A 115,343-nucleotide genomic window follows, 5' to 3' on the forward strand; every position below is an offset into this window, starting at 1 on the left:
CCGATGTCCGTCCCCAGGCATCTTTAGCCGCATGAGCGGCATCTAACGCCTGTTCAATGTCCTCAGCCTGTGAACGGGCCACTTCACAAAAGACTTCTCCTGTCACCGGCGAAATATTTTCGAAGTACTGTCCACCGATAGGTGCCTGCCATTCTCCATTAATAAAATTTTCATATCGTTTCTTAAAGGTTACTTTTGACCCTTCCTGGCCTGGATTTGCATAAATCATTGCGACTCCCCCTTTAAAAATAGAAATTTATGAAAGAAAGCACTTACAATTCCATAATCTATTTTCTGTAGCCTAAAGTCAAATCATATATTTGGAGTTTAATAGATTGTTAACTATCTAATAGTCATCTTTTTTTACTAGGCTGTCTCAATTCAGGGATTATTAGTTAAAATTGAAGATAATCATTACTTAATTAAAATAATTATAATTTAGTATTGATTTTTCTTTGAGAGATGTTATTATTGAGTTACCAACCAAAATTGACGAGGTGATAGGACAATGAATAACCGACTAACAACAAGCTGGGGTGCTCCAGTAGGAGATAATCAAAACTCACAAACGGCTGGACAACGCGGACCTACATTAATTCAGGATGTTCATTTACTTGAGAAACTAGCTCATTTCAACCGTGAACGTGTACCTGAGCGGGTGGTTCATGCCAAAGGAGCCGGTGCTCATGGTTATTTTGAAGTGACAAACAGCGAGATTGCTAATTACACAAAAGCAGATTTTCTATCTGAAGCTGGAAAACGCACTCCTCTGTTCGCTCGATTCTCAACTGTAGCAGGTGAAGTCGGTTCTGCAGATACTGTCCGTGATCCGCGTGGTTTTGCTGTGAAGTTTTATACAGACGAGGGCAACTATGATTTAGTTGGAAATAATACTCCTGTTTTCTTTATTCGTGATGCTATCAAATTCCCGGATTTTATCCACACACAAAAGCGAGATCCGCAGACACATTTAAAAAACCCAACAGCTGTTTGGGATTTCTGGTCATTGTCTCCTGAATCACTGCATCAGGTGACAATCTTAATGTCCGATCGCGGCATTCCGGCAACACTTCGCCATATGCATGGATTTGGAAGTCATACGTTCAAATGGGTAAACAAACAAGGGGAAGCAGTATGGGTGAAGTATCATTTTAAAACAGATCAGGGAGTTAAAAACCTGGATGTCGAATTAGCTGCAAAATTAGCAGGGGAAAACCCTGATTACCATACAGAGGATTTATTCAACGCCATTGAACAAGGAGATTATCCTTCTTGGACACTTTATGTGCAAATGATGCCGCTGGAAGACGCGAACACATATAAGTGGGATCCATTTGATGTGACAAAGGTTTGGTCACAAAAAGATTATCCGCTTATTGAAGTTGGAAAGATGGTATTGAACCAGAATCCAGAAAATTATTTTGCGGAAGTAGAACAGGCTACATTCTCTCCTGGAACATTTGTCCCTGGAATAGAAGCATCACCTGATAAAATGCTTCAAGGCCGCTTGTTTGCTTATGCGGATGCTCATCGTTACCGTGTAGGAGTGAATCATAACGCATTGCCAATTAATTCACCCAAATGCCCGGTTCACAATTATCAGCGTGACGGCCAAATGCGTTTTGATGGCAACGGCGGGAAGTCTGTTTATTATGAACCAAATAGCTTTGGCGGCCCAAAAGAAGTACCAGAAGCGAATATGACACCGTTCGAGGTAACAGGACAGGCGGGCACGCATAACTATAATCATGACGACCATTATACACAGGCCGGTGATCTCTACCGTTTAATGAGTGAAGAAGAGAGGGCACGCCTTGTAGCAAACATTGTCGGTGCAATGAAACCAGTAAAAAGTGAAGAAATTAAACTTCGTCAGATCAGCCATTTTTATAAAGCAGATCTAGAATACGGTACACGCATAGCTGAGGGGCTTGGTCTTTCTGTGCCGCAGGAAGCATAAGAATAAATAAAAAGGAGTGAGAGGAATGGAAAGAAAACTTAATGAGCAAGTTGCTATTAAAAAGGTAGATGAACACTTTTGCGTAGTGAGAGAAGATAAAGGGAATAAAAAGAATATTGAGCTATGCTTCTATTCTTTGATGGATGCTTTATCTTACGCTTCGGAACGTAACTATGGCTAATTGCACACACTCATTTTATTAACATTCGATTTGAACCCTACAAAGAGAAAACTCTTTGTAGGGTTTTTTGAGTTCTATTAAAGATGAATGTTGTTTTTTAATGGTTGATTAGAGTGGAAGGAGGCGTTTCTTGGTGAAAGTATACGCAACGAGGGGGGCTCACAGGCAATCTGCAACGAAAACCAACAACCAAACATAATAAAATCTATTTTTTATTTCATTTATGAAAGAAAAAATTTCATAAATGAAAGATTTTGATTCCTAGAAAAAGAAAAAATTGCCTCCTTTGTCAGAATAGTTTAAAAAATATCACGAAAAATAAATTGGTATGAATGTTGCATTTACTAATATGTATGGAAGAGTGAGAAATTAATTGAGCGAGGTGAAGTGAATTGACCCGTTACGAGTATGGTGGTGACGAGTTTATTTTTGTGGAATTATCTGAATCTATGAGTCTGGAAGCGAACTTTCAGGCGATGGCTATTACGAAACAATTAAGAGAAGAGAAACTGCCAGGCATATTAGATATTTGCCCTTCTAACGCTTCTTACATGGTTCGCTTTAAACCAGAAGACATTCATCCAGATAAACTGATTTCAAAATTGAAAGAATTAGAGCAGTCTGTGTCTGTTGATGATTTTAATATTTCATCGAGAGTTGTAGATGTACCGATTTTGTTCGATGATCCTTGGACAAATGAAGCGTTAATGCGTTTTAGAGACCGTCATCAGGATCCGACATCGACAGATTTAGAATACGCGGCCCGGATTAATGGATTTGATTCAAAAGAAGAGTTGATCAAAGCAATAACGGATTATCCTTATCTTGTATCGATGATCGGCTTTGTTCCGGGGCTGCCTTGGTGTTATCAAATGGTGCCGCGTGAGCAGCAGATTGAGGTGCCGAAGTATGTTCGTCCGCGTACGTATACACCAGAGCGGGCTTTCGGATTTGGCGGTGCTTTTGCGGTTATTTACCCAGTGCAGGGAGCAGGAGGCTATCAATTGTTCGGAATTGCTGCGGCACCGATTTATCAAAAAGAGCAGCGGCTCTATGATTTCAAAGATTCCATCACCTTCCCGAGACAGGGAGACATTTTTAGATATCGAAGCATCACAATGGAGGAATTCCAATCCATTGAAAAACAAGTAGAGGATGGCACGTTCCGCTACTTAACGAGAGACATTACGTTTAAACCGCAAGAGGTGCTGGAAAATCCAAAAGCATTTTCTGATGAAGTTCTAGGGGGGTTGTATGCATGATTAAAGTGATTCAGCCCGGTTTGCAGACGACAGTGCAGGATCATGGAAGAATCGGCTACTACGAAGTAGGCATGCCGCCATCAGGAGCGATGGATAAGTATTCTTACACAGCTGCCAATATACTGGTCGGCAACGATGAAAACGCGGCCGCACTTGAAATTACTTACATGGGACCTGTTCTTGAGTTCCATCAGGACGCCGTTATCGCTTTGACTGGAGGAGAAATTCCGCCAAAAGTGAACGGGCAGCCTGTGCCGATGTGGGAGACTTTGGCTGTAAAAGCAGGGGACCAGCTGTCATTTGATTTTGTAAAACAAGGAGCTCGTGTTTATTTGGCAGTAGCAGGCGGGATTGATGTGCCGCTCATTATGGATTCTCGTTCTACTTACACGCTATGCGGGATTGGCGGGCTAGATGGCCGTCCGCTGCAGGCTGGTGACGAGCTGAAGATCGGCTATGAGGTGAAGCATCAAGTAAAAATAGGCACACGTATACAGGATGAGCTTATCCCGACCTTTTCAAAAACAAATGAAATTCGAGTGGTCGTTGGGCTATGCAGCTATCGGCTTACTGAGGAAAGTAAGGAGCGTTTCTTTTCTATCGACTGGACGGTTACCCCAGAAGCCAATCGTGTTGGTTACCGTTTCAAAGGGGAGCGCTTGAACTTTGTAGAACGAGAGCAGCCATTCGGTGCCGGCAGCAATCCATCCAACGTAGTGGATCTCGGTTATCCGATTGGATCTATTCAAGTTCCGGATGGTGTGGAGCCAATTGCGTTATTAAACGACGCTGTAACAGGCGGAGGCTATGCAACAATTTGTACGATTATCAGCACGGATTTAAACAAAATGGCCCAAATCAAAACAAATGAAAAAGTTCGCTTCGTTGCTGTCAGCATTGAAGAAGCATTGCAGGCGAGAAAAGAATACAAAGATAAAGTGGCACAAATGAAACAGCAATTACAACTGTCATAGGAGGAATGATGAATGCCTAGTACAAAAAGCCAAGTACTTTCACCGATTCCGGGAGTGTTCTACCGCAAACCGGCACCCGACAAAGAAGTATTTATTAAAGAAGGCGACGCTGTGAAATCCGGAGACGTCATCGGCTTAGTTGAAGTAATGAAAAACTTTTATGAGATTAAAGCCGAAACGGATGGAGTGCTTGAAAGCTTCCTAGTTAACGAGGAAGATATTTTAGACGCAGGACAAGAAATCGCTGTTATATCAGTCCAATAACGAAGCAGAAATTTTTAGTGGAGGAGACCTATGTCATATTTCAGCAAAGTATTGATCGCTAATAGAGGTGAGATCGCAAGAAGAATTATCCGGACATGTCATCGGCTCGGCATCCAGACTGTGGCTGTTTATTCAGAGGCGGATGCCCAGGCGCCATTTGTCAGCGAGGCATCAGAGGCTGTTTGCATCGGTCCGGCTCAAGCTAAAAAGAGCTACTTGGATGTAGAAAAGGTAATTCAAGCAGCTAAGCAAACAAGAGCAGAAGCCATTCATCCCGGCTATGGTTTTTTATCAGAAAATCCGCAATTCGCTGAACGCTGTGAAGCAGAAGGCATTGTCTTTATCGGGCCTTCCGCTGATGTCATAAAAAGAATGGGATCGAAGCTTGAGGCGAGATCGGAAATGCAAAAAGCTGGAGTGCCTGTCGTTCCCGGTTCTGCGGGACAAATCGGCTCGGTGGAAGAAGCGGCAGCATTGGCCGAGGAACTCGGCTATCCGCTTATGCTGAAGGCAAGCGCTGGCGGAGGCGGAATCGGCATGCAGCTTGTCCGGGACCAGGAAGAGCTCGAGAAAGCTTTCCATTCAACTGTACAGAAAGCAGAATCATTTTTTAATGACGGGGCCGTCTTTCTCGAAAAGTGGGTTGCCGATCCTCGTCATATTGAAGTACAAGTGGCAGCCGACCGCTTTGGAAATGTCGTTCATTTGTATGAAAGAGAATGTTCCATTCAGCGCAGAAATCAAAAGGTGATAGAAGAAAGTCCTTCTCCATTTCTAGATGAATCTCTTCGCCAGCAATTATTGGAGGCGGCTGTCCGGGGAGTAAAGGAAATGGGTTACACCAATGCTGGTACGATGGAGTTTATATTTGATGGAGACAAGAACTTTTATTTCTTGGAGATGAATACACGGCTGCAAGTAGAGCATCCGGTGACAGAAGAAATTACAGGGGTAGACCTCGTTGAATGGCAGTTAAAAATAGCCGCTGGACATGAACTTCCGCTTCGTCAGGAGGAAATAAAGAAGGCGGGACATTCCATCGAATGCCGGCTTTATGCGGAAGATCCAAAGACGTTCTTTCCTTCACCAGGCACAATCAATCAGCTGCAGCTGCCCGAAGAAGAAGTAAGGTTGGATTTTGGCGTAATAGAAGGCAGCGTTGTTTCGCCGTTTTATGATCCGATGATCGGTAAAATCATTGTTCATGGAACAGAACGCCTAGAAGCTATTAAGAAGATGGAACAAGCCTTAGCAGAAATTGAAGTTCAGGGACTGAAAACAAATCTTCCGCTTTTAGAGTCTATCATGAGGAACGATCAATTTAAGAGTGGAGATTACACAACGCAATTTTTAGAAAAAACAGAAATTTTGTCCTAGGAGGTGAACGGAATGCATAAGGTCGACTTGAACTGCGACATGGGAGAAAGCTTTGGGCTCTATGAGCTGGGAAACGACGAGGAAATGATGCAATACATTACTTCTGCTAATATTGCCTGCGGTTTTCACGGGGGTGATCCCCATGTTATGCGAAAAACGGTGGAGCTCGCAAAAAAATATGATGTAGGGATTGGTGCGCACCCCTCATTTCCGGACTTATTGGGCTTTGGTCGCCGGTATATGACATGTACACCAGCTGAAGTAAAAGATTACGTCACATACCAATTGGGAGCTTTACGCGAATTTTGCCGGACAACAAATGTGAAAATGCAGCATTGTAAACCACACGGTGCCCTTTTTATGAAAGCGATGGAAGACAAACAGCTGGCGCGATCCATTCTCGAAGCCATCCATGAAACAGACCAAGATATGATTGTGTTTGCTCTTAATCAATCAGAAGTATACGAAGAAGCCATTAGAATGGGCGTGCCGGTAGCAAAAGAAGCCTATTCCGACCGTGAACATACGGAGAGTGGTTCTATCGTCTTAACGAGAAGAGGATCGGAAATCAATGACTATGAAGCGCTGGCGAATCGCGTCGTTCGAATGGTGAAAGAGGAGCGAGTAGTCACGTACGACGGCAAGGATGTTTCGATCCAGGCAGAGACGATTTGCATTCATGGTGACACACCGGGTGCTCCGGCATTAGCGAAAGCGATTACAGCAGCTTTAAAAGCTGGCGGCGTTGAAATTGTACCAATCAAAACGATCATAAAATAATAGGATGTAAGTTTACGAATGAAGATCAATGTATTAGGAAGGAGAATGTGCTGTTGAATATTGAATCCTCACATACTTTTAAGGGAGTTTCACGGGAGCTGCTATGGAAAACACTTCAAAACAAAGAGGCACTGCGGCGGTCGTTGCCCGGTTGCCAATCATTTGAGGAGGTGGAAGACAACGTATTTAATGCGGAGCTTGGCATCAATATCGGACCAGTGAAAGGCGCTTTCACAGGTGTTGTCCGCCAAGTAGATATTAACGAGCCGGAATCCTACCGCCTGCTTCTTGAAGGAAAGGGAAAACCTGGTGAGATTGATGCGGATGCTCAAATGAGCCTTGAGGAGACTGATGAGGGAACGATACTGACTTGCCGGGCAGACGTGAAAGTAACAGGTGTTTTGGCGGCTGTAGGACAGCGGGTTATGGGAGGCGTAGCCAAGGTTATACTCGGACAGTTTTTCAAAGACATTCAAAAGGAAACAAAGGAAATGGCTAAGCTTTAATCTTGAAATTATTCAGGGGGTGCAATGAATGGCAATTGAAAATCGGAAAGTAACAGTCACTGTTAATGGGCAAGAGAGAAGCGCGGAAGTAGAACCGCGTAAATTACTAGTTCACTATCTTCGCGACGACCTCGGCTTAACAGGAACTCATATTGGGTGTGATACGAGTCAATGCGGGGCCTGTACGATTACGGTAAATGGTGATGCTGTGAAATCTTGCACGATGCTGGCTGTACAGGCAGACGGGGCGGAAATTATGACAGTGGAGGGCTTAGGCACAAGGAATGAACTGCATCCAATGCAGCAAAGCTTCTGGGAAGAACACGGCCTCCAGTGTGGTTATTGTACGCCAGGGGTCATGATGGCGATGATCGGGCTCCTCAAAGAAAATCCAAATCCAAGCGAAGAGGAAATCCGTGAAGGCATGGAAGGCGTAATCTGTCGCTGTACAGGCTACCAATTCATTGTAAGTGCTGTCCAAAAGGCAGCAAAAATAATGGCAGAAGCAAACGAGAAGAACGATCAAAAAGTCGCTGCCAGTCAATTAGTAGGGGAGGGAAACCTATAATGGCTAATGCAGTTGGCGCTCCGTTAAAGCGTAAAGAAGATCCTCGGTTATTAACAGGAAATGGCTGCTTTGCTGATGATATTCAATTGCCGGGCATGCTGCATGCGGTAATTTTAAGAAGCCCGCATGCGCACGCCAAAATTAAAAAAATTAACGTCGAAGAGGCATTAAAGTCCCCCCATGTTATAGCAGTTTACACAGGAAAGGACCTTGAAGGAAAGATAGGCCCTGTTCCTTCTTCCTGGCTCGTGCCAGACTGTAACTTAAAAGAGGCCCCGCAGTACCCGCTTGCCATTGACCGTGTACGCTATGTTGGAGACGGGGTGGCTTTAATTATTGCTGATGATCGCTATGCTGCTCGGGATGCACTTGACTTAATCGATGTAGAGTACGAAGTCTTGCCGGCCGCGGTTCGCCAAAAAGAAGCCATGCAAAAAGGAGCACCGCTCGTGCATGATGATATTGAAAATAATATCGCTCTGCACTGGAAGGCTGGAGAAGTAGCAGAAGAAATAATGGAGAATGCTGAAGTAGTAGTGCAGGAGAGCTTCTACGTTCAACGGGTGTTTCCAAGTCCAATTGAGACACGGGCAGCGATCGGACAGTACAATCCGGGAAGTGAAGAACTGACTTTATGGTGTACCTCTCAAAATCCTCATATTCATCGGATGGTTCTGGCGGGGGTTCTTGGGATTTCTGAAGCAAAGCTCAGAGTCATTGCCCCTGATATGGGCGGAGGCTTCGGTGGCAAGATCGGTGTCTATCCCGATGAAGCGTTGATTGGATATGCTGCCCGTGACTTAGGCAGACCTGTTAAATGGATTGAGCAGCGAAGCGAGCATTTTACCTCTTCTAACGCTGGACGCGATGAAGTCATCGACGTGGAGCTGGCCGGAAACCGCGATGGTACACTAACAGCTATTCGTGTTAAAAATACAGCCAATCTGGGTGCTTATTTATCTACCATGGGACCTGGAGTTTCAACGATTGACTTTGGCTTGATGATTACCGGTGCTTATGATATCCCTCACGCCTCTTGTGAAACGTTCGGCGTTTATACGAATACAACACCGACTGATGCATACAGAGGAGCTGGGAAGCCGGAAGCTACTTATCAAATTGAGCGGATTATTGACTTGTATGCACGAGAAATTGGCATGGATCCACTCGAGCTTCGCAAAAAAAATCTTGTTCGTAAAGAAGCCTTCCCTTATACGAATGCCCAAGGGCTTGTGTATGACAGTGGTGATTATGAAAAGCCGCTTCAAAAAGCACTTGAAATCGTAAATTACGAGCAGCTGCGCCAGGAGCAAGAAAAACTCCGCAAACAAGGAAAACTAATCGGCATTGGTCTGTCTACTTACGTGGAGTTATGTGGATTCGGCCCTTCCAAAGTAGCCGGTGCTATTGGTTTCCAAGGCGGTGTGTGGGAAAACTCCACAGTGCGTGTTCATCCTTCGGGTAAAGTAACCGTTTATTCAGGTACTTCTCCACACGGTCAGGGGCACGCAACAACATTTGGCCAAATCGTCGCAGATAAGCTGGGAGTGCCGATGGAAGATATTGAGTTAGTGTTCAGCGATACAAAAGCTATTTCAATGAGCTGGGGCACATACGGTTCTCGTTCCACAGCCGTAGGAGGAGCAGCAGTAGCTATTGCTGCCGACCGTGTTGTTGAAAAAGCAAAGAAAATTGCGGCTCATGAATTAGAAGCTGCTGTAGAGGATATCACATTTGAGAATGGCGTTTTCCAAGTAAAAGGAGTACCTGGTCAGCAGCGCACCTTCCAGGAAATCGCGAAGTCAGCAAATATGGCGTGGAATTTGCCGGAAGGAATGGAGCCTTCTTTAGAAGCCCAGTCCTTCTTTGACCCAGAGAACTTCGTTTATCCGTTTGGTACACATATCGCCATTGTAGAGGTGGATAAAGAGACGGGCGAGATTGAATGGAAACGCTACGTTTGTGTTGATGACGTCGGACGTGTCATTAACCCGCTCACAGCGGAAGGGCAAGTGCATGGCGGCGTTGCACAGGGAGTCGGTCAAGCTCTTTGGGAAGGTGCCATTTACAGCAAAGAAGGGCAGCTGTTATCGGGTACATTGATGGATTATGCGCTGCCGAAAGCACGCTTTTTCCCTCATATTGAATCGTCCTTTACGGAAACACTGTCGCCGGTCAATCCGCTCGGTGCGAAAGGGGTAGGAGAGACAGGTACTACCGCATCGATTCCAGCAGTGATGAATGCAGTGATGGACGCATTAAAGCCATACGGCGTTAAAGACATTGAAATGCCGCTTACTCCTGAAAAAGTGTGGCGGGCTATTCAAAACGGGGAGGGGAACTGATTGATACCTGTTAAATTTGATTACACTCACGCTGAAACAGTCGATGAGGCTATTAAGCTGCTACAGGAAAGCGGCGGAGAAGGCAAGCTGATTGCCGGAGGGCACAGTCTGCTGCCGCTTATGAAATTCAGACTGACGGAACCAGGTGTTTTAATTGATATTAGCCGGATCGATCAGTTGAAAGAGGTCAAAAAAGAAGGGGACCGTATGATTGTTGGTGCTTTAATGACCCATAATGAAGCATCCAAGCACCCGCTTATTAAAGAGCATGTTCCGCTTCTTGCTGATACCGTACGCCAGATTGGGGATTTACAAGTCCGTAATCGCGGGACGATTGGCGGAAATATTGCTCATGCTGATCCAGCAGCTGACCTGCCCGCAGCAGCTGTCGTATTGGAGGCGGAAGTTATTGTCCAAGGAGAAGATGGAGAGGAAACGATGGGCATTGACAGCTTTATTATCGGTCCGTTAATTACGATGCTTCCTGAAAATAGCATTGTGACAGGCATTTCATTTGCTATTCCGCCTGCTCATACAAAATCCGTCTATCTAAAATATTTCCATCCTGCTTCTGGTTACCCGGTAATAGGGGTAGCGGCTGTTGCCGGAGTGGGAGCAGATGGAAACATTGATTATATTCGCGTAGGCATTACCGGTGTCGGTGACATAGCTTTCCGGGCCGAATCCGTTGAACAAACCTTACTTGGACAAAAGCCTTCAAAAGCATTGATTCAACAAGCAGCAAAGCTGGCTGCTGAGGAAGGGGAAATGGGAAGTGATTTATTTGCTTCTGCCGAGTACCGGGAAAACCTATGCAGGGTTTATACAGAGAGAGCATTGAGCTCTATCCTTTTATAAAGCAATAATTGAAAAAGCGGGGACCGTTTCTTTATTGAACAGTCCCCTCTATATTTCTTTCTATTTTTGAAATAGATGTGAAACAGGGGTGATGACCATCCATAACAGTAGGCAATCAATAGAAGCGATCTTTCTTCAAAATGGCTATATAACTGATCAGGCGGCAGCTGCTGCACTGCACCTTGTACAAGCACTGCAAAAGCCGCTGTTAATTGAGGGGCCGGCTGGAGTTGGAAAAACGGAAATGGCTAAAGTGCTGGCCCAATCTCTGAATACCCGGTTAATCCGGCTTCAATGCTACGAAGGATTAGATGCCGCTAACGCTTTGTATGAATGGAATTATGCAAAGCAGCTCCTTCATATCCGCATGATGGAGAATAGCGGAGCAGCAGTTCGTGAAAAAGAAGCCGCCATTTTCAGCGAAGACTTTTTGCTGGCCCGTCCTTTATTGCAGGCTTTAACAGAAGAAGAAGCTTCGCCTGTATTGTTAATTGATGAAGTGGATCGAGCAGATGAGGAGTTTGAAGCTTTTTTGCTCGAAGCACTGGCGGAATTTCAAATTACCATTCCAGAGCTCGGCACGATTAAAGCGAAGCACCGTCCATTCGTGATCTTAACGTCTAACCGGACCCGCGAGCTTAGTGACGCTTTGAGAAGAAGATGCTTGTACCAGTGGATAGACTATCCGGATTATGAAAAGGAATCAGCTATTCTTCAAGCCCGTCTCCCTCATATCAATAAGCAGCTCGCTGATCAAATTGCCGGTATGATGGAAAGAATCAGGAAAATGTCGCTGCAGAAGGTGCCAGGGGTGGCAGAAAGCCTTGACTGGGCAGAAGCTCTTATGCTGTTGCATCGGGAGGAACTGGATAAGAAAACAGTGTATGAAACACTTGGCTGCTTTATTAAGGATCGAGATGATTGGGACACTGTGAACCAGGCAATCGAACAAGGAGTTCTTTCACATTGATGATGGGCGGTTCTTCAGTGAATAATTTGTCTGGGCATATCCTGTCATTTTGCCGTTATTTAAGAAGGAAAGGTTTTTTAGTTGGATTAAAAGAAGCAGAAGATGGAATACGGGCGCTTCATTTTATTAATATCACTGACCGCGAGCAATTCCGGCTTGCTTTAAAGACGGTTCTCTGTTCAAGCAAGGAAGAACAGGCCACTTTCGATCAAGCGTTCAAGTTGTTTTTCACAGCAAGCAGCCGTGACCAGGAGAAGATTCCCTTTCTTTCTTCCATGCAGCAAACGGGGCGTGAGGAGCAGAAGGATGCAGCAGAAGAAGGAGAAGAGCAGGAAGAAGCGTTACGAAAAAATGGCGCGAGCGAAGCAACAGAGGACTCTCCTGGCCATTCTGTAGCAGCCGAGAGCAAAGAAGAGCAGGAAATGGGAGCTGCGGATAAAGGACTTTCCAAGGCATTAAGATGGCTGGCTGCCAACACAGCGAATCAGCGGGCAGTAGAATGGCAAGTCGTTATCTCGCCAACAGAGATGGGGAAGATGAGGAAGGCGGCCCGAAAATTTGCCCGATGCATACAGTTGAAGCAGTCGAGACGCCTTACAGCCAAAAGAAAAGGACGAAGATTTGACGGCAGGCGCACGTTGCGTGCCAGTCTGCAAACAGGGGGTTTTCCTGTAGATCCTGTTTGGAAAGGACCTAAAAAACTAAACGCTAAGTTTATCTTGCTCTGTGACGGCAGCCGATCTATGTCAGCGTATGCTGATCCATTTTTACAGTTTGCCTATGCACTTACAGAGTATACTCGCCATGTGGAGGTGTTTCTTTTCTCAACGAAACTGAAAAGGATCACGCCGCAATTACAAAATGGAAGCAATGGACAGCTGCCTGTATTGACTGTTTTTCAAGATGAATGGGGAGGAGGAACGCGCATTGGGGAATCACTTTGTTCATTCGTTCAGCAATATGGCCCTCAAATGCTGCGAAAAGAAACGATCGTGATGATCGCAAGCGACGGACTCGACACCGGCAGTATCGTTAGTTTGCCAAGAGCAATGAGAGAAATGAAGCAGCGAACATCTGCTGTTATTTGGCTGAATCCGCTTCTCAATCTTAACGGCTATCAGCCTGAAGCAAGGGGAATGAAGATGGCCCTTCCCTATATTGATGTATTTTCAGAAGCTCAAAGTGCGGCGTCTTTTGAAAGATTGGCAAGAATGATGACCATTCGGAGGTGAAGAGAATGTCAGAAACAGCTATTGTCATGCAAGCAATAGAGGAAACTCGAAAAGCAGGCCGAAAAGCCGCACTCGCCACAGTAGTCCGTGTCTTTGGCTCGGCCTATCGCCGTGAAGGAGCGAAGATGCTGATTGACGAGAATGAAACCATAACAGGGATGATCTCTGGTGGATGCCTGGAGGCGGATGTTGCAGAAACAGCCAAACAGGTAATAGCATCTGGGGCACCGATATTAAAAACATACGCCATGGACGAAGATGTTGTATGGGGGCTTGGGCTTGGCTGTCCAGGCACAGTGGAAATTTATATTGAACCGGTGCCTGATGGCCACCAATCAATGGAGGAGAAAGCGGGGGATAGTAGTGTATCAGAAACTTGCTTTTGATGCTTGGCTTTCCTGTATAAAAGAAGAGAAAGAAGGCTTGCTTGCGACCGTCCTGCAGCAAGGAGGAGAGGCAGAAGAAAGACGCCTGTTCATTCCAAAAGAGGGGCAGCCTATAGGAACGCTCGGCGACACGGGCCTCGATTTACAAATAAAAGATCTAGCGAATCAGAAGTTACATGAATCTAACCCAAAGTCAGAGACGCTTACTTTGAAGAAAGCGGATAAAGAAGAGGAAAGTGTGTTTATTGACGTGTACATTCCTCCTTTGACTTTAATGATATTTGGGGCAGGTCATGATGCGATTCCTGTTGCAAAGTATGGCGTATCATTAGGTTTCAAAACGGTTGTTGTGGATCAGCGTTCTTTTTATAACAGCGAAGAACGTTTTCCTGGTACAGAGAGAATTGTTACCGAAACAGCTAAATTCTCTGAGGAAGTTTTGATCGATAGCCGCACATATGTCATCGTAATGAATCACCACCTTGAGAGGGATCAGGAAACACTCAAATTCGTCCTGCCATCTAAGGCTCCTTATATAGGGGTACTTGGACCGCGTTCTCGCCGAATTAGAATGCTAGAAGCGATTGAAAAGGAAGGAGTGAGATTTGAGGAGGAACAGCTGGAGAGGATGTATAGCCCGGTCGGCCTCGATATCGGCGCCGTGACATCTGAAGAGATCGCCATTAGTATTTTAGCCGAAATTATTGCAGTAAAGAACGGGCACAAAGGCGGCTTCCTGCAAAACTCAGCTCGTATTCACCAGTTGGCTAAGTCATAAATTTAGACTAAAAAGGAAGGGAAAATATGAACACACATGTGCACGCCATTATTCTTGCTGCTGGCACATCCTCAAGAATGGGCAGGCCGAAACAACTGCTCCCATTAGGTGAACACTTGCTGCTTGGTCATGTCATCAACCGCGTTCTGACAGGTGAATTCACGAAAGTGACGGCTGTCATTGGGCATGAAGCGGCTTTGATCCAAGAACTCCTTCCTGTTAAGGATAGCCGATTTCAATGGGTGCTTAATGAAGATTATCATTCAGGACAAAGCTCTTCACTGAAACGGGGGATAGAAAGTTTAGGACTTCAACAGGCAAATGTGATGGTTTTTCTTGGGGACCTTCCATTTATAGAAGAACAGACGATTCATACTATCTATCAAAGCGGTGTAAGAATGCTTAAAGAGTATAAAGCACCTTTTATGATTCGCCCGGTATACAAGAATATACCTGGGCATCCTGTTTTTTTTGGACACATTCATCAGGAGACGTTTTCTGGACTGGACGGTGATCAGGGAGGAAGGGCGATAGTGGAACAGTTCGCTTATAAAAGGCGCCTGCTAGTGGAGGATGAGGGAATTCTGCTTGATATTGATACCCCAATTGCCTATGAAAAAGCAAAAGAACGATTTGAAAACTGAATGTTTAGAATAAAAAGTGTATTATAATGGTAGAAAAGGTGCTTTTTTTGTAGTGACAGGAGGGGTACGTTGATTATTTGGAAAGACATTCTCAAACCAATTGATGTAGTTGTCGACACGGAAAGCACAGTGGAAACAGTTATTCAGCGGCTTGCAGAGAGCAGGACAGAGATCGCTCTCGTAAGAAAAGGGAGAGTGATTGCCGGATATTGTCACATGCGTCATGTGATGGAGCAGTTGGCGAGGTCTGGACGGCTAGATGAGCCGATCTCGTATAAAAGAGATTTGTTAAGGGTGCCTCAACTCTCCGCTGTTGAGTTTTCACATAACATCTCCATGATCATTGGAGAGGATTTAGACAAAAAGGAAACAGGGTACATCAGTGTGTCGGAAGCCAAAAATAAACTAAATGAGCTGAGGCTGACACAGCTGAACCAGCTGCTGCATGGCTCTGGTGTGGGCATTATTAGGACGAACATTCATTATGAAATAGAATTTATTAATGAGACGGCTGAAAATATTTTAGGAATACCGAGTTCTTTTCTTCTGTTTCGAAACTATAAAACTTTATTAACAGTAGACAAAGATCTCGACCGGGTCATGAGTGGAGAAACACTCGTCAGTTTAAACAGTTCGATGAATTTTAAGCAGATGAGCGGAAACTTCTATCCCCTTAGAATTGATGGGAAAATAACCGGACTTGTACATATGTTTTTCTTAAGAGAAGTATTTGAAGAAGCTGTACAGGAGCTTGATTTTGTACGTAACTTATACTCTGATTTACAAGCAGTGTATGCCTCCTCGCAAGAACAAATCCTCGTTATTGATGAAGATGGAAAAATACTTCGTGTAGCTGGTCTATTTTTAAGCAAGTTTTGGAAAGTGGACAAGCCTGAAAAAATAATTGGAAAACACATCAGCGAGTTTACTAAAAAAAATATCTTTCAGCCTGATGTCTTCACTCTCTGTGTGAAACAAAAGAGAAAGATAACAGCTCTCCAGGAATCAATAGGAAGCAGGAGAATCTGGTCTGTAGCTACACCTGTTTATCATGAAGGAAAACTAGAAAAAGTCGTCATCCTTTCAAGAGACATTTCACATGCTCCGAATCAACACCATACATCTAAAAAAACAACGGAAAGCTCTGTGACAGATAAGCTGGCATCGGTTACTATTCAAGGAAAGAAACTCGTATACCGCTCACAAAAAATAGAAAATTTATTAACTGAATTGCAACGGGTAGCCCAAATGAATTCTACTGTTCTATTAGAAGGAGAATCAGGAGTGGGCAAGGAAATCTTTGCCCATAAAATCCACTCTGCAAGTACAAGAAGAGATGAGGCCTTTATTCGGGTAAATTGTGGTGCCATTCCAGAGCAGCTTATTGAAAGTGAACTCTTTGGCTATGAAAAAGGTGCTTTTACTGGTGCTGACCGAAATGGGAAGGCGGGATTCTTCGAGATTGCCCATAACGGCACGATTTTTCTTGATGAAATTGGTGAGCTGCCGTTAACGATGCAGGTAAAGCTCCTGCGTGTACTGCAAGAAAGAGAGATTACGAGAATTGGCAGCACGCGGACGATCGCGGTAGATGTACGAATCATCGCAGCAACCAATAAAAACCTAAAGGAAATGGTAGAAGACGGCGAATTCCGAGAAGATTTATATTACCGATTAAACGTTATCCCTTTCCAAATTCCGCCGCTTAGAGAAAGAAAAGAAGATATTTTTCCGCTCGCTATCTTTTTTCTGGAGCAATTTAAACAGATGTACGAAATTAAAAAGAGCTTTACCCCCGAGGCGATTGACGTATTAGAATCATATGATTGGCCGGGAAATGTGCGGGAGCTCCAAAATATTATTGAGCGGCTAATTGTGTTAAGCGAGGGAGAATGGATTCAACGGGAAAATGTACTCCACTCACTTTATGGAGACGGACAGAAACGAGAAAAGCCACCGTTCGTTTTTGAGATTATGCCACTGAAGGAAGCGATAGAAAAGCTGGAAACACAGTTAATTATCCGGGGGATGCAAAAGTATCGGACCGCTGCGAAATTATCAAAGGTGTTGGGAGTGAGTCCAGCTACGATCAGCAGACGAATGAAAAAGCTTAAAGAATGAAGAGGTGGAGCGAGTTGTTTAACCTGCCTGAAACGAATTTTCATTTTTGTGGGGACGAATATATTTATGCAGAAATATCTCGGGAGATGAGAGTAGAAAGTAATTTTAAGGCTCTTGCCGTCACGGAGGAGTTAAGGAGAAGAAATATTCCCGGTATTATTGATATCGTCTCATCGAATGCCTCTTATTTAGTCCGGTACAATCCAGAAGTTATTTCGGCAAGAGATCTAGCTGATTATGTGAAAGAAATAGATTTCACTAAAAGTGATCCAGCGGGACTTGATTTGTCTGTACGGATAGTAGAAATCCCCATCTGGTATGATGACCCGGTAACGAAAGAATATTCCCGCCGTTTCAGGAATCGGCACCAAGAGCCGGATTTATCTAATTTTGACTATGTCATGAAAGTAAACGGGTTTACCGATAAACAAGCTTTTATCGAGAAGCATTCAAGCCTCCCTTATTTAATTACGATGGTGGGTTTTCTGCCGGGAACCGCCTGGCATTTTCCGCTTGGAGCGAAGCCGAGTGATATTATCCAAGCGCCGAAATACAAAAGTCCTAGAACAGACACGCCAGAAAGAAGTGTAGGAATCGGCGGGGCATTTAATGTTGTCTATCCTGTGCAGGGGACGGGCAGCTATCAATTAATCGGCATGTCTGCTGTACCGGTAGTGGATTTATCTGACCGGCTAATGGATTTAAAGGATACTGCTTTTTTAGCAAGACCGGGTGATATATGGAAGTATAGGCCGGTGGATGAATCTGAATATACGGCCATTCAAGCAAGAGTAAGCAGCGGTGATTATCGTTATAAAATGAAAGTCATTGACCTTTCTCCGATAGAATATATCGCAAAAGGCAAAGAGTATATCGAGGAATTGATGGGGGATTTTTAAATGATGGAAATCAAAAGCCCAGGACTATGGACAACTGTACAGGATATGGGACGGGCTGGGAAGTACCATCTCGGTGTTCCCCCGTCAGGAGCAGCTGATAAGTATTCATTTATGATTGGAAACCTTCTTGTTGGCAATCCGGTAGAGTTTGCGGCGTTAGAAATGACACTCATAGGGGCAGAAATCGAATTTCAAAAGAATACGATTATTGCTTTAACTGGAGCACCGATGAAAGCCTATTTAAATCAGCAGCTTGTTCCTTTTTGGGAAACGATTCATGTAAAAGAAGGAGATATCCTGACAGTTAAAGAATGTTTAAAAGGGGTGAAAAGCTATCTCTGTGTCTCCGGAGGCATTCAAGTGGCAGAAGTGTTTGGAAGTAAGTCGACGTATGAAACGAGCAAAATCGGCGGATTCCAAGGCAGAAAACTAACAGCCGGAGATCGGCTTGAAATGAACGAGCCGCTCCCGGGGGCATTTAAGCAAGTCGGAAAGTCGATCCCGCTTGAATTGACTCCATCGTTTGAGTCTTTTCAGGAATTGCGTGTAACGCTCGGCTTATCTGGCTACCTTATGAGCGACGAAGGGTTAAAAGCCTTTTTAAACTCTGAGTGGAAGGTATCGCCTGAATCGAATCGTGTAGCTTATCGGTATACAGGGGCAAAAGTCTCGTTAACCCAGCAGAGCCCTCCGTTTGGAGCGGGCAATAGCTTCTCCAATGTGGTCGATTTCGCTTATCCAGTTGGCTCGATTATGTTTCCGAATGAAGAAGAGCTGATCGTTTTGCACAATGATACGACAACGGGCGGCGGCTTTGTCACAATTGGTACAGTGATTAGTCAAGACCTCGATCTTATCGCTCAATCCAGACCGCATTCCTCCTGCCGCTTTATCGCTGTGACGATTGACCAGGCGATGCAAGCACGTATGGAAAGACGAAAGAAGATAGAACAGATAGAAGAAATGATTAAACGATAGATAAACAATAAAAGCCATGAATGTAAATAAATTTCATGGCTTTTATTGTTTACAAAATCAGTTAGCGGGAGGTGTAGCATAATTGGAAACGATTCTTTCTTTTATTGTAATTGTTTTACTTGCTTCTATTTTGCAAACAAGCACGGGATTTGGATTTTCAATTATGGCAACGCCTTTTCTGCTGCTGCTGTTTGAGCCAAAGGAAGCCATTCAAATTAATTTAATTCTTTCCCTGTTCATTTCTTGTATGCTCATTCGTAAAATATGGCAAGACACAGATTATCGTTTAATGAAAAGGTTTATCATCGGAAGCGCAGCTGGACTGCCTGTCGGAATGGTCCTTTTCCTGTTGGCAGACATCGGCAAGCTAAAGGTTAGCGTTAGTATCATTATTTTATTGTTAACCCTTTTGTTAATATGTAAATTCCGGATTCGCCCAACAAAAGCAAGAGATGTAGCAGCTGGCGGCTTTTCAGGCATGCTGACGACGAGTATAGGCATGCCGGGGCCGCCTATACTTTTATACTTTTCAGGAATTGATACGGGTAAAGAGAAGCTGCGAGCGACAACACTTGCTTATTACTTGTTCATTTATTCGGCGAGCCTGCTCGTTCAGATATTATTTGCCGGTACTTCGAAAACGATTTGGCTCTCAAGTGCGGCGGCTTTGCCTATTGTTTTAGCTGGCTTGTTCTTAGGGAATTTATTATTTTTACGAATTAATCAACAGCTATTTCGCCTTTTTTTATATGGACTCCTATTATTTACAGGTGTCTATTTGCTTATCGATAGCTGGTGATCGTTATGCCGGATCTTTAGGCGGGTGTACAATGCCAAGCCGTTTCATTCTGCGGAGCAAATTGGCGTGGTCAATTCCGAGTAATTTCGCGGCAGAACGAATGCTTTTAGAAGAGTGAAGAGCTTCTGTTATTTTCTGTGACTCAAATAAAGCAAGGGCTTCTTTTAGGCTTGGCTGTGCAATTTCTGTTGAATGGCTGCTTTCTTTCTCGCTGACAATCGAAGCAGATCCCCATCTATTAAGGTCTTTCATATGTCCAGGCAGGTCGTGCGGCGTAATAGAAGATGAAGGGGCAGATACGACGAGAAATTCGATGACATTTTTCAGTTCCCGAATGTTTCCCGGCCAAGGGTAGTGCGTTAAAATAGATAAAGTGTCAGGCGCTATGTGTTTGTCTAAATAATAGTTTTTACAAAGCTTTTTGAAATAATAGTCAATTAATGGCGGGATGTCTGCCGTCCGTTCTGAGAGCGGCTGTATCGGCAGGTGAACGACATTAATGCGGTACCATAAGTCCTCGCGGAATTGCTTCTTATAGACAAGCTCTTGCAAATCTTGATTGGTCGCGCAGATGAGACGAAAAGAGAGGCGCCTTGGCTTTACGTCTCCGATCCGGGTAACGGCTTGGTCTTGAAGAACACGGAGCAGCTTAGCCTGCATAGGTAAGGGAAGCTCGCCGATTTCATCTAATAAAATTGTCCCTTTATCGGCCTGTTCGAATAGACCGGGTTTTCCTTCTTTTCTGGCACCAGTAAAAGAGCCGCCGTTAAATCCGAATAGTTCTGATTCAAATAGCTCGGGAGGGATAGCGGCACAGTTCACTTTCACAAAAGGCTGATCTTTTTGGGGACTGTGCTGATGGATATAGTTCGCCAGCACTTCCTTGCCTGTTCCGGATGGCCCCGTAATAAGCACTGGTGTAGGAAAAGCGGCAATTCTTTGTGCCTGCTCTACTAAGCTCTTCATCTGTGGGCTTTTAAAAATAATAAGGGAGTCTTCGGTGCTTGTCAGAGGACGGCTAGGCGGTTCTGTATACTGCTCTGCTTTTCTTAATTGATTTTGCAGATGGTTTAAATAAGTGAGGTCGCGGACGCTTGTGACGACCATTTTTACTTGCCGCTCTTTGCCAGTTTCATTGTTAAATACCGGTGTTGCGGTCACAACAAAATACTTTTGATTTTTAATTTTTTGTATAATGGTAGTGACTTGTTTTGTCTGCAAAGCCATGTAAGCGGCAGAACGGTCGAAATATTCTCCAAGAACTAAATCTTTAATGTTTTTTCCGACTACCTCTTCACGTGAAATGCCTGTCATTTCTTCGTAAGCCTTATTGATTTCTAATGTGATACCTTGGTGATCGACTACGTAAAGTCCATCAGAAGAAAAATTAATGATCGTTCGTAATTGTTCATTTAGCTTCTTGAGTCTTGTGGTTTGATCCGTTAACTTATCTATTAGTGTATCCATCTTTGCACACTCCCTTCATGCAGTCATTTTATTACCACTTTGGTGTTAAAATGCTACCACTTCATCAAAATATTTAACAAATATTCTGATTGTTGTCAATATTAAGACACTGGCATGATTCTTGTATTGAGTAATAGTAAAACAACCCTTTTGGTTCAACAAGCAAGTAAAAGGGGACTGTTCACTCATTAGAAAAAGGAGCGATTGATATGCCAGTACTTGATTTGCCAAGACACATTGTAATTGAAAACGGAGCACTAGAGCGTTTAGACGAATTAGTGGCAGCAAAAGGAGGAAGCAAGGTATTTGTGATCATGGATTCTTTTTTAGCGAATCCGCCTGTGAGTTTACATGAAAGGGTCGCGGATATTCTGGTAAAAAGAGGATTTTCCTGCTTATTTTTCAGCGGCTATTCAGGTGAACCAACAACGGAGAATGTTCGGGTCGCAGTTCAACAGCTTCGGGCTTTCCATGCAGATTGCGTCGTGGCGATTGGCGGAGGAAGCGCTATTGATTTAGCCAAAGCGGTCGCTGTTTTTGGAGAAAATCAAAATATGCAGTGGAGTGAGATTTCTCAACAGCAGCAGCTAAAGCGCCTGCCTTTAATCGCTGTTCCCACGACAGCAGGTACAGGGTCGGAAGCGACAAAAATAATGGTCATTACCGATCCGGACACGAATGTCAAAATGAATCCAAGTCATCCTGACCTGGTCCCGGATGCAGCGGTGCTCGACCCGGAACTCACCTTTAGCCTGCCGCCTAGCTTCACGGTTTATACGGGACTAGATGCTTTGACCCATGCCATTGAAGGCTATGTATCGACTCGGGCTTCGCAGATGACGGACCTATTTGCACTTGAAGCGATCCGCGACATTGGTGTTGCTCTTCCTAAAGTATATGAGAATGGAAAAGACAGCGATTCACGACGGGACATGATTTTAGCTAGCTGTTATGCCGGTCTTGCCTTTTCAAACGCTTCTACTAATCTGGCTCATGCAGCAGGAAGGCCGCTTGGTGCTCAATTTCATATTCCGCATGGCTTAAGTGTAGCGTTATTGCTCCCTTTTGTAATGAGATTCGGCTTAGATGCTTGTAAAGAACGCTATGCAGATGTGGCGCTTGCGCTCGGGGCAGACTCGACGTTAACGACTGAGCAGCTGGCTGAGCAATCGATTGCAATGATTGAACATTACAATGAGCAGTTTGACATTTGGAAGGATGCGAGCAAATATATCGAGCCGGAGCAATTGATCAAAGCCATTCCGTCGCTTGTAGCAGATGCGCTATCGGGAAATGGAATTGCGACAAACCGAAAAATTCCAGCCGAACAGGACATCGAGCGTATTTACCGCAGTCTGGCGGAAAGAGTGGAAGAAGTAAATAAAGCGAAAAACGTGCAGACGCTGTTAAATAATTAGGGAACAAATTGCAAGCGCTTCCTTAGACATCAGCTGTAGGATAGAAGCCGGCTGTGACGTTATTGGATACTAAAAGTGAGGTGGGAAAACAATGAACAAATCAGAAGGAAAAATGTTGAGGCGCGTTGTTGGTGCTAGTTTGATAGGTTCAACGATTGAGTGGTATGACTTCTTCTTATACGGAGTCGTGGCAGGGATTGTTTTTAATCATTTATACTTCCCGGCGGATGATCCGTTTGTCTCTACTTTATTGGCTTACGTAACGTTTGCGGTCGGTTTCGTGGCTCGTCCGGTTGGCGGCATTATCTTTGGACATTTTGGCGATAAAATCGGCCGGAAAAGCATGCTGGTTCTTACGCTGTCCATCATGGGCGGCAGTACCGTGCTCATCGCTTTTATTCCCACATATGATCAAATCGGTATATGGGCGCCTGTCTGTCTGCTCTTATTACGAATCATGCAGGGAATTGGCTTAGGCGGAGAGTGGGGCGGTGCGGTGTTGATGGCCTACGAACACGCTCCTGACGCCAGGAAAGGATTTTATGCGAGCTTTCCGCAAATCGGTCTCTCCATTGGATTGCTGCTAGCTTCTGGTGTTGTCGGTCTCCTGTCTTTTACTCTATCAGACGGCCAATTTATGGCATGGGGCTGGCGCCTCGCTTTCGGACTGAGTGCGGCTCTAATATTTCTAGGTATGTGGATTCGCTTAAATGTATCGGAGTCACCAGAATTTACAGAAGTGAAGGAAACAAAAGAAGAATCAAAAATGCCGATTAAAGAGATGTGGCACAACAATACGAGCAATGTTCTTGCTGGTATAGGTGCGAGATACATTGATGGAGTATTCTTTAACGTCATGGGAGTGTTTTCTATTACCTATTTAACGAGCACTCTGCAAATTTCGAGGACAGATGCCTTATTGGGAGTGTCGCTTGCCGCCTTCGTTATGTGTTTCTTTATACCGCTCTTTGGGCATATTTCGGACCGAATCGGCAGAACCCGAACCTATTGGATTGGCAGCCTTGTGACTGGTTTTTCTGCTTTGCCAGCCTTTTGGCTCATGTCTCAAAGCGGAGGCAGCATAACGACTATTTGGTTGTCTATTATTATTCCTTTTGGCATTCTGTATGCCGCTGTTTACGGGCCGGAAGCCGCCTTATTTGCTGAATTGTTTGAAGCGAAGGTAAGGTACACAGGCATGTCGTTTGTGTATCAGTTTTCCGGAATATTCGCTAGCGGCCTGACGCCAATCATTGCTACCACCTTGCTTAACTATCATAACGGAAGCCCGCTCTTGCTTGCTATTTACGTAGCTTTCGCTGGAATTGTCAGCGCTCTTTCCGTTCGCTGGATTAATATTCGCCAGGCGGACCCCCTTCAAAAAGGAACGAGTGAAGAGCGTGAAAGTATAGAATCAACCGGAATATAATGGGCTCTTTTGGCCTAAAGGAGATGATCCCCTTGAATCGCTGTACTCACCGGGTTGAAGCTGTGATTTTTGATTGGGCAGGAACGATGGTTGATTATGGCTGTCTGGCCCCCTTAGAGGTTTTTAAGGCGATCTTTAAAAAAAGAGGGATTAACGTATTAGATGAGGAAGCAAGAGAACCGATGGGCTTACAAAAGCTTGAGCATATTCGCGAAATGTGCAGCATGCCCCGGATCAGCCGCTTATGGAGAGATATGTATGGCAGAGAACCAGAAGAGAGGGACATTAATGCGCTGTATGCTGATTTTGAACCGATGCTCTTCTCAATTCTTCCTGCTTACTCTAACCCGATTCCCGGGGCTGTTGAATTAGTTGAACGGTTAAGAAATGCTGGGATTAAAATCGGCTCAACAACTGGTTATACGTCTGAAATGATCGCGATCGTTAAACAAGAAGCAAAAAAGAAAGGTTATGCTCCGGATTCGCTCGTTACCTCTAGCCAAGTGCCTGCAGGCCGGCCGTTCCCTTGGATGTTCTACCAAAATGCGATCAACTTAGAGGTCTATCCAATGAACCGGATGGTGAAAGTAGGAGACACTGTCAGCGACATTAAGGAAGGACTTAACGCTGGTGCCTGGAGTGTAGGTGTGATCAAAGGAAGCAGTGAATTAGGATTAACAAAAGAAGAAGTTCAAACGATGGACCCTGCCTTGCTAGCAGAAAAAATGAAGGCAGTAGCTGAAACATTTACAGAAGCCGGAGCTCATTATGTGATTGAGAGTATTGGCGAATTAGATGAACTGCTCCCAAAAATCAATAGACGGCTAGCTAATGATGAGCCGTCTTTATTGAGGGGTTTTTAGTTCACTCTATAAAAGAGTGGAATCTATCGGCGGATTCCACTCTTTCATTTTAAGCCCATCCGGAGAATTGTTTTACTTGTTCCCAGTCCACATGACCTGCTGCTACATCTTGGAGGGTTTGGTCCAGCAGATGCAGTGCCTCTGTAATCTCTTCACGGCTAATTGTGAGCGGCGGGGTAATTTCCAGCACATTCCCGTGAATACCTACATAATAAATGAGCAAACCTAATTCGTACGCCCGGTAACAAATAGCGGACGTTTTTACAGGATCGGGCTTCTTTTCTAGTCTGTCTGTCACGATTTCCACTCCAAGGACCAATCCTTTTCCGCGAACTTCCCCTATAAATGGGTATTTTTTTTGTAAGGAACGTAATCCCTCTAAAAAATACTGTCCATTTTTCTCTGCTTGGCTAATCAAGTCTTTTTCTTCAATAATGCGGATAGTTTCAATGGCTGCCGCAGTACAGAGAGGATTGCCGCTCGCTGTAAACATGTGGCCGGCCGTTACCGAATCGAGTATTTCCTGGCGCCCGATGACCGCACTGATAGGGAGGCCGCCTCCGAGTGATTTGCCGAGAACAACAGCATCAGGAATGATAGGAGAGTGTTCAAATGAGAACCATTTTCCTGTGCGTCCCATTCCTACCTTGACTTCATCTACAATAAGGTAGATCCCGTGTTGATCACAAATCTGTCTTAAGGCGGCAAGAAAGTCATCAGGAGGCAGTATGACCCCACCGTCACTTTGAATGGCTTCAACGATGATTCCGGCTGTTTCTTCAGGTGGACAAATGGTCGAAAACACCTCATTCATAAAATGGATAGTCTGTTCAGTTAAATGTTCGCTAATCCCGCTAAAAGGCCGGTAAGGATTTGGATAAGGGAGCTTAATGACATTTCCTTTTCCCTCAAATTTTGCCTGAGCAGAATGGCCGGATAAGGAAAGCGCTCCCATCGTTTGACCATGATAAGCCCCCATAAAAGCAATCATTTTCGGCCTTCCGCTTGCTGCAGGGACGAGCTTGCTGATCAGATCGTTAGCGTCGGAGCCTGAATGCCCAAACCATACTTTCTTCGAGAAATCTCCCGGTGTCATCTCAATCAATTTTTCAGCCAGCTCTGTCATAGTTTGACTCGGTGCGCTGAGCTGTGTAGTAAAGGAAAGCTTTATATATTGTTCTTTCAATTTTTCAGCGACTGATTCTTGCCCATAGCCGATATTAGCGACAGCCCAGCCGGCCGTTAAATCAAGGAAGGAGCGGCCGTTCTCATCAAACAAATAACAGCCTTTGCCTTCTGTCACCGTAATCGGATGAAATCGTAACTTTAAGGCATTCGAAATGAACTCCTGGTCTTGAATGAGCACAGATTTTTCTTTCATTGATATTCCCCCTATTTATGAATCGGTATAGTTAATTTCTTTATTTTATAGTTTAAATTTTGACGAGAAATTCCAAGCTTTTCAGCAGCATTTGTAATGTGGTAACTCGTTTCTTCAAGGGCTTTAATAATCAACTTTCGTTCTAAGCGTTCAACTTGGGCAGGAAGAGTATCTGAAAAAGTCGGTGTTATTTCTTCAATGGCTGAAAAATTTGCTCCCTCTGAACCATCAAGTTTAAGAGCCAGTGGCAAGAATTCGGTCGTAATAACATTCTCATCTACCATTAAATTTAAAGCGCCTTCAATAATGTGTTCTAGCTGGCGAACATTGCCGGGATAATGGAAACTCAGCAGTGTTTCCTTTGCTTCCTCGGTTATTCCCTCTACTTCAATATCAAGAAGGTCAGCATGCTTGCGGATAAAGTGCTCAATGAGTAAGGAAATGTCTTCCCTTCTTGCCCTTAAGGGAGGCACATGGATGGTCACAACCCCGAGGCGATAAAATAAATCCTCACGCAAATGCTTATTCCTGATAGCCTCTTCAGGTGTTTCATTCATCGTCGCGATAACCCGGACATCTACACTTTTTTCCTTTGTTGATCCGAGACGCATAATTTTTTTCTCTTGGATCGCTCGGAGCAGTTTTGCCTGAAGACTGAGCCCCATTGAATTAATTTCATCAAGCAGAATCGTGCCTCCATTTGCCTGTTCAAATAACCCTGGTCGATCTACTGCACCTGTAAAGGTCCCCGAGACCGTCCCAAAAAGCATACTTTCGAGCAAATTTTCGGGAATCGCCGCGCAATTTTGTGCAAAAAAAGGAGCATTCTTTCGCGGGCTTTCATTATGAATACTTTGAACAATTAGTTCCTTTCCTGTACCAGTTTCACCATATACAAGAATATTAGATGACGAACGAGAAGCACGTATCGCTTTATTAATCGTTTGACGCATCAAGCTGCTTGCGAAAACAATGTCATGGAATGTAAATCGTGTGTTGTTTTGTTTTTTCTTTTGTGGAACAGCCGGTTTTTTTTCGGCAAGCTGCAAATTTTGAATAGTAGAGGTTAGTTTTTTTATTTCCGATAAATCTCTTACGATAGCGAGTGCACCAATTTTTTCATTCCCAAGATGCATTGGTTCGCTTTTGATGACAACGGAATATTCTTTTCCTTGATTAGAAAAAAAGGTTTCCCTATTTGTCAGCCTTCTTTCAGTTAATAGAGAGTTTAATAAAGGATCTGAATGTTTATCTGCTTCTTTAAATACATCTAGGTAATATTGTCCTCTCACAGCGTTTGGCTCAAGTGTTTCCAACTCTCCAAGTTTTCGATTATAAAATACAACTTTTTTCTCGTTATCAATCACACAAATTCCTTCATCGATATGATCTAAGATCGCATCAAAGAGTCTAAACTGCTTTTTCATCTGGTTTAATTGAAACGTTAACTGATGAAGTTGGGTTACATTTTTCATGACAAGCAACGCAGAATCATTTTCCATAAATCGTACATTGGCAAGCAGTTGATTTGTGCCGATAGATAAAGAAATATTGCGCATGTTTTGTTCGTTGGCAAAGCATTTTTCAAGATCACTAGAAAAAATAAAGTCAGTGACAGAAGAACCGATCAAGTCATCTGAAGCTGTTTCCGCAAAGAAGCCGCGAGCTACACGATTCAATGACAAAATACGGCCTGCTTTATCTGTCATGATAATTCCTTCAAATGCGCTGGACCAAAAATCAGTAAGCTGGATAGCTGAAGGTGTTTTATCCATAAAGCACCACCCGTAGAAAAAATTTTTTCGATTCGTAAAGTTTTAGAGAGATAGTTTACTTGTTGAATAAATATTACTATACAAAATTTAAAGTAAAAAACAAACTATTTAATAAATTAAAAATTTTGTAAAAGTATTTTTCGTAAAAAATTTGTCTTTGAAAATATTTTTTCGATTTTTCCTAAGAAAAACGCAGTTTTATAGCGCTTTCAAACTTGGCATAGATCTTGCTTTTATAGAAAATGTAAAAAATTTTTATACCAGGAGGATTCAATATGCAAAAGGTTACTCTCGACGGCATAAAAGTAGTCGATGTCCATGCCCATCCATTTAGAGAACAAAATGAACCAGAAAGCCCTGTTGACTTTCTTAGAAAACTATCTTTGTCGGTTATTCCTGAAATGTTTACCAATATAGAAGATGTTGAAAAATTTCAGCCGTATCCAGGCACAAACATGTGGATTCAAATCTTGTTCCGCCATATGGCCAAATATTTAAATTGTGAGCAAGATTTGACTTCAATTGTAGAAGCAAGAAACAAAAAAGCAAAAAAATTTTCTAATTACACGAAAGAATTATTTACAGACGTGAATTTAGAGGGGCTCATTATGGATTTTGGTTATCCCCAACCACCGATTGATCGCAATGACTTTCAACAAATGAGCGGAGCGCGAATATGGGAAATTCATCGAATTGAACCAGTCATGGTGGAGCTTGGCAAACAAAATCTTCCGTTTAGTGAGTTTATTGGCAAGTATCGTGATAATTTACGGCAGGCTCTACAAAAAGAAGGAGTAGTAGGTTTAAAAACGATTATCGCTTACCGCAGCGGGCTGGAGATTGGTGAAAAAGATGAACAGGCAGCTGAGGCCGCTTACAAGGAATTTTTACTGAATGACAAAGCTCCGGCAAAAGCAATGCGTGATTATTGTTTCCACATCGCTATGGAAGAGTGTACAAGTGCAGATAAATTTATGCACATTCACACGGGCATTGGCGATGGAGAAGTCGTGTTGTCAAAAGCTAGCCCAGGATTCCTGCTGGATACGTTTAGAAAATCAGAATATAAGGATACGAAAGTTCATTTAGTTCACGGTGGTTATCCTTGGATGGAAGAAGCGGCGTTCATCGTGAGTATTCTTCCGAATGTGTACATGGATATTTCCTTGCAAAATCCGTTTACAGGTCATGGTGTAGAGCGAATTATTTCGCAGGTATTAGAATTAGCCCCGTTCGATAAAGTGATGTACGGATCAGATGCTTTCACGGTGCCAGAAATGAATTGGCTTGGCGTTAAGCTCTTTAAAGAGTGTTTTGAAAGAGTGCTGAATGACTGGGTCGAAAAAGACTATATGGATGCTGGTCAGGCCCGTTATATCGGAGAAATGATCTTGTACAAAAACTTTGAAAATATTTATAAAGTAAAACTTTAATTTCCAGGGGGGATGGATATGGGAGATTTTAAAAAGCAGCCGGTCCTTGATTTACAGCCGGAACGTACCTTAACATTCTGGCATATATGGGCCCTTGGCGTTGGGGCGGTAATCGGTGACGGAATTTTCCTGCTTATGGGACAAGGGATTGCTATGGCAGGACCAAGCTCGATTTTAGCCTATTTGATTGCGGGGATTTCTCAATTTTTTCTTGTAATCGCGTTAACGGAAATGGCGGTGGGCATGCCGAATGCAGGAGCCATGTCTCTTTGGGTAGAGAGATTCATGGGAAAATCATGGGGCTTTCTAGCAGGGATCACCTTCGCAATCGGCTGGATTATTGCAGGTGGCAGCGTTGGGTTGGCATTAGGGAAAATCACCATGTGGTTTTTCCCGCAATTAGAAGCAAGCTGGTGGCCTGCCGTTTTTACGATCTTTTTCCTGACATTGTTTGCTTTGGTTAACATGCTCGGAGCAGCTACGACTGCGCGTTTCCAATTATATCTTGTATTAATTTTAACAGGCGTCATGATGTTATTTGCTTTGATCGGCTTAAAAGATATTGATTTTGCAAACTACACGCCAATGTTCCCGCACGGGGCAGAAGGATTCTGGGGAGCCGTTCCGCTCGGTACTTATGCTTACTTAGGAGCCGTTACACTAGCTACAGCTGGTGCCGAATGTATAAATCCGCAAAGAGATTTGCCAAGAGGCTTAATTTGGTCAAGTGTTACGTTTTTAATTTTATATACGCTTGCTCATTTTGTTTTACAAGGGATTATTCCATCAAATGAAGTAACGATGGATAGTTCACCATTTACGGTTGCGGCCGGAAAAGTATTTGGTGTTGCCGGTGCTTTTATTATGAATATCGCGGCATGGATCGCAGCGGCTACTTGTATTTTAATGGGGACACTTTATGCTGCTTCACGGATTTTCTATCAGCAAGCGAGAGAAGGACTTTTGCCAAGCTTTTTAGGTTATATTCATCCGAAAACACATACACCTGTTTATGCGATTATGACGATCTGGGCAATGACAGTTCTTCTCGTATTAATCGGTCAATTTAACCCTGATTTTATCTATGTAGAATTAACAAACCAAATGGTTCTAGCTTGGCTTGTTTCTTGGACACTCGCTTTAATTTCAGGTGTCTTGTACCGCAAGAATCATAAAGAAGAGATTGCTAACTTACCGTGGAAACAACCTTTGTATCCTTTATTCCCGATTTTAGGATTTGTCGGAATTGCCATTGTGTTGTATGGAACATTTATCGGCTCTATGATGACGCTTGTTCGGGGATTTATTTGGCTGGCAGCATTATACCTAGCGTTCAGAATATTCAATAAAAAGCTGTTTCAATCATCATCAAAACGGGGGAGGTCAGCATGAGCCATTCATTGATAAAAGTGAAAAGTGATCAGGTAGAAGAAGTTATTCAAATACGACGGCACCTGCATCAGCATCCAGAATTATCGTTTCAAGAATATAAAACGGCCGAGTACATTAAATCGATTCTTCAAAACTGGGGAATTCCTTATCAATCCATTGGTGAAACCGGCGTAATCGTAGACATTGTTGGAAAAGAAGGTGGACGAGCCATTGGTTTAAGAGCAGATATTGATGCTTTGCCTATCCATGAACAGACAGATTTACCGTACCGCTCTCAATATAATCATGTCATGCATGCTTGCGGGCATGATGGCCACACAGCGATTTTACTCGGAGCAGTGTACGAATTAAATCAGATAAAAGAACAGCTTTCTGGTACCGTCCGCTGTATCTTTCAGCCGGGGGAAGAGGCTGACGGAGCAGCCAAAGCCTTAATTGAACAAGGAGCATTAAGTAATCCAGAGATAGAGGCAATGACAGGCTTGCATTTATGGCCGCACCTTCCTTTGGGAACAGTCGGCATTAAATACGGAGGCATGACAGCATCCTGTGACGATTTTAAAATTACGATTACTGGCAAAGGGGGACATAGTGCCCGTCCTCACCAGGCAATAGACGCTATTGCGATTGCTGCCTCTATGATTCAAGCTTTTCAAAGTCTTACAGTTAAGCGGTTTAATCCAGGTGAACCGGTTATTATTCATATTGGTAAAATCAACGGCGGCGAAGCGAGCAATATTGTAGCCTCAACAGTGGTGCTTGAAGGAACGGCCCGGGCTGTGAATAATAGTTTAAGAGGAGAAATCTACCAAGAAATTTTAAAAGTTTGCCGAGCAGCTGAGGTTCAATGGGAAGCACAAATAGAAGTAGATTATACTCTTGGTCATCCGCCAATCGTGAATGATGAACAAATGACAAATCAGTTTGAAGAAATGGCTTCTCGTTTACTTGGAGCAGAGCGGGTTATTTCTTTAAAAGAGCCTTCTATGGGGGCTGATGATTTCGGATATTTCTCGGCGAAAGTGCCGAGCATTTATTTCCGGCTTGGCATTCAAAAAGAAAATCAGCCTGTTTATGACTTGCATCATCCAAAATTTCAATTCGATGATTCTATCTTAAGAACGGGAATTGAGTTATACGTCAACTTTGCTTTATCACTTTTACAGGACAGGAGAGAACAATAATGGTCGCTACTCAACAAAGATTAACAAAAGAACAGGTGCTGCAAATGGTGGAAGAGCAGCACATTGAATTTATCCGTATTGAATTTTTAGATTATACGGGTGTGACGAGAGGGAGAACGATTCGAAAGGATTCTCTAAAAAGCGCTCTAGAAAAAGGAGTGAACTTCAGTACGGCGATCATGGACTTCACGATGTTTGACACCTATGTACCTGATCCAGTGTATGGTGCAAATGGCGGTGATTTCTTTGCCATGCCAGACCCAGAGACATTTGCTATTTTGCCGCATAGAAAGCAGACAGCGAGAATGTTCTGTGACTTAGTGGATGAAAACGGCAACCCGTGGGAAGGGTGTCCACGTGGGGCATTAAAAAGACTTCTTCATGAGGCAGAGGCCCTTCTTGGCGGAAAGATATTTATGGCATACGAGCAAGAGGCCTACTTATTAAAAGAAGAAGAAGGCAGACTCGTTCCGGCAGATAACAGTACTTGTTTCTCATCGGATGGAGTAGATATTCAAGAGGAATTCGTTCAGAAATTCGTTGAAACGATCGGCAAAATGGGAGTGGAAACGGAACAGATCTCTAGTGAATACGGTCCAGGACAGTTAGAGATCAATTTAAAGTACGACCATTGCTTAAAAGCAACCGAAGACCAAATTACATTTAAACAGTTATTTAAACATCTGGCGAGAGACATGGGGATGATCGGCACGCTTGCGCCAAAGCCATTTAACGATTTTGCAGGAAGCGGCTTGCATGTTCATATGAGCTTGTACAATGAAGATAACAATTTATTCAAAGATTTGAATGACGAAAAAGGATTAGAGCTGTCTGAGAACGCCTATTATTTCATCGGAGGAATTTTGCATCACGGCCGTTCCATTGTAGCGATTGGCGCTCCAACGATGAATTCTTATAAGCGGATGGTACCAGGTTCTTGGGCACCTGCTCATATTTGCTATGGTTCAGGCAATCGTTCTGTGCTCGTTCGTGTACCGGAAAAGAGACGGGAAAGAAGGTTTGAGTTTAGAGGGGCAGACGGCACCTGTAATCCGTATTTGTTGTCAGCTGCTTTAATTGCAGCCGGTCTTCATGGCATTAGAAAACGGATTGACCCAGGTGAGCCGCTTGAGGTGGATGCTGGCAATTTGAGTAACAACGAGCTGGAAGCAATGGGCATCGAGTGGGTCCCGCGTAATCTTCAAGAAGCGATGGACTCATTGGCGAAAGATACGATTTTAGCAGACAGCATCGGCCGTCCGATTTGGCAGGAGTTCATTAAGGTAAAAAGAGAGGAATGGAACAAACATTTTTATCGCATAGATGAATGGGAAAGAAGTCAATATGCTGTCCTGTATTAACAAAAAACGCCTGTCGCTTGTCTCCAATTGGAGGCAGGCTTTTTCTTTTCCAAATACTCCTTTGTTTAACAATTAATCTGTTAGGGTATAGCCAAAATTGGGTAACAATAACAGCGGCGACTATACATAAAGGTTGAACGTATTTGAAGGATTGCCTGTCGTTTTGATGATTGCCTTGGATTTTTGCGAAAAGATCAGGAGGGAATAAACAATGAGAAAAGATGAAAACAAAGAAAGCGTACAAGAAAATGTAAAGGACGAGCAATTGGAACAGTTTCGAGTAGATCACAAGGGAAAGAAAATGACAACTAATCAGGGGGTGCGTGTGTCGGATGACGAGCATTCTCTCAAAGCAGGAGACCGAGGACCGACCTTAATGGAGGATTTTCAATTCCGCGAGAAGATGACTCACTTTGACCATGAGCGAATTCCAGAAAGAGTGGTGCATGCACGCGGTTTTGGAGCTCATGGTTATTTCCAGGTATATGAACCGATGGCAGAGTATACGAAAGCAAAATTTTTGCAGGATCCATCGGTGAAGACGCCTGTTTTCGTTCGTTTCTCCACCGTGGCAGGCTCGCGTGGTTCAGCAGACTCAGTCCGTGATGTAAGAGGGTTTGCTACGAAGTTTTATACAGAAGAAGGAAACTACGACCTTGTTGGCAACAATATCCCGGTTTTCTTTATTCAGGACGCTATGAAATTTCCTGACCTTGTCCATTCCTTTAAGCCGGAGCCGCACAATGAAATACCACAGGCCTCCACAGCACATGATACGTTTTGGGACTTCGTTGCGAACAATACAGAATCAGCTCATATGATTATGTGGGCGATGTCAGACCGGGCAATCCCGCGAAGCTATCGCATGATGGAAGGATTCGGTGTCCATACATTCCGATTTGTCAATGAACAAGGGAAAGCCCGCTTTGTGAAGTTTCATTGGAAGCCGGTATTAGGTGTGCATTCATTCGTTTGGGATGAAGCACAAAAATTGGCTGGCCGTGACCCTGATTTTCATCGCCGTGACCTATGGGAAGCGATCGAAATGGGCGATTACCCGGAATTTGAGCTGGGCGTGCAGATGATTGAGGAGGAAGAGGAGTTTAATTTTGACTTTGATATCCTCGATCCAACGAAGCTCTGGCCAGAAGAAATTGTACCGGTCAAGATTATTGGCAAAATGACGTTAGATCGCAACCAGGATAACGTCTTTGCTGAGACAGAGCAGGCTGCTTTTCATCCAGGGCATGTCGTACCGGGAATTGACTTCTCCAATGATCCGCTTCTGCAAGGACGTTTGTTTTCTTATACAGATACGCAGCTTATTCGTCTTGGCGGGCCTAATTTTCATCAAATTCCTATTAACCGTTCTGTTGCGCCGGTTCACAATAATCAGCGCGACGGCTATCATCAAATGAACATTGATAAGGGGCAGGTAAGTTACCATAAAAACTCCCTGCAAGGAAATGACCCGCATCCAGCATCGGAAGCAGAGGGCGGTTACGTTCATTATCAGGAAAAAGTCGAGGGCAGAAAGGTGCGCCAGCGCAGTGACAGCTTTAAAGATCATTATTCGCAGGCTAAGCTTTTCTGGAACAGCATGACGGATATTGAGAAAGAGCATATTATTGAAGCTTTTCATTTTGAAGTCGGAAAAGTGAAGAGTAAAGAGGTAAGACAGCAAGTTGTTGAGGTTTTTGCTCATGTGGATGAAGAGTTAGCGGCAGCGATTGCTGCTGGTGTTGGAGCAGAGGTACCGACAGGGGTTAGCGCCTCGAAGGTGACCCTTTCCTCAGCCGCTTTAAGTCAGGAGCTCAATAAGAAAAAGAGTGCCGCGACACGCAAAGTAGCCGTTTTAGCAGCCGATGGCTATGAGGATGCAACGGTTACACCTGTTATAGAGACATTGAAAGAAGCAGGTGTTCATGCGGAAATTGTCAGCGGCCATGTTGGCATGATTACAGGCGCTGACGGACAGCAGCAAGAAGCCGTTCATTCTTTCTTAACAAGTGATCCGGTTGTATTCGATGCGATTTACGTAGCAGGCGGACAAGCAAGTGTTGAGCAAATGAAAAAAAATCAAAAGGCCGCTGAATTTATCAAAGATGCCTTTAAGCATTTTAAAACCATTGGGGCGGCTGCTGAAGGAGGAGAGCTTCTTGTTGCGGCTGGCATTCAAGCTGGGTCAGATCCAGGCATTGTCATAGTTCATGATGACAAAGAAGTGAAGGACTTCAGCGAGTCGTTTATAGCAGCTTTAGCTGAACATCGCCATTGGTCACGTCAATTATAATAATAAAAAGACCCAGCCGGACGAACTTGGCTGGGTCTTCAGGCTGCTAACAAACGTTCGCTTGCCATCGGCCTGATGGGTGGTATATAAAGTAAACTCCGTCGACAATCTCAATCTCAAATCCCAGCCGGATGTGTCCGGCTAGATTTGCAGCTAGTTGTCTCTTAAGCCTTTTCTTCGAATAACTTAGCAATCTCTACAATGACGTTTACCGCTTTTTCCATGTTGTTGACGGAAACGTATTCGAAACGGCCATGGAAGTTTTCACCGCCCGTGAAGATATTAGGTGTTGGCAAGCCCATATAGGAGAGCTGTGAGCCGTCCGTTCCGCCGCGGATTGGTTCTACAATCGGCTGGATACCTAAATTCGTCATTGCTTCATAAGCGATATCAACGACTTCTTTGACCGGTTCAATTTTTTCTTTCATGTTATAATATTGATCATTTAATTCTAAGGAAATTCGCTCTGCTCCGTATTTTTTCTGCAAGTCTTGAACCACTTGGGTGAACAGGTCTTTACGCGCTTGGAACTTTTCCTTGTCATGGTCACGAATAATATAGTGCATCTTTGTTTGTTCCACATCGCCGTTAATAGAGATAAGGTGGAAAAATCCTTCATAACCCTCTGTATATTCAGGCGCTTCATTAGCAGGAAGCTGCCCATTTAGTTCCATCGCGATTTTTGCTGAGTTAATCATTTTTCCTTTCGCCGAACCGGGATGCACATTTTTCCCGTGAATTGTCACCTGGGCGCCGGCTGCGTTAAAGCTCTCATATTGGAGTTCACCGAGCGGGCCGCCGTCGATCGTATAAGCAAAGGCAGCATTGAAAGCCGCAACATCAAATTTGTGAGGGCCTCTGCCGATTTCTTCATCAGGTGTAAAGGCGACACGGATTTTTCCATGCTTGATTTCAGGATGCTGTATTAAATAATGCATAGCTGTCATGATTTCTGCTACACCCGCTTTATTGTCAGCACCAAGCAGCGTTGTGCCGTCTGTTGTGACCAGCATATGGCCTTTATAGTTCGCTAATTCGGGGAAGTCAGTTGGTGACAAAATAATTCCTAGTGACTCATTTAAGACAATGTCTGCTCCATCATACTGCTCAACGATTTGCGGCTGAACATTGTTGCCAGTAAAATCAGTGGCGGTATCAACGTGGGCTAAGAACCCGATGACCGGAACGTCTTTATCCGTATTGGCAGGAAGAGTGGCCATTAAATAACCGTTTTCGTCTAAAGTGACTTCCTGCATGCCGATTTGCTTTAATTCTTCTTCGAGCAGGTGCAAGAGTGTCCATTGTCCGGGTGTAGAAGGAGTCGTATCGCTGCTTTCATTTGATTGCGTGTCAATTTTGACGTAGGAAGTAAACCTGTCAATGATTTCTTTTTTCATTCAAAAACAGCTCCTTTTTATATGTATTGAATTGATTTTAACACAAGCATTTGAAAATTTTAGTGAAAAGGTTTGTGTTCTATTAAGTCGAACCTATTAGATGAAGTATGATAGAGAGGACCCGTCCATATATATGAAGTAAGCACCCGATTGAATTAAGCTGTTTTAGGGGAAAAATGAATAGTGTTCCGTTATAGCTGGCACGCTAGCTAAAAGATTGTCATTGTCTGGAAAGGGGTTATGAAATGGACGAGAAGCTGTTGTCACTAGCATTTTCAGTAGAAGCAAATAAAGGTGTCTACGCCCTGCTTTTAGGTTCAGGCATTTCTTATTCAGCAGGCATCCCAACTGGCCGTGGCATCTTGCGGGAATTTTGCCGAAGAATTATGTTTGTAAATGGGGCAGAGGAACATGATCCGGTTCACTGGTACGAAAAAAAATATGGGAAAGCCCCTTTATATAATGAGGTTATTGAGTTGTTGGCTAAAACATCTTCTGAACGCAATGGATTGCTAAAAGAATTTTTCGAGCCAACGCTTGAAGAAGTAGAGCAAAAGCAAAAGGTGCCGACGGAAGCACATTATATGATTGCGAAGCTTGTCCAACGCGGGTATATAAAGGTAATCGTCACGACAAATTTTGACCGTCTGCTAGAGCATGCACTCGATGAGCACAACGTTCAGTACCAGACACTTTATCACGATACAGACATTGAGGGCATGAAGCCGCTTGCTCATGCTGATTGTACGGTGCTAAAGGTAAACGGAGATTACCGTGATACCCGCTTTAAAAATGTGACAGACGAACTTGATAACTATACATTGCCGCTTGCCCAGCTATTGCGCCGGGTATTTGACGAATACGGCATCATCGTATCCGGTTGGTCGGCAGAGTGGGATACAGCGCTTCGGGAGTTGATTAAGTCGGTGAAAGGCCGTCGATATTCATGGTATTGGCATGCTTTTTCTGAAAAATTGACTCCAGATGCCGATGAACTGATCAGCTTTCGCGATGCCATTAAAATTGTTGATCCAAAAGGGGCCGATCATTTTTTTACAGAGTTATATGAAAATGTGATTAATATTGCGAAAATAAAAAAAGTAAGCCCAGAGAACATTCAAGTGAAAACAAAGCGGCTGAAACACTACATTCAAGATCGACGGGAAATTGAATTAAGAGAAATGCTGACAGATCAAACGAGAAAGGTCACGTCTTTCCTTTTTGAACAGCGTTACACGGGGGAGGCAACAGTAGAGGAGCTGTCCGTTCGTATTCAGACTGTCGCTGAAAAAAGCAAGACGCTCGCTATGCTTGCGGCTATCTTAGCTTACTACATCCGAACGTCAGAGCAAGCGGAACTGTTGATTCAGACCGCCGAGCGGCTGACTGGTTCCCGGCATCATCATGGAGATGCTTCCCTATTGGCCACTCAGGAAATTCCACTTCAAGCCGTTTTTTATAGTATTGGCATTAGTGCTGTGATGAAAAAGAATTATCAATTATTGAATAAATTGTTCACATTGCCAAAAGTGCAGGATCCTCACCGTCACCATCTTTCCTTTTTAGCGGCCACTGCACCCCAAACGGTTTTGGATCCTTTATTTGAGAAAGTTTCAGAGGGGGAGAAACACCTAGCGCCGACGGAAACAGTTTTTACCTATCCCTTTTTAAAGTATTTGTTTATTGAAGCGAGACTCGCGTTTGATGACCAGGAGTTTGAACAGCATTTTGACCAGTTTGAACTGTTAAGGGCGATTAAATGCCGTTATACGAATGAAATAGGCGATATTTGTGGACGATTCGGCTATAAAGCAAATCGAGAGCATCTGATTCGTTTCTTGAATGAAGGAGCAGAAACAGAAAACTGGCCGGTGCTCGCTATTTGTGATGGCAGCAGCGAAAAGTTTGTTCATTCGCTTGAAAAGTTAGCGGAAGATTTAAATGAAAAAGAAGGCTTCAGCGGCAAAGGGCTGCTGTCTGCCTATACGAAATTTGAGGAATGAGAACCTGATGGCTAACAGGTTCTTTTTTATTTGTTTCATCTAATCTTCAGAAATTCTTCAGAATTATGCTGCCCGAATGTTAAGAATTAATCGTTAGAATAACATCAAGCACAAAGTACCAATCATGCTATACTTTCGAAAGGAGGCGAAATAAATGAATCCATATACAGTATTAGTCGTTGATGATGAAGAGGAAATTCGCAATGCGATTGAAATATATTTAAAAAATGAAGGCATTACGGTTATGAAAGCAAGCGATGGTATAGAAGCCATTGAAAAGCTCCATGAGCAGACCGTTCACTTAATTATCCTAGATGTCATGATGCCGAGATTAGATGGAATTTCTACGACCTTTAAAATAAGAGAAGAGAAGAACATTCCTATTATTATCCTGAGTGCCAAAACCGAAGATACCGATAAAATCCTCGGCTTACAAATGGGAGCAGATGATTATGTGACAAAGCCATTTAACCCGATGGAGCTCATTGCCAGGGTGAAATCACAGCTGAGAAGATATGTAGCGCTTGGTACGTATGAAGGAATGAAAAAAAACATTAATTTAAATGGCTTAACATTAGATCAATCAGCTAAAGAAGTGACGGTGCACGGAGAACCGGTGAAGCTGACACCAATTGAATATAAAATTGTTGAGCTATTAATGCTGAATGCGGGACGGGTATTCTCGATTGATGAAATTTATGAACGCGTCTGGAATGAGCCAGGGTACAATGCAGAAAACACGGTAGCTGTTCACATTCGAAAGATTAGAGGGAAAATAGAGATTGATCCAAAAAATCCGAGGTATTTAAAGGTGGTATGGGGAATTGGATACAAAATGGAAAAGTAGGCTGTTGTTCGCCGGGTGGCTGCTTTTGTTCGTTATTGGGCTAAGCAGTGTTGTAGCCGCCGTTCATGATGGGAGAACGTACTTTAAGAGAGATTACTTTCACACGATGGAATTTGACGATCATCTCAGTCAATTTATCTCCTATTTAAACACCTATGAGCTGGGAAACATGTCGAAAGAAGAAGCGAAAAAAGCGATAACGGTCACTCCTGAGGAAATAGAGGAGCACCGATACCGTTATGGAAGTCTGCCTGAGCAGATTGCTAACATTAAAAACCAGTATGAAACAGATATTCAGGAAGCGAATGCAGCAGATAACAAAGAAGCAGCACAAATTTTAATAAAAGAAAGAGATAAAAAGATAGCAGACATTACGAAGAATTTTCAAGATGAAGAATACGTCCGGCAAAAAGTCCGCGTAGAGAAGGAACAGGCTATTGATGATTACTACCAATCATTAGAAGAGGAACGATCTAACTTTGAAGACTACCAAGCATTTTTTAAATATTATTTCAAAGACACCTCAACTGGAAAGGTTTATACAAATGTCAATATGGCGGGCAGTTCCGTTAAAGAGATCTTCAACCAAAAAAATATGTTATTTATCCAGAAGTATGAAGCTGCTAATGCACTGAGAGCAGGGGAACAAACCATTGGTTATGGAGAGAGTGGTGAAGGTATTTTATTAAAAGCAAGAGGAGGAAAATTTGAAGGGAGAATTGGGGCAGTCAGCCGACCGACGGCAGCGAGTCCGCTTTATAATGACTATAAAATGTTTCGGCAAAATCAAAAAGTTTTTATCATTTACGTGGCTAGCGGCTTTATTCTTCTATTGATCAGTTTATACATAGGCAAAAGATTCTTTATTTTTCCAATTGGACTTATAGAGAAAATACAGCCGCTCTATAATCGGGTTCCATTGGATGTAAGTGTTGCTGCTGCTCTTGTGACATGGCTGCTGACGATCGTGTCCTTACAATGGAGCAATGTGCTGATTTATTATGAGTACACCTACACGCTTATCCAGAACGTAATTAGTCACTTATTAGCGTCGCTCTGTTTAACTTTTCTTTCCTTATTGCAAGGGAAATTGCTTGTGGAGAGGTGGAAAGCAGGAGAGGGGATTCGCGAAGAGTGGCGTCAAAGTGTAATCGCAAAATTAGGGCGTCTTTTGACCAATGCGTTTTTAGTTCGTTCCATTGGCATTCAATTCTTTTTACTGCTGGCTGTTTTTTTCTTTACCGGTTTTGGAGTGCCAATTGCAGTGTCTCATTTGGATCTGCTGGCGATTTATGGGGTCTTATTCCTACTCATTTCCTTGCCGGCCTTAATTTTATTATTTAGGGGAATGGCTTACTTAAATCTGATTATCCAGCATACGGGCAGGCTTGCTGCTGGTCATTTAGAAGCTGATTTGCCCGTCCGCGGGAGATCAGTGTTCGCTAAAATGGCTGAACATATTAATGTATTAAAGAAAGATGTGAAAGCTTCACAAAGAGAACAGGCAAAGAGTGAACGTTTGAAAACAGAGTTGATCACGAATGTGAGTCATGATTTAAGAACACCGCTGACCTCTATTATTAGTTACACAGAGCTGTTAAAAAACGAAACGATCTCCGCTGAAGAAAGAATCGCCTATACAGAAATTATTGATCGTAAATCTAAACGGCTGAAAGGGCTGATTGATGATTTGTTTGAAGCGTCGAAAATGGCGAGCGGCAATGCTGAGCTGGTGAAAGAAAAAGTGGATCTCGTGCAGCTGCTTCAGCAGGCGCTAGGGGAATACGACGAAGCGATTGGAGAATCAAGCTTGCAATTCCGAGTAACGAATCCAGATGAGCCAGTTTTTGCGATGGTCGACGGGCAGAAAATCTGGCGAGTGTTTGATAATTTGATCGGCAATATCCTGAAATATTCCCTGGAAAATACGAGGGTATATATTTCGATAAAAACAATGAATGATCAAGCCATCATCACGTTTAAAAACGTAACTAAATATGAGCTTGGTGATAATGTAGATGAAATGTTTGAACGCTTTAAGCGCGGGGATCGTTCCCGTCATACCGAAGGCTCAGGTCTTGGGCTTGCTATCGCTAAGTCGATTATTGACTTGCATGAGGGAACACTCGATATTGAGGTCGATGGCGATCTCTTTAAAGTAACGGTTGCACTTCATGTCAGCTCTTAAAAAGAAGACCGTAAGATAAAGTGTTTGAAAAAGTAACATGGCATATAACAGGAGCATCGAATTTGGTGCTCCTGTTATATGTGAAATTATTTTTTTAATTTTAAAAGCTGATTCACTGTAACGAATTTGTATCCTTTGTTCGATAGCGACTGCAGGATTCCTTCAATTGCTTTTAATTCCTCGCCAGAATGATCATACATTGGATGGATCAAGATGATGGAACCCGGTTTGACATTGTCTTTTACATAACTTACTTTGTCAGCAGCAGATGTGTAGTAAGTATCTGGTTCAAGACTCCAAGTGATCGTATCTTTATTATGTTTATACAAATAAAAAGGCAGCCCCACTAGTTTTTTTCCGTTCGGAGGCCGAACGTCGATGTTATCTTTATATCCAGCTTTTCGAATGAGTTGGTCGGTTTTTTCGATTTCATTCTTGATGAAAGAAGGCGACTTAAATACCATTCGCTTATGAGAATACGTATGATTTCCAATTTGATGCCCCGCGTTTACAATTTGCTTCGCCTCTTCCTGATTCTTTTCAATTTCATTCCCGATTAGAAAAAACGTCGCTTGCGCATTATACTGCTGCAACAAGGGCAGAATGGTATCCACATTTTTTGTCGGCCCATCATCAAAGGTTAAGGCGACTACCTTTTGGTTCGTCTCCACTTGGTTTGTCAGCCTGCCGAACAATTGAAAGGTTCTCGAGTTCATTAATTTATAGGTTCCAAACAATAGAAGAAAAATCAATAGAATGCCTATCCCAATAAAGGTTAGTTTCTTTATCATACATACAGCCTTTCCTTCAACGTATTTTAATATCGTTTTTTATCGTAACAAAAATTTGCCGCTCTCCAAAGGGAATTTTTTATAAAATATGGATCGCTTTGTTTTGAAAGGAGATAAAAATAGACCATTTCACATTAGTGAAATGATCTATGATTTTTGGGTTAGACAGGTCTGGTTGATACGTCCAGAGACCTTTTACTAATATTCATCGATGTTCGGCTGGTTTTTCTGGACACGATTGATGTTGATCACTTTTGGAGCAGCGGGATTAATATTGTCAATTTTAGAAATGATACACCATCGGCCCGGTTCATTAGAAGTTAACGGTACATCGATTTCATCGCCGGTATTTGTTTTGACAATCACCTTGCCATCATATTTAGCAAAATTGTCGCCTTTTCTAAATGGCAAAAAGCGAAAAATATTTGTTGCAATAATAACAGACTCTACGTCCTTCAATGTTTTGATGACGAGGTTTTCTTCATTGTTTCCAGATGTGTTGCCGACACCAGCATCTTTATCTAGAGCGATGAAGGGGGACTTGTCTGTTTTTCCTTTATTCCCGAAAAAGATGTGGCCATTTTGCCCATCCTTTGTTTTGTAAAAGGCATGCATATCAAGGTCGACCCCTTTTGTCCATTGCAATTTCACCGCTATATGATTAATTTTATCGGCCTTCTTTAAAGAGATAAAGTCACCAGGCTTTTCAAGCGTGATTTTTGACAATTGGATCGTTGGTGCGTTCCCATTCACGGTCGGTTTGTTGTCTTGAATAGTAGCCGCTGTTTCATTTTTTGCTTGTTCTGGAGTAGGAGCAACTGATTGATTTTCTTCTTTTACTTCCAATCCAAAATGCTCACATAGCTGAGCGAGCCCTCCAGCAAAACCTCCCGTATTAGCGGAGATTTTCCAATCGTTCTCTTTGCGATAGATCTCTGCGACGACGAGAGAGTTTTCGACTGTAAAGGGACCAAGGTCGTAATGAAGCAGTTCTGTGTTATTTGTTCTGTTTAGTATTTTCATAGAAGCATTGTTCATTTGGGCAAAGGTTTGTCCTTTTTGATCTCCTTCAAAAATAGTTAAAGTAAGGACCAACTTTTGTACAGTTGCATGAATGGCACTTAGCTTAATGGAAAATGCTTCTGTTTTCTTAGAAGACTGACTGCTTACAGAATGGCGGACTGATTGATCTGAAGAACTGCTATTACCGTAAAAGATCATATAGGGGTCACCAGGGCATTTCCCTGAGTGATCAATCATAAAAATAGAGGCATCAATATCGAGAGCTGATGCCGCTTCCCAACTGATTTGAACAATGATCTCATCCAGGCCGGGCTGGTTTTTTGTTATATCGGCACGCGCCCCTTTTACAAGATTCATTTTTTCCCTCCTCCTTTTTGCTTTCTTTGAGCATACCAAATAGAACGCTATCAAGTCACTTTCCATAACGGAGCTTGCTTATCATAGCTGAAAAATAGAAATGAACTATTAAATTTTCAGAAAAAATCATGCATAATAAAAAAGTATGGAAAACTGTAAAAGGGGCTGACTTTGTGAAACATATTTATACGGGAAAAACGAAAGATGTATATGAATTAGAAAACGGCCATTATTTATTAAAATTCAAAGATGACGTAACAGGGGAAAATGGTGTGTTTGATCCGGGAGCGAACACTGTCGGCCTCACAATGGAGGGAGCCGGCCGGGCTGGTCTGCGGTTAACAAAACATTTTTTTGAAATTTTAAAAGAAAAAGATATTCCAACTCACTACATTGATGCTGACATTGAGGAAGCAACGATGACAGTTCAGCCAGCTACAGTCTTTGGCAAAGGATTAGAAGTGATTTGCCGCTATCGGGCTGTTGGGAGCTTTCTGCGCCGCTACGGCATGTATGCCCAGGAAGAACAGCCGCTTGATGCGTTTGTAGAAGTTACATTAAAGGATGATGATCGTCAAGATCCGCCGATTTCAGAAGATGCGCTTGCTATGCTCGGTATTCTATCTCATGAAGAATATAAAGAATTGAAAGAGCTGACAAAAAAGATTGCTGCCACTGTGAAAGAAGAGCTTGCTAAGAAAGAGATTGATTTGTACGATATAAAATTTGAATTTGGCCGCGCAAAAAATGGGCAAGTTTTATTAATTGATGAAATTTCTGGAGGCAACATGAGAGCCTACAAGCAAGGAAAATACATAGAGCCGCTCGAGCTGGAAAAAATGATGCTCGAAATGTGAGGAAATAGCCCTAAAGTCGGTGAGTATCGGCATTAGGGCTATTTTTATAAGTGTAATTACCTGCTTGTTTATTCGTTTCTTTGTCTTTATTACACATAATTGGAAAACGATTTTAAGGTCTCCTTTTTAAATAAACCATAAGTAACAATTGAGTGAATATTAGCGAAATTGCTTATCTTTTGTAGTATGATAGTACGTATAGTAAAATGGAAAAAGAAAGCCATTTTAAACAGGAGAATTGATCTCTTGTTAACTTGAGGGAGTGATTAATTTGGCGATTGTCCTCCAGAAAGGGCAAAGAATTGATTTAACAAAAGGAAATCCAGGGCTTGAGAAAATCATGGTCGGTCTTGGCTGGGATCCGATACAGAGAAAATCTGGCGGGTTACTTGGCATGTTCGGCGGAGGCGGTAATGCGAACTTTGATATTGACGCTTCGGTCATCATGCTGCAGGACGACAAGTTTGTAAGCAATGAAAATCTCATTTACTTTGGCAACCTGCAAAGCAGCTGTGGCAGCATCGTACATACAGGAGATAACTTAACAGGCGAAGGAGAAGGAGATGATGAGCAAATACTCATTAACTTAAAGAGTATTCCTTCTCACATTAATAAGCTTGTGTTTGTAGTTAATATTTACGATTGTGTCGCCCGCAAGCAAGACTTTGGTATGGTAGAAAATGCCTTTATTCGTGTAGTTAACTCGGCAACTAGAGAAGAGCTGCTTAAATTTAATTTATCTGAAGATTATTCAGGTTCTACGAGTTTAACAGTGGCCGAGATTTATCGCCACGGATCCGATTGGAAATTTGCAGCTGTCGGAACAGGTACACGCGATACAGGGCTTCGTGAATTGGTTCGCCGCTACACTTAATAAAAAAATAGAAAAGAGGGTTTTGACATGGCAATTTCATTAAGCAAAGGACAAAAGGTAGATTTAACAAAAGGAAATCCAGGACTAAAAAATATTACAGTCGGCCTTGGCTGGGACACAAATAAATACGATGGCGGTCATTCTTTCGACTTAGATTCATCTGTATTCCTTTTAAACGGTGCCGGCAAGTGTGAAAGTGAAAAGGATTTCATTTTCTACAACAATTTAGAAGGCGGTAACGGTTCGGTTGTTCATACAGGAGATAACTTAACGGGTGAAGGGGATGGCGATGACGAACAAGTAAAAATCAGCCTTGCCGATGTTCCAGCTTCTATTGAAAAAATTGCTTTCACGATCACGATTCATGATGCAGAACAGCGTAACCAAAATTTCGGACAAGTGTCTAACAGCTATGTTCGTATCGTCAACACAGAAAATAACGAAGAGTTGATTCGTTATGACCTAGGCGAGGACTTCTCCATTGAAACAGCAGTAGTTGTTGGCGAGCTTTACAGACACAATGGCGAATGGAAGTTCAATGCGATTGGCAGCGGCTATCAAGGCGGACTAGCTTCACTCGTTAAAGATTACGGTTTGCAAGCTTAAACGAGCTTCACTTTATTCTAAATGGGGGAGTGATTGGACAATGGGCATTACATTAGCAAAGGGACAAAAAATTGATTTAACCAAAACCCATCCTGGCCTTGTAAAAGCAGTGATCGGTCTTGGTTGGGATACGAACAAATACTCCGGCGGCGGGGAATTTGATCTTGATGCGTCTGCTTTCCTTGTCGATGCAAGCAATCGCTGCCAAAATGATCATGATTTTATTTTTTACAACAACCTTCAACATCCGAGCGGTGCTGTTGTTCATACAGGCGATAACCGCACAGGAGAAGGTGATGGGGATGACGAGCAGTTAATTGTCGATTTCTCAAAGATTCCTAGTTATGTAGAGAGAATTGGCATTACGGTTACGATTCATGATGCAGATTTACGCAACCAGAACTTTGGACAAGTGTCGAATGCGTTTGTTCGTCTGGCTGACGAATCAACAGGGCAGGAGCTTCTTCGTTTTGACTTAGGAGAAGACTTCTCAATTGAAACAGCGGTTGTATTTTGTGAATTATATAAGCACGGAAATGACTGGAAATTCAGCGCGGTAGGCAGTGGTTTCTCTGGAGGCCTCGCTGCCCTTTGCCGGAATTACGGTTTAGAAGTTTAACTTTCAAAGCCAATAGAGGGCAGGGCAGCCTTTTATTGGTTTTTTTCAACAGGAGGAACTAATGGATATTATTCATGGTATTTTTAGTACGTATGCGGCTTTTTTTGATTGGCATATGTGGGCAAAAGTGTTAACCGACCCTGTAAGCTGGGGCTTAATTGGTACCCTTGTGATTCTTGAAGGATTGCTTTCAGCGGATAACGCCCTTGTGTTAGCTGTAATGGTGAAGCACTTGCCGCCGAAGCAGCGGAAAAAAGCGCTGTTTTACGGTTTGATAGGCGCTTATGCATTCCGTTTTATTGCGATCGGTATTGGTGTGTTTTTAATTAAATTATGGTGGGTCAAAATTTTAGGTGCGGCGTACCTTGCTTGGTTATCGATTAAATATTTTATCGATAAATCAAAAGGCGGCGGCGATGACGATGAAGCAGAAGGCGGTTTGAAAACAGAAGGAATTCTAATCCGCATATTCGGAACCTTCTGGGGAACAGTGGTGGCTGTTGAAATTATGGACATTGCTTTTTCCGTAGACAGTGTTCTTGCGGCTTTTGGTGTCAGTGAAGAAATTTGGGTGCTCTTGCTTGGGGGAATGCTTGGGGTTCTCATGATGCGTGGAATCGCTGGAGTATTCTTAAAGCTCATTGAAAGAATTCCAGAATTAGAAACAACAGCTTACATTTTAATTGCGATTATCGCTTTAAAAATGGCGTTAAGCGTGGTAGGCATTGAAGTTTCCCATTATGCGTTCTTTATTGTTTTAATCATTACTTTCCTTGCAACATTTCTTGTTCACCGTGTCAATCAGCGTAAGCTGGCTGAGCAGGAAGCGGCTGCCGGCAAGAAAGAGGACTAAAAGAAGGAGTTTGTCTTCTTCTTCTAGGCTGTTTTATAAAGCAATTAGCCTGGAGAGTGTATAAATGAGACTTTGTCTACAATTTGGAAGAAGGAGCTTGCCTCCTTCTTTATTTATAAGGAGGTGTAAGCTTGAAATACTTTAATCATCTGCCGGAACTGCATTTAGAAGGTTTTTTCCACCAGAAGCCAAAGGTGATCAATAAGTATACCGATAGAAGCAAGCTTGCTTATAGTCTTGGTCCGCTTTTATACATGCCGGCAACACGGCCGGATATTGCCCAATTGATTATGACGAACAAATATAAAGAGCTTGTCGCTCTTGTCATTTGTTTAGAGGACGCAGTTGGGGATCTGGAGGTGAAGCAGGCGGAGGAATTGTTGATTTCTCACATGGCAAAAGTAACGAAAGCTGTAATGGCAGGCCAACTGATCAATGAAACCACTCCACTTATTTTTATCCGGGTTAGAAGCGCCCAGCAGATGTCAGAAATAGCCGTCAGGCTCGGCTCCTCTTTAGAGCAAGTGGCCGGCTTTGTCTTCCCTAAGTTTTCTTCAGTCAACGGAGAAGGTTTTCTTTCAGAGCTGCAGAAAATCAACGTACAATCAGGTACACTTCTTTACGGTATGCCTATATTGGAGTCACCTGAGGTGCTTTATAAAGAAAAGAGAATGGCCGAGTTATTGCGTATAAAAGAAATAGTTGACCGATATGAAGAATTAATTCTTAACATTCGGATTGGCGCTACAGATTTGTGCGGACTGTATGGCTTGCGAAGAAACAGCCAAACAACGGTGTATGAAATCTCCATTGTGAACGAGTTAATTACGGATATTGTCAATTTATTTAGCAGAGAACCGGGCGGCTATGTTGTCTCTGGACCGGTATGGGAGCATTTTTCAAGCAATCAGCGAATTTTAAAGCCGCAGCTGCGTGAAACGCCTTTTGAAAAACAATTTGGTTCAGAAGGATTGCGATTAAGAAAAGAACTGATCAGCAAAAACTTTGATGGGTTAATCCAAGAAACTTTGCTTGATAAAGCCAATGGATTAGTTGGAAAAACGATTATCCACCCTTCGCATCTTTTGCCAGTACAGGCGATGCATGTCGTTTCAAAAGAAGAATATGTAGACGCCTTGAGTATCGTTCAGCAGGCAAATGGCCAAAAAGGTGTGTTTAAAAGTGAGTTTCAAAACAAAATGAATGAAATTAAGCCCCATTTAAAATGGGCAGAGAAAACTTTAATGAAATCAGACATTTACGGGGTGTTCCATGAAAACAGCACATTCATCGACTTACTATCCGAACCGGTATTCTCATAAAATCGGCGGATCTTTGGAAGTAGACGTACAAATAGACTCTAATCCATATGAGCTTCCCACAGAAGTGTTATATGAGATGGCTGCACGGATCAACAAGAAGCGGTCTTTTCTGTTCGTGAGTAAAGTGCTAGGAAAGCACATCCCGCTTCATCCCTACATTCCATCTATTGCTTCTGCTTTGCTGGCTTCTCTTTATTATGAGAGAGAAACAGGCCATCCATCGCCTAACAGGGAACTCCTGATTGAAGCTTTGAAGAGCGGATCGGCAGAGCAGCTCGAAGCAGCCTATTCTCTTATAAAAGGTTTACAATACTCTCCAGAAGAGCCTCTTGTATTCATCGGCTTTGCCGAAACAGCAACTGCACTTGGTCACGGGGTATTTGACTGTTTTAGCGAATCAACTTATATCCACTCCACACGAGAAATGCTTCTCGATAAAGAGGTCACTCTTTATTTTGAGGAGGAGCATTCTCATGCAACAGATCAACGCTGCTATGCACCGGAAGAAAGCTTGCATCATGAAAAGACGATTTGTCTCGTCGATGATGAAATTACAACTGGAAAAACGGCTTTGAACATTATCGCTTCTATTCAAAAGAAATATCCAAGGAAAGAATACGTCGTTCTTTCGCTGCTAGATTGGCGAACAAAAGAAGATCAGCAGCGATTGCGGGACTTTGAGAACGAGTGGAACGTCCGAATTAAAACATATTCTTTAATGTCAGGAATCATCCATGTCCAGGGATCACCAGATTTAGAAGAAGCAACAGACATAAACACACAGCCGGCCTTTCAAGAGCCCGATTACGAAATTATTCGCCTTCATGATTTTTGCCCTCCTGTTCCGTCGATTGCTTATTCATCCGTCGATTCATTAGGAGTGAAAAATGAAACACCTTATTTAGCGATCACAGGACGGTTTGGTCTTTCCTCGGAAAAGAAAGAAGCGATAGAACAGTACTGCCGCGAAATCGGACGCTATTTGCAAGCTCACAGAAAAGGCAAAAAAACGCTTTGTCTCGGCACGGGAGAATTTATATACATTCCAATGAAAGTGGCGACTTATATGGGAGAAGGGGTTCTGTATCACTCAACGACGAGAAGTCCCATTTTTCCTTTGAACCAAAGTGATTATCCAGTGAAGAATCGACTTATCTTTGACAGCCCGGATGACCCGGCTATTGTCAACTATGCCTATAACGTGTTAGATGGGGCTTACGATGAAGTGTTCATCTTTTTCGAAAGAACAGTAGAGGAAAAAAGACGCCTTTCGCTTTTACGACAGTTTAACGGCCTGCCTCAAGTTCACATCGTAGATTTTATCGGAGAGGAGTGTTGAGATGATAAAGAATAACGTGCAAACAGTTGAGGGCAGCTATTCTGCGGAAGATGTTATCTTTTTGCTGAAAGACTTGTCTTCCGTTCATCTTGAAAAAAACACAGATGAAAGAGAACGAGCCATTCAGCAAGGCATTCATTACTCTGAAATGCTGCCGGTAGAATATCAGCCAACAAAAGAATATTTACAGCTATTTTATGAATCGCTTGATACATATAAGCAAAAAGTGGCGACAGCTGTCGGCGTCGTGTCTGAATTAATCATGGAAGAAAAGGGCCGAGACATCGTGCTCGTTTCTCTCGCTAGGGCTGGTACACCGATTGGTATTTTAATCAAACGATATATAAAACGAGTTTATGGAGAAACGATTCCTCATTATAGTGTCTCGATTATTCGAGGCCGGGGGATTGATGAAAATGCTATTCTTTATTTAACGAAACAGCATTCTGGCAAACGGCTTGTGTTTATCGATGGCTGGACTGGAAAGGGAGCTATTTCAAAAGAGTTAACACGCTCCGCCCATTTGTTTAAAGAAAAACATGGCATTGAGTTAGATGATGAGCTTGCGGTGTTAGCCGATCCGGGACACTGCTCTTCCCTATTTGGTACAAGAGAAGACTTTCTTATTCCAAGCGCTTGTCTCAATTCTACCGTATCAGGTCTTGTCAGCCGGACTGTTTTAAATGACCACTGGATACAAGACGATGATTTCCACGGAGCAAAAGTATACAAAGAGTTAGCAGATCAAGATCTATCGAATGATTACATCGACGTAATTGTTAATGAATTTAAGGAAGCGGCGCCTCTTATTAAGCAGGCGAAGGCAGACGTAAAAAAGATCAATCGAACACCGACATGGCAAGGGCTGCATTCGATTGAAACGATTCAAAAAGAGTTTGGTATTGAGGATACGAACCTCATCAAGCCGGGAGCAGGAGAAACGACGAGAGTGCTCCTGCGCCGGATTCCTTGGAAAATTCTTGTGAAAGATCAAGAGGATGCTCGCTTAAAGCACATTTTCCAATTAGCAAAAGAACGAAATGTTCCGGTGGAGGAATACAAAAAAATGTCTTACACGTGCTGCGGTTTAATTAAGCCAATGGAGAAAAAACAATGATTTTTGCCAGTGATTTAGATCGAACCTTAATTTATTCAAGTAAGTTCTTTGACGTAACAAAGCCAGAGATGCCTGTCCGCAGCGTGGAACGGTACAAAGGCAAAGAGATTTCGTTCATGACCGAAAAGGCTATCAGCCTTTTACGTGAGCTATCCGAACAAATGATGTTCATTCCGGTCACGACAAGAACAGTAGAACAGTATAAGCGAATTTCGATTTTTCAAGAGGAGATTCAGCCGAAGTACGCCATTACATGCAACGGCGGCGTGATTCTTGAAAATGGCCAAGCAGACCCTTTTTGGCAGGAGTATGTCGAGACAAAAATTAAGCAGCACACTATTTCATTAGAAGAGGTAAAAAGAAAAATCACAGAAACAGCGGATGCCGTATGGCTAGAGTCTATCCGGGTAGTGGACCACTTTTTTATTTATTTGATTATTAAACCAGAGTTTGCTCCGGCAGAAGTCATGAGTGAGTATGCAGAGTGGGCAGCTGAGCGCGGCTGGGTCTTTTCACTTCAAGGAAGAAAAGTATATTTTATCCCAAGCTTCATTAATAAATGGGACGCTGTTCAATATCTTTCCGAGAAAGAGGGAAAGGACATAGTCTTTACAGCGGGAGACTCTTATTTGGATATTTGTCTCATTGAAAAATCAGGATGTGGCTTGATCCCGCGTCACGGCGAGGCAGCGGCGAAACACGGACACTTAGGACTCACGAAGGCGTCAGGCATTTTAGCAGCGGAAGAAATTATTGAGGCAGTCTTATCAAAAAGGCTCGAAACTGCTTCTAAGTTGTATTAACGTGTTTACTTAAAGGGGGGGTGAAGATGAAAAGAAAACCGATCATCATGCCGGTTGACTATACGAATTGGGCACATGAATTAACGAAACCCATTACAGAGCGGGCGCAATATCAGCATGAAAATGAGGAAATACAATACAGCCGGGTGGCTGCTAGAGTGCTAGGCGCAGGTTTTGACGAAACAGAATACTTACTTGCACTTTATTCGCTTAGCCAGCAGCCCCATGTGGTTGTCTTATCTGAAACGCTCGATAAGACGATGCCTAATGAACGATTTCAAGCGATCCAAAAGATTTATCACATTATCCAGAATGAACCGAAGCTCTCGGTTAATCGCTTTGTTGCCTTTTTGGAAGGAGAAGAACTGCTGCCGAAGTATAAACAAGACCCGGAATTTAACCGGCTCGTCCGGTCGGCACTGATTGATGTTTTTTCTCTCTTTCAGGCGAATCATGTAGGAACATTCAGCCATCCAGAATTTAGACGGGTGTTTCTCGATATGGTGAAGTGGATCTGGAATCATCTGGATCCGTGGGTGAAAGAAATAGCGATTGAACAAGACGTGCCGCACGTGGTCTGGTATGGGGATATAAGCAAAAGCCAAGCTTACTTTTTATACTATTTAATCCTTTTGGGCATGGATGTCGTCATTCTTCATCCTGAAGGAAAGGATGATTTTAAGGAAATAGACCCAGAGAATAAATGGACAGTGCGGACTGAGTATCCTTCTACGATGAAGCTGCAGCCATTCCCACAGGAAGAGCCTAAGCGCCAAGGAACAGTGGCTTATCGAGCTTCCAAGGAAATCGAACAAGTGTTGAATCATGAAGGATCAGCCTTTTATAAACCGTGGCAGTTTCGCAATCATTTTCCGGTCTCTGTCATTCTGAAAACGACCTACGATGAAATTTTTTTACTGGCGAAGGAAAAAGCATTTGTCCGGCCGGGGTTCTCTGTTGATACAGAAGAAGTAAAAATCCCTAATCTATTTGCCAAAGTTTCAGGAGTGTCTAAAAACAGAAAAGAATATTGGGAGAACATGCACCGGTTGACGAGTCGACCGAATGCGGTCACCATTACGAGTTTTCCTTATATGCAGGAAGGGAAAGCGAATAACCAGTTTCACTATCGGCATGCCTTAAATAAAAATCAGGAGCTTGATCCGAAAAAAATGATAGAAAGCAACTGGTGGCAATATGGCCAGTTGCACGATGGTCTTCAATTAGGGATAGCAGCTGCTATTTCCCGGATATGCGCCCATCCGAAAATCAAGCCGCTTGCGGGAGAAACAGAAGAGGATCTCCGTCTTTATTTGTTTACACAAGCCATCAGAATTCCGGAAGAAATATTGAATTTACTGCAGACATTCGATTATTCGCAGGATGTACCAAAAATCATCTTATACAACAACGAAAAAAATGGGGAGCTATCACGAGCTGACGCTGCCTTGCTTTTGCTGCTAAGCGAGTTTGGGCTAGATATTATCTTGTATAATCCACCAGGACACAACGATGTAGAACGATTTATAGATAAACAATATTTTGATCATCATTTGCTGGAAGAGATGGTGTTTAATTTACCATTTCAGAATGGCAAAAAAGATTTATCTATTTTAAGCCGGATCTTCAAGCAAATTTTTTGACAGAAAGGGATGAGAATCATGCAGGAAACAACCAAAAATGAAATTGAAGTATTGGCGGAAAATGAAAACAAAGCGGAAGAGATGCGTCTGCAGCTTCGCAATGAACCAGAGGTGCAAAATCTAGTTCGCTCCATTGACCCGAGAAATCAAATGGAATTGCTAGAGTTCGGAAAAGAACCGGCTGAAGAGATTTCGGCTTTCTCTGACCGAATTTTAGCTTCTATGCGTTCTTCTAGCGTAACGGACTCTGGAGCACTATTAAAGCAGCTTGGAAAAACGATGGACAAGTTTGACAAAAACGATTTTGAAGAGCCGAAAGGGTTTTTAGGAAAGTTGTTTAATCGCGGCGAGAAAGTTATCGAAAAGATCTTCGGCAAATATCAGACACTCGGCAAGGAAATTGAAAAGATTCATATCGAAATCTCCAAGTATAAAGATGAGATGATCCGTTCGACAAATAACATGGATCAAATGTATGAACAGAACTATCAGTATTACATGGCGCTTGAAAAATATGTTGTAGCCGGCCAAATGAAGACAGAAGAACTGAAAAAGATGGTTCCCGGTCTCGAGCAGCGGGTCGCAAATGGGGACCAGCTGGCACAAATGGAATTGAGTACGCTGAACAATGCGATCCAGGCGTTAGAGGAACGAGTGTATGACTTGGAGATGGCGAGAATGGTTGCTTTGCAAACAGCTCCGCAAATCCGTCTTCTACAGCGTGGAAATACTAAATTGATTGGAAAAATTAACTCTGCATTTATTACAACGATCCCTATTTTCAAGAACGGCATTATCCAAGCAGTAGCGGCGAAGAGACAAAAGCTTGTAGCTGATTCAATGAGTGAGCTGGATAGACGGACGAATGAAATGCTGCTGCGCAACTCACAAAATATCGCCAATCAAAGTACAGAAATTGCCCGCCTTGCTGGTGGCCCAAGCATTAAAATTGAGACGATTGAAGAAAGCTGGAACACTATTGTGAAAGGGCTCGATGAAACGAGAGCGATTGAAGAAGAAAACAAGCGGGCTAGAGAAGATGGGATGAAGCGGATCGCTCAGCTGCAAGAGAGCATGAAAAATTACGGGAAATAGGGGGGAACGTAAATGATTGAATTGAAGAAAAAAGGGGAATCCATTAATCTCTCCAAAAAAGGCAGCGGTATAGGAGAAGTTCTTGTTAACTTAAATTGGAATCAAAATCCGAAGACAGCTAAAAGTGGTGGTTTCTTATCCTCCCTATTTGGGGGCGGCCAGAAAAACTTTGATCTCGACCTCGGCTGTTTATATGAATTGAATTCCGGAGAAAAAGGATGTGTCCAAGCATTGGGCAATGCTTTCGGTTCGTTGAATAACATGCCGTATATTCAGCTTGACCACGACGATCGGACCGGAGCTTCTACCGGAGGAGAAAACTTACGCATCAATGGCACACGCATTGCGGATATAAAGCGAGTCCTCGTATACGCATTTATTTATGAAGGAGCGGCTAACTGGTCTGAAGTGGACGGAGTAGTAAGACTCACTTATGCGCATGGAGAAGAAATTGTCGTCAAGCTGGATGAACATCGCAACGGGCAAATCATGTGTGCGATTGCCATGATCGAGAACATTCAAAATGAAACGTTTAGCGTGAAAAGGTTAGTTGAATATTTCCCGGGACACAAACAAATGGACCGAGCTTACAATTGGGGAATGAACTGGGTAGCAGGATCAAAATAAGAAGGGCCAAGACTGGCCCTTCTTATTTTGATCCTTTAAATATATGCCCGCATCATGAAGAACCACATACGAGCCGTTCCTTCTATAAGAGGGAAGGGCTCATCTCACGGTTGGAGGGAAATCCCAGGTTCAATATGAACGACAGCATATTGAACATCATATTTTTTCAAGAGAATGTCCTCAATCTGCTCTGTAATGAGGTGGCTATCCACAACATTAAGCCGGGGATCCACTGCTACGGTTACATCGACAAGAGTAGCGTTGCCGTGCATTCGGGCCTTTACGCTCCGTACTTGCTGCACGCCAGAAACAAGAGCAACCGTTGCTCGTATTTCCCCGATAAGCTCCTGGTCAAATCCATCTGTTAACGCGTGGGTCGCATCTTTAAAAATGTCCCATGCCGTTTTTATAATTAAGAGCCCAACGATAAAGGCAGTTACGGTGTCAAGCCAGCTTAGCCCAAACTGAGTGCCGGTAATACCAATAAAGGCTCCAATGCTGACGAGTGCGTCTGAGCGATTATCCTGAGCCGCTGCCATAATAGACTGGCTTTTAATTTTTTTAGCTAAATGAAGATTATAGCGATAGACCGCATACATGATAACAGCACAGAAAACAGCTGTCCAGGCAGTGAGCATATCAGGCTTCGTATCTTCCTCTAAGAAAAAGGAGCGTCCGGCCTCAAAAAGAACTTGGAAGCCTACACTAATCATAATAAAAGCAGCGATCAGTGAGGCGATGGTCTCCGCGCGAAAATGGCCGTATTGATGATCGGCATCAGGGGGCTTGCGGGCAATTTTTAACCCAATTAAAATCGCGATTGAAGCAATGACATCGGTCGTATTATTTAATCCATCTGCCTGCAAAGCTTTTGAATGGCCGACATATCCAACAGCAAGTTTTAATACAGAAAGGAAGATATAGGCAAATATACTAAGCCAGGCGCCTTTTTCTCCTTGTTTTAAATCATTGTAAGTATCCATTTTAGGCCTCCACAAGCTTACTTTTTCTATCTTCTTAAGGATATCAGGAAGAATTTGAGTGAGTCTAGAGCAACAGGGTTGCAGCAGGTGAACTTTCCTGCCCCTATTAAATACAATTGAAAAGAGTGAAAAGAAAAGTGGAAAAATACCTTTATTTTTAAATTGAAGCTCCTTTTAAATTATGCTAAGCTATGTGTAATCGGTTACACATGAAAGGGGCTAGATAAATGGCCACGATTAAAGATGTTGCTGCAGAAGCAGGGGTATCCGTTGCTACCGTCTCTCGCGTGTTAAACGGGAAAGGGTATGTACATGAAGAAACGCTTATGAGAGTGCGAGAGGCGATTGAAAAGCTAAATTACAGTCCAAATGAAGTGGCTAGATCTCTCTTTAAAAGAGAGTCAAAGCTTGTCGGCTTGCTTCTTCCTGATATCACCAACCCTTTTTTCCCAGAATTAGCAAGAGGCGTAGAAGATGAGCTTCAAAAGCAGGGGTTTCGCCTTTTATTCGGCAATAGTGATGAAGATCCTGAAAAGGAAAAAGCTTATATTGATACATTTTTACAAAATCAGGTAGTAGGCCTGATTTCAGCGACTCAGGCGTTTAGCCAGTTGAACGATGAGCGCCCGGCGATTCCAACTGTTCTGCTTGACCGCACGCATGAAGGAAGTTATACCGTCTATGCTGATGGAATAGAAGGAGGCAGAATTGTGGCCCGCGAGTTGGTTAATCGCGGCAGTCATAATATTACAGTTTTAAAAGGCCCAGGGCATATCCAGCCTGTACAGGATCGCTTTTTAGGCGCAGTCGAGGTGCTCGCCAGTTCAAATGTGAATTTTCAAGTTATCCAGATGGCTTCCTTAACTTATGAAGAAGCTGAACAGCGTGCGAAAGAGTTGTTTAGCCAATATCCAGATACAGATGGCATCTTTGCCAGCAATGATATAACGGCAGCTGCTGTTCTGCACGAAGCATTACGGATTGGCAAGTCTATCCCAGACGATGTTCAAATTATTGGATTTGATGACATACCGATGAGCAGGCTTCTGTTTCCTGCCTTGTCAACGATTAGACAGCCGGTGTATGAAATGGGCCAGCAAGCAGCGCAATTGTTATTGAAATTAATTAAAAAAGAACAGGTAATAGAGCAGAATATTCAACTGCCCGTTAGCTTTATAGAGAGAAACACAACGAGGAAGGTGAAGAGGAATGGTTAAAGTAGCGGTGATCGGCAGTTCATCGATGGATTTAGTCGTCACATCAGCGAAACGGCCGGGAGCGGGAGAAACGGTGCTTGGAGACTCATTCAAGACCGTTCCCGGCGGCAAAGGCGCCAATCAGGCAGTGGCAGCTGCCCGTCTTGGAGCAGAAGTGACGATGATCGGCTGTGTGGGGAAGGACCATTACGGAGAAGCGATCCTTCAAAACTTTCAGGATAATGGCGTTCACATAAAGTATGTGGAACCGGTTACCGAAATGGAGAGCGGCACAGCTCATATTATTTTAGCAGAAGGTGATAACAGCATTGTGGTAGTAAAAGGAGCCAATGATGCTGTTACACCTGCCTACGTAAAGCGGGCAAAGCCGGCTATTGAACAAGCAGATATCGTTTTAATCCAGCAGGAGATTCCAGAAGAAACAGTAGAGTATGTAGCTGATCTCTGTCACGAGCTCGGTGTACCTCTGTTATTAAATCCAGCTCCAGCTCGTCCGATTAGTTCAAACGTTATTGAAAGAGCCGCCTTTATCACGCCTAATGAGCATGAAGCGGCCTTACTGTTTGCTGGCATGAGCCAGGGAGATGCCTTAAAAAAGTACCCAGAAAAAGTTTTTATTACAGAAGGCAAGCGGGGCGTTCGTTATTTCAATGGGAAACATGAGGTGCTCGTTCCTGCTTATCCAGTTGAAGCAGTTGATACAACAGGAGCAGGGGACACATTTAACGCCGCCTTTGCCGTAGCGCTAGCAGAAGGAAAAACAATTGAGGAAAGCCTCCGCTTTGCCAACCGCGCTGCTTCGTTATCAGTCATGAAGTTTGGTGCACAAGGCGGCATGCCGCTAAGACAAGAAGTGGAGGAGGCAATACGATGAAAAAGCACGGCATATTAAATAGTCATATTGCTAAGGTGCTAGCTGATCTCGGACATACAGATTTTATCGTGATCGCTGATGCTGGTCTTCCTGTTCCAGACCATGTTCCAAAAATCGATCTAGCTTTAACAGTAGGTGTTCCAGATTTTCAACAAACAGTGGAAGCTGTAGCTGCTGACATGGTCATTGAGAAGGTCACCATGGCTGAGGAAGTGAAAACAGCGAATGAGCCTGTACGTCAGTATATGGAAGAGACGTTTTCAGATACAGCGGTTGAATGGGTGACGCATAAGACGTTCAAAGCATTAACAAAGCAGGCGAAAGCAGTGATCCGAACGGGAGAAGCTTCCCCATACGCTAATTGTCTATTGCATGCGGGAGTATTCTTCTAGAAAGAGGTGAATGTCATGCAAATTGAAATGAAGAATATCCATAAAAGATTTGGAGCCAATAATGTATTGACAGGTGTGGATTTTGAGCTCCTTCCAGGTGAGGTCCATGCGCTGATGGGAGAAAACGGGGCAGGAAAATCAACACTCATGAATATACTGACCGGCCTTCATCAACATGATGAGGGGGTCATTAAAATAAATGGCGAGGAACGGTCTTTTTCCAGCCCGAAGCAAGCGGAAGAAGGCGGTATTGCTTTTATCCATCAGGAGTTAAACATTTGGCCTGACATGACCGTTTTGGAAAATCTTTTTATCGGCCGCGAGCGGAGAAATGCTTTCGGATTGCTGAAAACGAAAGAGATGAAAGAGCTAGCGAGAGAGCAGTTCGAAAAGCTATCTGTTTTGATTCCTCTTGAAAAAGAAGCAGGGCTTTGCTCCGTCGGCCAGCAGCAAATGATTGAAATTGCCAAAGCACTTATGACAAACGCAGAAGTCATTATTATGGATGAACCGACAGCGGCGTTAACGGAAAGAGAGATTTCCACACTATTTGAGGTTATTCGTTCACTAAGCAAACAAGGTGTTTCGATCGTTTATATTTCTCATCGAATGGAAGAGATTTTTACCATTTGTGACCGGATTACCGTTATGCGTGACGGAAAAACCGTTGATACGAAGAGGATAAAGGAAACGAATTTTAATGAGGTTGTGAGAAAAATGGTTGGCCGTGAACTTGAAGACCGTTTTCCTGCGCGAAATCCTTCTCCTGGTGAAACCGTATTAGAAGTTAGGGACTTTACGAGAAAAGGAGCATTTGAAAATATCAGTTTCTCGGTCAAAGAGGGGGAAATCGTTGGGATCTCCGGCTTAATGGGGGCTGGCCGAACAGAAGTGATGCGGGCTATTTTTGGACTTGACTCAATTGATCGTGGGGAGCTTTACATACATGATCAAAAAACGGTGATCCACACGCCTAACGAGGCCGTTAGAAAAGGAATCGGCTTCATTACGGAGGATCGGAAGGATGAAGGACTCATTCTTGATTTTTCGATTCGTGAAAATATTGCGCTGCCGAGCGTCAAAAGCTTCGCCCCTAAAGGATTGATTGACGAGAAAAATGAGCAGCAATTTGTTGACATGCTCATTAAGCGGTTAACGATCAAAACAGAATCAGCTGAAACAAGTGCTAAGAACTTATCAGGCGGTAACCAGCAAAAAGTAGTGCTTGCTAAATGGATTGGCATTGGTCCAAAGGTTCTGATTTTGGATGAGCCGACAAGAGGGGTAGATGTCGGTGCCAAGCGGGAAATTTATTCACTGATGAATGAGCTGACTGACCGGGGCATGGCTATTATTATGGTGTCTTCGGAATTGCCTGAAGTGTTAGGAATGAGTGACCGCATTCTCGTTTTTCATGAAGGGAAAATCAGCGGAGAATTAACGAAAGAAGAAGCGACGCAGGAGAAAATCATGACGTTCGCTGCAGGAGGGCAATGAAATGAGTAAAACAGGAGTAAAACCACTGAACGATCTGACTCAGAAGCTCGGACCGCTGCTTGGATTAATCATCTTAATCTTAATTGTTTCTATTTTAAACCCAAGCTTCTTAGCTCCTTTAAATATTTTAAATTTGCTTCGGCAAGTAGCGATTAATGCACTGATCGCCTATGGCATGACGTTTGTTATTTTAACAGGCGGAATTGATTTATCGGTTGGTTCCATTTTGGCGCTTTCTAGTGCTCTAATGGCGGGTATGATTGTCTCAGGAATTGATCCTATGCTTGCTATTTTGATTGGCTGTCTGCTCGGGGCGATCATGGGAGCTATCAATGGCTTCCTCATTACAAAAGGAAAAATGGCTCCTTTTATCGCTACATTAGCAACCATGACAATTTACCGCGGGTTAACACTCGTTTATACAGATGGAAATCCGATCACTGGTCTTGGGGACAGTTACTTGTTTCAATTGTTTGGCCGCGGCTATTTTCTTGGCATTCCGGTGCCTGCTGTTACGATGATTATAGCATTTGCTGTTCTATGGGTGATCTTGCATAAAACACCGTTTGGCCGTCAGACTTATGCGATTGGCGGCAACGAAAAAGCGGCTTGGATTTCGGGTATCAAAGTATCCCGTGTCAAAATTATGATTTATTCTTTAGCGGGTCTGCTTGCGGCTTTAGCTGGCGCTATTTTAACATCACGGCTTAATTCAGCTCAGCCGACAGCAGGGACCTCTTATGAATTGGATGCCATTGCAGCCGTTGTACTTGGGGGGACAAGCCTTTCAGGAGGCCGCGGCCTCATCATCGGTACGCTGATCGGGGCTTTAATTATTGGAACATTGAACAACGGTCTTAATTTACTTGGTGTCTCTTCCTTTTTCCAAATGGTCGTTAAAGGAATTGTCATTGTGATCGCTGTGTTAATTGACCGCAAAAAAGCGGCATAGGAGGAATGAACGTGAAAAAAATATGGATGGTCCTATTGTCGTTTTCGTTATTGATGCTTGGGGGCTGCTCGCTTGAACCCCCTCAATGGGCGAAACCTGCGAAAAAAGACAAGCTGGAAGATATAAAGATTGGTTTATCCGTGTCGACGTTAAATAATCCATTTTTTGTTTCCTTGAAAGATGGAGTAGTCAAAGAAGCGAAGAAGAACCAGATGGAAACCATTGTGGTCGATGCCCAAAACGATTCTGCAAAGCAAATTAACGATGTAGAGGATTTAATTCAGCAAGGAGTCGATGTCTTGCTTATTAATCCAACTGATTCATCGGCTATTTCGACAGCTGTGCAATCAGCAAATGCGATTGGCATTCCTGTTATTACATTGGACCGTTCAGCCGATAAAGGAGACGTGGTGACACTCGTTGCTTCAGACAATGTGAAAGGCGGCCAAATGGCTGGTGATTTGATCGTTGAAAAGCTTGGCGAAGGAGCTAAAGTAGCTGAGCTTGAAGGAGTCCCTGGTGCGTCTGCTACACGTGAGCGCGGCAAAGGCTTCCACTTAACAGCAGATAAAAAGCTAGACGTAGTAGCGAAACAGTCAGCTGATTTCGATCGGACAAAAGGCTTGAACGTAATGGAAAACATCTTACAAGGACATCCAGACATTCAAGCCGTGTTCGCGCATAATGATGAAATGGCGCTCGGTGCGATTGAAGCGATTGCCAGCTCCGGCAAGGACATCTTAGTTATCGGGTTTGACGGGAACGAGGATGCGATTAAATCTGTTAAAGCCGGCCAGCTAGCAGCGACTGTTGCTCAGCAGCCTGAACTCATCGGTCAGCTTGCTGTGCAGGCAGCCGGTGACACGATGAAAGGCAAGAAAGTAGAAAAAACGATACCAGCGCCATTAAAAATGGTGACAAAGTAAAGAAGATTGGCAGAGAGGGAAATGCTCTCTGCCATTTTTTTATATAAATCTATCATGAATGCTCCTGTAAGGCTGCAATAGCGATAGGTTCCTTCTCCTGTCTCCGTTTCATAAAAATTTATGACACCTATTTGTTTAGTTAATAATAAAATAAATCAGACAGCTGTCGTGTAGAGGAATGAAAATTGGAATTGACAATAAAAGTTTACCTAGTGCAAAATGAGGATATATCGTTATCGTGTGTCGTCAAAGAATGAAATAGAATGGCTTAGTAGAAAGGAAAGGTCTGTATGGTGATGGATTGGTTCACAGGTTTAAATCCGGCAGTTCAAGCACTGCTTGGCGGTTTGTTAACGTGGGGATTAACAGCGCTGGGGGCATCCATTGTCTTTTTCTTTCGCCGGATTAACCAAAATGTAATGAATACAATGCTTGGTTTTGCGGCCGGTGTCATGATTGCAGCTTCTTTTTGGTCTCTTTTAGCACCTTCTATCAACTTTAGTGAACAAAACGGACAGATTCCGTGGCTTCCACCTGCTATTGGCTTTTTGTTGGGGGGCCTTTTTATCCGGCTGTTGGATTTTGTTGTGCCTCATCTAGATTCTGGTTTGTCGGAAAATGAAGCCGAAGGAGTGAAGACAGGATTACCAAAGACTACTCTGCTTTTTTTGGCTATTACGCTTCATAATATCCCAGAAGGACTAGCCATTGGCGTAGCTTTCGGAGCCGCAGCGATTGGACTTGGAGATGCTTCAGTAATAGGGGCCCTTGGGCTTGCAATCGGAATCGGCATTCAAAATATGCCGGAAGGAGCCGCTCTTTCTGTTCCGTTACGCGGAGAAGGAATGTCACGTCTGCGTGCGTTTAACTATGGTCAATTGTCTGCCATCGTAGAACCGGTTGCGGCTGTTATCGGAGCGGCAGCAGTGCTCGCTATACAGCCGATTATGCCTTATGCGCTTGCATTTGCAGCGGGGGCGATGATCTTTGTCGTTGTGGAACAGCTGATCCCACAATCGCAATCTTCCGGCAGCAAAGACTGGGCAACGCTTGGCTTAATGGCAGGATTCACAGTAATGATGATATTGGATGTAGCTCTTGGTTAATAAAATGCCCCAACGTCTAAAAAGATGCTGGGGCATTCAGATTGTTCACAAACGCTCGCTTTCTTCGTTGCTTGTCTGTCTTTTGCATTGAAAATAAACCTCTAAAGCCTAAAATGTGAGGTCCCTTAACCAGTTAGACTACGAGTTCGCCAGACTCTATTTTCTGGTCTTCAAGTTTTACATATAGTCCGTGTGTAGGCGGGTCTTCCGAGATCGTTACATCAATGGTAAAATGGTTCGGATCGAGGCGGCAGTGATAGTTTTTAGCCCATTGTTTTAGTTCATATAATGACTGCCAAATCGTATCGGTGCAACCAGTATGCTCTATATGAATATAACTTTGTGGTGGAATGGTAAAGCTTGTCATGCCAGAAGGAACAATATCAGCACTTTCTACTTCCATCGCCACACAGTGCTTGATCAGGCTACCTTGTTTTTGCAAACAAATCTCCATCATATGGCCATTTGTCTGATTAGGTATCGTATCGGCAAAGTGCTTAAATTGTTTCCACATTCTTTCTCTCTCTGCTGCCAATTCAGCTTCCTGGCAGGTCGTTTGCAAGCCAATTACTTTAATCTCTCCAATTTCAACAATTTTCGGGATCATTCGGACACCTCCGCTTAAAATAATTGCTTGTGTTCTTATTTTACAACAAAAATAGGTGGAAGAGGTAGAAAGAGAGAGAAAATTCCAAAAACTAAAGAGGGTAATAAAAGCCGGCAGGTGTACCGGCTTTTATTTATAAGCGAATGTATTTTTACTGAGCAATAGAGTAGTTTATCAATCATAAAAGACGATTTATTGACCACAAACGGCTATTTACGAGCCAAAGCGGGAAGGCTCGTTCACTTTCACGAGCTGCTTACCGATGTTTTCGCCTGTAAATAAACCGAAAAAGGCTTGTGGTATATTCTCAAATCCTTCTGTAATGGTTTCTTCATAAGTAAGCTTGCCTTCTTGCAGCCATTTGGATAGGTGCTGTAATCCTTCTGGATAGCGTTCGCGATAATCGCCAACAGTAAATCCTTTTATCAACGCGCTTGATTTAATTAAATAATGCTGGATACGAGGACCTTGATCGTCTTTTTTATTATAGGAAGAGATTGCGCCGCATTGAACGATACGGGCAAATTTGTTTAGCAGCGGATAGACAGCATCAGAGATATCACCGCCTACATTGTCGAAATAAATGTCCACACCGTTAGGGCAGGCCTCGGCAAGAGCACTGCTTACATCTTCTGTTTGATAATTAATGACCTCGTCAGCTCCTAGTTGTTTCACGAGCTGAACTTTTTCTTCAGACCCGGCAATGCCTACTACCCTGGCACCAGCAATGGTGGCGATTTGAACAACAGTAGAGCCGACAGCACCTGCTGCCCCAGATACAACGACTGTTTCGCCTTCTTGCGGCCGGCCGATGTCCATCAGCCCAAAATAGGCAGTGAGACCGGTCATACCGAGGATATGCAAGGAAGTGGTTACCGGGCCGAGTGCCGGATCTATTTTTCGAACAGATTCAGCCGCAATGGCTGTGTATTCTCTCCAAGGAAGGGAGCCGGTTACGATATCTCCAACCTGCAGCTTATCGGATTGTGACTCGATTACTTCCGCAACAGCGCCCCCTTCCATCGGTTGATTTAATTGAAAGGGTTCTACGTAGGACTTGCCTTCATTCATGCGGCCGCGCATATAGGGATCAACGGATACGTATAGCAGCCGAACGATTGCTTCCCCATCTGATAAGGCAGGGATAGCGGCTTCTTCAATGGATAAGTGTTCGTCTGTTGGCTCGCCGTCCGGGCGTTTCACTAGAAGTATTTCACGGTTTTTCATCAGTATCATTTCCCCTCTTATCTTTTCCCTTATCCTACCCGTTTGATATAGAAGCAAACTCTTTCTAATGGTATCTCCCTATACAGTTTCTGGAAGCATGGCCAAGGTTTCTTTATGGAGAATATTTATTTTTATGTATAATGAAAAAGGGCTCTTTCTAATGAATGTATGACTGAAAAAAGCATAAATTTCATTGAGAGAGAGGAACCTTTTCTTGTTTTGTAAAAAAGGAGGTGCCGCTGATGGCATTAGCATATTTTAACGGAAAAATTATCGGGATAGATGAACCGGTCATTCCGATCGATGAACGCGGCCATCAATTTGGCGATGGAGTGTATGAAGTGATTCGTTTCTATCAGGGGAAACCTTTTATGATGAAAGAGCACCTTGAACGCCTATATAAAAGTGCCAAAGCGATTAAGCTGGAGATTGGGAAAGAACAAGAAGAGCTAGAAACAATCATGCTGCAATTAGTGGAGAAGAGTGGGTTAGCCGATGCGGATCTTTATATGCAGGCCACGAGAGGAATCGCGCCAAGAAATCATTTGTTTCCAACGTGCCCGGCGTCCATTTCGATAACGGTTAAACCAGCCCGCGAGTTATCTCAGGACGTGCGCACTCAGGGAGTTAAAGTAGCACTGCTGCCGGATGAGCGCTGGCAAAATTGCTATATTAAATCGTTAAATCTGCTGCCAAATATTTTGGCGAAGCAGGAAGCTTTTGAGCAGGGTTGCTTTGAGGCAGTGCTGGTACGTGAAGGGATCATTACGGAAGGGTCGAGCACGAATGTGTTTATCGTTAAAGAGGGACGCGTCCAAACAGCTCCTCTTTCTAATCATATTCTAGCTGGCATTACACGCATGGCTGTGAAAGAAGTGGCAGAGGAGCTAAAGGTTCCATTCATAGAAAAATCCTTTACACCTGAAGAGCTGTTCCAAGCGGATGAAGTCTTTTTAACGAGCACAACATCAGAGGTTCTTGCGGTTACGAATGCGGATGACTGTCAGATTGGAGACGGCCGCCCTGGTTCGCTTACCATGCAGCTGCATAAAGGCTTTCGGCAAAAAACAAGATAAGCATGAGGAAGAGCCCGATTCTTTATAAAGAAGCCGGGCTCTTGTCCATTAAGATAAACGATGAAAACCTTCCTCATCTAGATATTGAATGGCTTCCCCATAAGAGTTGAACGTCCCATCCAAGTTCAAGCCAGCGTACACATTCCACATATCATCTTCCTCGATTAAAACAAGAGTTTGATCGTCTTGATTAATCCATGTTTCTTCATAAGCTTCCCCGATAATTGCTTCTTCCTCAAGTGTTTTAGGAGAAAGCGATTGGATGGAGTCATGAATGATTTTACGTAATTCTTCAGCAGAAAACTCTCGAATATTGACCATGCCTTTAGCATCTGTCGGATAACCGGTCAATTCCCCTGCATAAACAAAGCCATTTCCGTTCGGATGAAGATGGTACACGATGTTCTTTTTTTCCGTTACACTGTCGGGAAATTGAAAGTTAACTCTGCCAAGAGATACGTCTTTTCGCTGCAATTGGGGAAAAGACTCAATAATCGACAATTTTTCATTAAAATTCAGCATAGCGCCTCCAGGATTTAAGGAATAGAATAAGCCTTTATTATAGCATATCCAACTCCTCGGTATTTTTTATCTTCTGCGACTTTAGTAATTACTTTTCGACTCGTCTTTGGTAAAATGAAATAAAAATGTAATATTTCGACAAGGTATTATCTATTTTTATAACAGAGGAGAAACGATCATGAATCCATCCAAACAGGATCGCACTGAGAAGAAAACGAATGCCTCTCATCAGGCTGAAACGTTTATTGGTTTGCTTAGTGCTATGTCTCCGTTAAATATAAGTATACTAGATTCTTTACCAGTTCACATTTTTATAGAAGACAGGCAAGGTCGAACGCTCTTTGCTAATAAATTAGCCTGTGAAAAGAACGGCAAGAAACTTGACGAACTTATCGGTAAGACAGTATTTGATTTTTTCTCCCCTGCTATCGCTGAAGAAGTGCGTGCTCATGACCTTGAAACTTGGGAAACCAAGCAATTGAGGATAAGAGAAGCCGTTGTTGACTTTAATGGGGAGCCGATCCATATGCTTTCGGGCACCTCAATTATCCAAGGGGAAGAGGAAGGGCAAGAGTACCTGCTCGGTTTTTCTCTTGATATTAGTGAGCGGATAGAGGCAGAGGAGAAGTTAGAGAGGCTGGCCTTTTATGATCCGCTAACCGGCTTGCCGAACCGACGCTATGTAGAACACTATGGAGATGGTTATTTAAGGACTGGCGAAGAGGTAATATCTGCTTTACTCATCTTTGACTTAGACTATTTTAAAAAGATTAATGATAGTCTTGGTTACGAAGCCGGAGACTTGCTTCTTCAGGAGACTGCTCGCCGTCTTAGAACATTAGAGACAGAGCACATTTTAGCTGCTCGTATAAGCGGGGATGAGTTTGCCCTTCTTATGTCGAATGTGAAGGAGATTAGCGAAGTCTCTGCAATGTGTGAAAAATTATTAGAGCGGTTTCGACAGCCATTTGCAGTCTTTGATAAAAAAGTTCCTATATCCGTTAGTATAGGTGTGAGTGTGTATCCAGAGGATGGAGAAACTTTATATTCTCTTTTAGTCCACGCTGATTTGGCGGTAAATGTTTTAAAAAATAAAGGGAAGAATGGTTATCAATTTTTTACAACTTCCATGAAAGAATCTGCCAATCAACGCTTAGAAAAAGAGATTTCGCTTTCGCAAGGGTTAGAAAAAGGAGAATTTGTTCTTCATTATCAGCCTAAAGTGTACATAAGCACCGGAGAAGTATACGGCATGGAGGCGTTAGTTCGTTGGAATAGTGAAAACGGATTGGTGTATCCAGGGGATTTTATTGATTTGGCTGAAGAAACCGGAATGATTGTTCCTTTAGGAGAATGGGTACTGCGGGAAGCATGCCGTCAATGTAAAGAGTGGCACGAGCTGGGACATACTCATTTAAAAGTAAGTGTGAATGTATCGGCTATCCAATTTCAAAAGCAAGACTTTGCTGAGCTGACAGCGCGTATTCTAAAGGAAACGGGGCTAGAACCCGCTGCTCTTGAATTAGAATTAACGGAGAGCACCGTAATGGAAAAGCCGAAGGAGGCTGCTGCCATTCTTATGCGTCTGCAGCAGCTTGGCGTGTCTATTTCAATTGATGATTTTGGAACTGGTTTCTCCTCGTTCAGTTATTTAAAACAGTTTCCAATGAATGCACTGAAAATTGATCGTTCCTTTATTCAAAATATTGAAGAGGAAGAGGCGGACAAGGCAATTGCCAAAGCCATGATCAGTCTAGCCCGCAATCTAGGCTTAATGATTGTTGCAGAAGGTGTGGAGAATGAGAAGCAAATGGAGATACTAAGAAAAGCAGGCTGCGATGCGGCTCAAGGTTACTTTTTCAGCCGGCCATTAGACACTTCTGCTTTTCTAGATTATATAAGAAGAAGCAAAGCAAGATAACAATTGCCTGTACTTAGCCTGAAACGATTGAAGAGCGCGCTTCATCCTATTAAGTACATTAATAAAAGAGAAAGGAAGGGTTTTATGAAGAAACGGTTTTTTTTCGTGTTGATAACTGTTTTTCTAATAACTGCTTCCTTGCTGCCGATGAACACCGAGGCCGCGGGCATTCGGTATGTAGCACTCGGTGATTCACTAGCTGCCGGCCAAACGCCCCATAAAGAAATCGGTGCAAGCTATACAGATTTGATTGCTCTTGCGTTGCAGCGCACAGGTCAGCTATCCAGCTTTTCGAAGCAGCTAGCTTTTCCTGGATACTCGACAGGGCAAGTGTTAGAGCGGCTTGAGGAAAAAGAGGCGAAGGATCTAGTTAGGAAAGCAGATTTAATTACGATTTCTGCTGGAGCGAACGATCTATTACCACTCATTAAAAATGACTCTATCCGAGGCATGATAAGCTACCAAGCGATTCCGGCTGCTTTTGCACTTAATGGTGTACGAAAAAATTATATAAAAATCTTTAAAGAAATAAGGAAAGTGAATGAGCATGCAGACATTTATGTGATGGGCTATTACTTTCCATATCCACACGTCAAAGAAGAGCAAAAGGCTTCCGTTGCAGGACAGCTTGCGCTTTTAAACAAAATTATTGAGCAAGAAGCCAACAGGGCCGGCGCTCATTTTGTGCCAGTGTCCAACCGGTTCGGAAAAAATGCCCGTGCTTGGATTCCGAATCCAGCAGATGTACATCCAGCCCCTAGAGGCTATTTAGAGATGGCGAATAGCTTTATTGAAGAATACACGCCTGGACACCCGCCAATCCCGGAAAGTATACTTTCCCAGCTGCCAGCGCCAGTCTCTTTTTCCAAGCTGAAAAAAAGACAGCCTCATCAGCCGGAAAACAAGGAAGAAAAGAAAGAGCCATCTAAGAAAAAAGAGAAGAGCAAGATAACCAGCTTCGATAGTGGCAAAAGCTGCAAGCGTGGTGAATATACTTAAAGGAAAAACCCCTTTCTAAAACCTAGAAAGGGGTTTTTATTGTTTCAAGCTTTGTTCGTCTCTGATTGTTCGGAGTGATATACATCTGGGCGGCGGTTCTGTAAGTAATCCAGCAGGCCTTTTTCATGATTAATTTCATTTAAATCGATAGAGAGAACAGGTAATTCTTCATTATTGCGTCCTTTATAAATCGTTTTCCCATTAGGATGAACGACTTGGCTTTCCCCGAAGAATATATTCTCGTTATCTAAGCCGACCATATTTGCCGCCCCTATATATATATGGTTTTCAAGAGCCCTGGCACGTAAAAAGACATCTTGGTAATGTTGATAGGGGAGCATATTAGCAGCGAGAACGAGCAAGAGCTGTGCGTTCTTTAGCGCCAATATTCGGGAGGCTTCCGGAAATTCCATATCATACGTGATCATGAGGCCGATATCCCCTTCAGGAAGGGAGAACACAGGAAAAGAGTTTCCGGCTGTAAACCATTGTTTTTCTTGGTGGTATAAATGGACTTTTCTATATTTGCCAATGATCTTCCCGTCCTTTCCAATTAACAAGGCTGAATTGTACAAACAGTTTTTGTCTAGCTCGGGAAAGCCCACTATAGCTCCGACTTTACTCTTTTTAGCCTGTAATTGGATGCGGCGTATACTTTCTCCATTTTCTGTTTCCGCTAAGGAGTATAAATCTTCATCTAATGCATACCCGCTTAAGTATAATTCAGGAAAAAGCACGTAGTCCGCCTTTTTTTCCTCTGCCTCTTTTATCGTTTGTAAAATTCGATTCAAATTGGCTTCTTTCTTTTTTAATTCACACCGCAATTGAGCGATAGCAATTTTAATCATTCTGTTGCTCCTTTTTCCTCTTCTTCTCGATATTTCTTGATTTTTTTAGCAATTGTTGATTGATCGACTTGAAGAACCTCTGCCGCTTTATAGGTACTTTTATATAAGTGATAGACATACAAAATTAATTCTTTTTCAAATTGTTGTTTAGCTTGCTTAAGCGGAAGAATTTTTTCTTTAGTCAAAAAAGAAGAATTGTTTGAAGGGTCTGCTGCAAGCGAACCTACGTCTATTTGATCCGACTGGGTAACAACCATTTGTTCAATTGTATTTTCTAACTCACGAATGTTGCCGGGCCAGCTATATGCTTGAAATTTTGCCAATAATTTTGGTGAAAGATTGTACTGGCGATGATACTTTTGATTAAATGTCTGTACAAAATATTCAGCGAGATAGGGAATTTCCTCACGGCGCTCACGAAGAGGCGGAATGATAAGAGGCACTACATACAAGCGATAATAGAGATCTTCTCGGAATTCTTTCTGCTTTACTAGCTCTTTTAGATTTTTGTTTGTTGCGGCGATAATTCGTACATTAGCTGTTTTTTCATATATACTTCCAACTTTACGATATTTATTCTCTTGAATTACTTCAAGTAATTTTGACTGGGCAGCGAAAGGCAGCTCGGCTATTTCATCTAAAAAAAGCGTTCCGCCTTCAGCAGATTCGATTAGTCCTTTTTTTCCTTCTTTTCTGCCGCCGGTAAATGATCCAGGCTCATAGCCGAATAATTCGGATTCCACCAAGTTTTCAGGCAGGGTACTGCAATTAACCGAAATAAATGGCTTTTCCTGCCGGGTGCTTTGCTGGTGGACATATTTGGCTAACATCGTTTTCCCGACTCCTGATTCTCCAAGCAGAAGAACTGTTGAATTGACATTAGCAATGCGCTGGATAATATCAATAATTTTTTTCATTTTTTCTGACTTTGCTATTAAAGGTTCAGATAAAAAATTTGTTGAGTAGTTTTCTAACATGGTCAATCCCATTTCCCTCCTTCATAATGATTTTTATCATCATAATGATAAAAATCATTAGTATAACTAAATCGCTCCATAACTAGGTGTTTTTCTATTGTGATAAAGAAAGGTAATGAAAAAAATCATCGATTTATCAATCATTATATCAGAAAATACTAATAAATCAGCCTTTCTATTTTGGTACAGTACTTGCAATATGGTGAATAGCCAGTTTTACCACTAGAAGGGAGTATCAATTAATGAAGGTTGCAGTAGCACAGTTTTCTCCAGTTCTTGGGGACAAACAAGAGAATATGAAGAAAATTGTTCATTCTTTAAAGGAAGCAAAACGACAGGAGGCAGACATTGTTGTTTTTCCGGAACTATCGCTTACTGGTTATTCAATAGGAGATCAATTACCGACTATTGCGGAAACAAAAGAAGGAGAGTCATTAAAAGTTATTGGGTTATATTGCAAAAATTTAAGTATTCATGCACTTATCTCATTTCCTGAAAAAGAAGAGGGGCGTTACTATATCTCCAGTGCGCTCATTGATGAAAATGGCCTTGTTGTAGGAATATACCGTAAAACCCATTTATTTAACACAGAAACAAATTATTTTACGCGTGGTGATAGCTGGCCGGTATTTCAAACGAAATTTGGAAAAGTAGGCGTAATGATCTGTTATGATTTAGAGTTTCCGGAAGTGGCAAGGCTTCTTCGTTTGAATGGAGCGGAAATTATTTTGGTGAATACCGCCAACATGACACCTTATGAAAATTATCAGCATGTATATATGCAAAGCAGAGCGATGGAGAATGAAGTGCCGGTAGTTATTTGCAATAGAATAGGAAAAGAAGGGGATCTTGACTTTTTCGGACATAGTATGGCTGTTGATGGTGAAGGAAAAATACTGTCTAAGCTCGTTTCAGAAGAAACAATTCATACAATAGACGTTCAAACCGATGGGAATCGAGACCCTAAGCTTGCTTACACAAGTAATATGCATTCAAGTGTTAAAAACAACCTGACTAATTTGATTTAATGAGAGCTTTCTACCTCTTTACGTATAAAAAATTAGAAAGGCAAAGAGAAGAAATAAAAAGGGGTGACATTGATGGGAAATGAGCAAAACTCTCTAAAAAGAACACTAACGTTAGCGCCGCTTGTATTGTTTGGGTTAGCTTACATGACACCGATGATCGCATTTGGTATTTACGGTGTATTGGCCGAAACAACAAACGGATTGGTGCCAACCGCTTATCTCATAGCCTTAATAGCTATGCTGTTTACAGCGTACAGTTATGGGAAAATGGTGAAGGCGTATCCTGTATCTGGTTCTGCCTATACGTATACACGCAAATCTATTCATCCGAATATAGGTTTTCTCGTAGGTTGGTCAGTTTTACTGGATTATGTATTTCTTCCTATGGTGATATGGTTAATTGGCAGCGTATACTTACAAGCTGCTTTTCCAAATGTACCAGTGTGGATATGGATTATATCTTTTATTATTATTACAACCCTTATAAACGTTGTTGGAATTCGAACGACTTCCCGGGTGAATTTACTCATGATGATCTTCCAATTTTTTGTTATTTTCTTATTTATCATTTTCTCCATTACGAGTTTAACAAGCGGAGCTGGACTCGGAACATTTTTCTCAGCAAGTGCATTTTTTAATAGTGATATGTCTCTTTCTTTAGTTTTGGCAGGTGCTTCCGTAGCTTGTTATTCGTTTCTCGGCTTTGATGCAGTTACTACATTGTCAGAAGAAACAATTAATCCAAAGAAAACAATTCCACGTGCTATCTTTCTTGTTGCTTTGATTGGTGGAGGAATTTTCGTTGCTACCTCTTATTTTATTTACCTGGTCTATCCGGATTTTACTAAGTTTCAGAATATTGACTCAGCGGGTTTTGAAATTGCTTCTTTCGTTGGAGGAAACTTATTTAGCGCCATTTTTCTGGCAGGGATGATCACTGCTCAATTTGCTTCAGGTTTATCTGCTCAAGCCAGTGCAGCCCGTTTGCTTTTTGCTATGGGACGCGATAATGTACTTCCAAAGAAAATATTTGGCTTTATTCATCAGCGTTTTAGTACGCCAATTCTTAACCTTGTCACGATAGCGCTCATCGCTTTGCTTGCATTAAAAATGGATATAGCTACCTCTACTTCTTTTATTAACTTTGGCGCCTTTGTGACGTTTATTTTCGTGAATCTTTCGGTAATTGGCCACTATTATTTTAAGAAAGGCTTCCGCTCTGGGAAAAATATGTTTTTATATTTGATTATACCGTTGATCGGAGCGTTATTCGATGCCTGGCTGCTCATCAATTTAGACAAACATGCACTGATTCTCGGAGGTGCATGGGCCTTGGTAGGCTTTGTTTATTTATTATTTTTAACAAAGATGTTTCGTAAAGCTCCTCCCGAAATGGCGATTGATGATGTAGACGCAGCATCATAAGAAAGGGAGAGGCCAACTAAAAAGGACTTATGCATACGAGCATATAGTCCTTTTTAGATTGTTGACAAATTTATTTACCCCGCCCGAAAATAAGCTCTGTCTATACTTTACTCTTACCCCTTAGGAAAAGATCATGTTATACCGGCTATGTTTGATTGGCATAATATTTGCATTTAAAAATAAAAAGATTCAGAATAGTTAAACTGTTATATGAGTCTTTTACTAAACGGAATGACACTAGGCACTGCATAGAGAAAGGAAGAGAATGATGGGAAGAGGAAAAGTGAACATTGCGCTAATCCAGCATAAGTGTGTAGAAGATCGTGAAAAAAATGTAGAAATAGCAGAAGGATTAATTCGAGAAGCTGCCGGGCAAGGGGCTCAAATTATTTGTACAGAGGAGCTTTTCGGCGGACAGTACTTTCCACAAACTATTGATGTAAATAAATATGAGTGGGCTGAACCGATTCCAGGGCCTATTTCTAACCGGATGCAACTCCTTTCGGAAGAGCTCAATGTAGTGATCATTGTTTCACTGTATGAATATGTACGTGATGGCCTATACTTTAACACAGTTGTGGTGTATGAAGACGGCAAATACTTAGGGAAGTATCGTAAGCACCATATTCCGGAAGGCCCTCAGTATATTGAGAAATATTATTTCACTGAAGGGGACACGGGCTATCCGGTATTTAAAACGAAATATGGCACCATTGGCGTCTTGATTTGCTGGGATGAATGGTTCCCAGAGCCGTCTCGTATTCTAGCTCTAAAAGGAGCAGACATTGTATTTTATCCGTCGGCTATTGGTTCAGAACCGGACAATCCAGATTTAGATACATCGCAAACATGGGTAGATGCTATCCGTGCTCACGGAATCCATAATAATATGTTTATTGCAGTGGTGAATCGGGTTGGGCGTGAAGACAGCAAGGAAGGACATATGACGTTTTATGGACGCAGCTTTATTAGTAATCCGTGGGGAACGATTATTAAAGAAGCTGAAACGAAAGAGAATGAAATTATTATGGCAGAGGTTGATTTTGCAGAGATTACTCATGCTCGTAATGTTTTGCAGTTTCATAGAGATCGACGTCCGGATAGTTATGGGGAATTATTAAAGCGTGTCATAGAATAAGTAAACAAAAAGTTCTTAACAGCTGTTAACTATAAAGTTTAGCAGCTGTTTTTTTGTGATGTAAATGATGACGATGTGGATAAGCAAAAAAACATCAATTTTATTCACTCTAGAATAATTTATGTGCTTTTGAATAAAAAACATGTCAAAAAAAGAAAAAACAAGCCATTTTTTTATAATTTAAAATTGGCACAATATTTGCACTAATTAATTAAAAAGTTTAGGGGGGGTTTTATGTCACAGGGAAAAGAAATGAATAGGTCGCTGGGGCTTATTCATGTAGTTCTCTTCGGTTTTTCATTTATGGCGCTTGCCACGGTCTTCAGCACGTATGGAATCGCGGCCGAATTATCACATGGGATGGTGCCAGGAGCCTATTTAGTCGCTTTGATTGTTATGTTGTTTACTGCTTACAGCTATGGGCAAATGTCTAAATCTATTCCATCTGCCGGTTCCGCTTATGCCTACACACAAAAGGCGATCAATCCGTACGTCGGCTTTCTCGTCGGCTGGGCGATTTTAATGGATTATCTTTTCATCCCCATGGTCAATTATTTGTTATTTGGTATTTTCTTTTCTGCTGCCTTTCCAGCTGTGCCAAATTACGTTTGGGTGCTGGGAATGTTGATATTAGTTACTGTCATTAACGTGAGAGGCGTTAAGCTGGCAACAAAGGCTAATGCTTTTATCACGATCTTCGCTATTGCATTTATCCTTCTCTTTATCGGGTTATCCATTAAAGAAATTGCAGGCGGAACAGGCACTGGTACTTTGTTATCTTTGAAGCCATTTTATAATCCTGAAGAGCCTGTTTCATTTATTGTGGCGGGGGCGGCACTTCTTTGCTTTTCTTTTCTCGGATTTGATTCGGCTACCGCCTTTGCAGAAGAAACAGTTAACCCGGAAAAAAATATCCCGCGTGCTGTCTTCATTATCACATTGGTAGGTGGAGCGATCTTTATTACCGTTTCCTACTTTGCCCAAAATGTCTGGCCGGATTACACTTCCTTTGCTAATCCAGACTCTGCTGCCCATGAAATTATTACATTTGTCGGTGGCAAAACGTTTGCTTCAGCCTTTTTAGCTGTATATGCCGTTACGGCGTTTGGATCGGCGATGTCTTCGCAGGCAAGTGCCTCTCGTGTGCTCTATGCAATGGGCCGCGATGGCCAACTTCCTAAGAAATTTTTCGGCTCGCTGCATCCCAAATACAATACCCCTGTTAATAACATCTTGTTAATTAGTGCTATCTCATTACTTGCCTTGTTCTTAAGCTTATCACTGGTTGCTTCCTTTATTAACTTTGGCGCCTTTCTTGCATTTACAAGTGTGAATATCGCCGTTATCATGTATTACTTTGTTGGAAAAAAAGAGCGTTCTGCAAAAGGAATTCTACTCTATTTGATCATACCGGCAGTTGGAGCTCTGCTGGATTTATGGCTGCTTTTTAACTTGGATGTCCATTCAAAAGTGTTGGGTGGAATCTGGTTCGCACTCGGTTTTATTTATATGATTGTTTTAACAAAAGGCTTTAAACAAAAGCCGCCAGTCATGGATTTATCAGCTTAGTATTTCACTAGAAAAGGAGAATGACGAATAATGAAAGCGGATTTAATTATAAAAAGTAATGCTGTTTTTACCGGGCTTGAGAATGAGCCGGAAGCTTTGGCAGTAGCTGTTAAAGGCAATAAGATTATTGGAGTGGACACAAAAGAAAAGATTGCTGCCTTTCAAGATGAGCAAACCAAAATGATAGATGCTGGCAATAAACTCGTTATGCCGGGGTTCCATGATGCACATTTGCATATTATGTTAGGCAGTTTGTTCAGCCATTATTGTGTTTCTTTAGCAGATGTCACCTCAGCGGAAGAGGCGGCTGTTAAAGTACGGGAGTATGCGAATGGAAAACCGGAGAATCAGTGGGTGATTGGTACTGGCTGGGATCATACAGCATGGGACAAGAAAGAGTTTCCAGACCGCTATATATTAGATCAGGAGCTGCCGAACCGTCCGGTTATGTTATTGCATGCAGAAGGGCACTACGGCTGGGTGAATTCAAAGGCGCTTGAAATTGCCGGCATTACGAGCGAAACAGAAAATCCAGAGTACGGAATTATTTATAAAGACGACGAAGGGGAACCAACCGGTATTTTAATTGAAACAGCGATTGCTCTAGCTGCGGACTTTGCTTACGATTTTCCGAAAGAGCAGCTGCATGATATGGTTAGTCAATTCTTGAAGCACGCTGCGAAGCTTGGGGTCACATCTGTAAATGATTTGTATGCGAGCCGTGCCCATGAAAAACTGGAAGCTTATTCTGTTTTTAAGGAGTTTGAGGATAAAGGAGATTTATCATGCCGCTTCCACCTTTATCCTCCGTTAAATGGCCAAATAGAACAAGCGAAGAAGTTTAGAGAAAACTATTCTTCAGATAAACTCCGGACGGCAGGACTAAAGCAGTTTATCGATGGTGTAGTGACTGGTTATACAGCCTACATGCTTGATCCTTATCTAGACAAGCCAGAAACAAGAGGAGAAACGGCTTATACGAAAGAACAATTGGAAAAATGGGTCATCGAAGCGGACAAGGAAGGCTTCCAAATCCGTTTCCATACGATTGGTGACGGGGCTGTTCGTTTAGGGCTTGACCTCTATGAAAAGGCTCAGCAAGTGAATGGACCACGGGATGCACGCCATGCGCTTGAGCACATTGAAGTCATCGCCCCAGAGGATATTCCTCGCTTTAAAGAGCTTGGGGTTATGCCTTCCATTCAGCCGTACCACATGGCCCTAATGCCGAGAGAGAGTCATACAACAAGAGTAGGGGAAGAGAAACAACCGTATATTTACCCAAATGCTACTTTATTGAGATCGGGAGCCGTTGTATCGTATAGCAGTGATTATCCAATTGTTCCGCTTGAGCCAATGATTGAGCTTTATCACGCAGTTACAAGAAAAGACTTCACGCTAAACGACACTTGGAACGAGCAAGAACGGGTGACGCTGGCAGAAGCTTTAAAAGCTTACACTGCAGGATCGGCTTACAGCGTTTTCCGAGAGAATGAACTAGGAACGCTTGAAGCAGGCAAACTAGCTGACTTGATTATATTAGATCGCAATTTATTTGAAGTGTCTCCAGAGGAAATTCTTAAAACAGAAGTGGACACGACGTTAATGGACGGCGAGGTTGTGTGGGAAAAAACGCCTTCTGCTGCTTTGAAATAAAAGAAATAAGCAAAAAAGACAGCCGCGAATCAATGGATTCACGACTGTCTTTTTATTTTGCCGCGATTAAACACCTAGATAAAAAAGCACAACTGGTATCGTTCCGATGCTGAGCAGCGTCGTAACTAACGTAGTAAAAGAGACAAGATCAGGCTCAGTGCCAAATTGAATGGCAAACATCGTCGTGTTGGCTGCAGCTGGCATTGCTGCTTGCAAAATGAGAACATCTTTGAGCAGTTCATTAACTGGCATAAAAGCAATGATAGCAATCGCTAGCACGGGTGATATGAGCATCCGGATAATTGTAACGGCCGAGACGTAACGGTAAGCGACTTGTTTTCTAGCAATCACAGCGAGCTGCATACCGAGAACGAGCATAACGGTTGGAATCGAAGCATCGGCAACGAGGCTGACCGCTTCCATAAAGGCTTGAGGGATATGTATAGACAGAAGCTGTAACGTCACACCAGCAAATGCCCCGTGAATGACGGGCATCCGAACGACGCTTTTAAGAGACTGGGTAAGGGAGGACTCATCTTCTCCGCCAAGCGAAGCAAAGAAGAGCCCAACCGTATTCATGAGAAGCGATTGGAAGACCATCATAATGACAGCGTAATCGAAACCGGCTGCTCCGAAGGCAAACAGAACGACAGGAGCTCCGTAATTTCCACTATTCATAAAAGCACCGCCAAGGATCATAGCTGACATTTGCGGTTTTGATGCTTTCATGAAATAACCTGTAAGGCCAATGATCAACACAAGCACGATACAAAGTACAAGGCAGAATAAAATAATATAGAAGTATTCCATCGTCAGCTCATTCGTGTAAAATGTCCGAAAAGCGAGAAAGGGGGACATGATATAAAGAGCTGCTTTAGAAATGGATCGGATGTCAAAGCCAATGATTTTTTGGCCGAGAAAGCCGGCAAAAAAGATCATAAAGGCGGGCAGTATAATCATTAGCAATTCCACGAGTTTCATCTCCATTTGGACAATATGATTATGAATGATCGTAACAAAAAGAGAGCGCCAAAAAGCGGCACTCCCAGCTTTTAAGAATCGGCAGAAAGCTGTCGATGCATCCAGTTTTTCCCCTCTACCAGCCGTGTAACAAGCATGGCGCAAACGGTATTGCCTGTTGAGTTTAGCAGCGTAGCAGGCGCATCGATAATCGTACTGATGACGGCAATAATCGGCAATGCTTCCGGTGGAAAGCCAAATACACTCAAAATCAGCATTTCTCCAATCATGCCTCCGCCAGGAATGGCTCCCATTACAGCGCCAACGAGGAACGAAACGCCAAGAATCGCTAGAATGCTAGTGACGCTCGTCATATCTTTACCGAAAAGAGCAAACAAGAAGACCACCTTCAGCACACCGCCAAAGACAGATCCATCTTTATGCGTGTTCGCACCGAGTGGAATGACTGTTTCTGCGATGTCTTTTGGAACGCCCATTTTTTGGGCGGCTGTTAAGTTAACAGGAATGCTTGCGGCGCTTGAACAAGTAGCAATAGCTGTAATAGAAGGGGCTGCTGCGTGCTTCCAAAAAGTTTTTACGCCGTCTTTTCCAGCCGCAATAAAAGCATATAACGTAAAGAAGACGAGATAATAAAGAACTGTCAAACCAAGATAAAGAACAAACGTCCGAGCATAACCGCCCAGGATTTGCGGACCTAGCTCTCCAATGACAGTCGCGAAATAACAGCCAAGACCGATGGGCGCATAATACATCACGATGGATACAACTTTCATCATAACAGCTGTTCCGGATGCCAGAAAGTCAGCGATTGGCTTTCCTTTTTCTTGTGCCATGGCAGCAGCGAGACCAAACAAGACCGAAAAGACGATAAGCTGCAGCATGTTACTCTTTGATAAAAGCAGTGAAAAATCATTAACGGTAAAGGTATTTACCAGCTGAGCAGCGAAGGATACATCTTCTGTTTTGGCAGCAGCTGGATCAAATTCCTTCATGATCGTTTTAATGGCCGTTAGATCTGTTCCTTCAAGCGGATTAAATAAAAAGGTACCAGCAAGTCCTATAACAGCCGCAGTGGCAGCTGTAGCCAGGAAGACAACAACAATGCCCGCCATAATTTTCCCGAGGCGTTTCATGCCATCCATACTAGCAATAGCAGAAGAGATACTGAAAAAGACGAGCGGGATAATAATCATAAACATCAAATTTAAAAATAAATCCCCGAGCGGTTTTACGAAAGCTGCCTTAGGGCCGAATAAGACACCAGCAGCTCCGCCAAGAAGGATAGAAGCAAGTAATAAAAAAGTAAATTGATAGTTTCTTAAAAAATGTCTCAATGAGTTTCCAGCCTTTCTCAAAAATATCCAGCTTCCTTATCATAGTATGTTTATGAAAGGATGAAAAGGATTTTTCAAAAAGGAAAGAGCCAAACATCTCCGAATGGGCAGGAGGTGCCTGGCTCTTTTAGGATCATTTCTTCTTATACGATGCCTTGATCCAGCATTGCATTCGCTACTTTCATAAATCCGGCGATGTTCGCACCGATGACAAGGTTTCCTTCATAGCCGAATTCAGCGGCAGCCTCAACGCTGCTAGAGTAGATATTTTTCATGATCGTATGAAGCTTTTGGTCGACATCTTCAAATGACCACGGCATGCGTGAGCTGTTTTGTGCCATTTCTAGAGCGGATACGGCAACGCCTCCAGCGTTCGCTGCTTTTGCAGGGGCAAAGAGAACGTTTGCCTGCAGGAAGACATCAATGGCTTCAAGCGTAGATGGCATATTGGCTCCTTCACCGACAGCTTTGACGCCGTTTTCAACTAACAGACGAGCTGCATTTCCATCAATTTCATTTTGTGTAGCACACGGAAGGGCGATATCGCAAGCAATATTCCAAATGTTCGAACAGCCTTCTACGTATACAGCTTCCGGATGTTCGTTTGTGTACTCGCTAATCCGTTTTCTTTCTTGTTCTTTCAAACGTTTAACGGTTTCAAGGTTGATGCCGTTTTTATCATAAATATAACCGTTCGAGTCACTGCAGGCAACCACTTTGGCCCCGAGCTGGGTTGCTTTCTCAATCGCATAGATAGAGACGTTTCCAGAGCCTGAAACGACCACAGTGCTGCCTGCGAAACTTAGACCGTTGTCTTTCAGCATCTCTTCAACGAAATAGACAGTGCCATAGCCTGTTGCTTCTGTTCTCGCTAAGCTGCCTCCATAGTTAACGCCCTTACCAGTTAGGACACCGGCATGATAAGCGTTTTGCAGGCGCTTATACTGACCGAACATAAAGCCGATTTCACGAGCTCCTACACCGATGTCACCTGCTGGAACATCTGTATCTGGCCCGATATGACGAGCGAGCTCTGTCATAAAGCTTTGGGTAAAACGCATAACTTCACTGTCTGACTTACCTTTCGGGTCAAAGTCAGATCCACCTTTACCGCCGCCGATAGGCTGGCCTGTTAATGAATTTTTAAAAATTTGTTCAAAACCTAGGAATTTAATGATGCTTGCATTAACGGAAGGATGAAAGCGAAGGCCGCCTTTGTAAGGACCGAGAGCACTGTTATATTGAACACGGAAACCGCGATTCACTTGAACTTTCCCTTGGTCATCGACCCATGGCACGCGGAAGGTAATCATACGTTCAGGTTCTACCATTCGCTCCAAGATTCCATTTTGTCTATATTGAGGATATTTAGCGAACACAGGGACGAGTGAGTCGAAGATTTCCTTTACAGCCTGGTGAAATTCTTCTTCTCCAGGATTTCGTTTTTGAACTGTTTCATAGACGCTATCTACATAAGATTTTGCTGCTTGTATATCTTGATTAGGCGTTTCTTGCGTTACGTTCATTACCATCTCTCCCACCTGTATAAAGAATTTTATGAATAGTTAAAACTCATATTTATATCTTACGGCACACTAAATAATACCGTCAATGCCATTAAGACATGCGATTAATGCCGAAATGAGATTAAACAAAAAAGCCTTCTATATAAAGAAGACTCTAAAATGTAGATACAGTTTGTTTTTAATACCCCAGGTTGATTGAAAACGCTTGTCTTTCAAGGCGCGAAGTCTGGCGAGGAGCAGAGTGACCATGAGGGTCATGAGCACCGCAGGCAGACGAGCAACGAAGAAAGTGAGCGTTTGTCAACAGCCTGAAGCCTTCTATATAAAGAAGGCTCCTCATAAAACATAATTAATGTAATAAACCAAGCGTATTGATGAAAACGATGATAATGGTTAAAGGCACAAGCCATCTCATTAGAAGGTACCAGGTAGAATACACGCCATTGCTAAATGGGTGGCTGAGCATAAATTCCTCTTTTACAAGCTCGCGGTTCATTCGCCAAGCGATGAAGAAGGCGATGAGTAAGTTACCTAACGGCAGAAGAATGTTGCTCACAAGATAATCCGTCGCATCAAAAACGGTTTTGCCAAAAAACTGAACATCAGCTAGTGAGCTGAACGAAAGGGCGGCCGGAATCCCTGCCACAAACACAATTACACCAGTGATAGCTGCTATTTTTCTTCGGGACGTTCGATCTTTTAGAAAGGCGGCTACGATAATTTCTAATAAGCTGAACGAAGAAGTTAAAGTAGCAAATAAAAACAGTGCTAAGAAGAAAAAGAGAAACAAGCCGCCAAATGGCATTTTTGAAAACACGGAAGGAAGAACGATAAATAATAATCCCGGCCCTTCCGTCGGTTCAAAGCCAAAAGCGAATACGACTGGAAAGATGGCAAGGCCTGCAAGGACAGATACAAAAATATTCATCAAGGCAACTGAACCGGCAGATGTGGGAAGACTCACACTTTTATTTAAATAAGAACTGTACGTGACCATGCACGAAAAGCCAACAGCTAGAGAAAAGAACGATTGCCCAAGTGCATACAGAACAGCTTCTCCGGTTATCTTTGAAAAGTCAGGCTGCAGGAAGAAGCGTACGCCTTCCATCGCGCCGTCAAGCGTTAGCGACCGGATGACGAGTACGATGAAGAATAAAAATAAGAGCGGCATCATATATTTGTTTGCTTTTTCGATGCCGTTTTGCACACCGGAAGCAATAACGAGCACATTAATAACTAAGAAAGCAGCTAGACCGCTGATCGTAATAACAGGAGAGCCTGTAATATCCCCGAAAAGTTTGCCGTAATCTGCTCCGCTGCTAATCACCTGGCCGCCAAGTGCCATCAAGGTGTAAATGAGCACCCAGCCTCCTACTACACTGTAAAAAGAAAGGAGAAGAAAGCAGCCGGCAACCCCTAATTTTCCAATAATGGTCCACAAACTGTTAGGAGCTAGCTTTTTATAAGCACTGACAGCTTCTCTCCCGGAACCGCGGCCAATAATAAACTCGGAAATGAGCATCGGCAATCCAATTAATAAAGTAAATAAGACAAATAACAATAAGAAAGCTCCGCCTCCGCTTTGGCCGGTGACATAAGGGAACTTCCAAATGGCGCCCAGGCCAATCGCGGCTCCGGCTGAAGATAAAATGAAGCCGAGGCGGGAGGACCATTGTTCTTTTTTTTCCATAAACATTCACCTTTTCTATCTAAGAAGTTAAAGCTTCGTACGCAAATCCCACAATTCCGGAAAGAAGCGATGATCGAGTACTTTTTTTAAATATTGTACACCTGATGAACCGCCCGTGCCCATCTTAAATCCGATAATTCGTTCGACCGTTTTCATATGACGGAAACGCCACTGCTGCAGCCAATCTTCAATATCGATGAGCTTTTCAGCGAGCTGATACAAATCCCAATAAGTTTTCACATCTTTATAGACACTTAGCCACGCCGCCTCAACAGTCGGATTTCCTGTGTAGGTAATCGAGTAATCCCGCCGAAGCAAGTCAGGATCAATCGGGAAGCCGGCACGGGCAAGTGCTTCAATCGCCGCATCGTAAATACTTGGTGCACGATACGCTTTTTCTAATATAGCATGAAGTTCCGAATCTTTTTGATAAATCGTTAAAATGTGAGGAGTTTTATAACCGAGCAGAAATTCAATTTGCCGGTATTGATAAGATTGGAACCCTGACGCCTGCCCTAATTTTTCACGGAATTCCATATACTCAGAAGGAGTCATTGTCGATAAAACATCCCATGCTTGAATAATTTGAGTTTGAATTTTCGATACGCGTGCCAGCATTTTGAACGCTGGCTGCAGTTCATCTTTTTGAATAGCAGAAATAGCTCCTTGCATTTCATGAATAATTAACTTCATCCACAGTTCACTCACTTGATGAATAATAATAAACAGCATTTCGTCATGATGCCCGGATAAGCGCTTCTGGCTGGAGAGCAGGCGATCAAGCGCTAGGTATTCGCCATAAGTCATATTATTTGTAAAGTCGGTATGAATAGAGGGCTCTTTTGAGGAATCGTTGTTATGGATTGACATGTACATCTTCCTTTCCTAATGGATCAGCAAGTGGACGTAAAACGGCACGGACAGGACTGCCGTCTGCTCCTTCGATCGGCAAAGGGAGGGCAATTAATTCATAATCGCCGGGTGGAACATGATCAAGGATGATATTCTCTAGGATATGAATATGATGCTGATGAAAAGAATGATGAACAGCCATCTCTTTGCTGTCAAGCGCGTCAACGGATGGAACATCAACGCCTATTAAGCAAATATTTTTTTCTTTCAAGAGAGGGCCAAGATCTGGGTCAAGCTGAATCACTTCTTCAGGGAATGTATCTGGCTTGCTTATCGGCAGTGTTTTTAAAAGAAGCCGTTCCGCTTTGTCTAAAGGAAATGCTTGCAATTGTTCTGCTCCAATCTTCCTGAAGTGGGACACATCAATCACCCGGGCTTTGCCAATGAAGATGGATAAATCGAGATCAAGAATTGTTTGAGCACTAGATTCAAAGTGAAAAGGAGCATCAATGTGTGTGCCGGTGTGAAGACTCGTCGTGATTCTGCCAATATTCACAGATCGGGTTTCTTTCTTTGTAAAAGAAAGATCATAAGAAAAAGGGGTATCGCCGGGCCAGTGGGCAATCCTTTCGTTAAGCGGCTGGGAAATATCTATCCATTTCGCTGTCATTCAGAATGTTCCTCCTTATCGTATATATATGGTAGGAATAAAAATGATTCAGTTATCAATGGCTTGATAACTTGACTATAATTCAATTGGATAGGGCTGCCAATACCCTTCTTAAAGAAAATGGTTTTCATTTATTTTTTTTTACAGTATAATGGGTAATTAATTATCAGAAAAAGGAAGGGCTTATTATGGAAACAAACGCAACATCAAACCCTTTGGTACAAGAAAAAGGGCGGAAAAACCGGGGGAGATTGCTCGTCAAATGTCCAGACCGGCCGGGCATTGTCGCTGCGATCTCTAAGTTTTTGTCCGACTTTCAAGCCAATATTATTGAATCGAGTCAATATTCTAGTGATCCGGAAGGCGGCACCTTCTTTATTCGCATTGAATTTGACTGTCCTAATTTAGAAGAGAAGAAAACCATGATGGAAGCTGATTTCAAGGGATTGGCAGATACCTTTTCGATGGAATATCAATTCACTTATACAGAAGATAGAAAGCGGACAGCCATCTTTGTGTCCAAAGAGCCGCACTGTTTGCTTGAGCTGTTATGGGAGTGGCAAAGCGGGGACTTGCCGACAGATATTGCACTCGTGATTAGCAATCATGAAGCGGCAAGAGACATGGTAGAAGCGTTAGGTATTCCATTCTATTATATTCCGGCTAATAAAGATATCCGCAAGCAAGTGGAACAAGAACAAATTGCTTTGTTAAAAGAGAATAATATTGATTTAATTGTTCTCGCTCGTTATATGCAAATTTTAACGTCTGATTTTGTTAGTGCGTTCCCGAATCAAATTATCAATATCCATCACTCCTTCTTGCCGGCGTTTATTGGTGCTCGTCCTTATGAGCGTGCCTATGGACGCGGCGTCAAGCTGATTGGGGCAACATCACATTATGTAACAAATGACTTAGATGAAGGTCCGATTATTGAGCAGGATATTGAGCGGGTGAACCACCGTGATCACATTGCAGATCTGAAGAAGATTGGCCGTTCGATTGAACGACGCGTGCTGGCAAGAGCCGTTAAGTGGCACTTAGAGGACCGTGTGATTGTTCACGAAAATAAAACGATTGTCTTTCAATAATAAAAAGTAAAACCCGCCTCTAATTGGCGGGTTTTCAGGTTGTTGACAAACGTTCGCTTTCTGCGTTGTTCATGACCTTCATGGTCACTCCGCTCCTCGCCAAGCTTCGCGCCTTGAAAGACAAACGCTTGCAATCAGCCTGGATATTGTAAATAGACTTTATCTGCCATTTCAACCCCGTCTATGGTTGGCAGATTTTTTCTTCGAAGATATGCAGCTGATTTTTCCCCGCTTTCTTCGCTTCGTACATGGCCTGATCTGCTTTTTTGATAAGCTCATCCGGGTGCTGTCCGTCTTTTGGAAATAAGCTAATACCAATACTGGCAGACACATTGACTTGTACTCCGTTTAAGTCAATCGGCTGGACGATCACTTGGCAAACCCGGTCAGCGATATGAGTAGACTCTTTTTCATTTCTCAAATCAAATAAAAAAATAATAAATTCATCTCCGCCGAGACGAGAGACCATGTCCTGCTCACGAATCACTCCTTTTATTCGATCGGCTATCTTTTGAAGCAACAAGTCACCGTGGTCATGTCCATACTCGTCATTTACTTGCTTAAAGCCATCAAGGTCAATGAATAATATGGCTCCCATTCGTTCCGATCTCTTTAATTTTTCTAAAAGTGCAGAGACTTCTTTATAGAAAAAAGTACGATTCGGTAGATGGGTTAGGCTATCCTTATAAGCGAGCTTCGTAATATGTTGGCGAAAGGTGTCAAGGGAATCCATCATCGTATTAAATTCACGTTCTAATGAAGCAATTTCATCCTTTCCTCTTATTCGTATTCGGGCAGACAGATCGTTGCTTTGTTGAATGGCAACCATGTTCCTCATTAAGCGGTTCAGACGACGAAAAACCATGCGATCGACAAAGGAAAGGGCTCCTTTTAACAATAATAAAGCAGCCACCGCAATTAAGATCAGTAAATAAAAGACACTTTTTTTGACTTGATTATAGAGATAACGGTCGTTTGTAATATGTAATATAGCAGCGGGCTGGCCGTGTAAGTCAGGAAGCGCCGCATAAGCACTATAGTCATTTGTATTGTTTGTCTCCAGCCAAATCGCGGGCGATTGACTAGATGATGCCGCCACTTTCGGAACGATGATTTGTTTTACGTCAGCTAGTTCTATTGGTAAAAGCGTATTATCTTGTAATTCACCAATCAATTTCTCATCTAAATAACGCCCTGCGATCATAGTGCCGGCGCGTGATCCCATTAAATCATTTTTTAATATGGGATGAGAGGCAATTAGAATCGGCCCTTCATTTAGCTTAATAATCCCTGAAAAGTCACCTTGCTTCAAAGCGCGTGACAAGAGGGGGTCTGTTGCTATTTTTTCCAAAAGAGATGCAGACACAAAGGTTTCTTTTTTTTCTTCTAGCTTGACGGCTTTTTTAAATAATATTTCCTGCTCATTATTTAAGATGAGCAGTACATTAAATTCATTCGTAAAGAATGTTTGATTAAGCAAGGTATGTGTCTCGTATTCTTTATTAGGCTTGAGAGTGTATTCGTATGTATCGTCCCAGGCAGCATAATCTGCTAAGCGGGAAGCAAGATGATCTTCAAATGTTGTAAGCGCATGCAAAGTGCGTTGCATGTTTTCTCGAGCCTGGCTGTCTTCTAGAGACTTAAAGTGATCTAATATAAAAAGATGAGCGGAAAAATATAAAATAGATAGTCCAATAGCAACACCGGCAGTGAAAAATAAAATTATTTTTTGACGAAGAGACATGATGGTTTTCTCCTATATGGTTATAATTTCCTATGTCTCATACCCTGTTTTTATTTTATTTAAACCTCATTTTTTACTCAAATAGAAAGATTTTTTATAAAATAATAAAAAGACTGCTCTCCAAAGTCTTTGTCTTCCTATCAATAGTCCTTGCTTTAATAGGAAAAAAGAAGCTTTAATGAAGAGCAGTCTCTTTAACTTAAGAAACAGTAAATCTAACGATAACTGGAGCTTTTAACGCTTTTCCCGCAGGCGAGGTAACGGTGGTGTCTACATATAGAAAATAAGTTCCACCAGATACATAGCCAGCTGATGGTGCTTGAATCGTAACGATTTTGCCATCAGAACTAGTTGATAAGGCAAGGCCGTTGACAAATTCTCCTTCATTGCGAACAAATACACTTGAAGGGGTGACTGATTTTGGATCAATGCTTTGACTAAACCGAATGGTTAACGTATGAGTTGGACTAATGTTTAGTAAAGAAGAGAATTCCGCTAAGCCAAGCTGCTGGCGTATTTGATCCAATTGAAGCTGTAATTTGCTTTTCTCTTGCTGATCTGGAAGTTTGCTAATGGCCTGCCGGGCAGAATCATAATCCCACAGTTTTTTCGTAGAATTCGCTTGAACGAGCTTGTTCGCTGCTTCTTCTAAAGCAGTCAACAGTGTGTTATCAGGAGCAGGTGCCGGAGTAACAGTCGAAACAGGAGCTGTTGGGCTTGCTTCTCCGTAAGTAGCCAGGCCGTATCCATATAGTGGATCTCTTCCAGCTGCACCAAGGTCTGTGATGTGTTTCAACAATTCTTTTCGCAGAGCGCTTCCTGATAGAGTTGGGTTTTGCTGTTTTAAAAGAGCGAGCAGTCCAGTAATGTGCGGAGTGGCCTGAGATGTTCCGCTCATATAGGCATAATAACCGCTTGTATACGTGCTGAGAACCTTTACTCCCGGTGCTGATACTTCCACTTCATTGCCGGTAGAAGAAAAAGAACCTCTTTTTAAGTAATTGTCAATAGCTGCTACAGCTATGACACTGTCATATTTAGCAGGATAGTCAACCGTATTGCCAGTACCGTCTGCTGTCCCGTCATTTCCTGCCGCTCCAACAACGACAATTCCTTTTTGATAAGCTTTGTCAATCATATCGTGCATCATGCGAGAGTCTGCTTCCGTACCGAGGCTCATGTTGATGATATCCATTCCGTTAGCGATCGACCAATCAATTCCTTCAAGGATGTCTTGTAGTGTACCTTCGCCATCTTTATCCATTGTTTTAACGGCGTAAAGTTTTGCATCCGGTGCCACACCGACGATACCTGATCCGTTACGGCGTGCTGCTATAATGCCCGCAACATGGGTGCCATGACCGTTATCATCAACCCAGGAAGACGTATAGTCAACTGTGGAAGTCCCGCCTGCAATCGCTAAATCAGAATGAGGAGCAATACCAGAATCTATCACCGCTACTTTGACACCTTTCCCCGTAATCCCTTTTTGAGCAGCCTCATTCGCCTTAACTGTTTGGTAGCTCCATTGCGATTCTTCACTAGAAACAAAGGCACTTGCTTTTGCGTTATCAACTTGTTTTTTAGTTACGACTTTACTTTTTGTTCCTTTTAACTTAAAAACAACGTTTTTTTCAATATAAGCAATGTTGCGATCTTTCTTTAATTTATTAACATCACTTTGCTCCATCGTGACAGATACAGCGGGAGCATATTTAAATTGATGATCTACTTCCACACTTTCCGCTAATGCCTTCTTTTTTCCAGTGGCATTTTTATAAACAATAATCACTTCTTCCTTATGATCATCAGCCGGCTGAGCAGCAAGCGGGTGAGAAGTGAATGATAAAAGAAGTGCAGGAACAGCCATCCATTTGATCCATTGTTTGTTCATCTATTGATTCATCCCCTATATGATAAATTAGTAGAGTAAGAGACTAAGAAGTACAAGGGAAATTAGTTTTCTTACTATTTATATATCGGCAAAAATTAACTTGTTTTAATTAAAAATGTAAAGAAAGAAGGAGAGATTGACGGATAAACAAAGGCTTGATATAGTAATAATTAATTTTTCAGAATAGTCTTAGTAGTGAGAGGAGAAGAGAAAGATGAGTAGAGTAGAGACAGAAAAAGGTTATTTTGGCCAGTTTGGAGGCAGCTTCGTTCCGCCAGATTTGAAGGAAGCATTAGATTACCTAGCTGAACAATTTGAGACGTATAAAGACGATGCCGAGTTTATGAGCGAATATAACTATTATTTAAAAGAGTATGTTGGCCGGGAGAACCCGCTAACCTATGCAAGCCAGTTGACAGAGAAGCTTGGCGGAGCAAAAATTTATTTAAAACGGGAAGATTTAAACCATACAGGCTCACACAAAATTAATAATGTCATGGGTCAGATTTTGCTAGCTAAAAAGATGGGAGCCAAGCGAATCATCGCAGAAACGGGTGCCGGTCAGCATGGAGTAGCGACAGCAACGGTCTGTGCGATGTTTGGAATGGAATGTGTCGTTTATATGGGAGCAGAAGACACACGCCGTCAGGCATTGAACGTTTTCCGGATGGAGCTTTTAGGAGCAAAGGTCGTAGCAGTGGAGAGCGGACAGGGACGGCTCAAGGATGCGGTTGATGCTGCACTTGGCGATTATGTGGCTAATTATAAAACCACATTTTACCTATTGGGCTCAGCAGTGGGGCCTCATCCGTATCCAACGATGGTGAAGCATTTCCATGGAGTGATTAGTGAAGAATCGAAAAAGCAAATTCTAGAAAAAGAAGGCCGCTTGCCAGATGCTGTGATCGCTTGTGTGGGAGGGGGCAGCAATGCAATTGGCGCTTTTGCCCACTATATTGATGAGCCATCCGTTCGCCTTATTGGTGCAGAACCAGAGCAGGCGGCTACGCTCACGAAAGGAAGACCGGCTGAATTGCACGGTTTTAAATGTCTCGTATTAATGGATGAAGAAGGAAACCCGCTTCCGACTTATTCAATCGCTGCCGGATTAGATTATCCAGGTGTTGGTCCAGAGCATAGCTACATGAAGGAAACAGGACGTGCAGAATATTACACTGTAACAAATGAAGAAGTACTAGAAGCATTCCAAACGCTATCACGCACTGAGGGGATTATCCCGGCCCTGGAAAGCGCTCATGCTGTGGCCCAAGCGATTAAACTAGCGCCGGCTATGGAAAAAGAGCAAATTATCATCGTGAACATTTCAGGCCGCGGTGATAAGGATGTCGAGCAAGTATTTGATATGCTAAAAAAATAAACAAAAAGAAAGTCCAGAAGCTTGTCTGCTGGACTTTCTTTTTGTTTATGATAATCATTTGTAAGAAGTGTGAAGAACCGTCCCAGAACGATAATCAATAACCGATTGTTCACCTTGAACGTTTGAGCAGCCGGCGATGAGCGCGTAGGTTCGTTATATAATAGAGAAAACTAATCAGGACGAGAAAGCCGCTTCCGTAAAGCCAAATTTCTTGTTCAAAAAAGCTTGTAACAGCCGTCAAGATTAAACTAATGATGATGAAAAAGAAGGCATCGCGTTTTTTTGATAATAAGAAATCATGCTCTAACCGACGTTGTTCATGCTGCTGCTTCCATTCTCGATATCTTTGCGGCTCCTCGAGCGTCTGCTGGATTTGCCGGGGGATGGATAGCAAGGGACGAACAGATTGAAGGAGTAAATTGAAAGCTGCCCGGTCGGAAGCAGGACCAGGTTCCGGATTATTCTGCAGCCATTTAAAGATGAGCGGCTTGCTTACTTCAAGCAAGTCAATATCAGGATCAAGAATATATAGGATACCAACAAATGTAGAAACGGCCCGGCCAAAAAAGGCAAACTCGCTCGGCATTTGAATTGGTTGATCCCGCACGGTTTTTTCAATATCGGCCAGCAGCTGTTTCATGACAAAATCGTCCGTTACGGACAAGTTGTGTTTCGTATAATTATCGACGAGCGTCCGAATAATATTTTTCAGCAACTCTTTATTTGCTCCCGGGAGGAGGAAGCGCAAGTCCTCTAAGGCAGCTACTACTTGATCGTAATCCTCGAGCACCACACCTTCTACGAGCCGGCGTATATAAATAGAATCGCTCTTTTGAATCTCACCAACCATTCCAAAATCGATTAGAATAATAGTGCCATCTTTCTTTACTAAAATGTTTCCTGGATGAGGGTCGGCATGAAATTGCCCTTCTTGAAGAAGCTGTTCTAGAAACATTTCAACTAATCGGGCGGCTAAATCTCGGCGGTTAATCCCATTTTCCTCGAGAAATTTCAAATCTGTTATTCGGGCACCCTCAACCCATTGCATCGTTAGCACTTTTTTTGTTGAATATTCCTCGTAATAAAAAGGAACACTTACTTTATCAAACAGTTCATACCTTTTTCGAAAGTAGGCACCATTTTGCAGTTCCTTTAAAAAGTCCAGCTCCTGACTAATGGTTGCCTCCATTTCACGATACAAGGCGGGCAGGTTTGTTTGCTTGCCGAAGGGGGTAAAAAATTCTGCGAGCCACATAACAATTCGGACAGCTTTAAAGTCAGTGGAGATAATGCGGTCAATGCCCGGCCGCTGGACCTTTACAGCAACCGTATCTCCATTTGGCAGCAGCGCCTTATACACTTGCCCTATAGAAGCAGAAGCAACAGGTTCCTCACTAATGTGGTGGAGAATGGTATCGTATGGCTTGTTCCACTCTTTTTCCATTACAGCTTTTGCCGCTGTCCAAGAAACGCTTGGTACCCGGTCAATTAAATCTTCTAATTCTTCAATAAAAGCTGGAGGCATAATATCTGCCCGTGTACTTAAAAATTGTCCAAGCTTAATTAACAAGCCTTCCAAGCGCAAAGCAGTCTGCCGATATTCTGCGGCCTGGCGCTTTAACAGCGCTTCCCATTTTTGAGTTGTTCTACTTGTCCAACGCTTTCGGTGTCTTTTGCGAAAAAAAGTAACCTGTAAAAAGAATTTAACAGACATCGCAATAATAATAAACATGCGGTAAAGAGAGAAGTTTTTCACAAGCTTTCTTCCTTTCCGGCTACAGTGTTTATTCTATTTTAAAACAATTTCTTCTTCTATGTACAATAATTGCTATAAAGGAAACAGTACCAGGAACTACCACTTGATTTTAATACCTAGTCATAAATTTATTGACAAATGTGAAAATAAAGTGATACGATTAGCCCTAGTTAAGAGGGTTCAAGTCAGTTAATTGTATAAAATGAGATAAAATTGGAAAAGAGGGAAAGCACATTGAAAGAGCTTCAAACATTTGGCTGGTATGCTGCTCGCGTAGCACCGCATCTTCCTAAGAAAGCATTCAAGCCTGCTCCCGAGCGTCTATGGGGAGGCCTAGCCTACTTAATTGTCGTCGTGTCGGGAATTCTGACGATTAGTTTAACTGATTTTAATATATGGATAAGTTTAATGATTTCAATTGTATTAGGCACATCTTTTGCGGCTATGGGCTTTTTAGGACACGAGATTTTACATGGAACGGTCGTAAGAAAAGCTTGGCTTCGTGAATTGACTGGAGGCATCGCTTTCTTTCCATTAAGTACAGGGCCGAAACTATGGGTGAAGTGGCATAACATGACGCATCACCGCCACACGCAAGATGAAGAGAAAGATCCGGATGCGTGGCCAACGATTGAGCAGTTTTCAAAAGCTAAAATATTAAAGCCCTTTTATCGTTTGCCGCTGTCAGTGCGTGGATTTTTAGGGCTGGCCTTTTTGGCGATTACATTTACGATGCACTCTTCCCGGATGTTCAAGCGCTTTATAAAAGAGTTTAATCCCGAAAAGCGTTTATCTGTATGGCTGCAATTACTGTTTCCATGGGCAACGTGGATTGGGCTGCTCGTATTAATTGGACCGTTAAAGTGGACGTTTGCCTTTTTAATTCCGCTTTTAATTGCCAACTTCATTGTGATGGCTTATATTGCAACAAATCATCGATTAAATCCGCTTGTACCTGTCAACGATCCGCTGGCTAATAGTTTGACAGTAACCGTGCCTAAATGGGTAGATGTGTTGCATTTTAACTTCTCCTATCACACGGAGCATCATCTATTCCCAGGTATGAGCTCTAAATATTATCCGCTTGTAAAAGAGGAACTCAAAAAACGCTGGCCGGAAAGATATCACGAAATGCCGATGATCCAAGCGCTTGCTGCTCTTTATAAGACACCACGCTTGTATAGCAATCAAGTAGAGCTTGTCGATCCTGTCGGTGGAGATGCTTACGGAACACTTGGTCATGGGTTAGACCCATCTAACATTAAACCGAAAGAAGCTAACCCGGCTGTAGTGGAAGAGAAAACTCCGACGCGCTCGCTGACAGCTAACAAATAAAGACAAGCCTGATCTCTAGCAGATCAGGCTTTTTTGCTTTTAGAATAAGGGGTTAACGCGCAAATGCTCTTAAAAAACTAAAAGGCAGCCTCAGGTTTAGGGTCGGGGCAGCCTTTTAAGCAGATGAATATTTTATAGTTAACGCCGGACGGCCTCAGTGAAAGCGCTTTTTAATGTGAAAAGATGGGGTGACTTTTCACTTGGGCGAAAGACCGCCGTGCAGACGTTACAAAAGTAAAAACTTACATATTATGCTGTTTCACAGCAGAAAATTCAGGCTCCAGCATCGTACCTGTCTCTGCATAATTCAAATGCCAAGAGAAAGCTTTTTCCAGCACATGAGGGGTCTGGCCACCACGCTTAAGCGCTTCTTCAAAGTAAGCCGTCATCTGTTCTTTATAAAGTGGATGCATGCAATTTTGAATAATGAGGCGAGCACGCTCCACAGGGGCGAGACCGCGTAAGTCTGCGTAGCCTTGCTCTGTCACTAATACATCGACATCATGCTCCGTATGGTCTACATGAGAGATGAAAGGAACGATGCTGGAAATATCCCCATGTTTAGCGACAGACTTTGTAACAAAGATGGCTAACCGGCTGTTGCGGGCGAAGTCGCCAGAACCGCCAATTCCATTCATCATTTTTGTTCCACAAACGTGAGTAGAATTTACATTTCCATAAATATCGGCTTCTATCGCCGTATTGATCGAAATAAGCCCGAGTCGGCGAATGATCTCAGGGTGATTGGATATTTCCTGTGGGCGCAGGACGAGCTTGTCTTTATATTGATCAAGCTTTGGGAAAACCGTTTTCATTTTTTCTTGCGACAAGGTGATAGAGCAGCCGGAAGCAAAACGAACTTTATCGCTATCTAATAAATCAAATACGGCATCCTGCAGTACTTCCGAATACACTTCTAAATTTTCAAATTCAGAATCAAGCAGCCCATGCAACACAGCGTTAGCGACAGAGCCAATACCTGATTGCAGTGGTGCCAGTTCCTTTGTAAGGCGGCCTGCTTTGATTTCTTCTCGTAAAAATTCAATCAAATGGTTAGCCATGATAGCTGTTTCTTCATCCGGCGGCACAATGGTTGAAGGAGAATCGAGATCATGCGTTAACACAATGCCTTTAATTTTGTCCAATTCCACTTTCACTTTATTTGTACCAATTCGCCCATCCACCGATGTTAAAGCAATTGGTAAGCGCTTTCCGTATTCGCCTGCTTCATAAATATCGTGCATTCCTTCAAGTGCAGCAGGCTGTGCCAAGTTCAATTCAATAATGATGTTCTCAGCTTTTTCTAAGAAAATGGCTGAGTTTCCAACAGAAGTAGAAGGAATAATGTCTCCTTCCTCTGTAATAGCGACCGCTTCAATAATGGCAAAATCGATTGGGTTCAATACATCAGAACGCACCATCTCAGCCACGTGTGATAAATGTTGATCGGTAAAGAGCAGCTCTCCCTCGTTAATTTTTTTTCGCATGGAGGCATCAGCTTGGAAGGGTAGTCGTTTATGTATAATGCCTGCTTCTGCCATTAATTTATCAATATCCGATCCGAGAGAAGCTCCGGTGTATACATTTACTTTAAAATTTTCATCCTTCGCTCTATCCACTAACGCCAAAGGTACTGCTTTTGCGTCCCCTGCCCGTGTAAACCCGCTCAAACCAAGAGTCATGCCATCCTTAATCCACGAGGCGGCTTCACCCGCCGAAACAATTTTCTTTTGCAGCTCTTTGCTGCGCAGCTGTTTAGTGATATGTGAGTTCATCAAAAAATCCCCCTTTGCCACTTTTAAAATAATTCTAACAACCTTTCAGCATCTGCTCATTCGTTTTCGCATGAAAAGCCTTTAAAAAGGGACAAAGCAGAAAAATACAAGCATGAAGCAGAAGTTAAAAATTAAGTGCTTTTCGGAACGAGCTTGCATACGTTTGGCTGACAGGAATCTTTGTCCGATCTTTCATCACGAGCAAAAAAGTAGAGTGGGAATCTGGCTGAATTTCTTCGATATGCTTGACGTTCACAATATAGGAGCGGTGTACGCGAATAAAGTAATCATTCGGCAGCATAAATTCCAGTTCTGTTAAATTCATTTTATGATAGCCTTCTCCGCTAACAGATTGCACCTTTGTTTTTCTATTTTCTGCTTCTAAATAAACAATGTTTTCATAAGCAACTGGGTACCAGCAGTCTTCAGACTTAACCGTAAAAAAATTGGCGGCGATCGGAGAAGGCTTTGCTGGAAAGATAGTCGTAACTGCTCCGACAACCTGGGCATCGTTAAATAACGGAACAGATACAGCATAATAAGGAATACCATATACATCACTATCAATGTATTCAGAGATTTCATGCCTCTCCGTGATGGCCTTCGCTGCCCCGCTGCCCGCTTTGTAGGGCTCTCCTGGACGAATGCGCAAGTCTACCAGCTTACTCGGTTGATAATAAATAAATTTTTCTGAATCAGCGACCGCAACCGATGTATACGGTGGAAGAAACTCTTTCATCACGTTCATAATGGAAGATAGAGTGACTGGATCCATAGATTACACCTCATCCCTTTAATCGTTTATACTAATTATCATAACAGGCTTATTTTGAAGAAGAAAGGAAGCTGGAAGGATGAAAGGAAAAACCAATGCGATGCGCATACTCGATAAGGAAGGGCTAGCGTATGAGACCTACTCTTATGATTCCGCTGATGGGAAAATTGACGGTGTGTCTACTGCTGAGAAGATCGGGAAAAGTGCGGATAGCGTGTTCAAAACGCTCGTGACGATCGGGACGGATAAACAAATTTATGTGTTCATTATACCGGTTATGGAAGAGCTAGATTTGAAAAAAGCTGCCAAAGCAGCAGGAGCGAAAAAGCTTGAGATGATCCCTGTAAAAGATATTCAAAAGTACACAGGGTACATAAGAGGAGGCTGTTCACCAATCGGTATGAAGAAGCTCTATCCTACTTTTCTCGATTCCCGTACCATTTCCCAGGAAAACATTATCGTGAGCGCTGGAAAGATCGGTCAGCAAATAGAATTAAAAGCAGCGGACTTAATTGCGATTACAAATGCAGTAACTGAGCATGAAATTATAAAATAAATAAAATGGCCGTAAGCAAACTGAGGCGCCACTGCTGCTACCCTAATGGTTTACTATATTAAAATGGCATATGGACAATCGCCCTTGCATATAGTGATAGAGGATCACTTTTAAATCTGATGCAAAGAGGTGCAGAAATGAGCAGGAACGTCATTCGCTATTTTGCAAGGGGGAACACGGCAAAGGGGCTTCATAGTCTTCTTGAATCAAATATACAAGGGGTAAAGCAGGTTTTCCTTGTAGACGGGGGCACACCGGCAGAAAGAGCGGCTTGCCTTAAGCAGCTGGCTGATCGGCTGCTGGAAGAAGGCGTAGCGATGGAACTGCTGCATTGTCCGGGTGATCCTGATCAATTAGAGGGAATTATTGCAACGGAAAAAGGTGCCGCTATTCTTATCAAACAGGCTGCCTCGGCTATTACAGGTCCGCACGTACACTATGTAAATATTTCAGGGCAAGCAGCAGTCTCAGCTGATAAACAGCAGGAGATCACAAAGCTTGCAGAGCAGGCGGAGATCGCCCGCCAAAATGCTTACACTTGTTTTCAAAAGGCATTAGCCGTTCATGATGAATGGGAAGATATTTATATTCAACGGCTTGATAAAAAAAGAGCAAATGAGCTAGCAGATGAGCTTGTTGCTCGCTTAATCTCACGGACGTCTAAAAATGCAAAAGGGACGGTTAGGCACCGCTTTTTAGGAGCAGCAACTCCAAAAGGAGCAGTGGACTTTGTCGGAAACTTAACGGATGGTCTTTCCAAAAGGTATTTTATTAAAGGCCGTGCTGGAACGGGCAAGTCGACGATGCTGAAAAAAATTGCTGCCGCTGCTGAGGAGAAGGGGTATGACGTGGAAATTTACCACTGCGGGTTTGATCCGGCAAGTCTGGACATGGTCATTGTCCGCGAGCTTGGATTTGCTATTTTTGATAGCACCGCACCCCATGAGTATTTTCCAGAAAGAGCAACCGATAGCATTATTGATTTATATAAAGAAATTGTTCCCGCTGGAACTGATGAGAAGTTTGAGTCGGAAATTAAAGAGATTGCTGAGCGTTACCGGCAGCTCATGAATAAAGGCACGGCATACTTAGCTGAAAGCAAGAAGTGCAGGGAAAAGATTCAAGCCTGCTATCCGCAAGCGCCAAATCAGCAGGTGCTAGCGAGCACATGCAATGACATTATATCGAAGTTGTAGGAAAAAGAGCAGAATCATGGAATACGTAAAACGGAATGAGATGGTAGACCAGACCTCCTGTATATGCCATCAGGCTGATTGACAGCGAACGTTTGTCAACAGCTTAAAGGGAATGTTTCTAAGCTTAGAAACATTCCCTTGTATTATTGTTCTGACCATAGGAACCGTCCGATAAGACGATCCACTTTTTCACTTTCGTGAAGGCCGCTATGATCAATACGACGATCCGCTATTACCGCTTTCTGAAAGCGTGAGCGTGGAACAATCTTTTCTAGGGTAAGAACACTGTCAACAGAGACAAGCTGGTCTCCAGTACCGGCAATTGCTAATACGTTCACATCAGAAGGGAAGGAGTCTTTCTGTTTGAGCAGAGTTTGCAGGGCTGCTGAGTTCGGCATCAAATCAGCTGCTGCGGGACCCCAGTTTCTTTTTAAATAATCCTTATCTTTTAATCCGGAAAACGGACTGCCGATTACAACTAATTTATGAATGAATGGATAACCTGGTTTTTTCGTATATTCTTCAAGAAACTTAACTGACACGATGCCCCCCATAGAATGGCCAACGATATTTACATTTTCAAACTTATACGTTTCGTGCAGAGCATGCAGCGCTTTAGACAGCCAGTAGGCCGTATCCTGAAAGCTCGCCCGGTTGTCCTCAAAGATTAGTTGAACAAATAGACGGCCGCTTGATGGCACTTTACCGATTTCGTTAAAGACCACTTGGCCATTAGATTTTACACGGCAAATAATCGTTGTTTTGCCCCAACGATGATCTTTTTCAAACCGCTCTAGCATCGAACGAAACGAAACAGCTGTCCCTTTATACCCATGTACGAAAACAGTGACATTGGGAGGAGAAGCATTGATCCTTGAACTCGCTGTGAGGGTATCATAACCGATAAAAATGAGAAGAGAAACAAGCAGAGAGGCTAATACAAGTCTATGTTGCTTTGTCACAAGCTGTAATCTCCTTCTTAGGTGGTTTTTTCTTTAGCTTTCTACACTTGTAAAGAGGATATTCAAGTGTTTTTATTATATAAAAAATGACGAGGGATTTATACCAAAATAATGATAGAAAAATGAATATAAAATCCTAAGAATCAAAGGAAAGGGGAAGGGAAGATGCAAGAGCCGGTAGGTACGTGTAAAAAGTGTGGGAAAGCCCTTTATTGTTTAGATGGTTTTTTTTATGGTGTCAAAGAAAACGGAGGTGTTTTCTGTTTTGACTGCAGCGAAGAAGAGGAGAAGGACCAGATGTAAGACCGCCCTGTGAGTGCAAGACGGTCTTCATCATTAAATATCTTTAGTAGCTGCATCTTTGATTTCACGGCGTTCTGCATATAAATTCACAGCGATCGTTTTCAGAATGCCATACGTAGGAATGGCCAAAATAACTCCCCAAATACCCGCAATATTACCGGCAGCTAAAATTAAGGTAATAACGGTAAGCGGATGGATATCGAGCGCTTTTCCCATCACATTTGGTGAAATCAAGTTTGATTCAATTTGCTGGGCAATCAGCATAATGATTGCGACCCAGATCACCATCTGCGGATCTTGAACCCAAGCGACTAATAACGCCGGTGTCACGGCGAGATAAGGGCCAAGAAAAGGAATCACATTGGTTGCCATGCCGATCAGCGCTAAAATTAATGAATAATCCAGGCCGATGATCAAGTAGCCGATTAATAGCATAGTTCCGACGAGAAAGCTAACAAGCAGCTGGCCTTGAATATAGGATTGCAGAGTTTCATCGAGATCTTTCAACGTCCGCAATATCCATTGTCGGCGGTGGCCTGAAAAGAAGTTAGCTAAAAACGGAGCAAATTTTTCTCTGTCTTTCAGCATATAAAACAAGAAAAAAGGGACGAGTACGGTTAAGAACACGGTTTGTAGCAATCCTTGCAAAAAGTTAATGAGCCACGTTCCAAAGGCCATCGCCCAATCTTCCACTTTTCCTTCCGCATCTTCAAGGGACTGAATCGCAAACTGAGGAAGCCGCTCTTTCTGGTTCATTAAATAATTAATGGCATCCTCTGCAACTTGGACCATCTGTGGCGTATTTTTCGCCAGCCTTGCTCCTTGCTCATTTACAATTGGACCAATCATAGAGAATAAAACCCAAAAGGTGACAACTAACAGGAAGAATACGCTTAATATAGAGGCCCATCTTGGCAATCTTTTTCCTTCTAGCCAGTTGACGACGGGGCGGGTTAAATAAAACAAAACCCCGGCAAGAACAAGAGGTAAAAAGACGGTTTTCGCCACAATGACTAGTGGGTTGAAAATATCGTTTATTTGTCTAAATAACAAAATAATAATCAGAATTAGCACTAGTGCAATTCCCGTTTGAAACCACGTTTTATTGATCACTCAACTTTACACTTCCTTCCGCCCTCTGAAACTGCTATTCACATTATACCGGTACTTAATGGAATAAAGAAACTATTAAGGCAAAACAAAAAACGCACACTTTCAATCGAAAGCGTGCGTAAACGTGCTTCATTAAAATAATAAGTGTGCCATGCCCGCAATAATAGGCAGAGAAATAAGTGTTCTTAATAGGAAAATAAGAATCAAGTCTTTAACTGAAACCGGAATTTTTGTTCCAAGAAGAAGGCCTCCGACTTCAGACATATAAATTAATTGAGAAACAGAAAGACTGGCGATCACAAAGCGTGTTAAATCACTCTCAATGCCTGTACCAATAATAGAGGGCAAGAACATATCTGCAAATCCAACGACAATCGTTTCCGACGCTTCTTTCGCAAATGGCACTTGCAGCAATTCTAACAGCGGAATGAACGGTGTACCAAGCCATTGGAAGACCGGTGTTGTTTCAGCGATGATTAGAGCAATGGTACCGATCGCCATTACGATAGGAGCGACCCCGAGCCACATGTCGATTACGTTTTGCAGCCCATCTTTCACGACAGCTGCAGGTTTATTTTTTTCAGCTTGAGCAACAGCTTGTTCAAAGCCATAGCTGAATGGTGTATAACCTTCTGGAATGCTTTCGTCATCGTTCTTTCTCTTCTCACCGTTGACAAACGTGTCCATTTTTTTAGAAAGGGGCGGGATACGCGGCAAGATTAAAGCACAGGCAATTCCCGCTAAAATGACGGTTCCGTAAAAAGGAAGAAAATAGCGGGCCAGACCCACTTGATCGATTACGACTAAACAGAATGTAACAGATACGACAGAGAAGGTAGTCCCAATAATAGCGGCTTCTTTTTTTGTATAAAACCCTTCTTCGTATTGCTTGCTCGTTAATAATACGCCAATCGTTCCGTCACCGAGCCAGGAAGCGAGACAGTCAACAGATGAACGGCCTGGAAGCTTGAAGAGCGGCCGCATAATTTTAGTTAAAGAATATCCGAAGAACTCCAGTAGACCAAAATTAAGTAACAATGGCAACAACAATCCGGCAAATAAAAAGGTAGAAAACAAAATAGGTAACAATGAATATAGCAGCATGCCGCCAGTATTTTCTGAATGTACCCATTCGGGTCCAAGCTTATAAAGTGTCATCACAGCGAACACCGCGCCGATCACACGTACAAACGCCCAAACAGGCGCTACATCAAACAATGAAGCTAGAAATGGAGAGCGGCGGACAAAAGCAGGACGTACCGTTTTGACGAAAATGGTGCCTGCAGCTGCCAGTACGACTAAATAAGTCATAATGGTTGGGATTGCACTGCCCATGGCTGACTGCAAAGAGTTAGATAAAATAGCAATAGGAATAGTCAGCTCGCCATCAATAGGCACAGGTGTCATAAAAAAGAAAACTCCTATTAAGGAAGGAATAACAAAGCGTAAAATACTCGGTAAAGAGTTTCTAGAAGTAGTAATTTCCATTCAATTCTAGTTCCTTTCTATGAATATCTTTGTATATTTATTAAATTATTTTAAATTTTATACATAAGTGATTAAAAATGCAACCCCCTTTATTATTATTCAAATATATAAAAAATTCTAACCTTCCTTATGAACGTAGCATAATAAAAGAGGTGTGAAAACGTTTTTATTCAAAAAATTACTAATATTGAATAATAATTGAAAGAGAAGCATATTTAAAAATAAAGATTTCTAAATATACAAAAAATGTGAAAGTCAAAAGAGTTTTTTATACTTTTTTGTTCAAAGTTAAATAAAAAATTTCCATTGAGAGACAAAAGAGAAATCTATGTTAAAATAACTGAAATAAGAAAATTTAAAGAAATATCGGGATTTTTTCTCCATGTCCCGAATAGGTATGTTAAAATAATTCTTAAAATTCAATTAAAGAAGGGGAAAAATGTGAGTAAAGCCTTAACAAAAATAAAAGTAGAAGACATCGTAGTGGCAAATCAAACATTAAAAGACGTCATTATCAAGACACCGCTTCAAAAAAATGAACTGCTTTCAGCACGTTATGGGTGTAACATCTTTTTAAAGAGAGAAGATCTGCAGGTCGTTCGCTCATTTAAATTGCGCGGCGCGTACAACTTTATTTACAATCTGCCTGCTGAAGAACGAGCTAAAGGAGTTGTCTGCGCAAGCGCCGGCAACCATGCGCAAGGGGTTGCTTTCTCTTGTAACCAGCTAAATATTAAAGGCGTCATTTTCATGCCATCTACAACACCAAGACAAAAAATCTCCCAAGTGAAGTTATTTGGGGGACAGAATGTAGAAGTAGTCTTAACAGGTGATACATTCGACGATTCGTATGAAGCCGCCATGGAGTACTGCACGAAAGAAGGGATGGTATTCGTCCATCCGTTTGATGCCTATCTTACAATCGCTGGCCAGGGGACAGTAGGAGTAGAGATCATGAACGAGGCTCCTCAGCCGATTGACTTCGTTTTTTGTTCCATTGGGGGCGGGGGATTAGCAGCAGGGGTCGGTTCTTACCTGAAAAGTATCAGTCCGCATACCCGTGTGATCGGTGTGGAACCAGAAGGCGCGGCAGGTATGAAAACGTCATTGGCGCAAGACAAAGTAATTGCTCTTGAGTCCATTGATCCTTTCGTAGATGGCGCAGCGGTTAAGCAAGTTGGCCATTTAACAATGGAAGTGTGCCGCGAAGTACTGGATGATATTGTTGTTGTACCGGAAGGAAAAGTGTGTACAACGATCTTGAATCTTTATAATGAGAATGCGATTGTAGCAGAACCAGCAGGTGCCTTATCCATTGCGGCTCTTGACTTTTATAAGAATGAGATTAAAGGGAAAAATGTTGTATGCGTCATTAGCGGCGGCAACAACGACATCGATCGTATGCAGGAAATTAAGGAACGCTCACTCATTTATGAAGGAATGAAACATTATTTCATCGTGAACTTTCCACAACGCGCCGGTGCTTTACGTGAATTTATGCACGAAGTTCTTGGCGAGCATGATGATATTACACGTTTTGAATACACAAAACGCACAAATCGCGATGAGGGACCTGTATTAGTCGGAATTGAATTAAAATCAAAAGCAGACTATTTGCCGCTCATCGAACGGATGCAGCAAAAAGGCTTCCCATACATCGAAATTAATAATGATCCATTCTTATTCAACTTGTTAATTTAATAGGCCACACGCCAGCCAAATCCAAGGCTGGCGTGTTTTTTTAGGGATTGATAGGGCGTGGGCGTGAAGAACCAGCGAAACAATAAACACCCCCAGCTATAAGCTGGAGGTGTTGTTTATAGTTCACTTACTTTGTCATCGTCCCAGCGGTAATTCCAAAAGCGTTCGAACATAATACGCTGGACAGTTGTTTCATCTTTTTGATGAAGGAGCTTTTCCATTTCTTTTAGCATCCAGGCCGTTTGAGAAATATGGGCTCGTAAAGCGGCCATTTTTTGTTCAAATACATCTGAGATGTCATAGACGAGATCGGGTGCTCCTAGATCTGTATCTGTGTTGTTGGCAAAAGCGACAAGGTGCAGCTTTGGCCGTTCTCCTTCTGGAAGCCGGCGAACAGCACGGACGACAGCACGCGCGGTTGCTTCATGATCGGGATGGACAGCGAAGCCTGGATAAAAACTAATGACAAGAGACGGCTTTAGTTCAGCAAGCAAGTTGGAAACAAGGTCAGCCATTTTGCAGTCGTCTTCAAATTCCAATGTCTTATCGCGCAGACCCATCATGCGTAAATCTTGAATATCGAGGGCTTCAGCTGCATTTTTTAATTCTGCCTTGCGGATCTCCGGCAGCGATTCCCGGGTAGCAAATGGCGGATTTCCAAGATTTCTTCCCATTTCTCCAAGCGTCAGACAGGCATATGTAACAGGTGTGCCTCTTTTTCTATGTGTAGCGATCGTGCCGGATACACCGAATGCTTCGTCATCAGGATGTGGAAAAATGACAAGAACTTGCTCTTCTTTTTCTATTTCCGTTAACATGGCGGAGAATCACCTTCCTTTAACTCAATACTTAAATGGTTCCTTGCCTATTTGCAAAGCAACCGCGAGCTTTCCATCAAAACCATGTCCAGCCAGCAGCAGCCTGCCTTTTTCATCAAAACCAAAATGGGTTAATCCTTCAGCGTATACCCAGCCAATTGCAAGCTTTAAGCCAACACGGTATGGTCCTTCTCCAACGATTTTTCCATGTTCATAGCTAATTTTAGCATTGCGTATATAGGCACCTGCTGAAAAAAACTTTTCGTCAAAGTGAGAGGCATACGCTCCGTTCGTTGTTTCTAGATGAATGTATACTTCTTGATTGGCGAAACTATCAATTGATTCTTGAACTTTTGCGGTAATAATTGGCTCCACGTTCATCCACCTCCATAAGCGCCTGTACTGAATATTTTACAAGAAATAACTAGGGATTGCGAAAAAAGAGCCTAAAAGGCCATCCTTATAAAAAGGATGGCTCATCGGTTAGTTTCGGATTTGGTTAAAAGCGCCATGCATCACTGGGCCGACGTATTGATTTAATTTGAAACCGTGACGGATTGCTGCGCTGACAAAGTCTTTCGCATTGGATACTGCTGTTTTTACATCTTGTCCTTTTGCCAGGTTTGCTGTAATCGCAGCCGCGAACGTACAGCCAGCCCCATGGTTATAACTAGTGGCTACTTTTTCTGCCTCGAGGACAGTGAACTCGCTGCCATCATAGAATACATCGACAGCTTTGTCATGCTCTAGCTGTTTGCCGCCCTTAACAACGACGTTTTTTGCCCCTAATTCATGGATCTTCTTAGCTGCTTCTTTCATTTGATCAACTGTGCGGATTGGTCCGAGCTCTGATAGTTGTCCTGCTTCGAATAAGTTTGGTGTTACGACTGTCGCAATCGGCAATAAAAATTCACGCATAGCAACCGGTGCTTCCGGGTTTAACACTTCATCTTCGCCTTTACATACCATAACCGGGTCAATAACGACTTTATCTAACCCATTTGCTTTAATATGCTTTCCTGCTACTTCGATAATCTCGGCAGTAGCAAGCATTCCTGTTTTTACAGCATCAATACCGACAGACATAGCTGTTTTTAATTGGGCTTCTAGCGTATCAATAGATAGCGGATGAACACCGTGGCTCCAGTGATTGTCCGGGTCCATTGTAACGATGGTTGTCAGCGCTGTCATTCCATAAACACCGTGCTCCTGGAATGTTTTCAAGTCTGCTTGAATGCCGGCGCCGCCGCTTGTATCTGATCCTGCGATGGTTAATACCTTTTTCATTTCCATGCTGTAAAAATCCCCCTTTAAATATAAAGCGATATAAGTTGCTATTACCATTTTAAAAAAATAAAACGCTTTGTACAAGCCTTTTGGAGTGCGTCACTGTTAAGATGGGGGTAATAGATGAATAGAGGAGGGGTGAAATGGACCGCAGTGAAAGAGAGAAGCTAGAGCAGGTGGAAGTACTCTTAAAGGAGCTAAAAGCTGGACAAGAAGAGACAGCCTCTACCGCAACGGCGGGAAGAGTACCAGCTATCAGAACTGGCAAGATTGCCAAGTGGCTGCTTGCTTCTTTTATTTTATTGCTGTTTGTGCTTGGAACATCGGGAGTCATCTCCTTATACACCGGATCTAAACAGCAGGAATCAGCTGCTTTTGTGGAACAGATTAAAGGACTAAATTCGTTGGCAACAGCTGAAGCGTATACAAAAGCAGTCATTGAACAGGAAGATAATAAGATTTTTGGTCAGGAGATTGGCATCGATGTGCCTGGTACAAAGCGGAAGGTGCTTCTCATTATTCCAGGTAAAGTGCTAGCAGGTGTTGATTTAAGCAAGGTGTCCAAAGCAGATGTTAAAGTATACGAGAAAAAGAAAACGGTTGAAATTCACATACCAAAGGCGGAAATTTTACAAGAACCGGCTCTTCTTACAGATCAAGTGAAAATGTTTTCGGTGGAGGGTCTTTTCCGAGGAAAGGTAGACTGGAAGGAAGGCTATGCGCTCGCTGATAAAGCTAAACAGCTGATCGAGGAAGAAGCCATTAAGCAGGGGTTGCTCCAGACAGCTGAAAAAAATGCTGTGCAATCGTTGGAGCAGTTTTTTGAGCATGTCGGGTATAAAGCTACTGTAAAGATTTCAGGCTAGTAAGAGGTTATTGTCAAACTAAAATAGTTATTTACTTTTATTTCTTAACACGTGTGAGGAGGAATGTTTGATGGCAAAGAAAATACTGCAAAATGATTGGGCAGAGCTGCTAGAGGACGAATTTGAGAAGCCTTATTATAAAGAGCTTCGTGAATTTTTAAAAGAGGAGTATGCCACAAAAACGATTTATCCTGATATGAACGACATTTTTAATGCACTTCGTTATACAGCTTTTAAGGATGTAAAGGTTGTTATTCTTGGGCAGGATCCCTATCACGGTCCAGGGCAGGCTCACGGATTGAGTTTCTCCGTTAAACCGGATGTGCCGCTGCCGCCTTCGCTCCGAAATATTTTTAAAGAGCTGAATAACGATTTAGGTTGCCCTATTCCGCATAACGGTTATTTAGTGCCATGGGCGAAGCAGGGGGTGCTCTTATTAAATACCGTACTTACTGTCCGGAAAGGCGAGGCCCACTCTCACCAGGGAAAAGGATGGGAGAAGCTAACGGACCGAATTATCTCCTTGATTAGCAGCCGAGAAGAGCCAGTGGTCTTTATTCTTTGGGGCAAGCCGGCTCAGAAGAAGCTAGCGCTGATTGACCAGCAAAAGCATTGCATTATTCAGGCACCGCATCCGAGCCCCTTGTCAGCTTCAAGAGGATTCTTTGGAAGCAAGCCGTTTTCAAAAGCAAATGAGTGCTTGAAGCAGTTTGGGGAAAAGCCGATTACCTGGGAAATAAAAAACGCATAAATTCGTCAATTTCCGTTGTTTCACGTGAAACAACGCCATTAATAGACAGTGTTCGCTATTGTCAAAAAGAATCCTTATGCTGTCCCAGCAAAATTTGTTAAAATGGAGAGCAGAAGGGGAGTGAGCGGGCAAAATGGAAAAAGTGAATTGTTTTCAGTGCAAACACTTTTTTGTAACATGGGATCAAAAGAGCCCGCGTGGCTGCCGCGCATATGGCTTTAAGTCAAACCAGCTGCCATCAGCAGTTGTTTTAAAAACTTCTGGACACCCATGCTATCAATTTGCACAAAAGCCCGGGAAGAAGTAGCAGGAGGTGCATGAATATAAACATTTCCCATTTATCCGTTTTAAATAAAATAGAAGAAGAAATACGACAGGCACGGCTTGCTGAAAAAAGCAGTACAATGAAACAGCATATCTACACTGTTCGGACGTTGTGTGACATGCTGCTAGCTGCATCAGATAAGCCGGGAATGGGGGCTGGCTTATCTGAAGCCCAGCCAATCGAGCCAAGAGTAGTGCAACCGGCACAGCCGGCTTTAAACCAGTCAGAGAAGCTCCAAACAGACGATGGAGCGAATGGCGATTCTATATTCGATTTTTAAGGAGAAAGAGATGAAACTATTTATTATCATTGGGGCAATCAATGCCTTTTTATCGGTGGCGCTCGGTGCGTTCGGCGCTCATGGTTTAGAAGGAAAGGTAGAACCGAAGTATTTGGAAATTTGGAAAACCGGTGTCCAGTATCAAATGTTTCACGCTTCAGGAATGATTTTAGTAGGTATTCTTATGGGGCAATTCTCGTCTAGTTCTTTGTTGAACTGGTCTGGATGGATGATGCTGATCGGAACTATTATTTTCTCAGGCAGTTTGTATGCTCTTACTTTATCAGGAATAAAAGTGTTGGGGGCGATTACGCCAATTGGCGGGGTTGCTTTCCTAGCCGCTTGGGTGTTGCTTGTTTTAGCCGCTATAAAATTTTAATGTAAAAGCTGCTCTCCATAACAATGAAGAGCAGCTTTTATTCCTTATCTCGACGGATAGGTGGCAAGCGATCCTCCACCTGCTCCCGCACCAGTCCCAGCACCCGTACCGATCGGGTAAGTATATTCGATTGGCTCGTCAAATGTGACATAATCAACCGTTACCATCGGAAGTAAGTAACGTCTTCCAGTTTGCGGATCACTTAAGATCAAATGATCGCGGCCGGCGGCTTCGATAATGCCTTTGAAGACTTTTGCGTTCCATTCACGGTTGTTTTCGAAAGTGGTATAGACAGTTGCTAACTTTCCGCGGTTAAGCCGCAAAATATTTTCAATATAAGACTGTTCTGAAGGCAGCATGCCTGGTACGTTGAGGCTTCCACCTTGTGCAGCTGTGGGGACTGTGCCAGTAGAAGGCATTGTCCCAGCAGAAGGAGTTGTATACATCGGATATGGCTGGTAATACTGGGCGGGCATACTATACATATATGGACTAGCAGTTGATGGACTCACAGGAACCCTCCTTGAACGAATGGATTTTCAAATCGATTGTCAATTAATGTGTATGTGAAAATTTAAGTTTCATGACAAAATAAAAAGCCTTTCTGTAAAAATAGAAAGGCTTTAAATGGTTTTTTAGTTAATTTGCAGCATTTGCTCTAGCTTGGAATCATTAAGCAGGTTACCGACAAAGAATGTGCCGAATTCACCGTAACGGGCACTTACTTCGTCAAAACGCATTTCATAAACGAGTTTCTTAAATTGGAGTACATCATCGGCAAAGAGCGTAACGCCCCATTCGTAATCATCGAAACCAACAGAACCAGTAATGATTTGCTTCACTTTTCCAGCATACTGGCGGCCGATCATGCCGTGGCTGCGCATCAGCTTACCGCGTTCTTCCATCGGAAGCATGTACCAGTTGTCTTCTCCCTGACGGCGCTTGTCCATTGGGTAGAAGCAAACATGCTTTGCTTTAGGAAGCTCAGGATATAAACGGGCGCGGATTTGCGGATTTTGATACGGATCTTCATCACCGGCTAAGTAGTTGCTTAGCTCGACAACAGAGACGTAAGAATAGCCTGGAATCGTGAACTCAGCAATTTTTAGCTTGTTGAATTCTGTTTCAATGGCATTCAACTCTTCCATTGTTGGGCGAAGAATCATTAGCATAAAATCAGCTTTTTGGCCAACGATGCTATAAAAAGCATGACTGCCTTCTTTCGCCTCATGAACAGTGTTTAGCTTATTAAGAAATTGCTGAAATTCATAAATAGCTGTTTGACGGTCATCGCTTGAAAGCATCTTCCACGTTGTCCAATCAATTAGGCGAAAATCATGAAGACAATACCAGCCATCAATCGTTTTTGCTGCTTCACTCATGTTATCCACTCCCTATGTAAATGTTTTCGTTACTAATATAACACACATTCACAAGCAATCCACAAAAGTGCTTTGACGGGTGTGTGAACACAACAAGAGAGGGGAATGATGAAAAGGCGATACTTTATTATTTAAAATCTGGCTTATAGACGGTATGCTGAATATATGAAAAGGCAAGGAGGGAATGGGATGAGTGATTTATTTACAGGTTTAAAGAATAAGCTTTTCGGACAAAAGGTGAAAATTGTTTTTCCAGAGGGGCTGGATGAACGCATTTTAGGAGCTGCCAGCCGGCTGGCGAAAGAAGAGTTAGTGGTGCCTATTATTATTGGCAGCGAACAAGAAATTCAGCAAAAAGCTGCTCAGCTGCAAGTTGGTCTAGAAGGAGTCGAGATTGTCGACCCGGCCAACGATAGCCGTCTTAATGAGCTGGTGCAAGCATTTGTTGAACGCCGAAAAGGCAAGGCGACAGAGAAAGAAGCACAGAGCATTTTAATGGACGAGAACTATTTTGGCACGATGCTTGTCTATCAAGGGTATGCACAAGGCCTTGTAAGCGGTGCAGCTCATTCTACAGCTGATACAGTCCGTCCCGCTTTGCAAATTATTAAAACAAAACAAGGAGTAAAAAAGACATCGGGCGTATTCATTATGGTGCGCGGGGAAGAGAAGTATGTCTTTGCTGATTGTGCTATCAATATTGCTCCAGACAGTAATGACTTAGCGGAAATAGCGATCGAAAGCGCTAAAACGGCAGAAATGTTTGATATGGACCCGCGTGTAGCGATGCTCAGCTTCTCAACGAAAGGCTCGGCTAAGTCCCCGGAAACAGAAAAGGTGGAAGGAGCGCTCCAGATAGCGAAAGAAAGAGCGCCAGAATTAACGATTGATGGAGAGTTTCAATTTGATGCCGCGTTTGTTCCGTCGGTTGCAAAGAAGAAGGCACCAGATTCTATAATCCAAGGAGATGCCAATGTCTTTATTTTTCCGAGTCTTGAGGCCGGAAACATCGGCTATAAAATTGCACAGCGACTTGGCAATTTTGAGGCTGTCGGTCCAATTTTGCAAGGGCTGAATGCGCCGGTTAACGATCTTTCCCGCGGTTGCAGCGAGGAAGATGTGTACAAGCTGGGATTAATTACTGCAGCTCAGTCACTTAATAATGGTTGAAATAAACGGTCATTCTCGTTAAAGTAAAATCAAAACGATCTGATGATACAAGCACATTTTAGTAAAAATATGACCAGGCTGATTGAGTGCACATCAACAGCCTGTAACCGGCTGCTGCCGGTTTTTTTAATGTTACTATTAAAGGAGAACACACTATGAACGAATCACTACAATTACTGAAGCAGCCGGAATGGCGTTTGATTGACCAGTCAAGCTTAGGTCCGATGTTTAGCGCGCTTCAGTCGTTTGCTGCTGATGATACATTATGTACATCGGTCGGTGCAGGTTTTAGCCCGCCGACCGCTCGGGCATGGGTTCATCACAATACCGTGGTGCTCGGCATTCAGGATACAAAGCTGCCTTTTTTACAGGACGGAGTCCAGCTTTTACGGGAAGCCGGCCTCAAAACAATCGTTCGAAATTCAGGAGGGCTTGCAGTAGCACTTGATGAGGGTGTGCTCAATTTATCGCTTATTTTTCCCGACACAGAAAAAGGGATCGATATCGACCGCGGCTATGAAGCAATGTATTTATTGATTAGACAAATGTTTTCTGACTTTCCTGTACAACTCGATGCTTATGAGATTGTAGGATCTTATTGTCCAGGAAGCTATGATTTAAGCATTGAGGGGAAAAAGTTTGCAGGTATTTCCCAACGACGTATCCGCCGTGGGGTAGCTGTTCAGATTTATTTGTGTGTAAGCGGCAGTGGCTCAGAAAGAGCTGCGATGATTCGCCAATTTTACGAGACTGCCAAAAAAGCAGAAAGAACAAAGTGGGACTATCCTGATATTCAGCCGGAAGTGATGGCGTCACTATCTGAATTGCTAGGCTGTGAACTCACCGTTCAGGATGTGATGATGCGATTCTTAAATACGCTCCATCAATACGCAGGACGTCTGTATGCCAGCTCTTTGCATGGAGAAGAAATTGAACTGTATCAAGGGTATTTAGAGCGTGTCACCGAGCGCAATGAAAAAGCTTTGACTAGAGAAGCTTAATGGGAATCTAAGCAGACAGGGCATATTTAAAAATTTTTGCACATACACTCTTTCTGTCTGCTTATAAATTCAAAGATTAGCATGCAGCAAAAAAGAAGGTGTCCGAAAGACGAAGCTCTCGGGACACCTCTGCTTATTCAGCCAGCTTTTCTAAATTTCCATTGCGATCCATTTTAAAAGCGGTAGAACTAGGCTCTTCTTCATCAAAGAGAACGAGCTTTCTGGCGCGGTTCATAATTTTTATTAGTGTTTCATAGTCTTCTTGCATCGTGATCGAGTTTTGCTCAAGCTCATGGACGGTTTCTTCCAGGGACGCTTTCTCTTTTGTTAATTGTTCTACCTCTTGTTTTAATCTTGCATTCTCTTGTTTTAACCGGTCTGACTGGTAAGTGGAGCTAGAAAGGGTTTGTAAAAAGGCAATTACTTTTTCCATCGACATGTCTTCTTGAGTCGAAGACGCTCTATATGGAAGTTGTTCTGTTTCTACTTCTATATCATTAGGAAGCGGCAAAGACATCGCTTCTACTTCTTCAATAGAAGGAACCGGAGGCTGGTATAATAGCTTTTTCTTGCCGCCCTGCTCTTTTCCAAGCAGTCTATTTCGTTGTTTGCGCTGTTTTTTAGCAAGCGCCAGCGCCTTTTCATATTGATGGCGAACGACCGCATTCCAGCGGAAACCGCAGGCGGCGGATGTCCGGTTTAACTGGTCTCCGACTTCTTCGAACGCATTTAGTTGCGTACTCCCTTCGCGCACATGGCGCAGCACTGTTTCGGCGAGCAAAAGGTCATTTTCCTCTGACCATGCATCTTGTCTGTTTTTCATTACAGTCAACTCCTTGTTTTAATAAAAGTTTAATTACTGACAGGATGATCCAAATACGTTAGATTTATACCAATATTAAAAAATAATTTTTTTCTGCTAGTTTCCCTGTTTAACCGGCACACAGAGGGTAGGATGGCGATCCGGGTGCTTGCCAACAATTTTTTTTCGATGTAAAATACCGTTTAGCTTAACCTTATTTGAGAAAGGATTGTATATAGATGGCAAACGAATTTCGAGTTTGCGATGATTGTCAGGCAGTTAACTTGAAAACTCTTGTGCCAAGACTGAAAAAGATTGACCCGGAAGCGAAAATTGATGTGGCCTGTCAGTCTTACTGCGGACCTGGCCGTAAAAAAACATTTACTTTCGTCAATAACCGGCCGGTTGCGGCTTTAACAGAAGAAGAACTCATGGAAAAAGTAGAGAAGAAGCTAAAGAAATAAAGATGAATCACCTGCCGGACATTGGATAAGGTGATTTTTTGTTTAAGAAATGCCAGTCTTAGAAGCGGAGAGCAATTCTATGAATTCTGCACTCTACCGGTATTTCTTCGACAAAGAGAACAGACGGTTCCCCCTTTATTTCACTATATGCAGAAGGAGGGCTGTTTCTTCCTCCTATCTTCATAATTTTTCCGTTATAATAAAAAACATGAATGAGGACGAATGGGGGGACAAAATGGAATACTCAAAAAGCAAACTAAAAGAAGAAAAAGTGTTTAAAGACCCTGTTCACCGTTACATCCACGTTCGCGATTTAGTGATCTGGGATTTAATCGGTACGAAGGAGTTCCAGCGTCTGCGCCGTATTCGCCAGCTCGGGACAACCTATTTAACATTTCATGGAGCGGAACATAGCCGCTTTACACACTCACTCGGTGTCTATGAAATTGTTAGGCGTATTGTGGACGACGTATTTGCTGAACGGCCGGAATGGAACAAAGAAGACCGTTTGCTTTCATT

At 42.8% G+C, this 115,343-nt stretch carries 105 protein-coding genes and 1 pseudogene (1 of these 106 running past the window's edge); 72 read left to right on the forward strand and 34 right to left on the reverse strand.

Features of this window, described 5'->3' with window-relative positions:
- The coding region (locus tag A8F95_RS07980; RefSeq protein ID WP_141676245.1) for an aldehyde dehydrogenase family protein at nt 1-229 on the reverse strand (229 nt) is incomplete at its 3' end.
- A 279-nt stretch (nt 230-508) separates the two neighbouring features.
- Here A8F95_RS07980 and katA point away from each other — a divergent pair.
- From katA to A8F95_RS08070, 20 genes are all read left to right on the forward strand, one after another.
- Nucleotides 509-1,960 carry a catalase KatA gene (gene katA, locus A8F95_RS07985; RefSeq protein WP_065410043.1) on the forward strand — a complete coding sequence of 484 codons (1,452 nt, stop codon included), beginning with the start codon at nt 509-511 and terminating at the stop codon, nt 1,958-1,960.
- A 25-nt stretch (nt 1,961-1,985) separates the two neighbouring features.
- Nucleotides 1,986-2,141, forward strand: coding sequence for a hypothetical protein (locus A8F95_RS22410; protein ID WP_156187088.1), 156 nt, complete (start codon nt 1,986-1,988; stop codon nt 2,139-2,141).
- 392 nt (nt 2,142-2,533) lie between these two features.
- Nucleotides 2,534-3,403, forward strand: a complete 870-nt coding sequence (locus tag A8F95_RS07990) for a 5-oxoprolinase subunit B family protein (RefSeq protein WP_065410044.1) — start codon at nt 2,534-2,536, stop codon at nt 3,401-3,403.
- The gene (locus A8F95_RS07995; protein WP_065410045.1) at nt 3,400-4,377 is read left to right on the forward strand and encodes a 5-oxoprolinase subunit C family protein; all 978 of its coding nucleotides are present in this window, start codon (nt 3,400-3,402) and stop codon (nt 4,375-4,377) included. Before A8F95_RS07990 ends, A8F95_RS07995 begins: the two co-directional genes overlap by 4 nt.
- Nucleotides 4,378-4,389: 12 nt before the next feature.
- Nucleotides 4,390-4,641: an acetyl-CoA carboxylase gene (locus A8F95_RS08000; protein ID WP_049665647.1), complete on the forward strand. Its 252-nt coding sequence runs from the start codon at nt 4,390-4,392 to the stop codon at nt 4,639-4,641.
- A 30-nt stretch (nt 4,642-4,671) separates the two neighbouring features.
- Nucleotides 4,672-6,018: an acetyl-CoA carboxylase biotin carboxylase subunit gene (locus tag A8F95_RS08005; protein ID WP_065410046.1), complete on the forward strand. Its 1,347-nt coding sequence runs from the start codon at nt 4,672-4,674 to the stop codon at nt 6,016-6,018.
- Between the two features lie 12 nt (nt 6,019-6,030).
- Entirely contained in the window at nt 6,031-6,798 is a 768-nt protein-coding gene (locus tag A8F95_RS08010; protein ID WP_065410047.1) for a LamB/YcsF family protein, read from the forward strand.
- 47 nt (nt 6,799-6,845) lie between these two features.
- Entirely contained in the window at nt 6,846-7,304 is a 459-nt protein-coding gene (locus A8F95_RS08015; protein WP_245671204.1) for an SRPBCC family protein, read from the forward strand.
- Between the two features lie 28 nt (nt 7,305-7,332).
- Nucleotides 7,333-7,872: a (2Fe-2S)-binding protein gene (locus tag A8F95_RS08020; protein WP_049665639.1), complete on the forward strand. Its 540-nt coding sequence runs from the start codon at nt 7,333-7,335 to the stop codon at nt 7,870-7,872.
- Nucleotides 7,872-10,217: a xanthine dehydrogenase family protein molybdopterin-binding subunit gene (locus tag A8F95_RS08025; protein WP_065410049.1), complete on the forward strand. Its 2,346-nt coding sequence runs from the start codon at nt 7,872-7,874 to the stop codon at nt 10,215-10,217. The genes A8F95_RS08020 and A8F95_RS08025 overlap by 1 nt, the downstream gene beginning before the upstream one ends.
- Entirely contained in the window at nt 10,218-11,075 is an 858-nt protein-coding gene (locus A8F95_RS08030) for an FAD binding domain-containing protein (RefSeq protein WP_065410050.1), read from the forward strand. It abuts the gene before it with no gap.
- A gap of 91 nt (nt 11,076-11,166) precedes the next feature.
- Nucleotides 11,167-12,045: an AAA family ATPase gene (locus tag A8F95_RS08035; RefSeq protein ID WP_065410051.1), complete on the forward strand. Its 879-nt coding sequence runs from the start codon at nt 11,167-11,169 to the stop codon at nt 12,043-12,045.
- 17 nt (nt 12,046-12,062) lie between these two features.
- Nucleotides 12,063-13,277: a vWA domain-containing protein gene (locus tag A8F95_RS08040; protein WP_176713653.1), complete on the forward strand. Its 1,215-nt coding sequence runs from the start codon at nt 12,063-12,065 to the stop codon at nt 13,275-13,277.
- Nucleotides 13,278-13,282: 5 nt separating this feature from the next.
- The gene (locus A8F95_RS21665) at nt 13,283-13,663 is read left to right on the forward strand and encodes an XdhC family protein (RefSeq protein ID WP_077247273.1); all 381 of its coding nucleotides are present in this window, start codon (nt 13,283-13,285) and stop codon (nt 13,661-13,663) included.
- Complete coding sequence (locus A8F95_RS08045; protein WP_176713654.1) at nt 13,641-14,441, forward strand: XdhC family protein; 801 nt, start codon at nt 13,641-13,643, stop codon at nt 14,439-14,441. Before A8F95_RS21665 ends, A8F95_RS08045 begins: the two co-directional genes overlap by 23 nt.
- A gap of 26 nt (nt 14,442-14,467) precedes the next feature.
- Nucleotides 14,468-15,085 (forward strand): nucleotidyltransferase family protein, encoded by a 618-nt coding sequence (locus tag A8F95_RS08050; RefSeq protein WP_065410053.1) that lies wholly within the window; start codon nt 14,468-14,470, stop codon nt 15,083-15,085.
- A gap of 69 nt (nt 15,086-15,154) precedes the next feature.
- Complete coding sequence (locus tag A8F95_RS08055) at nt 15,155-17,206, forward strand: sigma 54-interacting transcriptional regulator (RefSeq protein WP_065410054.1); 2,052 nt, start codon at nt 15,155-15,157, stop codon at nt 17,204-17,206.
- On the forward strand, nt 17,203-18,105 hold the full coding sequence (locus tag A8F95_RS08060; protein ID WP_065410055.1) for a 5-oxoprolinase subunit B family protein: 903 nt from the start codon (nt 17,203-17,205) through the stop codon (nt 18,103-18,105). Before A8F95_RS08055 ends, A8F95_RS08060 begins: the two co-directional genes overlap by 4 nt.
- Complete coding sequence (locus tag A8F95_RS08065; RefSeq protein WP_065410056.1) at nt 18,106-19,083, forward strand: 5-oxoprolinase subunit C family protein; 978 nt, start codon at nt 18,106-18,108, stop codon at nt 19,081-19,083. It abuts the gene before it with no gap.
- An 82-nt stretch (nt 19,084-19,165) separates the two neighbouring features.
- Nucleotides 19,166-19,882 (forward strand): sulfite exporter TauE/SafE family protein, encoded by a 717-nt coding sequence (locus tag A8F95_RS08070; RefSeq protein ID WP_245671207.1) that lies wholly within the window; start codon nt 19,166-19,168, stop codon nt 19,880-19,882.
- Between the two features lie 3 nt (nt 19,883-19,885).
- Here the strand turns inward: A8F95_RS08070 and A8F95_RS08075 are convergent, their stop codons facing one another.
- Complete coding sequence (locus A8F95_RS08075; RefSeq protein ID WP_065410057.1) at nt 19,886-21,349, reverse strand: sigma-54 interaction domain-containing protein; 1,464 nt, start codon at nt 21,347-21,349, stop codon at nt 19,886-19,888.
- Between the two features lie 209 nt (nt 21,350-21,558).
- Between A8F95_RS08075 and A8F95_RS08080 the strand changes: the two genes are divergently transcribed.
- The 3 genes from A8F95_RS08080 to phnX all read left to right on the forward strand — a co-directional run bounded on the left by A8F95_RS08080 (nt 21,559) and on the right by phnX (nt 25,059).
- The gene (locus tag A8F95_RS08080; protein ID WP_065410058.1) at nt 21,559-22,767 is read left to right on the forward strand and encodes an iron-containing alcohol dehydrogenase; all 1,209 of its coding nucleotides are present in this window, start codon (nt 21,559-21,561) and stop codon (nt 22,765-22,767) included.
- Between the two features lie 91 nt (nt 22,768-22,858).
- The gene (locus A8F95_RS08085; RefSeq protein ID WP_065410059.1) at nt 22,859-24,196 is read left to right on the forward strand and encodes an MFS transporter; all 1,338 of its coding nucleotides are present in this window, start codon (nt 22,859-22,861) and stop codon (nt 24,194-24,196) included.
- Nucleotides 24,197-24,228: 32 nt separating this feature from the next.
- On the forward strand, nt 24,229-25,059 hold the full coding sequence (gene phnX, locus A8F95_RS08090) for a phosphonoacetaldehyde hydrolase (protein WP_281181754.1): 831 nt from the start codon (nt 24,229-24,231) through the stop codon (nt 25,057-25,059).
- A gap of 49 nt (nt 25,060-25,108) precedes the next feature.
- Here phnX and A8F95_RS08095 read toward each other — a convergent pair whose 3' ends face one another.
- Entirely contained in the window at nt 25,109-26,440 is a 1,332-nt protein-coding gene (locus tag A8F95_RS08095; protein ID WP_065410060.1) for an aspartate aminotransferase family protein, read from the reverse strand.
- 11 nt (nt 26,441-26,451) lie between these two features.
- Entirely contained in the window at nt 26,452-28,215 is a 1,764-nt protein-coding gene (locus A8F95_RS08100; RefSeq protein ID WP_077247276.1) for a sigma 54-interacting transcriptional regulator, read from the reverse strand.
- Nucleotides 28,216-28,490: 275 nt separating this feature from the next.
- Between A8F95_RS08100 and A8F95_RS08105 the strand changes: the two genes are divergently transcribed.
- The 5 genes from A8F95_RS08105 to A8F95_RS08125 all read left to right on the forward strand — a co-directional run bounded on the left by A8F95_RS08105 (nt 28,491) and on the right by A8F95_RS08125 (nt 35,878).
- Nucleotides 28,491-29,648, forward strand: coding sequence for an amidohydrolase family protein (locus tag A8F95_RS08105; RefSeq protein ID WP_065410061.1), 1,158 nt, complete (start codon nt 28,491-28,493; stop codon nt 29,646-29,648).
- Nucleotides 29,649-29,666: 18 nt separating this feature from the next.
- Nucleotides 29,667-31,040, forward strand: a complete 1,374-nt coding sequence (locus A8F95_RS08110) for an APC family permease (RefSeq protein ID WP_065410062.1) — start codon at nt 29,667-29,669, stop codon at nt 31,038-31,040.
- Nucleotides 31,037-32,224: a M20 metallopeptidase family protein gene (locus tag A8F95_RS08115; RefSeq protein ID WP_065410063.1), complete on the forward strand. Its 1,188-nt coding sequence runs from the start codon at nt 31,037-31,039 to the stop codon at nt 32,222-32,224. The genes A8F95_RS08110 and A8F95_RS08115 overlap by 4 nt, the downstream gene beginning before the upstream one ends.
- The gene (locus A8F95_RS08120) at nt 32,224-33,585 is read left to right on the forward strand and encodes a glutamine synthetase family protein (RefSeq protein ID WP_065410064.1); all 1,362 of its coding nucleotides are present in this window, start codon (nt 32,224-32,226) and stop codon (nt 33,583-33,585) included. The genes A8F95_RS08115 and A8F95_RS08120 overlap by 1 nt, the downstream gene beginning before the upstream one ends.
- A 211-nt stretch (nt 33,586-33,796) precedes the next feature.
- Entirely contained in the window at nt 33,797-35,878 is a 2,082-nt protein-coding gene (locus A8F95_RS08125) for a catalase (protein WP_065410065.1), read from the forward strand.
- A gap of 164 nt (nt 35,879-36,042) precedes the next feature.
- Here the strand turns inward: A8F95_RS08125 and pepT are convergent, their stop codons facing one another.
- Complete coding sequence (pepT, locus tag A8F95_RS08130; protein ID WP_065410066.1) at nt 36,043-37,275, reverse strand: peptidase T; 1,233 nt, start codon at nt 37,273-37,275, stop codon at nt 36,043-36,045.
- 245 nt (nt 37,276-37,520) lie between these two features.
- Here pepT and A8F95_RS08135 point away from each other — a divergent pair, with 245 nt between their 5' ends.
- The 3 genes from A8F95_RS08135 to A8F95_RS08145 all read left to right on the forward strand — a co-directional run bounded on the left by A8F95_RS08135 (nt 37,521) and on the right by A8F95_RS08145 (nt 42,313).
- Nucleotides 37,521-39,278: an SIR2 family protein gene (locus tag A8F95_RS08135; protein ID WP_065410067.1), complete on the forward strand. Its 1,758-nt coding sequence runs from the start codon at nt 37,521-37,523 to the stop codon at nt 39,276-39,278.
- 154 nt (nt 39,279-39,432) lie between these two features.
- On the forward strand, nt 39,433-40,125 hold the full coding sequence (locus tag A8F95_RS08140; RefSeq protein WP_065410068.1) for a response regulator transcription factor: 693 nt from the start codon (nt 39,433-39,435) through the stop codon (nt 40,123-40,125).
- Entirely contained in the window at nt 40,103-42,313 is a 2,211-nt protein-coding gene (locus A8F95_RS08145; protein ID WP_065410069.1) for a sensor histidine kinase, read from the forward strand. Before A8F95_RS08140 ends, A8F95_RS08145 begins: the two co-directional genes overlap by 23 nt.
- An 86-nt stretch (nt 42,314-42,399) precedes the next feature.
- Here the strand turns inward: A8F95_RS08145 and A8F95_RS08150 are convergent, their stop codons facing one another.
- Both A8F95_RS08150 and A8F95_RS08155 read right to left on the reverse strand, forming a co-directional pair.
- Nucleotides 42,400-43,104, reverse strand: coding sequence for a polysaccharide deacetylase family protein (locus A8F95_RS08150; RefSeq protein WP_065410070.1), 705 nt, complete (start codon nt 43,102-43,104; stop codon nt 42,400-42,402).
- Between the two features lie 198 nt (nt 43,105-43,302).
- Nucleotides 43,303-44,484 (reverse strand): TerD family protein, encoded by a 1,182-nt coding sequence (locus tag A8F95_RS08155; protein ID WP_065410071.1) that lies wholly within the window; start codon nt 44,482-44,484, stop codon nt 43,303-43,305.
- Between the two features lie 173 nt (nt 44,485-44,657).
- Here A8F95_RS08155 and A8F95_RS08160 point away from each other — a divergent pair, with 173 nt between their 5' ends.
- The 12 genes and pseudogenes from A8F95_RS08160 to A8F95_RS08215 all read left to right on the forward strand — a co-directional run.
- Nucleotides 44,658-45,341, forward strand: coding sequence for a phosphoribosylaminoimidazolesuccinocarboxamide synthase (locus A8F95_RS08160; protein WP_065410072.1), 684 nt, complete (start codon nt 44,658-44,660; stop codon nt 45,339-45,341).
- A 271-nt stretch (nt 45,342-45,612) separates the two neighbouring features.
- On the forward strand, nt 45,613-46,215 hold the full coding sequence (locus tag A8F95_RS08165) for a TerD family protein (protein ID WP_065410073.1): 603 nt from the start codon (nt 45,613-45,615) through the stop codon (nt 46,213-46,215).
- Between the two features lie 27 nt (nt 46,216-46,242).
- Nucleotides 46,243-46,821, forward strand: a complete 579-nt coding sequence (locus tag A8F95_RS08170; RefSeq protein WP_065410074.1) for a TerD family protein — start codon at nt 46,243-46,245, stop codon at nt 46,819-46,821.
- 40 nt (nt 46,822-46,861) lie between these two features.
- Nucleotides 46,862-47,440 (forward strand): TerD family protein, encoded by a 579-nt coding sequence (locus A8F95_RS08175; protein ID WP_065410075.1) that lies wholly within the window; start codon nt 46,862-46,864, stop codon nt 47,438-47,440.
- Nucleotides 47,441-47,501: 61 nt separating this feature from the next.
- A complete protein-coding gene (locus tag A8F95_RS08180; RefSeq protein WP_065410076.1) occupies nt 47,502-48,293 on the forward strand; it encodes a TerC family protein in 792 nt (263 codons plus the stop codon).
- A gap of 131 nt (nt 48,294-48,424) precedes the next feature.
- A complete protein-coding gene (locus tag A8F95_RS08185; RefSeq protein WP_065410077.1) occupies nt 48,425-49,615 on the forward strand; it encodes an HpcH/HpaI aldolase/citrate lyase family protein in 1,191 nt (396 codons plus the stop codon).
- On the forward strand, nt 49,566-50,954 hold the full coding sequence (locus tag A8F95_RS08190) for a phosphoribosyltransferase family protein (RefSeq protein WP_077247278.1): 1,389 nt from the start codon (nt 49,566-49,568) through the stop codon (nt 50,952-50,954). The genes A8F95_RS08185 and A8F95_RS08190 overlap by 50 nt, the downstream gene beginning before the upstream one ends.
- A 1-nt stretch (nt 50,955) precedes the next feature.
- Nucleotides 50,956-52,071: a cysteine protease StiP family protein gene (locus tag A8F95_RS08195; RefSeq protein WP_065410078.1), complete on the forward strand. Its 1,116-nt coding sequence runs from the start codon at nt 50,956-50,958 to the stop codon at nt 52,069-52,071.
- Nucleotides 52,068-52,874: an HAD family hydrolase gene (locus tag A8F95_RS08200; RefSeq protein ID WP_065410079.1), complete on the forward strand. Its 807-nt coding sequence runs from the start codon at nt 52,068-52,070 to the stop codon at nt 52,872-52,874. Before A8F95_RS08195 ends, A8F95_RS08200 begins: the two co-directional genes overlap by 4 nt.
- 26 nt (nt 52,875-52,900) lie before the next feature.
- The gene (locus tag A8F95_RS08205; protein ID WP_065410080.1) at nt 52,901-54,517 is read left to right on the forward strand and encodes a YceG family protein; all 1,617 of its coding nucleotides are present in this window, start codon (nt 52,901-52,903) and stop codon (nt 54,515-54,517) included.
- An 18-nt stretch (nt 54,518-54,535) separates the two neighbouring features.
- Nucleotides 54,536-55,612, forward strand: coding sequence for a toxic anion resistance protein (locus tag A8F95_RS08210; protein ID WP_065410081.1), 1,077 nt, complete (start codon nt 54,536-54,538; stop codon nt 55,610-55,612).
- 15 nt (nt 55,613-55,627) lie between these two features.
- Nucleotides 55,628-56,239: pseudogene (locus A8F95_RS08215) on the forward strand (TerD family protein); the annotation flags it as partial.
- Between the two features lie 104 nt (nt 56,240-56,343).
- Here A8F95_RS08215 and A8F95_RS08220 read toward each other — a convergent pair.
- Nucleotides 56,344-57,222, reverse strand: coding sequence for a cation diffusion facilitator family transporter (locus A8F95_RS08220; protein ID WP_049665536.1), 879 nt, complete (start codon nt 57,220-57,222; stop codon nt 56,344-56,346).
- 227 nt (nt 57,223-57,449) lie between these two features.
- On the opposite strand from A8F95_RS08220, the gene A8F95_RS08225 reads away from it, so the two are divergent.
- The 7 genes from A8F95_RS08225 (at nt 57,450) to A8F95_RS08255 (ending at nt 64,186) form a co-directional block, all read left to right on the forward strand.
- A complete protein-coding gene (locus A8F95_RS08225) occupies nt 57,450-58,439 on the forward strand; it encodes a LacI family DNA-binding transcriptional regulator (protein WP_065410082.1) in 990 nt (329 codons plus the stop codon).
- A complete protein-coding gene (gene rbsK, locus A8F95_RS08230) occupies nt 58,432-59,313 on the forward strand; it encodes a ribokinase (protein ID WP_065410083.1) in 882 nt (293 codons plus the stop codon). Before A8F95_RS08225 ends, rbsK begins: the two co-directional genes overlap by 8 nt.
- Nucleotides 59,310-59,705 carry a D-ribose pyranase gene (gene rbsD, locus A8F95_RS08235; RefSeq protein ID WP_065410084.1) on the forward strand — a complete coding sequence of 132 codons (396 nt, stop codon included), beginning with the start codon at nt 59,310-59,312 and terminating at the stop codon, nt 59,703-59,705. Before rbsK ends, rbsD begins: the two co-directional genes overlap by 4 nt.
- A 15-nt stretch (nt 59,706-59,720) precedes the next feature.
- Entirely contained in the window at nt 59,721-61,202 is a 1,482-nt protein-coding gene (locus A8F95_RS08240; RefSeq protein ID WP_065410085.1) for a sugar ABC transporter ATP-binding protein, read from the forward strand.
- Nucleotide 61,203: 1 nt separating this feature from the next.
- Complete coding sequence (gene rbsC, locus A8F95_RS08245) at nt 61,204-62,154, forward strand: ribose ABC transporter permease RbsC (RefSeq protein ID WP_065410086.1); 951 nt, start codon at nt 61,204-61,206, stop codon at nt 62,152-62,154.
- A 26-nt stretch (nt 62,155-62,180) separates the two neighbouring features.
- Nucleotides 62,181-63,080, forward strand: a complete 900-nt coding sequence (gene rbsB, locus A8F95_RS08250) for a ribose ABC transporter substrate-binding protein RbsB (RefSeq protein WP_425414990.1) — start codon at nt 62,181-62,183, stop codon at nt 63,078-63,080.
- 293 nt (nt 63,081-63,373) lie between these two features.
- Nucleotides 63,374-64,186, forward strand: a complete 813-nt coding sequence (locus A8F95_RS08255) for a ZIP family metal transporter (protein ID WP_095407462.1) — start codon at nt 63,374-63,376, stop codon at nt 64,184-64,186.
- Nucleotides 64,187-64,319: 133 nt separating this feature from the next.
- Here the strand turns inward: A8F95_RS08255 and A8F95_RS08260 are convergent, their stop codons facing one another.
- The gene (locus A8F95_RS08260; RefSeq protein ID WP_065410088.1) at nt 64,320-64,793 is read right to left on the reverse strand and encodes a GyrI-like domain-containing protein; all 474 of its coding nucleotides are present in this window, start codon (nt 64,791-64,793) and stop codon (nt 64,320-64,322) included.
- 213 nt (nt 64,794-65,006) lie between these two features.
- Nucleotides 65,007-66,020 carry an NADP-dependent oxidoreductase gene (locus A8F95_RS08265; RefSeq protein ID WP_065410089.1) on the reverse strand — a complete coding sequence of 338 codons (1,014 nt, stop codon included), beginning with the start codon at nt 66,018-66,020 and terminating at the stop codon, nt 65,007-65,009.
- 242 nt (nt 66,021-66,262) lie between these two features.
- Between A8F95_RS08265 and dat the strand changes: the two genes are divergently transcribed.
- A complete protein-coding gene (dat, locus tag A8F95_RS08270) occupies nt 66,263-67,096 on the forward strand; it encodes a D-amino-acid transaminase (protein WP_065410090.1) in 834 nt (277 codons plus the stop codon).
- 48 nt (nt 67,097-67,144) lie between these two features.
- Here dat and A8F95_RS08275 read toward each other — a convergent pair whose 3' ends face one another.
- The gene (locus tag A8F95_RS08275; protein ID WP_065410091.1) at nt 67,145-67,618 is read right to left on the reverse strand and encodes a hypothetical protein; all 474 of its coding nucleotides are present in this window, start codon (nt 67,616-67,618) and stop codon (nt 67,145-67,147) included.
- Nucleotides 67,619-67,796: 178 nt separating this feature from the next.
- Here A8F95_RS08275 and A8F95_RS08280 point away from each other — a divergent pair, with 178 nt between their 5' ends.
- Nucleotides 67,797-69,539, forward strand: coding sequence for a sensor domain-containing protein (locus tag A8F95_RS08280; RefSeq protein WP_065410092.1), 1,743 nt, complete (start codon nt 67,797-67,799; stop codon nt 69,537-69,539).
- A gap of 84 nt (nt 69,540-69,623) precedes the next feature.
- Nucleotides 69,624-70,538, forward strand: a complete 915-nt coding sequence (locus tag A8F95_RS08285) for an SGNH/GDSL hydrolase family protein (RefSeq protein ID WP_065410093.1) — start codon at nt 69,624-69,626, stop codon at nt 70,536-70,538.
- Between the two features lie 44 nt (nt 70,539-70,582).
- On the opposite strand, the gene A8F95_RS08290 is transcribed toward A8F95_RS08285, so the two are convergent.
- Both A8F95_RS08290 and A8F95_RS08295 read right to left on the reverse strand, forming a co-directional pair.
- Complete coding sequence (locus A8F95_RS08290) at nt 70,583-71,386, reverse strand: carbon-nitrogen hydrolase family protein (protein ID WP_065410094.1); 804 nt, start codon at nt 71,384-71,386, stop codon at nt 70,583-70,585.
- Nucleotides 71,383-72,363, reverse strand: a complete 981-nt coding sequence (locus tag A8F95_RS08295) for a sigma-54 interaction domain-containing protein (protein WP_245671245.1) — start codon at nt 72,361-72,363, stop codon at nt 71,383-71,385. Before A8F95_RS08295 ends, A8F95_RS08290 begins: the two co-directional genes overlap by 4 nt.
- Nucleotides 72,364-72,605: 242 nt before the next feature.
- Here A8F95_RS08295 and A8F95_RS08300 point away from each other — a divergent pair, with 242 nt between their 5' ends.
- The 5 genes from A8F95_RS08300 (at nt 72,606) to A8F95_RS08320 (ending at nt 79,179) form a co-directional block, all read left to right on the forward strand.
- On the forward strand, nt 72,606-73,391 hold the full coding sequence (locus A8F95_RS08300) for a carbon-nitrogen hydrolase family protein (RefSeq protein ID WP_065410096.1): 786 nt from the start codon (nt 72,606-72,608) through the stop codon (nt 73,389-73,391).
- A gap of 72 nt (nt 73,392-73,463) precedes the next feature.
- Nucleotides 73,464-74,816, forward strand: coding sequence for an APC family permease (locus A8F95_RS08305; protein ID WP_065410097.1), 1,353 nt, complete (start codon nt 73,464-73,466; stop codon nt 74,814-74,816).
- A gap of 265 nt (nt 74,817-75,081) precedes the next feature.
- Nucleotides 75,082-75,954: a carbon-nitrogen hydrolase gene (locus A8F95_RS08310; protein WP_245671209.1), complete on the forward strand. Its 873-nt coding sequence runs from the start codon at nt 75,082-75,084 to the stop codon at nt 75,952-75,954.
- A 234-nt stretch (nt 75,955-76,188) separates the two neighbouring features.
- Nucleotides 76,189-77,523 (forward strand): APC family permease, encoded by a 1,335-nt coding sequence (locus tag A8F95_RS08315; RefSeq protein ID WP_065410099.1) that lies wholly within the window; start codon nt 76,189-76,191, stop codon nt 77,521-77,523.
- Nucleotides 77,524-77,553: 30 nt separating this feature from the next.
- Nucleotides 77,554-79,179: an amidohydrolase gene (locus A8F95_RS08320; RefSeq protein ID WP_065410100.1), complete on the forward strand. Its 1,626-nt coding sequence runs from the start codon at nt 77,554-77,556 to the stop codon at nt 79,177-79,179.
- 66 nt (nt 79,180-79,245) lie between these two features.
- Here A8F95_RS08320 and A8F95_RS08325 read toward each other — a convergent pair whose 3' ends face one another.
- The 6 genes from A8F95_RS08325 to kynB form a co-directional block, all read right to left on the reverse strand.
- Nucleotides 79,246-80,151 carry an AEC family transporter gene (locus tag A8F95_RS08325; protein WP_065410101.1) on the reverse strand — a complete coding sequence of 302 codons (906 nt, stop codon included), beginning with the start codon at nt 80,149-80,151 and terminating at the stop codon, nt 79,246-79,248.
- 80 nt (nt 80,152-80,231) lie between these two features.
- Nucleotides 80,232-81,494: a dicarboxylate/amino acid:cation symporter gene (locus A8F95_RS08330; protein ID WP_065410446.1), complete on the reverse strand. Its 1,263-nt coding sequence runs from the start codon at nt 81,492-81,494 to the stop codon at nt 80,232-80,234.
- A gap of 143 nt (nt 81,495-81,637) precedes the next feature.
- Nucleotides 81,638-83,020 (reverse strand): NADP-specific glutamate dehydrogenase, encoded by a 1,383-nt coding sequence (gdhA, locus tag A8F95_RS08335; protein WP_065410447.1) that lies wholly within the window; start codon nt 83,018-83,020, stop codon nt 81,638-81,640.
- 349 nt (nt 83,021-83,369) lie between these two features.
- The gene (locus tag A8F95_RS08340; protein ID WP_065410102.1) at nt 83,370-84,710 is read right to left on the reverse strand and encodes a sodium-dependent transporter; all 1,341 of its coding nucleotides are present in this window, start codon (nt 84,708-84,710) and stop codon (nt 83,370-83,372) included.
- Nucleotides 84,711-84,737: 27 nt separating this feature from the next.
- Complete coding sequence (gene kynA / locus A8F95_RS08345) at nt 84,738-85,580, reverse strand: tryptophan 2,3-dioxygenase (RefSeq protein WP_065410103.1); 843 nt, start codon at nt 85,578-85,580, stop codon at nt 84,738-84,740.
- Nucleotides 85,567-86,232, reverse strand: coding sequence for an arylformamidase (gene kynB, locus A8F95_RS08350; RefSeq protein ID WP_065410104.1), 666 nt, complete (start codon nt 86,230-86,232; stop codon nt 85,567-85,569). Before kynB ends, kynA begins: the two co-directional genes overlap by 14 nt.
- Before the next feature lie 188 nt (nt 86,233-86,420).
- Here kynB and purU point away from each other — a divergent pair, with 188 nt between their 5' ends.
- Nucleotides 86,421-87,323, forward strand: coding sequence for a formyltetrahydrofolate deformylase (gene purU, locus A8F95_RS08355; RefSeq protein WP_065410105.1), 903 nt, complete (start codon nt 86,421-86,423; stop codon nt 87,321-87,323).
- Here purU and A8F95_RS22415 read toward each other — a convergent pair.
- The 3 genes from A8F95_RS22415 to A8F95_RS08365 all read right to left on the reverse strand — a co-directional run bounded on the left by A8F95_RS22415 (nt 87,317) and on the right by A8F95_RS08365 (nt 90,961).
- Complete coding sequence (locus tag A8F95_RS22415) at nt 87,317-87,457, reverse strand: hypothetical protein (RefSeq protein ID WP_176713655.1); 141 nt, start codon at nt 87,455-87,457, stop codon at nt 87,317-87,319. The genes purU and A8F95_RS22415 overlap by 7 nt on opposite strands.
- Before the next feature lie 47 nt (nt 87,458-87,504).
- Nucleotides 87,505-89,067 (reverse strand): sensor domain-containing diguanylate cyclase, encoded by a 1,563-nt coding sequence (locus A8F95_RS08360; RefSeq protein ID WP_065410106.1) that lies wholly within the window; start codon nt 89,065-89,067, stop codon nt 87,505-87,507.
- 199 nt (nt 89,068-89,266) lie between these two features.
- Nucleotides 89,267-90,961: a S8 family serine peptidase gene (locus tag A8F95_RS08365; protein ID WP_065410107.1), complete on the reverse strand. Its 1,695-nt coding sequence runs from the start codon at nt 90,959-90,961 to the stop codon at nt 89,267-89,269.
- A gap of 214 nt (nt 90,962-91,175) precedes the next feature.
- Here A8F95_RS08365 and trpB point away from each other — a divergent pair, with 214 nt between their 5' ends.
- Nucleotides 91,176-92,339, forward strand: coding sequence for a tryptophan synthase subunit beta (trpB, locus tag A8F95_RS08370; protein WP_065410108.1), 1,164 nt, complete (start codon nt 91,176-91,178; stop codon nt 92,337-92,339).
- Between the two features lie 109 nt (nt 92,340-92,448).
- Here trpB and A8F95_RS08375 read toward each other — a convergent pair whose 3' ends face one another.
- Nucleotides 92,449-94,071: an ABC1 kinase family protein gene (locus tag A8F95_RS08375; RefSeq protein ID WP_141676246.1), complete on the reverse strand. Its 1,623-nt coding sequence runs from the start codon at nt 94,069-94,071 to the stop codon at nt 92,449-92,451.
- A 258-nt stretch (nt 94,072-94,329) separates the two neighbouring features.
- On the opposite strand from A8F95_RS08375, the gene desB reads away from it, so the two are divergent.
- Nucleotides 94,330-95,430 carry a Delta(10) desaturase DesB gene (gene desB / locus A8F95_RS08380; RefSeq protein ID WP_065410110.1) on the forward strand — a complete coding sequence of 367 codons (1,101 nt, stop codon included), beginning with the start codon at nt 94,330-94,332 and terminating at the stop codon, nt 95,428-95,430.
- Nucleotides 95,431-95,672: 242 nt separating this feature from the next.
- Here the strand turns inward: desB and scpC are convergent, their stop codons facing one another.
- Both scpC and A8F95_RS08390 read right to left on the reverse strand, forming a co-directional pair.
- A complete protein-coding gene (scpC, locus tag A8F95_RS08385; protein ID WP_065410111.1) occupies nt 95,673-97,205 on the reverse strand; it encodes a succinyl-CoA:acetate CoA-transferase ScpC in 1,533 nt (510 codons plus the stop codon).
- Nucleotides 97,206-97,329: 124 nt separating this feature from the next.
- Entirely contained in the window at nt 97,330-97,980 is a 651-nt protein-coding gene (locus tag A8F95_RS08390) for a LytTR family DNA-binding domain-containing protein (RefSeq protein ID WP_065410112.1), read from the reverse strand.
- Between the two features lie 79 nt (nt 97,981-98,059).
- Between A8F95_RS08390 and ybaK the strand changes: the two genes are divergently transcribed.
- Nucleotides 98,060-98,536: a Cys-tRNA(Pro) deacylase gene (gene ybaK / locus A8F95_RS08395; protein WP_065410113.1), complete on the forward strand. Its 477-nt coding sequence runs from the start codon at nt 98,060-98,062 to the stop codon at nt 98,534-98,536.
- 137 nt (nt 98,537-98,673) lie between these two features.
- Nucleotides 98,674-99,732 carry a hypothetical protein gene (locus A8F95_RS08400; protein ID WP_065410114.1) on the forward strand — a complete coding sequence of 353 codons (1,059 nt, stop codon included), beginning with the start codon at nt 98,674-98,676 and terminating at the stop codon, nt 99,730-99,732.
- Nucleotides 99,733-99,875: 143 nt separating this feature from the next.
- Here A8F95_RS08400 and A8F95_RS08405 read toward each other — a convergent pair whose 3' ends face one another.
- From A8F95_RS08405 to A8F95_RS08415, 3 genes are all read right to left on the reverse strand, one after another.
- Nucleotides 99,876-100,694: an alpha/beta fold hydrolase gene (locus tag A8F95_RS08405; RefSeq protein WP_065410115.1), complete on the reverse strand. Its 819-nt coding sequence runs from the start codon at nt 100,692-100,694 to the stop codon at nt 99,876-99,878.
- Nucleotides 100,695-101,030: 336 nt separating this feature from the next.
- Entirely contained in the window at nt 101,031-102,110 is a 1,080-nt protein-coding gene (locus A8F95_RS08410) for an AI-2E family transporter (RefSeq protein WP_065410116.1), read from the reverse strand.
- 132 nt (nt 102,111-102,242) lie between these two features.
- Entirely contained in the window at nt 102,243-103,598 is a 1,356-nt protein-coding gene (locus tag A8F95_RS08415; protein WP_065410117.1) for a YjiH family protein, read from the reverse strand.
- A 441-nt stretch (nt 103,599-104,039) separates the two neighbouring features.
- On the opposite strand from A8F95_RS08415, the gene ilvA reads away from it, so the two are divergent.
- Nucleotides 104,040-105,299, forward strand: coding sequence for a threonine ammonia-lyase IlvA (gene ilvA, locus A8F95_RS08420; protein WP_065410118.1), 1,260 nt, complete (start codon nt 104,040-104,042; stop codon nt 105,297-105,299).
- A 116-nt stretch (nt 105,300-105,415) separates the two neighbouring features.
- On the opposite strand, the gene bshB2 is transcribed toward ilvA, so the two are convergent.
- The 3 genes from bshB2 to pdxK form a co-directional block, all read right to left on the reverse strand.
- On the reverse strand, nt 105,416-106,105 hold the full coding sequence (bshB2, locus tag A8F95_RS08425; RefSeq protein ID WP_176713668.1) for a bacillithiol biosynthesis deacetylase BshB2: 690 nt from the start codon (nt 106,103-106,105) through the stop codon (nt 105,416-105,418).
- A 36-nt stretch (nt 106,106-106,141) separates the two neighbouring features.
- The gene (locus A8F95_RS08430; RefSeq protein WP_049665450.1) at nt 106,142-106,492 is read right to left on the reverse strand and encodes a YojF family protein; all 351 of its coding nucleotides are present in this window, start codon (nt 106,490-106,492) and stop codon (nt 106,142-106,144) included.
- A gap of 108 nt (nt 106,493-106,600) precedes the next feature.
- Nucleotides 106,601-107,410 (reverse strand): pyridoxine/pyridoxal/pyridoxamine kinase, encoded by an 810-nt coding sequence (gene pdxK / locus A8F95_RS08435; protein ID WP_049665448.1) that lies wholly within the window; start codon nt 107,408-107,410, stop codon nt 106,601-106,603.
- Nucleotides 107,411-107,547: 137 nt separating this feature from the next.
- Here pdxK and A8F95_RS08440 point away from each other — a divergent pair, with 137 nt between their 5' ends.
- The 4 genes from A8F95_RS08440 (at nt 107,548) to A8F95_RS08460 (ending at nt 110,005) form a co-directional block, all read left to right on the forward strand.
- Complete coding sequence (locus tag A8F95_RS08440; protein WP_065410120.1) at nt 107,548-108,270, forward strand: DUF4230 domain-containing protein; 723 nt, start codon at nt 107,548-107,550, stop codon at nt 108,268-108,270.
- Nucleotides 108,271-108,340: 70 nt separating this feature from the next.
- Complete coding sequence (locus A8F95_RS08445; protein WP_065410121.1) at nt 108,341-109,021, forward strand: uracil-DNA glycosylase; 681 nt, start codon at nt 108,341-108,343, stop codon at nt 109,019-109,021.
- A gap of 317 nt (nt 109,022-109,338) precedes the next feature.
- A complete protein-coding gene (locus A8F95_RS08455) occupies nt 109,339-109,626 on the forward strand; it encodes a YwdI family protein (RefSeq protein ID WP_077247280.1) in 288 nt (95 codons plus the stop codon).
- A 10-nt stretch (nt 109,627-109,636) separates the two neighbouring features.
- Complete coding sequence (locus A8F95_RS08460) at nt 109,637-110,005, forward strand: DUF423 domain-containing protein (protein WP_065410123.1); 369 nt, start codon at nt 109,637-109,639, stop codon at nt 110,003-110,005.
- Nucleotides 110,006-110,049: 44 nt separating this feature from the next.
- Here A8F95_RS08460 and gerQ read toward each other — a convergent pair whose 3' ends face one another.
- Nucleotides 110,050-110,490 carry a spore coat protein GerQ gene (gerQ, locus tag A8F95_RS08465; RefSeq protein ID WP_077247281.1) on the reverse strand — a complete coding sequence of 147 codons (441 nt, stop codon included), beginning with the start codon at nt 110,488-110,490 and terminating at the stop codon, nt 110,050-110,052.
- Between the two features lie 150 nt (nt 110,491-110,640).
- Nucleotides 110,641-111,387: a hydrogen peroxide-dependent heme synthase gene (gene hemQ, locus A8F95_RS08470; RefSeq protein WP_049665428.1), complete on the reverse strand. Its 747-nt coding sequence runs from the start codon at nt 111,385-111,387 to the stop codon at nt 110,641-110,643.
- A 189-nt stretch (nt 111,388-111,576) separates the two neighbouring features.
- Here hemQ and pta point away from each other — a divergent pair, with 189 nt between their 5' ends.
- Together pta and lipL are read left to right on the forward strand one after the other, a co-directional pair.
- The gene (pta, locus tag A8F95_RS08475) at nt 111,577-112,557 is read left to right on the forward strand and encodes a phosphate acetyltransferase (protein WP_065410124.1); all 981 of its coding nucleotides are present in this window, start codon (nt 111,577-111,579) and stop codon (nt 112,555-112,557) included.
- Between the two features lie 155 nt (nt 112,558-112,712).
- The gene (lipL, locus tag A8F95_RS08480) at nt 112,713-113,558 is read left to right on the forward strand and encodes an octanoyl-[GcvH]:protein N-octanoyltransferase (protein WP_065410125.1); all 846 of its coding nucleotides are present in this window, start codon (nt 112,713-112,715) and stop codon (nt 113,556-113,558) included.
- A 133-nt stretch (nt 113,559-113,691) separates the two neighbouring features.
- Here the strand turns inward: lipL and A8F95_RS08485 are convergent, their stop codons facing one another.
- Complete coding sequence (locus A8F95_RS08485; protein ID WP_049665417.1) at nt 113,692-114,381, reverse strand: RsfA family transcriptional regulator; 690 nt, start codon at nt 114,379-114,381, stop codon at nt 113,692-113,694.
- A 218-nt stretch (nt 114,382-114,599) separates the two neighbouring features.
- Here A8F95_RS08485 and A8F95_RS08490 point away from each other — a divergent pair, with 218 nt between their 5' ends.
- Nucleotides 114,600-114,824 carry a YuzB family protein gene (locus tag A8F95_RS08490; protein WP_049665414.1) on the forward strand — a complete coding sequence of 75 codons (225 nt, stop codon included), beginning with the start codon at nt 114,600-114,602 and terminating at the stop codon, nt 114,822-114,824.
- A gap of 235 nt (nt 114,825-115,059) precedes the next feature.
- Nucleotides 115,060-115,343, forward strand: partial view of an HD domain-containing protein gene (locus A8F95_RS08495; protein ID WP_065410126.1) — the start only. It continues 1,015 nt past the right edge of the window; only the first 284 of its 1,299 coding nucleotides appear in the window; the start codon lies at nt 115,060-115,062; its stop codon lies beyond the right edge, outside the window.

The organism is Pseudobacillus wudalianchiensis (assembly GCF_001685015.1).
GTDB classification, from domain to species: domain Bacteria; phylum Bacillota; class Bacilli; order Bacillales; family Domibacillaceae; genus Pseudobacillus; species Pseudobacillus wudalianchiensis.

Bases quoted from the DNA above. Each gene is read 5' to 3' on its own strand.
- katA (WP_065410043.1), top strand. From the start codon at position 509: ATGAATAACCGACTAACAACAAGCTGGGGTGCTCCAGTAGGAGATAAT.
- A8F95_RS22410 (WP_156187088.1), top strand. From the start codon at position 1,986: ATGGAAAGAAAACTTAATGAGCAAGTTGCTATTAAAAAGGTAGATGAA.
- A8F95_RS07995 (WP_065410045.1), top strand. From the start codon at position 3,400: ATGATTAAAGTGATTCAGCCCGGTTTGCAGACGACAGTGCAGGATCAT.
- A8F95_RS08000 (WP_049665647.1), top strand. From the start codon at position 4,390: ATGCCTAGTACAAAAAGCCAAGTACTTTCACCGATTCCGGGAGTGTTC.
- A8F95_RS08005 (WP_065410046.1), top strand. From the start codon at position 4,672: ATGTCATATTTCAGCAAAGTATTGATCGCTAATAGAGGTGAGATCGCA.
- A8F95_RS08010 (WP_065410047.1), top strand. From the start codon at position 6,031: ATGCATAAGGTCGACTTGAACTGCGACATGGGAGAAAGCTTTGGGCTC.
- A8F95_RS08020 (WP_049665639.1), top strand. From the start codon at position 7,333: ATGGCAATTGAAAATCGGAAAGTAACAGTCACTGTTAATGGGCAAGAG.
- A8F95_RS08025 (WP_065410049.1), top strand. From the start codon at position 7,872: ATGGCTAATGCAGTTGGCGCTCCGTTAAAGCGTAAAGAAGATCCTCGG.
- A8F95_RS08035 (WP_065410051.1), top strand. From the start codon at position 11,167: ATGACCATCCATAACAGTAGGCAATCAATAGAAGCGATCTTTCTTCAA.
- A8F95_RS21665 (WP_077247273.1), top strand. From the start codon at position 13,283: ATGTCAGAAACAGCTATTGTCATGCAAGCAATAGAGGAAACTCGAAAA.
- A8F95_RS08050 (WP_065410053.1), top strand. From the start codon at position 14,468: ATGAACACACATGTGCACGCCATTATTCTTGCTGCTGGCACATCCTCA.
- A8F95_RS08060 (WP_065410055.1), top strand. From the start codon at position 17,203: ATGAAGAGGTGGAGCGAGTTGTTTAACCTGCCTGAAACGAATTTTCAT.
- A8F95_RS08065 (WP_065410056.1), top strand. From the start codon at position 18,106: ATGATGGAAATCAAAAGCCCAGGACTATGGACAACTGTACAGGATATG.
- A8F95_RS08075 (WP_065410057.1), bottom strand. From the start codon at position 21,349: ATGGATACACTAATAGATAAGTTAACGGATCAAACCACAAGACTCAAG.
- A8F95_RS08080 (WP_065410058.1), top strand. From the start codon at position 21,559: ATGCCAGTACTTGATTTGCCAAGACACATTGTAATTGAAAACGGAGCA.
- A8F95_RS08085 (WP_065410059.1), top strand. From the start codon at position 22,859: ATGAACAAATCAGAAGGAAAAATGTTGAGGCGCGTTGTTGGTGCTAGT.
- A8F95_RS08095 (WP_065410060.1), bottom strand. From the start codon at position 26,440: ATGAAAGAAAAATCTGTGCTCATTCAAGACCAGGAGTTCATTTCGAAT.
- A8F95_RS08100 (WP_077247276.1), bottom strand. From the start codon at position 28,215: ATGGATAAAACACCTTCAGCTATCCAGCTTACTGATTTTTGGTCCAGC.
- A8F95_RS08105 (WP_065410061.1), top strand. From the start codon at position 28,491: ATGCAAAAGGTTACTCTCGACGGCATAAAAGTAGTCGATGTCCATGCC.
- A8F95_RS08110 (WP_065410062.1), top strand. From the start codon at position 29,667: ATGGGAGATTTTAAAAAGCAGCCGGTCCTTGATTTACAGCCGGAACGT.
- A8F95_RS08115 (WP_065410063.1), top strand. From the start codon at position 31,037: ATGAGCCATTCATTGATAAAAGTGAAAAGTGATCAGGTAGAAGAAGTT.
- A8F95_RS08120 (WP_065410064.1), top strand. From the start codon at position 32,224: ATGGTCGCTACTCAACAAAGATTAACAAAAGAACAGGTGCTGCAAATG.
- A8F95_RS08125 (WP_065410065.1), top strand. From the start codon at position 33,797: ATGAGAAAAGATGAAAACAAAGAAAGCGTACAAGAAAATGTAAAGGAC.
- pepT (WP_065410066.1), bottom strand. From the start codon at position 37,275: ATGAAAAAAGAAATCATTGACAGGTTTACTTCCTACGTCAAAATTGAC.
- A8F95_RS08135 (WP_065410067.1), top strand. From the start codon at position 37,521: ATGGACGAGAAGCTGTTGTCACTAGCATTTTCAGTAGAAGCAAATAAA.
- A8F95_RS08140 (WP_065410068.1), top strand. From the start codon at position 39,433: ATGAATCCATATACAGTATTAGTCGTTGATGATGAAGAGGAAATTCGC.
- A8F95_RS08150 (WP_065410070.1), bottom strand. From the start codon at position 43,104: ATGATAAAGAAACTAACCTTTATTGGGATAGGCATTCTATTGATTTTT.
- A8F95_RS08155 (WP_065410071.1), bottom strand. From the start codon at position 44,484: ATGAATCTTGTAAAAGGGGCGCGTGCCGATATAACAAAAAACCAGCCC.
- A8F95_RS08170 (WP_065410074.1), top strand. From the start codon at position 46,243: ATGGCAATTTCATTAAGCAAAGGACAAAAGGTAGATTTAACAAAAGGA.
- A8F95_RS08175 (WP_065410075.1), top strand. From the start codon at position 46,862: ATGGGCATTACATTAGCAAAGGGACAAAAAATTGATTTAACCAAAACC.
- A8F95_RS08180 (WP_065410076.1), top strand. From the start codon at position 47,502: ATGGATATTATTCATGGTATTTTTAGTACGTATGCGGCTTTTTTTGAT.
- A8F95_RS08190 (WP_077247278.1), top strand. From the start codon at position 49,566: ATGAAAACAGCACATTCATCGACTTACTATCCGAACCGGTATTCTCAT.
- A8F95_RS08195 (WP_065410078.1), top strand. From the start codon at position 50,956: ATGATAAAGAATAACGTGCAAACAGTTGAGGGCAGCTATTCTGCGGAA.
- A8F95_RS08200 (WP_065410079.1), top strand. From the start codon at position 52,068: ATGATTTTTGCCAGTGATTTAGATCGAACCTTAATTTATTCAAGTAAG.
- A8F95_RS08205 (WP_065410080.1), top strand. From the start codon at position 52,901: ATGAAAAGAAAACCGATCATCATGCCGGTTGACTATACGAATTGGGCA.
- A8F95_RS08210 (WP_065410081.1), top strand. From the start codon at position 54,536: ATGCAGGAAACAACCAAAAATGAAATTGAAGTATTGGCGGAAAATGAA.
- A8F95_RS08220 (WP_049665536.1), bottom strand. From the start codon at position 57,222: ATGGATACTTACAATGATTTAAAACAAGGAGAAAAAGGCGCCTGGCTT.
- A8F95_RS08225 (WP_065410082.1), top strand. From the start codon at position 57,450: ATGGCCACGATTAAAGATGTTGCTGCAGAAGCAGGGGTATCCGTTGCT.
- rbsK (WP_065410083.1), top strand. From the start codon at position 58,432: ATGGTTAAAGTAGCGGTGATCGGCAGTTCATCGATGGATTTAGTCGTC.
- rbsD (WP_065410084.1), top strand. From the start codon at position 59,310: ATGAAAAAGCACGGCATATTAAATAGTCATATTGCTAAGGTGCTAGCT.
- A8F95_RS08240 (WP_065410085.1), top strand. From the start codon at position 59,721: ATGCAAATTGAAATGAAGAATATCCATAAAAGATTTGGAGCCAATAAT.
- rbsC (WP_065410086.1), top strand. From the start codon at position 61,204: ATGAGTAAAACAGGAGTAAAACCACTGAACGATCTGACTCAGAAGCTC.
- rbsB (WP_425414990.1), top strand. From the start codon at position 62,181: ATGGTCCTATTGTCGTTTTCGTTATTGATGCTTGGGGGCTGCTCGCTT.
- A8F95_RS08260 (WP_065410088.1), bottom strand. From the start codon at position 64,793: ATGATCCCGAAAATTGTTGAAATTGGAGAGATTAAAGTAATTGGCTTG.
- A8F95_RS08265 (WP_065410089.1), bottom strand. From the start codon at position 66,020: ATGAAAAACCGTGAAATACTTCTAGTGAAACGCCCGGACGGCGAGCCA.
- dat (WP_065410090.1), top strand. From the start codon at position 66,263: ATGGCATTAGCATATTTTAACGGAAAAATTATCGGGATAGATGAACCG.
- A8F95_RS08275 (WP_065410091.1), bottom strand. From the start codon at position 67,618: ATGCTGAATTTTAATGAAAAATTGTCGATTATTGAGTCTTTTCCCCAA.
- A8F95_RS08280 (WP_065410092.1), top strand. From the start codon at position 67,797: ATGAATCCATCCAAACAGGATCGCACTGAGAAGAAAACGAATGCCTCT.
- A8F95_RS08285 (WP_065410093.1), top strand. From the start codon at position 69,624: ATGAAGAAACGGTTTTTTTTCGTGTTGATAACTGTTTTTCTAATAACT.
- A8F95_RS08290 (WP_065410094.1), bottom strand. From the start codon at position 71,386: ATGATTAAAATTGCTATCGCTCAATTGCGGTGTGAATTAAAAAAGAAA.
- A8F95_RS08295 (WP_245671245.1), bottom strand. From the start codon at position 72,363: ATGTTAGAAAACTACTCAACAAATTTTTTATCTGAACCTTTAATAGCA.
- A8F95_RS08300 (WP_065410096.1), top strand. From the start codon at position 72,606: ATGAAGGTTGCAGTAGCACAGTTTTCTCCAGTTCTTGGGGACAAACAA.
- A8F95_RS08305 (WP_065410097.1), top strand. From the start codon at position 73,464: ATGGGAAATGAGCAAAACTCTCTAAAAAGAACACTAACGTTAGCGCCG.
- A8F95_RS08310 (WP_245671209.1), top strand. From the start codon at position 75,082: ATGATGGGAAGAGGAAAAGTGAACATTGCGCTAATCCAGCATAAGTGT.
- A8F95_RS08315 (WP_065410099.1), top strand. From the start codon at position 76,189: ATGTCACAGGGAAAAGAAATGAATAGGTCGCTGGGGCTTATTCATGTA.
- A8F95_RS08320 (WP_065410100.1), top strand. From the start codon at position 77,554: ATGAAAGCGGATTTAATTATAAAAAGTAATGCTGTTTTTACCGGGCTT.
- gdhA (WP_065410447.1), bottom strand. From the start codon at position 83,020: ATGAACGTAACGCAAGAAACGCCTAATCAAGATATACAAGCAGCAAAA.
- A8F95_RS08340 (WP_065410102.1), bottom strand. From the start codon at position 84,710: ATGGAAAAAAAAGAACAATGGTCCTCCCGCCTCGGCTTCATTTTATCT.
- kynA (WP_065410103.1), bottom strand. From the start codon at position 85,580: ATGTCAATCCATAACAACGATTCCTCAAAAGAGCCCTCTATTCATACC.
- kynB (WP_065410104.1), bottom strand. From the start codon at position 86,232: ATGACAGCGAAATGGATAGATATTTCCCAGCCGCTTAACGAAAGGATT.
- purU (WP_065410105.1), top strand. From the start codon at position 86,421: ATGGAAACAAACGCAACATCAAACCCTTTGGTACAAGAAAAAGGGCGG.
- A8F95_RS08360 (WP_065410106.1), bottom strand. From the start codon at position 89,067: ATGTCTCTTCGTCAAAAAATAATTTTATTTTTCACTGCCGGTGTTGCT.
- A8F95_RS08365 (WP_065410107.1), bottom strand. From the start codon at position 90,961: ATGAACAAACAATGGATCAAATGGATGGCTGTTCCTGCACTTCTTTTA.
- trpB (WP_065410108.1), top strand. From the start codon at position 91,176: ATGAGTAGAGTAGAGACAGAAAAAGGTTATTTTGGCCAGTTTGGAGGC.
- A8F95_RS08375 (WP_141676246.1), bottom strand. From the start codon at position 94,071: ATGTTTATTATTATTGCGATGTCTGTTAAATTCTTTTTACAGGTTACT.
- scpC (WP_065410111.1), bottom strand. From the start codon at position 97,205: ATGAACTCACATATCACTAAACAGCTGCGCAGCAAAGAGCTGCAAAAG.
- A8F95_RS08390 (WP_065410112.1), bottom strand. From the start codon at position 97,980: ATGGATCCAGTCACTCTATCTTCCATTATGAACGTGATGAAAGAGTTT.
- ybaK (WP_065410113.1), top strand. From the start codon at position 98,060: ATGAAAGGAAAAACCAATGCGATGCGCATACTCGATAAGGAAGGGCTA.
- A8F95_RS08400 (WP_065410114.1), top strand. From the start codon at position 98,674: ATGAGCAGGAACGTCATTCGCTATTTTGCAAGGGGGAACACGGCAAAG.
- A8F95_RS08415 (WP_065410117.1), bottom strand. From the start codon at position 103,598: ATGGAAATTACTACTTCTAGAAACTCTTTACCGAGTATTTTACGCTTT.
- pdxK (WP_049665448.1), bottom strand. From the start codon at position 107,410: ATGGAAATGAAAAAGGTATTAACCATCGCAGGATCAGATACAAGCGGC.
- A8F95_RS08440 (WP_065410120.1), top strand. From the start codon at position 107,548: ATGGACCGCAGTGAAAGAGAGAAGCTAGAGCAGGTGGAAGTACTCTTA.
- A8F95_RS08445 (WP_065410121.1), top strand. From the start codon at position 108,341: ATGGCAAAGAAAATACTGCAAAATGATTGGGCAGAGCTGCTAGAGGAC.
- A8F95_RS08455 (WP_077247280.1), top strand. From the start codon at position 109,339: ATGAATATAAACATTTCCCATTTATCCGTTTTAAATAAAATAGAAGAA.
- A8F95_RS08460 (WP_065410123.1), top strand. From the start codon at position 109,637: ATGAAACTATTTATTATCATTGGGGCAATCAATGCCTTTTTATCGGTG.
- gerQ (WP_077247281.1), bottom strand. From the start codon at position 110,490: ATGTATAGTATGCCCGCCCAGTATTACCAGCCATATCCGATGTATACA.
- hemQ (WP_049665428.1), bottom strand. From the start codon at position 111,387: ATGAGTGAAGCAGCAAAAACGATTGATGGCTGGTATTGTCTTCATGAT.
- pta (WP_065410124.1), top strand. From the start codon at position 111,577: ATGAGTGATTTATTTACAGGTTTAAAGAATAAGCTTTTCGGACAAAAG.
- lipL (WP_065410125.1), top strand. From the start codon at position 112,713: ATGAACGAATCACTACAATTACTGAAGCAGCCGGAATGGCGTTTGATT.
- A8F95_RS08485 (WP_049665417.1), bottom strand. From the start codon at position 114,381: ATGAAAAACAGACAAGATGCATGGTCAGAGGAAAATGACCTTTTGCTC.
- A8F95_RS08490 (WP_049665414.1), top strand. From the start codon at position 114,600: ATGGCAAACGAATTTCGAGTTTGCGATGATTGTCAGGCAGTTAACTTG.